89 protein-coding genes, 1 tRNA gene and 1 pseudogene are annotated in these 90,470 nt (G+C 60.6%); 14 read left to right on the top strand and 77 right to left on the bottom strand.

The genetic code is table 11. The features are described 5' to 3' along the window. Positions 1–124: 124 nt before the first annotated feature. The 4 genes from guaB to ACX80E_RS09060 all read right to left on the bottom strand — a co-directional run bounded on the left by guaB (position 125) and on the right by ACX80E_RS09060 (position 5,047). On the bottom strand, positions 125–1,639 hold the full coding sequence (guaB, locus tag ACX80E_RS09075) for an IMP dehydrogenase (RefSeq protein WP_459301587.1): 1,515 nt from the start codon (positions 1,637–1,639) through the stop codon (positions 125–127). 338 nt (positions 1,640–1,977) lie between these two features. Further along, entirely contained in the window at positions 1,978–3,585 is a 1,608-nt protein-coding gene (gene groL, locus ACX80E_RS09070; RefSeq protein WP_459301586.1) for a chaperonin GroEL, read from the bottom strand. Between the two features lie 94 nt (positions 3,586–3,679). Beyond that, positions 3,680–3,976 (bottom strand): co-chaperone GroES, encoded by a 297-nt coding sequence (groES, locus tag ACX80E_RS09065; protein WP_038464523.1) that lies wholly within the window; start codon positions 3,974–3,976, stop codon positions 3,680–3,682. 267 nt (positions 3,977–4,243) lie between these two features. After that, the gene (locus ACX80E_RS09060) at positions 4,244–5,047 is read right to left on the bottom strand and encodes an ankyrin repeat domain-containing protein (RefSeq protein WP_459301585.1); all 804 of its coding nucleotides are present in this window, start codon (positions 5,045–5,047) and stop codon (positions 4,244–4,246) included. Positions 5,048–5,162: 115 nt separating this feature from the next. Between ACX80E_RS09060 and ACX80E_RS09055 the strand changes: the two genes are divergently transcribed. Next, positions 5,163–6,044 carry an ABC transporter ATP-binding protein gene (locus ACX80E_RS09055; protein ID WP_459301584.1) on the top strand — a complete coding sequence of 294 codons (882 nt, stop codon included), beginning with the start codon at positions 5,163–5,165 and terminating at the stop codon, positions 6,042–6,044. Next, positions 6,041–6,853: an ABC transporter permease gene (locus ACX80E_RS09050; RefSeq protein ID WP_459301583.1), complete on the top strand. Its 813-nt coding sequence runs from the start codon at positions 6,041–6,043 to the stop codon at positions 6,851–6,853. The genes ACX80E_RS09055 and ACX80E_RS09050 overlap by 4 nt, the downstream gene beginning before the upstream one ends. Positions 6,854–6,873: 20 nt before the next feature. On the opposite strand, the gene ACX80E_RS09045 is transcribed toward ACX80E_RS09050, so the two are convergent. The 4 genes from ACX80E_RS09045 to ACX80E_RS09030 all read right to left on the bottom strand — a co-directional run bounded on the left by ACX80E_RS09045 (position 6,874) and on the right by ACX80E_RS09030 (position 10,724). Then, positions 6,874–7,629 carry an iron ABC transporter ATP-binding protein gene (locus ACX80E_RS09045; RefSeq protein WP_459301582.1) on the bottom strand — a complete coding sequence of 252 codons (756 nt, stop codon included), beginning with the start codon at positions 7,627–7,629 and terminating at the stop codon, positions 6,874–6,876. After that, a complete protein-coding gene (locus ACX80E_RS09040; RefSeq protein WP_459301581.1) occupies positions 7,626–8,684 on the bottom strand; it encodes an iron chelate uptake ABC transporter family permease subunit in 1,059 nt (352 codons plus the stop codon). Before ACX80E_RS09040 ends, ACX80E_RS09045 begins: the two co-directional genes overlap by 4 nt. Beyond that, positions 8,677–9,651: an ABC transporter permease gene (locus ACX80E_RS09035; RefSeq protein WP_459301580.1), complete on the bottom strand. Its 975-nt coding sequence runs from the start codon at positions 9,649–9,651 to the stop codon at positions 8,677–8,679. Before ACX80E_RS09035 ends, ACX80E_RS09040 begins: the two co-directional genes overlap by 8 nt. A 92-nt stretch (positions 9,652–9,743) precedes the next feature. Continuing rightward, positions 9,744–10,724 (bottom strand): siderophore ABC transporter substrate-binding protein, encoded by a 981-nt coding sequence (locus ACX80E_RS09030; RefSeq protein WP_459301579.1) that lies wholly within the window; start codon positions 10,722–10,724, stop codon positions 9,744–9,746. Between the two features lie 146 nt (positions 10,725–10,870). Here ACX80E_RS09030 and ACX80E_RS09025 point away from each other — a divergent pair, with 146 nt between their 5' ends. Further along, on the top strand, positions 10,871–12,097 hold the full coding sequence (locus ACX80E_RS09025; RefSeq protein WP_459301578.1) for a THUMP-like domain-containing protein: 1,227 nt from the start codon (positions 10,871–10,873) through the stop codon (positions 12,095–12,097). 136 nt (positions 12,098–12,233) lie between these two features. On the opposite strand, the gene ACX80E_RS09020 is transcribed toward ACX80E_RS09025, so the two are convergent. Beyond that, the gene (locus tag ACX80E_RS09020; protein ID WP_459301577.1) at positions 12,234–13,046 is read right to left on the bottom strand and encodes a shikimate 5-dehydrogenase; all 813 of its coding nucleotides are present in this window, start codon (positions 13,044–13,046) and stop codon (positions 12,234–12,236) included. Positions 13,047–13,145: 99 nt separating this feature from the next. Between ACX80E_RS09020 and ACX80E_RS09015 the strand changes: the two genes are divergently transcribed. Together ACX80E_RS09015 and ACX80E_RS09010 are read left to right on the top strand one after the other, a co-directional pair. Beyond that, on the top strand, positions 13,146–14,288 hold the full coding sequence (locus tag ACX80E_RS09015; RefSeq protein WP_459301576.1) for a glutamate--cysteine ligase: 1,143 nt from the start codon (positions 13,146–13,148) through the stop codon (positions 14,286–14,288). 235 nt (positions 14,289–14,523) lie between these two features. Next, entirely contained in the window at positions 14,524–14,895 is a 372-nt protein-coding gene (locus ACX80E_RS09010; RefSeq protein ID WP_459301575.1) for an ArsR/SmtB family transcription factor, read from the top strand. On the opposite strand, the gene ACX80E_RS09005 is transcribed toward ACX80E_RS09010, so the two are convergent. The 6 genes from ACX80E_RS09005 to alr form a co-directional block, all read right to left on the bottom strand. Then, complete coding sequence (locus ACX80E_RS09005; protein ID WP_459301574.1) at positions 14,892–16,151, bottom strand: MFS transporter; 1,260 nt, start codon at positions 16,149–16,151, stop codon at positions 14,892–14,894. The genes ACX80E_RS09010 and ACX80E_RS09005 overlap by 4 nt on opposite strands. 233 nt (positions 16,152–16,384) lie before the next feature. After that, positions 16,385–17,476: a tRNA (adenosine(37)-N6)-threonylcarbamoyltransferase complex transferase subunit TsaD gene (gene tsaD, locus ACX80E_RS09000; RefSeq protein ID WP_459301573.1), complete on the bottom strand. Its 1,092-nt coding sequence runs from the start codon at positions 17,474–17,476 to the stop codon at positions 16,385–16,387. Next, a complete protein-coding gene (gene rimI / locus ACX80E_RS08995) occupies positions 17,473–18,012 on the bottom strand; it encodes a ribosomal protein S18-alanine N-acetyltransferase (RefSeq protein ID WP_459301572.1) in 540 nt (179 codons plus the stop codon). The genes tsaD and rimI overlap by 4 nt, the downstream gene beginning before the upstream one ends. After that, complete coding sequence (gene tsaB, locus ACX80E_RS08990; RefSeq protein ID WP_459301571.1) at positions 18,009–18,743, bottom strand: tRNA (adenosine(37)-N6)-threonylcarbamoyltransferase complex dimerization subunit type 1 TsaB; 735 nt, start codon at positions 18,741–18,743, stop codon at positions 18,009–18,011. The genes rimI and tsaB overlap by 4 nt, the downstream gene beginning before the upstream one ends. A 14-nt stretch (positions 18,744–18,757) precedes the next feature. Beyond that, positions 18,758–19,333 (bottom strand): tRNA (adenosine(37)-N6)-threonylcarbamoyltransferase complex ATPase subunit type 1 TsaE, encoded by a 576-nt coding sequence (gene tsaE / locus ACX80E_RS08985; RefSeq protein ID WP_459301570.1) that lies wholly within the window; start codon positions 19,331–19,333, stop codon positions 18,758–18,760. Next, the gene (gene alr, locus ACX80E_RS08980) at positions 19,333–20,538 is read right to left on the bottom strand and encodes an alanine racemase (RefSeq protein WP_459301569.1); all 1,206 of its coding nucleotides are present in this window, start codon (positions 20,536–20,538) and stop codon (positions 19,333–19,335) included. Before alr ends, tsaE begins: the two co-directional genes overlap by 1 nt. A 218-nt stretch (positions 20,539–20,756) precedes the next feature. Between alr and mshA the strand changes: the two genes are divergently transcribed. Next, positions 20,757–22,007 (top strand): D-inositol-3-phosphate glycosyltransferase, encoded by a 1,251-nt coding sequence (gene mshA / locus ACX80E_RS08975; RefSeq protein ID WP_459301568.1) that lies wholly within the window; start codon positions 20,757–20,759, stop codon positions 22,005–22,007. 271 nt (positions 22,008–22,278) lie between these two features. Beyond that, positions 22,279–25,467, top strand: coding sequence for a S8 family serine peptidase (locus tag ACX80E_RS08970; RefSeq protein ID WP_459301567.1), 3,189 nt, complete (start codon positions 22,279–22,281; stop codon positions 25,465–25,467). A gap of 121 nt (positions 25,468–25,588) precedes the next feature. Here ACX80E_RS08970 and ACX80E_RS08965 read toward each other — a convergent pair whose 3' ends face one another. Both ACX80E_RS08965 and ACX80E_RS08960 read right to left on the bottom strand, forming a co-directional pair. Next, positions 25,589–26,104, bottom strand: coding sequence for a hypothetical protein (locus ACX80E_RS08965; protein WP_459301566.1), 516 nt, complete (start codon positions 26,102–26,104; stop codon positions 25,589–25,591). A 216-nt stretch (positions 26,105–26,320) separates the two neighbouring features. Further along, entirely contained in the window at positions 26,321–26,590 is a 270-nt protein-coding gene (locus ACX80E_RS08960) for a hypothetical protein (RefSeq protein WP_459301565.1), read from the bottom strand. On the opposite strand from ACX80E_RS08960, the gene ACX80E_RS08955 reads away from it, so the two are divergent. Beyond that, on the top strand, positions 26,589–27,539 hold the full coding sequence (locus ACX80E_RS08955) for a DUF559 domain-containing protein (protein WP_459301564.1): 951 nt from the start codon (positions 26,589–26,591) through the stop codon (positions 27,537–27,539). The two genes, ACX80E_RS08960 and ACX80E_RS08955, sit on opposite strands and share 2 nt — an antisense overlap. Positions 27,540–27,697: 158 nt before the next feature. Here ACX80E_RS08955 and ACX80E_RS08950 read toward each other — a convergent pair whose 3' ends face one another. The 5 genes from ACX80E_RS08950 to glmS form a co-directional block, all read right to left on the bottom strand. Then, positions 27,698–28,777, bottom strand: coding sequence for an inositol-3-phosphate synthase (locus tag ACX80E_RS08950; RefSeq protein ID WP_459301563.1), 1,080 nt, complete (start codon positions 28,775–28,777; stop codon positions 27,698–27,700). A gap of 223 nt (positions 28,778–29,000) precedes the next feature. Next, positions 29,001–30,038: an L-glyceraldehyde 3-phosphate reductase gene (mgrA, locus tag ACX80E_RS08945; protein WP_459301562.1), complete on the bottom strand. Its 1,038-nt coding sequence runs from the start codon at positions 30,036–30,038 to the stop codon at positions 29,001–29,003. Between the two features lie 85 nt (positions 30,039–30,123). Beyond that, complete coding sequence (locus ACX80E_RS08940; RefSeq protein ID WP_459301561.1) at positions 30,124–31,641, bottom strand: NAD(P)H-hydrate dehydratase; 1,518 nt, start codon at positions 31,639–31,641, stop codon at positions 30,124–30,126. A gap of 1 nt (position 31,642) precedes the next feature. After that, entirely contained in the window at positions 31,643–31,990 is a 348-nt protein-coding gene (locus tag ACX80E_RS08935; RefSeq protein ID WP_459301560.1) for a holo-ACP synthase, read from the bottom strand. Between the two features lie 126 nt (positions 31,991–32,116). Further along, positions 32,117–34,027: a glutamine--fructose-6-phosphate transaminase (isomerizing) gene (glmS, locus tag ACX80E_RS08930; RefSeq protein ID WP_459301559.1), complete on the bottom strand. Its 1,911-nt coding sequence runs from the start codon at positions 34,025–34,027 to the stop codon at positions 32,117–32,119. Between the two features lie 113 nt (positions 34,028–34,140). On the opposite strand from glmS, the gene coaA reads away from it, so the two are divergent. The 3 genes from coaA to mscL all read left to right on the top strand — a co-directional run bounded on the left by coaA (position 34,141) and on the right by mscL (position 36,609). Further along, positions 34,141–35,118: a type I pantothenate kinase gene (coaA, locus tag ACX80E_RS08925; RefSeq protein WP_459301590.1), complete on the top strand. Its 978-nt coding sequence runs from the start codon at positions 34,141–34,143 to the stop codon at positions 35,116–35,118. Then, positions 35,118–36,137, top strand: coding sequence for a M15 family metallopeptidase (locus ACX80E_RS08920; protein WP_459301558.1), 1,020 nt, complete (start codon positions 35,118–35,120; stop codon positions 36,135–36,137). The genes coaA and ACX80E_RS08920 overlap by 1 nt, the downstream gene beginning before the upstream one ends. A 64-nt stretch (positions 36,138–36,201) precedes the next feature. Continuing rightward, positions 36,202–36,609, top strand: coding sequence for a large conductance mechanosensitive channel protein MscL (mscL, locus tag ACX80E_RS08915; RefSeq protein ID WP_459301557.1), 408 nt, complete (start codon positions 36,202–36,204; stop codon positions 36,607–36,609). A gap of 89 nt (positions 36,610–36,698) precedes the next feature. Here mscL and glmM read toward each other — a convergent pair whose 3' ends face one another. From glmM to rpoB, 46 genes are all read right to left on the bottom strand, one after another. Then, positions 36,699–38,045: a phosphoglucosamine mutase gene (gene glmM / locus ACX80E_RS08910; protein WP_459301556.1), complete on the bottom strand. Its 1,347-nt coding sequence runs from the start codon at positions 38,043–38,045 to the stop codon at positions 36,699–36,701. Positions 38,046–38,449: 404 nt separating this feature from the next. Then, positions 38,450–38,965, bottom strand: a complete 516-nt coding sequence (gene rpsI / locus ACX80E_RS08905; RefSeq protein WP_459301555.1) for a 30S ribosomal protein S9 — start codon at positions 38,963–38,965, stop codon at positions 38,450–38,452. Positions 38,966–39,001: 36 nt separating this feature from the next. Next, entirely contained in the window at positions 39,002–39,445 is a 444-nt protein-coding gene (rplM, locus tag ACX80E_RS08900; protein ID WP_459301554.1) for a 50S ribosomal protein L13, read from the bottom strand. A gap of 248 nt (positions 39,446–39,693) precedes the next feature. Next, the gene (locus ACX80E_RS08895; RefSeq protein ID WP_459301553.1) at positions 39,694–40,614 is read right to left on the bottom strand and encodes a tRNA pseudouridine synthase A; all 921 of its coding nucleotides are present in this window, start codon (positions 40,612–40,614) and stop codon (positions 39,694–39,696) included. A 106-nt stretch (positions 40,615–40,720) separates the two neighbouring features. Then, positions 40,721–41,200, bottom strand: a complete 480-nt coding sequence (gene rplQ, locus ACX80E_RS08890) for a 50S ribosomal protein L17 (protein ID WP_459301552.1) — start codon at positions 41,198–41,200, stop codon at positions 40,721–40,723. A gap of 88 nt (positions 41,201–41,288) precedes the next feature. After that, entirely contained in the window at positions 41,289–42,299 is a 1,011-nt protein-coding gene (locus ACX80E_RS08885) for a DNA-directed RNA polymerase subunit alpha (RefSeq protein WP_103464845.1), read from the bottom strand. Positions 42,300–42,429: 130 nt separating this feature from the next. Next, a complete protein-coding gene (rpsK, locus tag ACX80E_RS08880; RefSeq protein ID WP_459301551.1) occupies positions 42,430–42,831 on the bottom strand; it encodes a 30S ribosomal protein S11 in 402 nt (133 codons plus the stop codon). 103 nt (positions 42,832–42,934) lie between these two features. Then, the gene (gene rpsM, locus ACX80E_RS08875; RefSeq protein ID WP_103464846.1) at positions 42,935–43,312 is read right to left on the bottom strand and encodes a 30S ribosomal protein S13; all 378 of its coding nucleotides are present in this window, start codon (positions 43,310–43,312) and stop codon (positions 42,935–42,937) included. Positions 43,313–43,501: 189 nt separating this feature from the next. Continuing rightward, a complete protein-coding gene (gene rpmJ / locus ACX80E_RS08870) occupies positions 43,502–43,615 on the bottom strand; it encodes a 50S ribosomal protein L36 (protein WP_011775570.1) in 114 nt (37 codons plus the stop codon). A gap of 29 nt (positions 43,616–43,644) precedes the next feature. Further along, positions 43,645–43,866 carry a translation initiation factor IF-1 gene (infA, locus tag ACX80E_RS08865; RefSeq protein ID WP_009358723.1) on the bottom strand — a complete coding sequence of 74 codons (222 nt, stop codon included), beginning with the start codon at positions 43,864–43,866 and terminating at the stop codon, positions 43,645–43,647. Between the two features lie 160 nt (positions 43,867–44,026). Next, a complete protein-coding gene (locus ACX80E_RS08860) occupies positions 44,027–45,007 on the bottom strand; it encodes a P1 family peptidase (RefSeq protein WP_459301550.1) in 981 nt (326 codons plus the stop codon). 238 nt (positions 45,008–45,245) lie between these two features. Then, positions 45,246–46,595: an ABC transporter substrate-binding protein gene (locus tag ACX80E_RS08855; protein WP_459301549.1), complete on the bottom strand. Its 1,350-nt coding sequence runs from the start codon at positions 46,593–46,595 to the stop codon at positions 45,246–45,248. A gap of 73 nt (positions 46,596–46,668) precedes the next feature. Further along, positions 46,669–47,592 carry a carbohydrate ABC transporter permease gene (locus tag ACX80E_RS08850; protein WP_459301548.1) on the bottom strand — a complete coding sequence of 308 codons (924 nt, stop codon included), beginning with the start codon at positions 47,590–47,592 and terminating at the stop codon, positions 46,669–46,671. Beyond that, entirely contained in the window at positions 47,592–48,575 is a 984-nt protein-coding gene (locus ACX80E_RS08845; RefSeq protein ID WP_459301547.1) for a carbohydrate ABC transporter permease, read from the bottom strand. The genes ACX80E_RS08850 and ACX80E_RS08845 overlap by 1 nt, the downstream gene beginning before the upstream one ends. A gap of 4 nt (positions 48,576–48,579) precedes the next feature. After that, complete coding sequence (locus ACX80E_RS08840; protein WP_459301546.1) at positions 48,580–49,431, bottom strand: glycerophosphodiester phosphodiesterase; 852 nt, start codon at positions 49,429–49,431, stop codon at positions 48,580–48,582. Between the two features lie 172 nt (positions 49,432–49,603). Further along, complete coding sequence (map, locus tag ACX80E_RS08835; protein ID WP_459301545.1) at positions 49,604–50,440, bottom strand: type I methionyl aminopeptidase; 837 nt, start codon at positions 50,438–50,440, stop codon at positions 49,604–49,606. A 100-nt stretch (positions 50,441–50,540) separates the two neighbouring features. Next, a complete protein-coding gene (locus ACX80E_RS08830; protein ID WP_459301589.1) occupies positions 50,541–51,107 on the bottom strand; it encodes an adenylate kinase in 567 nt (188 codons plus the stop codon). Positions 51,108–51,112: 5 nt separating this feature from the next. Further along, positions 51,113–52,438, bottom strand: coding sequence for a preprotein translocase subunit SecY (secY, locus tag ACX80E_RS08825; RefSeq protein WP_459301544.1), 1,326 nt, complete (start codon positions 52,436–52,438; stop codon positions 51,113–51,115). Between the two features lie 222 nt (positions 52,439–52,660). After that, the gene (rplO, locus tag ACX80E_RS08820) at positions 52,661–53,140 is read right to left on the bottom strand and encodes a 50S ribosomal protein L15 (RefSeq protein ID WP_459301543.1); all 480 of its coding nucleotides are present in this window, start codon (positions 53,138–53,140) and stop codon (positions 52,661–52,663) included. A 1-nt stretch (position 53,141) separates the two neighbouring features. After that, entirely contained in the window at positions 53,142–53,354 is a 213-nt protein-coding gene (gene rpmD, locus ACX80E_RS08815) for a 50S ribosomal protein L30 (protein ID WP_459301542.1), read from the bottom strand. After that, positions 53,354–54,067, bottom strand: a complete 714-nt coding sequence (gene rpsE, locus ACX80E_RS08810; protein ID WP_459301541.1) for a 30S ribosomal protein S5 — start codon at positions 54,065–54,067, stop codon at positions 53,354–53,356. The genes rpmD and rpsE overlap by 1 nt, the downstream gene beginning before the upstream one ends. Continuing rightward, the gene (gene rplR, locus ACX80E_RS08805) at positions 54,064–54,435 is read right to left on the bottom strand and encodes a 50S ribosomal protein L18 (RefSeq protein ID WP_459301540.1); all 372 of its coding nucleotides are present in this window, start codon (positions 54,433–54,435) and stop codon (positions 54,064–54,066) included. Before rplR ends, rpsE begins: the two co-directional genes overlap by 4 nt. Positions 54,436–54,437: 2 nt before the next feature. Beyond that, positions 54,438–54,974, bottom strand: coding sequence for a 50S ribosomal protein L6 (gene rplF, locus ACX80E_RS08800; RefSeq protein WP_459301539.1), 537 nt, complete (start codon positions 54,972–54,974; stop codon positions 54,438–54,440). Positions 54,975–54,997: 23 nt separating this feature from the next. After that, positions 54,998–55,396, bottom strand: coding sequence for a 30S ribosomal protein S8 (rpsH, locus tag ACX80E_RS08795; protein ID WP_103464858.1), 399 nt, complete (start codon positions 55,394–55,396; stop codon positions 54,998–55,000). Between the two features lie 103 nt (positions 55,397–55,499). Then, positions 55,500–56,084 carry a 50S ribosomal protein L5 gene (rplE, locus tag ACX80E_RS08790; RefSeq protein ID WP_459301538.1) on the bottom strand — a complete coding sequence of 195 codons (585 nt, stop codon included), beginning with the start codon at positions 56,082–56,084 and terminating at the stop codon, positions 55,500–55,502. Continuing rightward, positions 56,081–56,443 carry a 50S ribosomal protein L24 gene (gene rplX / locus ACX80E_RS08785; RefSeq protein ID WP_459301537.1) on the bottom strand — a complete coding sequence of 121 codons (363 nt, stop codon included), beginning with the start codon at positions 56,441–56,443 and terminating at the stop codon, positions 56,081–56,083. The genes rplE and rplX overlap by 4 nt, the downstream gene beginning before the upstream one ends. 3 nt (positions 56,444–56,446) lie before the next feature. Continuing rightward, positions 56,447–56,815 carry a 50S ribosomal protein L14 gene (rplN, locus tag ACX80E_RS08780; protein ID WP_062286641.1) on the bottom strand — a complete coding sequence of 123 codons (369 nt, stop codon included), beginning with the start codon at positions 56,813–56,815 and terminating at the stop codon, positions 56,447–56,449. Between the two features lie 433 nt (positions 56,816–57,248). Then, positions 57,249–57,545, bottom strand: a complete 297-nt coding sequence (rpsQ, locus tag ACX80E_RS08775; protein ID WP_459301536.1) for a 30S ribosomal protein S17 — start codon at positions 57,543–57,545, stop codon at positions 57,249–57,251. Next, positions 57,542–57,865: a 50S ribosomal protein L29 gene (rpmC, locus tag ACX80E_RS08770; RefSeq protein WP_459301535.1), complete on the bottom strand. Its 324-nt coding sequence runs from the start codon at positions 57,863–57,865 to the stop codon at positions 57,542–57,544. Before rpmC ends, rpsQ begins: the two co-directional genes overlap by 4 nt. Before the next feature lie 2 nt (positions 57,866–57,867). Beyond that, a complete protein-coding gene (gene rplP / locus ACX80E_RS08765) occupies positions 57,868–58,284 on the bottom strand; it encodes a 50S ribosomal protein L16 (RefSeq protein ID WP_062286639.1) in 417 nt (138 codons plus the stop codon). After that, positions 58,285–59,133 carry a 30S ribosomal protein S3 gene (gene rpsC / locus ACX80E_RS08760; protein ID WP_459301534.1) on the bottom strand — a complete coding sequence of 283 codons (849 nt, stop codon included), beginning with the start codon at positions 59,131–59,133 and terminating at the stop codon, positions 58,285–58,287. It abuts the gene before it with no gap. Beyond that, complete coding sequence (gene rplV, locus ACX80E_RS08755; RefSeq protein WP_459301533.1) at positions 59,134–59,499, bottom strand: 50S ribosomal protein L22; 366 nt, start codon at positions 59,497–59,499, stop codon at positions 59,134–59,136. A 39-nt stretch (positions 59,500–59,538) separates the two neighbouring features. Next, positions 59,539–59,820 (bottom strand): 30S ribosomal protein S19, encoded by a 282-nt coding sequence (rpsS, locus tag ACX80E_RS08750; protein WP_062007556.1) that lies wholly within the window; start codon positions 59,818–59,820, stop codon positions 59,539–59,541. Positions 59,821–59,832: 12 nt separating this feature from the next. Beyond that, complete coding sequence (gene rplB, locus ACX80E_RS08745; protein WP_459301532.1) at positions 59,833–60,672, bottom strand: 50S ribosomal protein L2; 840 nt, start codon at positions 60,670–60,672, stop codon at positions 59,833–59,835. 30 nt (positions 60,673–60,702) lie between these two features. Beyond that, positions 60,703–61,008, bottom strand: a complete 306-nt coding sequence (rplW, locus tag ACX80E_RS08740; RefSeq protein WP_459301531.1) for a 50S ribosomal protein L23 — start codon at positions 61,006–61,008, stop codon at positions 60,703–60,705. After that, positions 61,005–61,841: a 50S ribosomal protein L4, sunset domain variant gene (rplD, locus tag ACX80E_RS08735; protein WP_459301530.1), complete on the bottom strand. Its 837-nt coding sequence runs from the start codon at positions 61,839–61,841 to the stop codon at positions 61,005–61,007. The genes rplW and rplD overlap by 4 nt, the downstream gene beginning before the upstream one ends. Before the next feature lie 4 nt (positions 61,842–61,845). After that, entirely contained in the window at positions 61,846–62,496 is a 651-nt protein-coding gene (gene rplC, locus ACX80E_RS08730) for a 50S ribosomal protein L3 (protein WP_459301529.1), read from the bottom strand. Between the two features lie 17 nt (positions 62,497–62,513). Next, complete coding sequence (gene rpsJ, locus ACX80E_RS08725; RefSeq protein WP_038464699.1) at positions 62,514–62,822, bottom strand: 30S ribosomal protein S10; 309 nt, start codon at positions 62,820–62,822, stop codon at positions 62,514–62,516. Between the two features lie 492 nt (positions 62,823–63,314). Next, positions 63,315–67,457: a hypothetical protein gene (locus ACX80E_RS08720; RefSeq protein WP_459301528.1), complete on the bottom strand. Its 4,143-nt coding sequence runs from the start codon at positions 67,455–67,457 to the stop codon at positions 63,315–63,317. 153 nt (positions 67,458–67,610) lie between these two features. After that, positions 67,611–68,087, bottom strand: a complete 477-nt coding sequence (locus tag ACX80E_RS08715) for an SRPBCC family protein (RefSeq protein ID WP_459301527.1) — start codon at positions 68,085–68,087, stop codon at positions 67,611–67,613. Between the two features lie 94 nt (positions 68,088–68,181). After that, positions 68,182–69,372 carry an elongation factor Tu gene (gene tuf / locus ACX80E_RS08710; protein ID WP_459301526.1) on the bottom strand — a complete coding sequence of 397 codons (1,191 nt, stop codon included), beginning with the start codon at positions 69,370–69,372 and terminating at the stop codon, positions 68,182–68,184. Between the two features lie 160 nt (positions 69,373–69,532). Beyond that, positions 69,533–71,647, bottom strand: coding sequence for an elongation factor G (gene fusA / locus ACX80E_RS08705; protein ID WP_459301525.1), 2,115 nt, complete (start codon positions 71,645–71,647; stop codon positions 69,533–69,535). Positions 71,648–71,720: 73 nt separating this feature from the next. Then, complete coding sequence (gene rpsG / locus ACX80E_RS08700; RefSeq protein ID WP_038464713.1) at positions 71,721–72,191, bottom strand: 30S ribosomal protein S7; 471 nt, start codon at positions 72,189–72,191, stop codon at positions 71,721–71,723. Between the two features lies 1 nt (position 72,192). Then, positions 72,193–72,567, bottom strand: coding sequence for a 30S ribosomal protein S12 (rpsL, locus tag ACX80E_RS08695; RefSeq protein ID WP_038464715.1), 375 nt, complete (start codon positions 72,565–72,567; stop codon positions 72,193–72,195). A 400-nt stretch (positions 72,568–72,967) separates the two neighbouring features. Then, complete coding sequence (locus tag ACX80E_RS08690) at positions 72,968–76,870, bottom strand: DNA-directed RNA polymerase subunit beta' (protein ID WP_459301524.1); 3,903 nt, start codon at positions 76,868–76,870, stop codon at positions 72,968–72,970. 103 nt (positions 76,871–76,973) lie between these two features. Continuing rightward, positions 76,974–80,492 (bottom strand): DNA-directed RNA polymerase subunit beta, encoded by a 3,519-nt coding sequence (gene rpoB / locus ACX80E_RS08685; RefSeq protein ID WP_459301523.1) that lies wholly within the window; start codon positions 80,490–80,492, stop codon positions 76,974–76,976. A gap of 488 nt (positions 80,493–80,980) precedes the next feature. On the opposite strand from rpoB, the gene ACX80E_RS08680 reads away from it, so the two are divergent. Further along, a complete protein-coding gene (locus tag ACX80E_RS08680; RefSeq protein WP_459301522.1) occupies positions 80,981–82,180 on the top strand; it encodes an acetyl-CoA C-acetyltransferase in 1,200 nt (399 codons plus the stop codon). 194 nt (positions 82,181–82,374) lie between these two features. Beyond that, positions 82,375–82,659: pseudogene (locus ACX80E_RS08675) on the top strand (aminoacyl-tRNA deacylase); the annotation flags it as partial. 75 nt (positions 82,660–82,734) lie between these two features. Here ACX80E_RS08675 and rplL read toward each other — a convergent pair. The 9 genes from rplL to ACX80E_RS08630 form a co-directional block, all read right to left on the bottom strand. Then, positions 82,735–83,109 carry a 50S ribosomal protein L7/L12 gene (rplL, locus tag ACX80E_RS08670; RefSeq protein ID WP_459301521.1) on the bottom strand — a complete coding sequence of 125 codons (375 nt, stop codon included), beginning with the start codon at positions 83,107–83,109 and terminating at the stop codon, positions 82,735–82,737. Between the two features lie 102 nt (positions 83,110–83,211). Beyond that, a complete protein-coding gene (rplJ, locus tag ACX80E_RS08665) occupies positions 83,212–83,781 on the bottom strand; it encodes a 50S ribosomal protein L10 (protein ID WP_459301520.1) in 570 nt (189 codons plus the stop codon). A 360-nt stretch (positions 83,782–84,141) separates the two neighbouring features. Then, positions 84,142–85,221, bottom strand: a complete 1,080-nt coding sequence (locus ACX80E_RS08660) for a GNAT family N-acetyltransferase (protein ID WP_459301519.1) — start codon at positions 85,219–85,221, stop codon at positions 84,142–84,144. 7 nt (positions 85,222–85,228) lie between these two features. Further along, complete coding sequence (locus tag ACX80E_RS08655; protein WP_459301518.1) at positions 85,229–85,792, bottom strand: GNAT family N-acetyltransferase; 564 nt, start codon at positions 85,790–85,792, stop codon at positions 85,229–85,231. A gap of 111 nt (positions 85,793–85,903) precedes the next feature. Continuing rightward, positions 85,904–86,611, bottom strand: a complete 708-nt coding sequence (gene rplA / locus ACX80E_RS08650; RefSeq protein WP_459301517.1) for a 50S ribosomal protein L1 — start codon at positions 86,609–86,611, stop codon at positions 85,904–85,906. Between the two features lie 150 nt (positions 86,612–86,761). Beyond that, entirely contained in the window at positions 86,762–87,193 is a 432-nt protein-coding gene (gene rplK, locus ACX80E_RS08645; protein WP_062286616.1) for a 50S ribosomal protein L11, read from the bottom strand. Between the two features lie 129 nt (positions 87,194–87,322). After that, a complete protein-coding gene (gene nusG / locus ACX80E_RS08640) occupies positions 87,323–88,090 on the bottom strand; it encodes a transcription termination/antitermination protein NusG (RefSeq protein WP_459301516.1) in 768 nt (255 codons plus the stop codon). A gap of 88 nt (positions 88,091–88,178) precedes the next feature. Then, positions 88,179–88,469: a preprotein translocase subunit SecE gene (gene secE, locus ACX80E_RS08635; protein ID WP_459301515.1), complete on the bottom strand. Its 291-nt coding sequence runs from the start codon at positions 88,467–88,469 to the stop codon at positions 88,179–88,181. A gap of 115 nt (positions 88,470–88,584) precedes the next feature. Next, positions 88,585–88,657: transfer RNA gene (locus ACX80E_RS08630), tRNA-Trp, on the bottom strand. Positions 88,658–88,910: 253 nt separating this feature from the next. Here ACX80E_RS08630 and ACX80E_RS08625 point away from each other — a divergent pair. Beyond that, positions 88,911–90,143, top strand: a complete 1,233-nt coding sequence (locus ACX80E_RS08625) for a pyridoxal phosphate-dependent aminotransferase (RefSeq protein ID WP_459301588.1) — start codon at positions 88,911–88,913, stop codon at positions 90,141–90,143. Positions 90,144–90,470 lie beyond the last annotated feature (327 nt).

Raw genomic sequence — 90,470 nt, 5'->3', positions numbered from 1 at the left:
CCCCTCCCGCATCCCCCCCCTCCCTCCCCCCCCCCCCCCCCCCCCCCCCCCCCCCCCCCCCCCCCCCTCCCCCCCCCCCCCCTCCCCCCCCCCCCCCCCCCCCCCGCCGTCGTACTGTGAATTGTTACTTGTTCAGGTAGTTCGGGGCTTCCACGGTCATGGTGATGTCATGAGGGTGGGATTCCTTTAGGCCCGCGGAGGTGATGCGCACAAACTTGCCGCGCGCCTTCAACTCCGGAATGGTCGGGGAGCCAACGTAGAACATGGTCTGGCGCAGGCCACCAACCAGCTGGTACGCCACCGAGGAGAGCGGGCCGCGGTACGCCACCCGGCCCTCGATGCCTTCGGGGATGAGCTTCTCATCCCCTGTGACATCTGCCTGGAAGTAACGGTCCTTGGAGTAGGAGGTGTTCTGGCCGCGGGACTGCATGGCACCGAGGGAGCCCATGCCGCGGTACGCCTTGAACTGCTTGCCGTTAACAAAGACCGTCTCGCCCGGGGACTCTTCGGTGCCAGCCAGCAAGGAACCGAGCATGACTGTGTCAGCGCCGGCCACCAACGCTTTGCCAATGTCACCTGAGTACTGCAGGCCGCCGTCGGCGATCAACGGCACGCCGGCCGGAATGGCAGCCTTGGCGGATTCGTAAATGGCTGTGATCTGCGGAACGCCAACACCTGCCACCACGCGGGTGGTGCAGATGGAGCCCGGACCAACGCCAACCTTGATGCCGTCGGCACCGGCGTCGATCAAGGCCTGGGCGCCCTCGCGGGTAGCGGCCTGGCCACCGATCACGTCAACGTGGGCGGCAGCCTTCTCGCTCTTCAGGCGTGCGATCATTTCCAGCACACCCTGACTGTGGCCGTTGGCAGTGTCAACGAACAAGGCGTCAACGCCCGCCTCAACGAGCGTCATGGCGCGCTCAAATCCATCGCCAAAGAAGCCGATGGCTGCACCAACGCGCAGCCGGCCCTTGTCATCCTTGGTGGCCAGAGGGTACTGCTCGGCCTTGGCGAAGTCCTTGACGGTGATCAGGCCGCGGAGCACGCCTGAGGCATCCACCAAGGGAAGCTTTTCAATCTTGTTCTTGGCTAGCAGACCGGAGGCGTCCTCACGGCTGATGCCAACACGGCCGGTGATCAACGGCATGTGGGTCATGACGTCGCGGACCAGACGCTGCGAGTATTCGTTGTCCGGGATGAACACTGTGTCGCGGTTGGTCACGATGCCAACCAGGCGGCCATCGGCGTCAACAACCGGCAGGCCCGACACCCGAAAACGTGAGCAGAGCTCGTCCAGCTCCAACAGTGTTGCGTCAGGGCCAACGGTGACAGGGTTGGTGATCATTCCTGATTCGCTGCGCTTGACCAGGTCAACTTCTTCGGCCTGACGCGCAATGGACAAGTTGCGGTGCACAACACCCAAACCACCCTGACGGGCCATGGCGATCGCCATGCGGGATTCGGTCACAGTATCCATGGCCGCCGAAAGCAACGGTGTCTGCACGGTGATGCGCTTGGAAACACGCGAGCTGGTGTCAGCTTCGGAGGGGATGACGTTGGTGTGGCCGGGAAGGAGCAGGACATCGTCATACGTCAGGCCGACGAAGGCGAAGGGGTCATGAATTTCAGGCTGGGACACGAAGGCTCCTTGGCGGGGGTAGAACCATTTAAGGGTGTGCACCCGATGACTGGTCCCGTGATTACGGAGACTGTCTGTGCGTTGGTTACAGTCTAAAACGAAAGCGGCCCTGACCCTATTCCCGAGGCCTGGCTCACACCCCGGGCCGCCCTGGTACGCGTTGCAGAACGCGTTGCAGAACGCGTGAGTGAACCCCACAAGTTCCACGGTGCCGCGCGGCGGGGAGGTCGCCGCCCCCTCGCGCAGCCCAGCAAAAAGACGGCGCTTGCGGTTAAAGCGACCGGTATACCGGTGGCTTTAACCGCAAGCGCCGTCTCTTCTCGCAAGGAGAGCGGAGATTAGTGCTGGTGGCCAGCTTCGTCGTCCTCGGCAGGCTTGTCCGTCACAAGAACTTCGGTGGTGAGCACCAAAGCTGCGATGGAGGCTGCGTTGCGCAGGGCCGAACGGGTGACCTTGACCGGGTCGATGACGCCGTCGGAGATCAGGTTGCCGTAGACGCCGGTGGCTGCGTTGAAGCCGAAGCCGTCTTCGAGTTCGCCAACCTTGTGCACAACAACGTAGCCGTCGTGGCCGGCGTTCTGGGCAATCCAGCGCAGCGGCTGGGCAACAGCCTTGCGCACCAGTTCAACAGCAGTTGCTGCATCGCCGGTCAGGGCTGCAACGGTGGCATCCTCGTCGAGAGCCTTGGCGGCCTGAACCAGTGCGGAACCGCCACCGGCCACAATGCCTTCTTCCAAAGCGGCACGCGTTGCGGACACGGCGTCCTCAATGCGGTGCTTCTTTTCCTTCAGCTCAACCTCGGTGGCTGCGCCAACCTTGATCACGCCGATGCCGCCGGCCAGCTTGGCCAGGCGTTCCTGCAGCTTTTCCTTGTCCCAGTCGGAGTCGGTGCGCTTGAGCTCAGCGTGCAGCTGGGCTACGCGGTCGGCAACTTCCTCAGCCGTGCCGGCACCGTCAACGATGGTGGTGTTGTCCTTGGTGACTGTGATGCGGCGAGCCGTACCCAGTACTTCAAGGCCAACCTGGTCCAGGGTCAGGCCGATCTCCGGGGAGACAACCTGTGCACCTGTCAGGATCGCGATGTCCTGCAGCATGGCCTTGCGGCGGTCACCGAAGCCCGGAGCCTTGACAGCAACAACGTTCAAGGTGCCGCGCAAGCGGTTGACGATCAGCGTGGACAGAGCCTCGCCGTCGACGTCTTCAGCAATGATGAACAGCGGCTTGTTGGCAGCGAGTGCCTTTTCCAGCAGCGGCAGGAATTCCTGCAGGCTGGAGATCTTGCCCTGGTTGATCAAAACCAGTGCATCTTCCATGACTGCTTCCTGGCGTTCTGCGTCGGTGACGAAGTACGGGGACAGGTAGCCCTTGTCGAACTGCATGCCCTCGGTGAGGACCAGTTCGGTGGAGGTGGTGGAGGATTCCTCGATGGTGATCACACCATCCTTGCCAACCTTGTCGAATGCCTCGGCGAGCAGGTCGCCAATTTCCTGGCTCTGAGCGGAGATGGCGGCAACTTCTGCAACCTGTCCACCCTCGACCGGGCGGGCGTTCTCCAGCAGCCGCGTGGCAATGGCTTCAACGGAAACCTGAATGCCGCGCTTGAGCTCACCGGGAGCCGCACCGGCGGCAACGTTGCGCAGGCCTTCCTTTACCAGTGCCTGTGCCAAGACGGTGGCCGTGGTAGTGCCGTCGCCGGCAACATCGTTGGTCTTCGTGGCAACTTCCTTGGCCAGCTGTGCGCCGAGGTTCTCGTACGGGTCTTCCAGCTCCACCTCGCGGGCGATTGTGACGCCGTCGTTGGTGATGGTGGGAGCGCCCCACTTCTTATCCAGTACTACGTTGCGACCGCGCGGGCCAAGTGTCACCTTGACGGTGTCGGCGAGCTTGTCGATACCGGCCTCAAGGGCCTTGCGTGCGCTGTCGTTGAATGCAAGCTGCTTAGCCATGCGTTGTGTCCTTTCACGCAAAGACCCCGCGCTCGTAACCTAGAACGGTCCCGGTCGCGGGGGCTTTACAAAGTGGTTACTTGAGCAAAAGTCGTTACTTAACGACGATGGCCAGTACGTCGCGGGCCGAGAGAACCAACAGCTCTTCGCCACCGGTCTTCACTTCAGTTCCACCGTACTTGGAGTAAATGACGACGTCGCCCACGGCAACATCGATCGGGACACGGTTGCCGTTGTCATCAACACGGCCGGGTCCTACTGCCACAACTTCGCCCTCCTGGGGCTTTTCCTTGGCAGTATCCGGGATAACCAATCCGGATGCGGTGGTCAGCTCTGCTTCGAGCTGGCGAACAACAATACGATCCTCAAGAGGCTTAATAGAGACCGACACTCGGACCTCTCCTTCACATGCGTAAATTCTTTGGATGGCTGGCAGTCTTCTTCACCATGTTGTGCGGAGCCCCAACCGTCGTCGCGGTGCCGGCGATGCTCCCATGGCCAAAAAGATAAGCAAGTTAGCACCCTCGGGGTGAGAGTGCTAACTCTGACTCTAGGGAATTGATTAGCACTCGGTCAAGGCGAGTGCCAGCTCGTGGCTTAAAAGTGCGACGTCGGCGGGCGTGGTTTCGCTCACGGCGCACCTTTGGTGCCCACTCGGCTAGCGCCCGCCGGCGTCCAGCAGCAGCTGCGCAATGGCACCCTGGCTCCTGGCCTGGGCGTGCGCCAGAGGGGTGACACCGTTGGCGTCGGCCAAATTGGCGTTCGCTCCGGCATCAAGGAGCAGACGCACCACCTCCTGATGGTCCTCCCCTCCCGTCCCCAAGATCACCGCCTCCAACAGGCCAGTCCACCCAAGGTTGTTGACGTGGTCAACCGGGACCCCTGCCGCCAACAGAATCCGCACAGTGCTGACGTGTGCGTGTTCGCACGCGGGGATCAGAGCGGTGCCGCCATAGCGGTTGGTGCTTTTGACATCGGCACCGTGGGCCAGCGTCAGGGCCAGAATCTCATCGAGTCCCTCCGCGCCGGCATAGAGGAACGCCGAATCCTGCACATCGTCTTGGGCGTTGACGTCGGCACCTGCCACCATCAACGTTTTGGCGGCAGCTACGGCGTTGGACTTGGTTGCCGCCACCAGGGGTGTGCGCCCCTCTGCTCCCTTGAATTCGAGCTCGGCGCCGTCAGCCAGCAACCGGGCCACCGACGTGGAATCGTTGGTGTGGGCTGCGCTGATGAGTTGCGTATTCAAGGTAGCTTGCTCCTGCGGTGTCATTGGCGTCTTGGTGGTGGCCGGGGACGTGTGTGGGGATGCTGTTGGCGGCGCCGAACTGCTCGCCGTGGCTGGTGCCGTGGGCGCAGGGACGGGAGCCTCGCAACTGGCGAGGGTGAGAGCCCCCAGCAGGGCCAGGCCGACGGCGGCAAAGCGGCGCCGCTGCGGAGGCAATGTGAGGTGGTGCGTCATGCCCGCCAGCCTAGCGGTTCGGGCGTGGGCCGGGCACCCCCGGGGCGGAGCCGCTTCAAATTCTCTGGGCGGTGCAGGTCTGTTGGCAACGCTGCAATGGTGCAACGATGTTCCCATGACGAATTCAACAGCGCTGGTGCAGGTGCGGGAGTTGCGAAAGTCCTACGGCGGCATCCACGCGGTGGACGGCATCAGTTTTGACATTCACGAAGGCGAGACGTTTGCCTTGTTGGGGCCCAACGGTGCCGGGAAAAGCACCACCATTGAAATTCTTGAGGGCTACCGGGACCGGAGCGCTGGGGAGGTGAGCGTCCTGGGCGTCGATCCGCAACAAGGCGGGCTGGCATGGAAAGCCCAGCTGGGAATCGTGCTGCAGTCCACTGGTGAGAGCGGTAATGTCACGGTTTTGGAGCAGCTGACCCATTTCGCCAACTACTACCCCAACCCGCGCACGGTGGCGGAGGTCATCGAGGCTGTGGGGCTGGCTGAAAAGGCGACCACGCGCATCAGCAAGCTCTCGGGCGGCCAGCGGCGGCGCGTGGATGTGGCACTGGGCATCATCGGCCGGCCCCGGCTGCTTTTCCTCGATGAGCCCACCACGGGTTTTGATCCCGAGGCACGTCGCCGGTTCTGGGGGCTGATCAACCAGCTCAAGGCCGAGGGGACCACCATCTTGCTGACCACGCACTATCTTGATGAGGCGGCCACCTTGGCGGACAGGGCAGGAGTCATTGTGGGTGGCAAGCTGGTGGATATTGGTTCCATTGATGAGATTGGCGGGGCCGATGCCAAGGTGCCGCTGGTCCGGTGGCGGCAGGACGGTGCGGTCCGGGTGGAGCGCACAACCGAACCGGCCGCGTTGGCCGCCCGGCTCTATGCTGAGGCTGGCGGGGAGGTCCCGGGACTTGAAATTACTCGGCCCAGCCTTGAGGACATTTACCTGTCCATGGTGGGCACCACGACCCAGAGCAACGCAGAAAGTGAGGAGGCAGCATGAGGACTTTGGCGTTGGGCACCTCCCGCATTGGCTATGAGCTCAAACTGTATTTCCGTCAAGGCGATTCTGTCTTCTTCACGTTCCTTTTCCCCATTGTGATGCTGTCCATTTTTGCCGTGGCTTTTAGCACCAGCGGAAACATCGGAACCAAGCCGGATGGCAGCGGCGGCATCTCATTTGCCGCGTTCTATGTGCCGGGCATGGTTGCCGCCGGCATGCTGCTCAGTGGGGTGCAAAACCTCGCCGTGGATATTGCCACAGAAAAAGGTGATGGCACGCTTAAACGCTTGGGCGGTACTCCCCTGCCGGTTTTCTCCTATTTCATGGGGAAGATCGGGATGGTGTTGATCAGTGCTGTGTTCCAGGTGATTCTGCTATTGCTGGTGGCGCGTTTTGCCTTCAACGTGGAAATGCCCACCGACGCGGCTAAGTGGCTGACGTTTGCTTGGGTGTTCCTTTTTGGCGTGGTAACCAGCTGCGTCCTTGGCATAGCTCTCTCTGCACTGCCGCGGACAGGCAAGAGCGCCACCGCGGTGGTCATTCCCATTGTGCTGTTGTTGCAGTTCATCTCCGGCGTCTACCTGAACTTCTCGCAATTGCCGGGCTGGTTGCAAAACATTGCCAGCATCTTCCCCTTGAAGTGGATGGCGCAGGGGATGCGCAGCGTCTTCCTGCCGGCTTCCTTTGAGGTTGCCGAGCCCGGTGGCGCCTGGAACCTAGGCCTCGTGGCGCTCGTCATGGGCTTGTGGCTGGTGGTGGGGCTCATCCTGTGCAGGCTGACGTTCCGCTGGATCCGCAAGGATACCTAGGCGGTTCCCGTCAGCCGGCTCTAGTAGTAAACCGCCAGTGGGCCGCGCGGGCCGTCAATGACCTGCACAGGAGTATCAAAGACCTGGCTCAGCACCTTGTCTGTCATGATTTCCTGCGGCGTACCAAATTCGACAACTTGGCCGTCCTTCACGGCACAAATGTGGTCGGCATAGTGGCCGGCAAAGTTGATGTCATGGAGCACGATCACAATGGTGCGCCCCAATTCCCGCGCTGCCCTGTGCAGCAGCTGCATCATCTGCGCTGAATGCTTCATGTCCAGATTGTTCAAGGGTTCATCAAGGAGGACGTGATCGGTTTCCTGAGCCAGCACCATGGCCACATAGGCACGCTGGCGCTGGCCCCCGGAGAGTTGGTCTAAGTAGCGGTTTTCCAGCTCGTTGAGGTTGAGGAAGTCGATGGAACGGCTGATGACTTCCTCGTCGGCTTTATTCAGGCGGCCCTTGGAGTGCGGGAAGCGGCCAAAGCCCACCAGTTGGCGCACGGTGAGCCGCGCAACAAAGTGGTTTTCTTGGCGCAATATGGCCACGATCTTGGCCAAGTCCTTCGATGAAGTGCTGGAGACGTCGTATCCGGCAATCTCGATGACTCCCGCGTCAAGGCCCAGGAGGCGCCCGATCATGGTCAATAGTGTCGATTTTCCGGCCCCGTTAGGGCCAACCAGCGCGGTGACACCGCCGGAGGGTATCTGCAAGGTCACCGGGCCGATGGCAACCTCGCTGCTGTAACTTTTTGAAACCTCTGTCAGCGTGATCACAGGCGTCCCTTTCGGAGAATGAAGAACAGGAAGACCGTTCCACCCACGGCCTCGATGAGGATGGAAACCACACCCTGGGCGTAGAAAACGTTTTTCATGACGAAGTACGCGCCGGCGAGAACTACAAAACCAATCAGCACGGCAACAGGAAAAACGTACTTGTGGTCATAGGTATCTGCCAGCTGGTAGGCCAACGTGGCCACCAAGAAGCCCAGGAACGTCATGGGCCCCACGAGCGCTGTGGATGTGGCCATGAGGATCGAGACAAGAAACAACACCCGCATCACTTCGAAGCGGTGGTTCAGCCCCAGGTTGGTGGTGGTGTCGCTGCCCAACGCGATGATGTTCAGCCGTTTGGCGTTGAGCATGAGCAAAGTGCCGGCGCCCAGACAAAGCGGGATGGCGATGGGCAGGTAGCTGACATCGGCGTTGGAGACGGTCCCAAACAGCCGGGCGGCCAGGATGTCAAAGTCGCCGGGGCTCAGCAAGCGCTGCATGAAGACCGAGATCGATCCCAGCCCGCCGCCGATGACGATGCCCACCAGCAGCATGACTTGGAGGTTGCCGTACTTGCCCGAGAGCAGCCAGCCGTACAACGCCATGGATAGTCCCACCATGATGACAATCTGCAAAATGAACTGCGGGACATCTGCCATCATCACCACGCCGGCCGCCCCAAGGAAGAACACGGCGCCGGTTTGCACGGCGACAAACAAGGATTCAAAACCCATGATCGACGGCGTGATGATGCGATTATTCGTGGCTGTCTGGAAACTGACGGTCGCCATTGCCTGACAAATGGCCACCACCGCCATGACGACTATGCTGGTGCCGCGAAGTTCCGCGATCCGCCAAAAACCCGGCGTGCCCACAGGCATGGGGTTGTCCCAGGCGAGCAGGCCGAAACCAAATCCGACAGCCAGAACAATGAGGACGCCAAGAACCATCCAGTACCGTTTCCGCACGCCGGTTGTGGGCAACGGCCCGGACTGACGGCCAGGGTGGTGCTGACTGGCAGGTGGGGTGGTGCGCGGAAGAATGGTTCGCTCAGCCATGTCGACGCTGCTTCAGCAAGATTGCAATGAAGACCACTGAACCAACAACACCAAGGATCAGCGAGACAGGGACTTCAAAGGGCATGATGACTGTACGCCCCACGAGATCGCAGACTGTCACAATGGCTATGCCCAACAGGCAAACCCATGGCAGGTTGCCACGCAGGTCATCGCCGCGGAACATCGAGACGATATTCGGCACTATCAACCCCAGAAATGGCAGATTCCCCACAACCACTGTGACAACGCCGGTGGCGATGGCGATGAGCCCGGTCCCCAACAGCATGACCTGGTTGTAGTTCAGGCCGACGCTGGTGGCCACTTCCTCGCCCAGGCCGGCCACCGTGAATCTGTCGGCAACCAAAAACACCGCGACGCCTACCAGCGCCACGATCCACAGGACCTCGTACTGTCCACGGAGCACCGACGTGAAGCTACCGGCGAACCAGATGCCCAGACTCTGGAGCATGTTGGTTTGCAGTGCAATAAACGTGGAAATGGCGCCCACCACTGCGCCGAGCATGATGCCCACAATCGGCACTGTTAGTGATGCTTTCAGGGAAACCCGCCGCAGGAAAAGGAAAAAGATCATGGTGCCAATGAAGGCAGCGATGACGGCTCCGGACATCTTCACAAGGATGCTTGCGCCGGGGCTAATGATCATGACAGTCAGCAAACCCAGCCCAGCCCACTCGGTGGTGCCGGTGGTAGTTGGCTCAACAAAGCGGTTCTGCGTCAACAACTGCATGACCAAGCCAGACACCGCCATGGCCGCTCCCGCCAAGACCAGCGCAATGGTGCGTGGAATGCGGGTGACAGCGAACATCTCCCCGCCGTCCTTGCCGCCAAAAATGTCGTAGACACCTGTGAACAGGGACAGTGCCAGCAGGGCAACCACAATGGCCACACCTATCAGCAGGCTGGGTTCAAAGAGCTTGCCCTTGGCGGCAACGACCGTGGTGGTCATGGTGGCGCAGTCCTTTCAGAACGTGCTTGGACGCAGCTCAGTGGCAGACCCGGCGGGGTGCCGGAACTGCCACTGGGCGGGGCGCAGAATTCCTACTTGCCTTCGAGGGCGTCCGCGAAGCTATTCAGGAACTCGGTGTATGTCTGGATACCTTCGTTGGTGTACGTGTCAGCGGGCATGTACACAATGTTGCCGGACTTGGTGGCCGTAACATTCTTCAAGGCAGCGGACTTCTCGAGCACCTCGTTGGCTGGCTTGTAGTCGGCGTCGTCGGCGGAAACAGCTGCGTCGCGGTCCATGACGAGCATCCAGTCCGGGTTGGACTTGGCAATGGCTTCGACGGAAATGTCATCGCCCTTGTGGTCGGTGCTGGACTTGTCCACCTCGAGGGCCGGAGTCAGATCCAGAAAATCGAACAGCGGGCCAAGTGTGCGGCCGGTGACAGGGGCAGAGTAGTTAATCTTGCCACCGGAGGCGATCAGGCCCATGACCTTCTGGTCCTTCTTGTACGTTGCCTTGACACGTGCAATGGCCGCGTCAAAGTCCGTGTTGAGCTTCTTGGCTTCAGACTGCTTGCCGAACACCTCACCCAAGACAGTGGTTTGGCGCTTCAGCTCGGCATCGAACGGCTGCCCCTCACGCGGATCCAGAGCCAGCACCGTGGCTTTCGGGGCCAGCTTGCTGAAGTCGTCCTGGTATTGAGTGAAACGCTGTCCATTGACAATCACGTCCGGGTCCACGGCAACGACGGCCTCGAGATCCGGTTCGTTGTGGGTGCCCAGATCCACGATCGAGTCATCAGTCTTGTAGGAGCTGGTGGAGGGCATGAGGGCCACGGCACCGGCGCTGAGCTTGACACCCCAGCTTGAAAGCGTCTCAAAGGTGCGGTTGTCGGTTGCGACGACCGACTTCAGCGGCGTAGTGATGGTGTGTGAACCGTTGTTGTCTTCTACCGTGACGGATCCTGCAGCTGCGCTGGTCGACGCCGAACCAGACTTCGCGGGAGCGCCACAGGCGGTCAGCGCCAAAACGGCGGCAGTGGCCGCGAAAGTGAGCAGGTGCTTCTTCAACATCGATTTTCTCCAAAAGTCAGATTAGCTTAGGCAATCCTTATAAGTATTCCTAAAAACTTATTACGCCAGAGAATAATTGCGCAAATTTATAGTGTGCTATTTACCGTGACGCTCGTCACTGGACGGCTGGCGGTTACGATTTAGCTATGTCCACTGATGCGATTTCCCCCCTTCTCACCGTTGCCGGCTGGGAACTTTTGTCCACTCTGGGCCCCTATTCGGAATCGGATTCCCTCAAGCTCAACGAAACCTTGCGCAAAGCCGGGCACTCCCCCGAACTGGTGGCAGCTGCCCTGACGCAATCACGCCTTCGGGCCAAGGCAGAGACAAAGTTTGGCGAATTCGCGCACCAAATGTTGTTCACCCAGGCAGGGCTGGAACAAGCCACCAGGTTGAGCATTGCCGCGTTGCACGCGCAGAGATTTACCGCGGCCGGCATCACCCGCGTGGCCGATCTGGGTTGCGGTCTGGGCGCTGACTCCCTCGCCATGGCCAGCCTGGATATTGCCGTCACGGCCGTGGAGATGGATGAAATCACAGCAGCCTGCACCACTGTGAACCTGATGCCGTTCCCTGAGGCGACGGTCATTTGCGGCCGCGCCGAAGAAACAGACCTGAGCGGCATTGATGGCGTGTGGCTGGATCCGGCCCGCCGCACCACAAGCACCTCCGGCACCACCCGGCTCTTTGACCCCGAGGCCTTCTCCCCGCCACTGTCGTTCGCGGAAAAACTGGCCGATTCGGGCAAGGCAGTGGGCGTCAAAATGGGGCCGGGCATCCCGCACGAAGCAGTGCCGGAAACCGCTGAAGCCCAATGGATTTCCGTCAATGGCGATGTGGTGGAGGCTGGCTTGTATTTCAATGCGCTGGCCCGCCCCGGCATCCGCCGCGCAGCCCTGGTGGTGGGCGCACACGGAATGCATGAGCTCACCAGCACCGTGCCCTATGACCCCGGAGCACAAGACATTGAGGTCGGCCCCATTGCCGGGTACCTCTACGAGCCCGACGGCGCAGTGATCCGGGCCGGGCTGGTGGCCGACTTGGCCCGTACCCTGGGTGCGCATCTGGTGGACGAGCACATCGCGTACATCTGCACGGAGAATCCTGTCGACACGCCTTTCGCCCGCGGCTACAAGGTTCTGGAGGTCAAGCCCTTCAACGTCAAGGCACTCAAGAGCTGGGTCAAAGCCAACAGGATTGGTGTGCTGGACATCAAGAAGCGCGGCATCTCCACCACCCCTGAAGAGTTGCGCCGGCAACTGCTCACGGGATCCGGCAAGGGCCCCAACAAGGCAACGCTGATTCTGACCCGTATCGGCGAGGATAGGGTCGCCGTCGTGGTTGAACCGCATGGCTCCACGGACGCGCCCTAAACCCCCTCCCGAAACCCTCTCGCAGCAATGGCGTGATTTTCCCCAACCCTCTCGCAGCAATGGCGTGTTTTCCCGAACGCTCTCCCAGCACTGCGAGAGCGTTCAGGAAAAAGTAACCATTGCTGCGATAGCGTCTCTAGGCGCGGGAGAAGTCGGAGGCTTCGCGGACCAGCTCCGGGCTGGGGCGCACCCCCGTGTACAGCACAAACTGTTCGGCCGCCTGAATGGCAATGACCTCCGCGCCGGTGATGACCGGTTTGCCTGCGGCCCGGGCAGCCTGGATGAGCGGCGTCTCGGCGGGAAGGGCAACGACGTCGAAGACCAACTGCGCCGCCGCCACCGTGGCGTCGGCAAAGGACTGGGTTGATTCCTCGGAACCAGCCATGCCCAGGGGCGTGACGTTGATGAGCAGGTCTGCTGTCGCCTCGCCAACCTCGGGCAGCCAGCCGAACCCGTAGAGACCGGCCAGCGCCTTCCCCGCGTCCTCGTTGCGAGCCACAATCGAAACGTGGGTTAGTCCGGCGTCGCGCAATGCGGCAGCAACAGCCTTGGCCATGCCACCGGAACCGCGCAGCAGAACCGTGAAATCGGCGGGGACCCCATGCTTGGCCAGCAGCTCGGCGATGGCCAAGTAGTCGGTGTTGTAGGCGGTGAGCACGCCATCGTTGTTAACAATTGTGTTCACCGATTCGATGGCCGCAGCTGAGGCATCCATGACGTCGATCAAGGCAATGACTTCTTCCTTGTACGGCATGGAAACGGCCGCCCCACGAATGCCCAGGCCGCGAATGCCGGCGACTGCCTGCGCCAGGTCTTTGGGCGCAAACGCCTTATAGACGTAGTTCAAGTTCAGCGCGTCGTAGAGGTAGTTGTGGAAGCGCGTACCAATATTGCTGGGCCGCGCGGCGAGAGAAATACACAAGGTCATGTCTTTGTTCAAAATAGGCACCACCCCATTGTGCCCGAAAACCTGAACTACAATCAGAATGCACCCGGCGCCTTTGCCGCTTCGCACCCGAGATTCCGCTACTGCCAAGGGGGCGCCCCAGTGAAGATTGACTTCGCTAAATCTGAACAGTCCACGCTGGGGCTGGAATGGGAAATCGCACTGGTTGACCACGAAACGGGTGAACTGGACGCCCGCGCCAATGACGTTTTCAACAATATCTTCGCCGCCCATCCCGAGGTGATGGACAACGGCGAGCACCCCCACATCAAGGGTGAAATGTTGCAAAACACAGTGGAGTTGGTCACAGGAATCTGCCACACGGTGTCAGAGGGCAAGGAAGACTTGCGCCGTAATCTGAACATTCTCCGGGAAGCCGCCACTCCGTTGGGCCTTGATCTGCTCAGCGCCGGTACCCACCCCTTCAGCAATCCGAGCACCCAGGCGGTCACGGACAAGGAACGGTACGCCAAACTGGTTGACAGGACTCAGTGGTGGGGCAGCCAGATGCTCATCTATGGAGTTCATGTCCACGTCGGCCTGGACCATGTTGCCAAGGCCATGCCTGTCTTGGACGGGCTGGTCAACTACTTCCCGCATTTCCAGGCGCTGTCGGCCTCATCGCCGTATTGGAAGGGCGAGGACACCGGCTATGCCTCACAGCGGGCTCTGATGTTCCAACAACTCCCCACCGCCGGTCTGCCCTTCCAATTCCCGGACTGGGCGGCGTACGAATCCTACGTGCAGGACATGTTCACCACCGGCGTCATCGATGCAACCAATGAAATCCGTTGGGACATCCGCCCCGTGGCCGGTCTTGGCACCATTGAAATGCGCATCTGTGACGGCATGTCCACACTGGAAGAAATCGGCGCTATCGCTGCCCTCACCCAGTGCTTGGTGGAGGACTTTTCAAATACCTTGGACGACGGCGGCACCATCCCCACCATGCCCCCGTGGCACATCCAGGAGAACAAGTGGCGGGCGGCGCGCTACGGCATGGACGCCATCATTATTTTGGATGCCGCAGGCAAGGAACAGCTCGTCACCGAACACACCATGGAATTGTTGAACAAGCTCGAATCTGTCGCAGCGCGGCTCGGCTGCTCCGAGGAGCTGGCCAGCGTGGAAAAGATCATCACCAACGGCGCCAGCTACCAACGCCAACGCGCAGTGGCAGCTGGCACTGATGGTGACCTGCGCGCCGTCGTTCGTTCGCTCGTGGCAGAGATGGACACCAACTAGCCCCCACCTCTTCCACCGGATGGGTGGTTGACGACGGGTGCGACGAGGCCAGCTGCGGTCACCCGCGCAGGGCCGCACCCAGGGCCTCGTCGATGGAATAGGTAGCCGGGTTGGGGTGGGCAATGATCACGGCGGTGTTCATGTGATGGCGCCGTCTGGGCTGGCTGTGTGGTGAGCGGAACCGTCACAGCGATACGCTGTCCGAGTTTTCTCGAACTTCTGGTATTCTGCAGTCATGGTATCGATATCCAGTTTCCGGTCGGATGCATTTGACGCACCGGAGTTCCTGCCCGAGCCGCTTCCGGAACCGTCACTTGATGACATTCGTCTTGAAGCAATTTTCGGTGCGCTGTCCCAGCCGCTGCGCCTGACCATTCTTCAGAAGCTCCTCTTGGAGTCTGAGAGTTACGACCACTCGTGTGGCTGGTTCGGGTTCAATCGCCCGAAATCCTCGCTGACTCACCACTTTAAGGCGCTGCGTGAGGCCGGTCTGATCCGTCAGCGTCAGTATGGGTTGGAGCGGCGAAGCAGGGTACGCACCGAAGATCTCAATGCCCGCTTCCCCGGGCTGCTCGATTTAGTCGTGGCCTGGACGCCTCAACCCTAAGCTCCCGGTAGTTTCCGGGCGACTACTGCGAATGCCGCCGCGGCGCTTGCTGTGAGGACGATCGCGAACCCGGTCGTCCCGGCACCCAGACCGATGCCGTCGATAAGGAATCCTGTCGCCACGGGGATGAGTCCGGCCGGAATGTAGCCACCAATATTCAGCAATGAGTTTGCCTGGGCGCGGTGGGCGCTGGGTATTTGGGTGCCGATGAGTGTCAATCCGCCCAGTTGCCCGAGCCCCTGACCGCATCCGGCCAGGACAGCTGAGAGAACAAGGATTGCCGGCAGCGAGGCCGTGACCGCCAGGACCAGGGCAGCCATTGCCACCATAGTGGCCGCGGCGCCGGTCAGGAAGATGGTGCGAATGGAGCACCGTGCAACCGCAAACTGTACGCCGGTCGCGGCGAGGAACATGGCGCAGGCCATACCGCCGGCGATAAGGGGGCTCGTGATGCCGAGCAGAGTCGAGAGCACCGAAGGTCCTAAGGAAAGCACGAATGAGGTTGCGGTGATGCCTGGTGCGAATACGGCGATGCCGAACAAGAGGCGGCTCCGATACTCCCCGGGCACTTCGGGTAGTCGCCAGCGCCGGTCCACGGCGCCTGGTTGTGTGGTGTGATGCTGCTTCAACGGCAAGGCGATGGCGATGGCCAGGGCGGCCGTGAGCACAAAGAGCTCGGTGATGAAGAGGGGCACCACCGGATGGGGCTGCAGCTGCGCGTAGACGCCGGCCAACAATGGGCCGAGGCCGGCACCAAGAACCATGGCCACGGAGGCCGCCAGCGACGCTTGCCTCTTCCGCCCCGAGTCGCCCAGATCGACCACTGCGGCCATCCCTGCGGACACGATCACCCCAACGGAGATCCCGGTAAGGAAGCGGGCGATGCCGAGCACCAGAACTGACTCGGCCGTGGCGAAAAGAACGCATGCCACCATCGCCAACACCAGGCCCGGGATGAGTACTGGCTTGCGGCCAATCCTGTCGGCGAGTTGTCCGGCCATCAGGAGGGTCAGCAGGAGCCCGGCGATGTAGGCCGCGAAGACAAGTGTCAGCGTGCCATCGGAGAACCCGAGTTGAGCCTGCCAGCGCACATAAAGCGGTGTTGGCGAGTTTGAGAGTGCGAAGACCGCTGTCACGAGCGACGCGGCGAGGAGCATCGAGAGGTTTCGGCGCTTGGGCGCCGGAGTGTTGGGAACTGTAGCTTTGGCTGCCTGAGCAGCTGTGGGCTGAGGCGTTTGGCGCGTAGTGCTGTTCACGGATCCTCCGATCTTGTACGAGTATTGTCGAATCTATCATGCTTCGAATTCAATCGAACCAGTATGACTCAATACGTACTAGTGAGCAGTTTGTTCGCCAGTTTCGAGGGCCGAACTCATCACAGCCCAGCACCAAGCCCCCTCCCGCCTCACCACAACTGACCCGCAGAAAACGCCGAAAATCGCGCTAAAAGCGCGTATTTTCGGCGTTTTCTGCGGGTCAGTTGTGGGGGTTAGAGGCTGATGCTTGTCACGGGCATGGACGAATCCGGGGCAAACGCCAGATCACTCGGGGCCACGCCGTTCATGACCAGCTGCGCACCCAAGGCCGCCACCATGGCTCCGTTGTCAGTGCACAGCGATAGTTTGGGCACCAGCAGCGTGATTCCGGCAGCCATGCACCGCTGCTGTGCCAGCTCCCGCAACCGGGAGTTCGCAGCCACGCCGCCGCCCAGCAGCAAAGTGGTGATGCCCTGCTCCTTGCACGCCAGCACGGCCTTGGCGGTGATGACATCCAACACCGCCTCCTGAAACGACGCCGCAACGTCGGCTACCGGGACAGTCTCCCCGCGTGCCTCGTACCCCTCGACGCAGCGGGCCACGGCCGTCTTCAGGCCGGAGAAGGAGAAGTCATAGCGGTGCGGACCGGGTGCTTCCGCGGTGCCCATGTATTTGGGCATTGTCAGCCCGCGCGGGAACCGGATGGCCTTGGCATTGCCTTCGCGGGCCAGCCTGTCAATGGCGGGGCCACCGGGATAGCTAAGCCCCAGCAGCCGGGCCACCTTGTCGAAAGCCTCCCCGGCGGCGTCGTCAATGGTGGCACCGAGTAACTCCACATCGGAGGCGATGCTGCGCACGCGCAAAATCTCTGTGTGCCCACCCGAAACGAGCAACGCGCCAAGGTTCTGCGGCAACTCTCCACCCTGGTAGCGCGCAGCGATGGACTCATCCAGCAGGCCAACGCCCACGTGTGCCACCAGGTGGTTGATGGCATACAGCGGTTTGCCCGTGGCCAGCGCCAAGGCTTTAGCGGCACTGACACCCACCATGAGGGCACCGGCCAGACCCGGACCGCTGGTGACGGCGATGGCGTCCACATCCGCCAGCGTGACCCCGGCAGCGGAGAGCGCCTGTTGCAAGGTGGGGACAAAGGCGTCCAGGTGGGCACGGGAGGCAATCTCTGGAATCACCCCACCAAAACGAACGTGTTCTTCCATCGATGAGGAAACGGTGTTGGTCAGCAGCGTTGTGCCGCGCACCAGGCCCACACCTGTTTCATCGCACGAGGATTCAATACCCAAAATCAGCGGGTTGCTCTGGTTCACGAGTTGTCCTTCACATCGGTGGGGGTGGGTAGTGTCAGGCGCATGATCATCCCGTCCGAGCCGTCCTTGTAGTACCTGCGCCGCGTGTGAATGTGCGCAAAACCGTAGCGCCTGTAGAGATCCTGGGCCCGGGGGTTTGTTGAGCTGACTTCGAGCATGATCTCCAGGGCACCGCGTCGGGTCGCCTCGGCAATGAGGTCTGCCAACATGGCGCGGGCAATGCCGCGGCCCTCAAATTCCGGCAATACCCCGATGGTTTGGATGTCCCCCACGGGCTCCACGCACATCAGCCCGGCATAGCCTGCTAAGTGCCTGCCGCCGGCACTGTCCGGAACCTCGGCGATGATGTACCGGCGGGTTTCGGGTTGCGCCAGCTCGGCCTCAAACATGTACCGGGGCCAGCAGTCCACCCCGAAAAGCTGGGCGTCCAAGGCGGTGATGACGTCAATGTCGGCTGGAACCATGGCGCGCAACAGCGCAGGACCCTGCCATGGCTGGGGCGCCAGCGGCTGTTCCGGTTCGGCGGCTGTCGTCACAGTGCACGCTTCCGGGGGCCGGGAACTTTGGCGTCCGATTCACGGAGGTACAACGGGGTGGAATCCAATAAGCCAGCGTTCGCCAGGGATCCTGCGGCAGCTATTTTGCGAGCTGCCGCCCGCCCCAGCTCCAAGGCGGTGGGCTGTTCGTTGGAAAAGCTGGCCTCCACCACGCATCCGTTGCCGGTCAGTTCCGGGGCATAGATTCCGGCGCCGGCGCCGAAGACCTGCACGGGCGAAATTTGTGCCGCCGGACCAACATGTGGGCCCTCGATGAGCACGGCCGCAGCGCTGTACTTGGCCCAGTACACCTCGCGGCGGCGGGCGTCTGTGGCGACGACAAAGTCAGCCAGGGCCAGCGGCGCAACTGCCCGCCCGTCCACGTAGCGCGGAGTGTCAAAAACCTGTTGGGCCAAGGCGTCAAGGCTCATCATGCCGTACAGTTTCACGCCCCAGGTGAAGGCCAGCGTGCGTGCCACGGTGATCCCCGAGCGCAGTCCGGTGAACGGGCCAGGACCCGTGCCCACAATGATGGCATCCAATGCGGGGCCTTCGGTGACGGGGTCGTTGAACAGCGATTTCACCCCCGGCGCCAGTACCTCGGCGTGACTGCGCGTGTCCTGGGTGGCAAAGTTCGCCACCACCCGCACCGTCCTGGCCAAGTCTTGGGGGTCAAAGTCCAGCACTGCCGCGCTAGCCACAGCCGAGGTGTCAATGATCAAGATTCTCACGATAGTTTTTTCATCTATTCTGTTGATGTCTGTGGCTGGCCAAGCACCGAAAAATCGATGCCCTCCCAGCGCGGCCCGATGGCTTGGACGCGCAAAAGGCGGGGTTCGTCGTCGTCCTCGTCAGCAAAATCAAAGGTGCCGGCATCGTCGGCTGCTTGATTCGGCAGCGGCGCGGGAGTCCCGCCCACAGCCCGCAGCAAGTCAATTTCCAGGCGGCTGGCTGAGAGGTGCTCCACCCGATCCGCACCCCACTCCACCACTGTCACGGCCGAATCAAGGGTGTTTTCTAGATCAATGTCATCAATTTCGCCGGGTGAGGACAGCCTGTACGCATCCACATGGACCAGGTCCGGCCCGCCCGGGTTGGGTCCATCGGGCAAGTTCGGGTGAATGCGCACCAGCACAAAGGTGGGGGAAATAATGCCCGGCCGCACACCCAAACTGCTGCCCAATCCCTGCGTGAAGGTGGTCTTGCCGGCGCCCAGCTCACCGCTGAGGACGATCAAGTCCCCGGCCCTGAGCAGTCCGGCAAGCTGGTGCGCCACGTGTTGGGTTTGCGCGGCGGTGCTGGTGGAAAACTCCCACACCATCAGGCGCCGCCCACAGCTGCTGCGCCAAGGTAGCTGCGCGGGACTCGCTGGCTGATGCGTGTCACCACTTCATAGTTGATGGTCCCGGCGGCCGTCGCCCACTCCTCCACGAGCGGTCCGCCGTCGGCCCCGTTGCCAAACAACACGGCGGTGGCGCCCACCGCCGAACCCGGTACGGCCGCTTGGGCGAAGCCCTCGTGTGCCGCAGGGCCTAGGTCGATCACCATCTGGTCCATGGCGATCCGGCCCACCACGGGGTAGGTGACGCCGTTGACGCGCACCGGCCCGCCGGTGGCGATGCGCGGGATGCCGTCGGCATAGCCCAAGGGGACGAGCCCCAAGGTGGTGTCGGCGGCGGTGGCGTAGTTCAACCCGTAGGAGACACCCTGGCCGGACGGCACGTCCTTGCAGTGCGCAATTTGTGTTTGCAGCGTCATGGCCGGGACCAGCCCCAACTGTGCGGCGGTGATGCCCCCCAAGGGGGACAGCCCGTAGATGCCAAGGCCCACCCGCACCATGTCGAAGTGCGAATCCGGGCGTGTCAGGGTGGCTGGCGTGTTAGCAATGTGGCGCACCTCCAGCTCCGCCCCGGCATTCTCGGCAACTGCCACCGCCTCCCGGAAGCAAGCCAGCTGCTCATCAGTCTCGGGCCTGTCCGGTTCGTCGGCCACGGCCAAGTGGCTAAAGACACCCACGACCCGGATCAGGCCTTGGGCCTGGTACGCCAGGGCGGCGGCAACCAGGGCGGGCCACTGGGCAGGCGTGCAGCCATTGCGGCCCAGGCCGGTGTCGATTTTCAGGTGGACGCGTGCCTGGCGCTGCAGCGACGTGGCACCGGCAACAATATGTTCCAGCTCCCATCCGGAGCAGCCCAGGTCAATGCCGTTGGCAACGGCTGCCGTGAAATCACTGGCGGGGGTGTGCAGCCATGCCAGTATGGGCACCTCCAGTCCAGCCGCCCGCAGCGCCAGGGCTTCGCTGATGTGGGCGGCGCCCAACCAATTCGCACCGGCGGCGACGGCTGCGCGGGCTACCGGAACCATGCCGTGCCCGTAGGCGTCGGCTTTGACCACTGCCATGAATTTGGCGGGCCCCACCATGGCACGCAGGTGGCGGATGTTGTTGGCGATGGCGGACAGGTCAATGATGGCTTGCCGTTCAAGGCCCGGTGTGGGCTCGTGAACTGACGCAACGAAGGAAGTCACCACCCCATTTTAGGCCTTTTTGGGCGCACCTGCCCGCCCGGTGGTGCCCTCACCCGTGGTGGTGTTGTGATTTGCGGTTCGAATCCGGCCGTTCCGCGGGCTAGGTAGTGTTCACAGGCAGTGACAAGATATGTAGTGACACGTTTTGTGCAGTTCCCCATGCCCCGGCCGCGCCACACTGCCGGAGCCTGGCCCACGTACCCGTTAGGAGGGACGCCATGCATCAGATCCGACGCGTCGCCATGCTCTCCTTGCACACCTCCCCTTTGGAGCAGCCAGGCGGCGGCGACGCTGGCGGTATGAATGTTTACGTCCGCCATTTGGCCCTTGAACTGGCTGCGACGGGCGTGGCCGTTGATATTTACACCCGCCGCACGGCAGCCACCCAGCCGGACACGGTGCAGCTGGCCCCGACAGTCACTGTTCATCACATCACCGCCGGCCCGTTCTCCAAAGTCTCCAAGGAGGCGCTGCCGGAGCTCATCCATGAAATGGCCGACGCCGTCGCCGCCCACGTGGAATCCCTCACAGGAGTTCCCGTGAAGGTCATCCATTCCCACTATTGGGTTTCCGGGATGGCCGGGATATTGGTGGCCAAGCGCCTGGACTTGCCGCTGGTGCACACCATGCACACCATGGCCCGGGTCAAAAATCACCACCTGCCCCCGGGTCAAACGGCCGAGCCAAGTATCAGGGTCGACGGTGAGCAGCACATTGTGGCCGCAGCCACGCGCCTGATTGCCAACACGAGCGCGGAGGCGGCCGAACTTGAGGGCCACTACGACGGCTGCGAACAGCGCATCGACATAGTCTCCCCCGGCGTTGACTTGAAAGTCTTCAAACCAGCGTTCCGGGACAGATCACGGCAAAACCTTGACATCCCGGCCCACTGTTTCCATGTTGTTTTTGCCGGCCGACTGCAACGGCTCAAGGGCCCGCACGTCCTGGTCAAGGCCGCCGCCCTGCTGCGCCGTGAACGGCCCGACATTGACCTGCGGCTGACGTTCCTGGGCTCACGCAGCGGCCACGACAAGTACGACCTGGCCCGCATGATTTTCGACGCCGGCCTGTCAGGTGTCGCCTCCATCCACCCGCCCGTCGGCCCGGAAGAGCTGGCCCATTGGTACAGGAGCGCCGACGTGGTGGCCGTGCCGTCCTCCAGCGAGTCCTTCGGCCTGGTGGCGTTGGAGGCACAAGCCTGTGGCACGCCCGTGATTGCCACCAACGTTGGCGGTTTGCCACGGGCCGTCAGTGACGGCCGCACGGGCCTCTTGGTGGAGGGCCGGTCTTCTGTGGTGTGGGCCAACGCAATTGCCTCATTACATGATTTTGGCGAAACACGGGCCGACATGGGCCGGGCCGCCTCGGTTTTTGCCGAGTCATTTGGCTGGGAAAAAACAGCTGCCCAAACAGTGCTCAGCTACGACCTGGCCTTGAAATACCAGTATCAGGCCCCGCCCGGCTGCTAAGCATCTGCCCGCTGCTGCGCCTCGACGCACCGGCGAGCTCCCGCCGTCGTACTTTGCGGTCATATCCGCACCCACCATCCTGCCCCTTTGGTTAGTCCACAACCTTTCTGCTGTGTCCCGGCTCACATGCGCCCTACTGGTCGGTAGCCTGTTTTCGTTGGCTCCGACGGCTCACGGCACCCTGTCATCATCAGGGACGCTGCCCGGCCTGCCATGTTTCACCCGTCAGGCAAGACGCCTGGCGGAGATCCTGTTGAAAGGTCACAGCACCATGAAACGAACGGGAAGAACTCTCTTTCGAAGCCCAGGACTGCGAAAGGCCGTGGCTCTTTGCGCCGGCCTGCCGTTGCTTCTGACCACAGTGGGGGCACTGCCAGCATCGGCCAACCCGAGCCAGCACGCCCTGCCCGGCATCTCCCAAATGGACATCGATCCGCTGAGCTACCAGGCTGGGCGCTACATTGTGATCCTCACCGAGCAGCCCATCGCCATGTACGACGGCGGCACGGCTGGCCTGGCTGCCACCAAGCCGGAGGCCGGGAAGAAGCTTGACGCCACGCGTCCGGAGGTCAAGAAGTACAAGGCGCACCTGGAAAACAAGCAGGCTGCCGTGGCCAAGACCGAAAGCGTCAAACCCAAGCGCACGTTCACGGCCGCCCTCAACGGCTTCTCCGCGGACCTTTCAGCAGATCAGGCGTTGGCCCTGGCCAAGGACCCGAGCGTTCTCACCGTCGCCCCGGACACGGAGAATGCGCCGGACTATTCCAGCACCGATTTCCTTGGTCTCAGCGGCCGCAACGGTAGCTGGAAGTCGAGCTTCGGCGGGCAGGACAAGGCCGGCGAAGGCGTCGTTGTTGGCATCATCGACACCGGCTATACGCCGTCGAGCCCGTTCTTTGCCGGGGAAGAGGTACTGCCCCTGACCGGTGACCCGAAGGTTGGTGTCCCATACCGCACCGATGATGGCAACATCGCCATGCTCAAGGCCAACGGCGAAACCTTCTCCGGCGAATGTCAGAAGGGTGTAGGCACGGGAGCCGATTTTGACGGCACCGCCTGCAACTCCAAGGTCCTCAGCGCACACTACTTTGCCGACGACTTCGTGAAGTACGTGGCACCCGAGGATCGGGCTCCGGAAGAAGTCCTCTCGCCCGTGGACGTTGGCAGCCATGGCACGCACACCGGCAGCACGGCGGCCGGAAACGCCAACGTGGCGGCAAAAATTGGTGACCGGCACATGGGCATCACCAGCGGTGTGGCACCGGCAGCCAAACTCTCCGTGTACAAGACGTGCTGGGAAGACACCGATCCGGCCACTGGCGGCTGCTATTCCTCCTCCGCTGTGGCGGCCATCAACCAGGCCATCCTTGACGGCGTGGACGTGCTGAACTATTCCATCTCCGGCAGCACCTCATCCACCACCGACCCTGTTTCCCTCGCGTTCCTCTCGGCCACCTCGGCCGGAATTTTCGTGGCCGCATCGGCCGGCAACTCCGGCCCCACGGCAAGCACCGTCAACCACGGAGCCCCATGGCTGACCACCGTGGCCGCCACATCCTTCTCCTCCGAGCTTCAAGGCACGGTCGAGTTCGCTGATGGCACCAAGTTCCGCGGCGCCAGCATGATGGAACAGACACCCCCGGCAAGCCGCGCTGTCCTGGCGACCACGGCTGCAGCAGCCGGTGCAACCAACCCCGAACTTTGTGGCCCCAACACCTTGGATGCTGCGAAGGTCGCTGGCAAGATTGTGGTTTGTGATCGCGGCGTCATCGACCGTACCGCCAAGAGCGCCGAGGTCAAGCGGGCAGGCGGCGTGGGCATGATCCTCACCAACGTCACAGCATCCTCCGAGGACGTGGACCTGCATGCAGTACCCACAGTCCATGTGAACCCGCCGGCAACGACGCTCATCAAGGACAAGGTTGCTGCCAACCCGACCATGCTGGTCTCCCTCACTGACACTGACACCACCGGATTGCCGGTTGCCCCGCAGCCGCAGGTGGCCGGATTCTCCTCCCGCGGCCCGCTGAGCGCCGTGAATTCAGATCTACTGAAGCCCGACGTCGCCGCACCCGGTGTTGCCGTGCTGGCCGGCGTATCACCCATCGCCACCGGTGGTGAGCAGTTCGGCATGATGTCAGGAACGTCCATGGCTTCACCACATGTGGCCGGCTTCGGCGCACTCCTGATGGCCAAGAACCCCACCTGGTCACCGGCCGCGGTGAAATCGGCCATGATGACAACGGCTACCAAGGTGGTGAAGGCGGACGGCAGCAAGAACACCGACCTCTTTGCCACCGGTGCCGGTCAGACGGCAGTGGTCAAGGCCCTCAAACCAGGGCTGGTGTACGACGCTGGCGACACCGAGTACCTGAAGTTCATTCAGGGCACAGGCGTTGATCTGGGCATACCAGAGCTTGGCAGCACAGCGCCCCGGGACATGAACCTGGCATCCTTCGCCGTGGGCAGCTTGGCCGGAAAAGTTACCGTCACCCGTACGGTCACCGCACTGACCGCCGGAACGTACCGGGCCACGGCCAACGTCCCCGGCGTCAACGTCAAGGTCACTCCCTCGGTGCTGAGCTTCGCACAGGCTGGCCAACAGCGCACCTTCAAGGTCACCTTTGAAAACGCCGGTGCCGCCCTGGGCGCGTTTGCCATGGGAAGTTTGAGCTGGCAGGGGGCAGGCGCCACGGTGACCTCACCGGTGGCCGTCCGTCCGCTGGCAGCTCTGGTGCAGCCGGAGATCGCCTTCAGCTCCACCAAGGGCACCAGCAGCGGCATGATTCCGGTAGTTTCCGGTAGCAGTGCCCCCGTGGCACTGACCCTCAATGGCCTGTCCAAGGCCGATTCCAGCGCCGTCAGTTTGGTGCCCGGTCCGCTCTCCGTCGCCACCAACGCCTCCAACTTCCTCAAGGAGGTCACGGTTCCGAAGGGAACTAAACTGGCCAAGTTCCAGGTCATCTCCTCCGAGGAGGGCGCCGACTTCGACATGATCGTCTTCAACCCGCAGGGCAAATTCACCGACCTCCGGACGGCTTCTTCCAGTGAAACGCTTTCGCTGACGAACCCCGTGCCCGGTACCTACACGGTGCTCGCCAACCTGTATTCGAGCACGAGTGGGGGCGCCGCGAAGGCCACTGTTGACGCCGCGATCCTCGGTGCCGACGCCGGCAATGCCACGGTGGCGCCGAACCCGTTGAAGCTGGCCAATGGCAAGTCCGGCAACGTGACGCTGAGTTGGACCGGGCTGGCCCCGGGCAACTACCTGGGTCGGGTTGCCTTCGGCGATGCCGGCACGGAAACGTTCGTCTCCGTGATTGTTTCACCCGACGGAACCGCAGTGGTTCCCGCCGAGGACGGCGAGGACAGCAAGGACAGCAATGGCAAGCCGAGGAAGGGCGAGCAGCAGGAGTCGGCATTCCCCACCGACCTAGCGCCCACGGACCTGTTGTCATAGGGTCCAGGGCAGCCTAGCCCTGCACTCGGTTCCCAAGGGCGACGGCGGCCATCCAGTACGTCTGGATGGCCGCCGTCGTCCTTTGCGTTACCTGAGTTATTCCGCGGCTTTCACCGGGCCGCTAGACGGCGCCGGTTCCGCCCGCCAGCGCGCCGAACAACGGGGCCAGAGCCTGCCAGCGCGATATTTCACAGCCGTCGGTCCGGCTGAAGGCGGCGTTGACTTCCCTGCCATGGAACCAGCCGGTGACCACGGCAACTTGCGGGCCGCCATATTGCTGGGTGCACACCCGGGTTGGATCCTGCAGGGCGAAGAAGATCTTTTCGCCGTGCTGCTCCACGGCTGCGAGTGCCGCTGCGGAGTCGGGCAAGGTTGACGCCGGCGCCGGGGTGGACCCGTCGGCGACGAGACGGAACGTCCTGGGTGTGGCCCCGGGCGATTCAGTTAGCGTGATGGTCAGCTCCATGCCCGTGGCTGGCGGCGTTGCCGTCACCGGCGGTGTGCCGGTGGCGCCTGCGCCGGGCTGCTGCTGGGCGCACCCGGCAACCACCGCCACAACGGCGAGCAGAAGGGCCGTCACGGCCAGCCGCGAGCTCACGGCGTGCCCCGATCGTCTCAGGCTAAACATTGTTGGCATGGTGGCCTCCTCCTGGCGTTTCTGCCATGCTAACCCATGGCCCGTTCCGCCGCTGGAAAAGGACTCCGCAGGCTAGATGCAGCGTGCTAGATGGAGCAGCCTAGACAATAAACGCCTGGGCCTGGATGGCCACGGCGGCCGCGCCCCGGGCCCATTCGGTAAAGTCGGCCGAGGCCATGCGCAGGTTGACAGTAGCTGCTTCCGGGGGCGTTTCAGTCAGGGGCCGCGCACCAGCACCAGCCGTGCCAGCTCAAGGACCGAGTCGGCGAGCGCAGCGGGATTTTTGCGCTGCTCCGGGTGGCGGGCTAGGTCAGACGCTATCGCAGCAATGGTGCCCTTTTCCCTGACGCTCTCGCAGCAATGGTTGGATTTCTCACGACACTCTCGCACCGCTGGCTGCGGCCTGGGCAGTTGCAACCAGCGGCGCGGGCAAGCCTGTGGATAACTTTGCACGCTGGCGGCCCAATTGCGCCAGAATATGTTCATGGCATCCCACGACCCCTCCGGCATCCCCGCAGCCCCATTCACACGGGCCGAGGCTGAGTCGCGGGGGCTCCCACGCCATCGACTGAGGGGCAAGGGCCTGGTGGGCGTCAGCTACGGGCTGTACCGTCCTGTCGGTTGGGACTTCGAGCTGCGGCAGGCTGCGCGGGCTCTTTGCGCAGTGTCTCCCGGTGCCTGGATTTCGCATTCCACGGCAGCACGTCTGCATCAATTGGTGCTTCCTCCATGGCTGGCCGGTTCCAATGAGCTGCACCTAAGCAAGCCCCGGACAACACCGGAGGTGCGGCGGCGGGGAATCACCGCGCACAAGATGCTTTTCTTCCCGGACGAGATAGAAGTTGACGGCGAGCTGCGCATCAGCTCCCGGGCCCGCACCTGGCTTGAGCTGGCCCGCACACTGCCGCTCAACGATCTGGTGTGCATGGGCGACCAGCTCATACGAATCCCGCGGCCCGAATTCGAAGGGCGCCAGTCGCCGTACGCAACGCGCCAGTCTCTGCGGCTGATGGTTGGGCGCCACACAAACATGCAGGGAATTATCCGGGCCCGCGAAGCCCTGGACCGCATGCGCGTGGGCGCCGATTCCAGCCCGGAAACGCTCCTGCGCCTGGCCATGCTCGACGCCGGTCTGCCGGAGCCCGATTTGCAGCTCACCCTGTGGAACCGTCCCGGCAGTCCATCGGCAGATGCCGGCTACCGTTCCCGGCGCATCGCCTTGCAGTACGACGGCGCCCACCACCTTGATGAACTTCAGCGGCGCAGCGACTTGCGCAGGGACAAAGCGTTCAGGGCTGCCGGGTGGACTGTGATGGTCTTTACCCACGACGATGTGACGGACGGTTTTCAAGATGCTGTGCGCCGCATCAAAGGTGCCCTCCGCGTTGCGTGGGTGGATCCCACCATCGACTCCGGTTTTTCTTCCGGCCACTGACCCAGGCAAATCCCTTCACAGACCCAGCGACTCCCAATACTCCTGAACGCAAAACGCTCCCCCACAACAGTGAGAGAGCGTTCTGCAATATTCAGCCAATGCTGCGATAGCGTCTAGAAAAAACACACCATTGCTGCGATAGCGTTGTAAGAGGGGGGTTAGATCTCGCCGCGGATGAAGGCTTCAACCTTCTCGTGGGCTATGTCGTCGGCGTACTGCTCCGGCGGGGACTTCATGAAGTAGCTGGATGCTGACAGGATGGGGCCGCCGATGCCGCGGTCCAGGGCGATCTTCGCCGCACGGATGGCGTCGATGATGACACCTGCCGAGTTGGGTGAATCCCATACTTCAAGCTTGTACTCCAAGGACACGGGGGCGTCACCGAAGTTGCGTCCCTCCAAGCGGACGAAAGCCCACTTCCTGTCATCAAGCCAGGCCACGTAGTCCGACGGGCCAATATGAACGTCGTCCTCGCCCAACACTGCTGAGGTGTTGGAGGTGACGGCCTGTGTCTTTGAGATCTTCTTCGATTCCAGACGCTCGCGCTCGAGCATGTTCTTGAAGTCCATGTTGCCGCCAACGTTGAGCTGGTAGGTGCGGTCCAACACGACGCCGCGGTCTTCGAAGAGTTTCGCCATGACCCGGTGTGTGATGGTGGCACCGATCTGGCTCTTGATGTCATCGCCCACGATCGGCACGCCTGCGGCGGTGAACTTGTCGGCCCATTCCTTGGTGCCGGCAATGAACACGGGCAGGGCGTTGACAAAGCCAACGCCGGCGTCGATGGCGCACTGGGCGTAGAACTTCGCCGCGGCTTCCGAGCCGACGGGCAGGTAGCAGACCATGACGTCGACGTCGGCCGCCTTCAGTGTTGCTACAACGTCCACAGCTTCTGCGTCGGATTCCACGATGGTCTCGCGGTAGTACTTGCCTAGGCCATCCAGCGTGGTTCCCCGCAGAACTGGCACGTTCAAGTTGGGTACGTCAGCAATTTTGATGGTGTTATTCTCGCTGGCGCCGATGGCCTCGGAGAGATCCAAGCCCACCTTTTTGCTGTCAACGTCAAATGCTGCCACGAACTGCACGTCATTGACGTGGTACTTGCCGAACTCAACATGCATCAAGCCCGGAACCTTCGCGCTGGGATCAGCGTTCTGGTAGTACTGGACACCCTGTACCAACGATGCGGCACAGTTTCCTACGCCTACGATGGCAACCCGAATAGGATGATTGGACACGGAACTCCTTCATAAAACTCACAGGGTCCGGCTCTCACACGTGTGGTGATGGGTCGACGCACGCCTTCACGGTTGACATAAAGACACAACGCACGGCTATTTCGACCGGACCTGGCGCCCCAACGGCGCCCTTAACCATTCTAGTCAACTACTGCCGCCCCGAATTTGTTCCCTCGGGGCGGCAGTAGAGTCTCGGTTAATTTTCACCTAGGTGCCGCCGGCGCTACTTCTGCGCCCACCGGTTGATGTCGGACTCCACGGCGAACTCGTCAATTGACTGTAGCTCAGCTGCGCTAAATGCCAGGTTGTTGATGGCTGCAATGTTGTTTTCCAACTGCACCACACTCGATGCGCCCACCAGGGCCGAGGTCACGGGGGTACCCTTGGGCTGGTCCCGCAGAATCCACGCGATTGCCATCTGAGCCAACGACTGTCCGCGGCCGGCAGCAACGTCGTTGAGACCGCGCACCCGGTCCATCTTTTCTGCCGTGAGGTCATGTTCGCTGAGGAAGTGTTCCTTGGCTGCACGGGAATCGGCGGGGACACCCTTCAAATACCTGTCGGTGAGCACACCCTGGGCCAACGGTGAGAAGGCAATGGAGCCTGCACCCACGGCCTCGAGCGCCTCAAACAGATTGGGTTCGCCATCTTCGGTCCAGCGGTTCAGCATGGAGTAGGACGGCTGGTGGATGAGCAGCGGCGTGCCCATTTCCTTCAAGATGCGGGCAGCTTCCAGCGTTTGGGCCGGCGTGTAGGAGGAAATGCCCGCGTAGAGGGCTTTTCCGGAGCGCACCGCGTGATCCAACGCGCCCATGGTTTCTTCCATCGGAGTTTCCGGGTCGGGCCGGTGGCTGTAGAAGATGTCAACGTAGTCCAAACCCATCCGGGTCAGGGATTCATCAAGGCTGGAGAGCAGGCTCTTGCGGGAGCCCCACTCACCGTACGGGCCAGGCCACATCAGGTAGCCGGCCTTGGTGGAGATGACCAGCTCGTTGCGATGCGCGGCGAAGTCATCCTTGAAGTGGCGGCCAAAGTTTGTTTCCGCACTGCCGGCGGGCGGGCCATAGTTGTTGGCCAGGTCAAAATGGGTCACGCCCAGGTCAAAGGCGCGGCGCAGGATGTCCCGCTGCACACCGAACGACTTATCGTCACCAAAGTTGTGCCACAGGCCCAGCGAGATGGCCGGCAATTTCAGCCCGCTGCGGCCGACTCGGCGGTAGGGCATGGTCTCGTAACGGTTTTCCGCTGCATGAAAAGTCATACTTGATATCTTGCCATCACAGGCCCCCGCAAACCGCCATGTGGGTGGCCCTGCCAGACACCCCTTACGGCCCGGCCGTCCGCGCTCAGAGGGTGGCCTGGCTTAGTTCCGCCCACACACGCGGGATGCGTGCCGCCAGCATCCCGGCATTCAACGGCTGTTCGACGTCGGTCTGGGCCAACTGGCCGTGGAGTGCAGCCGCGAGCGCAGCCGTCGTCGCCAAGTCAGCCGACTCGGAACTCATGGCCACAAGGGCAACCAGTATCCCGGCCAAGGTGTCCCCGCTCCCGGCAGCAGCCAAGCGGGGCGTGCCGTTGGCTTGGGTGAAGACGCGCCCGTCGGGTGCCGCCACGATAGTTGTGGGCCCCTTCAGCAGCACCACCGCGCCCAGCAGCGCCGCGGCCTGACGGGCTGCGGCCAGGGGGGACGCCTCAACGTGTGCCCGGCTCAAGGAAACGCCGCAGCGGGACAGCAGTTCCGAAAGCTCCCCTGCATGCGGGGTCAGGATCAGAGAACCCTGCCCGACGGTTGACTCGCTGTTGGCTGGATGCACAAGCGACAAGGCGGCCGCGTCCACCACTGTTGGCACACCCGAGGCCATCGCGGCGGCGGCACGATCCATTTGTGCCCGGTCCCCGTCGATGCCGGGCCCTGCCAGCCACGCTTGCACCCGCACTTCGGCGGGAGAGTTTCGCGAACACACCACCTCAGGGTTGCGCACATGGATGGCGGCTGCCACCTGATCCGGGCCAAGATAGCGCACCATCCCGGGCCCACAGGCCGACACCGCCGCCACGGCCAACAATCCGGCCCCAGGGTACTGGGCCGACCCGGCGATGACCCCTGCCACGCCGCGGGTGTATTTGTGGTCAGCGGCCGATGGCTGCGGTAGGAGTGCAGCCATGTCCCCGGCGTCGAGGCGAAACGTTTCGGGCGCACCCAGATGGTGGCCAAGGCCAAGGTCCACCAGGGACACGCTGCCGCACAGCTGCTCCCCCGGCGCACTGAGCAACCCCACTTTGTGGGCGCCAAAGGTGACAGTGAGATCCGCTCGCAGCACCGGCCCCTGCACCTCACCGGTGGTGGCGTTCACGCCGCTGGGCAGGTCGCAAGCCACCACGGCGGGCCGGCCGGGGCCCGAGAGCTTCGCCAGGTGCGTCACAACCCCTGCCACCGGCTCCCGCAGGCCGCCACGACCACCGGTGCCCAAGAGCCCGTCAATCACCACATCGCAGCGCCGAGCCTCGCGCAGCAGTCCGGCCGGGGCGCCGCCCTCGCCCAGCGCGACGCAACGCCCGTGGGCTTTTTCAAAGGCGAGCAACGCCTCGGGGTGGGTCAAGGTGCTGGTGAGTAACGCCGTCGTCCGGGCTCCGTGGGCGGCCAGGTAGGCGCCTGCATAGAGGGCGTCCCCGCCGTTGTTGCCGGATCCGATCAGCAGCACCACTGTGGCGCCGTACACTCCCCGGCCGCGCGAGCGCAGCACCGAGACGACGCCCATGGCAAGTCCGTGTGCTGCCGTGCGCATGAGTTCCGGGCCGCGGCCGGCCGCCAAGAGCGGCTGTTCGGCGGCCCGGACGGCGGCGGCTGAGTAGGCGTGGAGCATGTCAGCTTTCGGCTATCACCATGGCTGTGGAAATGCCACCGTCGTGACTCATGGACAAGTGCCAGTGCTTGATGCCCTTGGACTTGGCCACGGCCGCCACGGTGCCCAGGACGTTGATGGTGGGCCCATTCTCATCCAACCCAATCCAGCAGTCCTGCCAGTTCATCCCGGCCGGGGCGCCCAGGGCCTTGGCCACGGATTCCTTGGCGGCGAACCGGGCGGCAAGCGACTGCGTGTTCAAGCCCCGTTCAGCCGGCACAAACAGCCTCTCTATCAGCCCCGGAGTCCTTTCCAGCTGACGGCCAAAGCGTTCAATATCAACAACGTCTACACCAATCCCAATGATCATGACCCCAGCCTATTCCCCCGCCGCTCCGAACCCGCAAAAAAGGACGGCGCTTGCGGTTAAGGCCGGTGGTCTATGACCGGCTTTAACCGCAAGCGCCGTCCCAGGGGGCGTCGCCTACCGTTTCTGCTATTCGACGGTGACGGACTTGGCCAGGTTGCGCGGCTGGTCCACGTCGTAGCCCTTGGCAGAGGCCAGTTCGCAGGCGAAGATCTGCAGCGGAACTGTTGTCAGCAACGGTGCCAGCAGGGTGGAGGTCTCGGGAATGTAGAACACGTGCTCGGCATGCTCGCGCACGGATTCGTCGCCCTCCTCGGCAATGACAATGGTCATTGCCCCGCGGGCCCGCACCTCTTGAATGTTTGACACCACTTTGGCGTGCAGGGAGTCGCGGCCCCGCGGTGACGGCACCACAACGATGACCGGCTGGCCCTCTTCGATCAGGGCGATGGGTCCGTGCTTGAGCTCACCGGCGGCGAAGCCTTCGGCATGGATGTACGCGAGCTCCTTGAGTTTCAGGGCCCCTTCCATGGCCACGGGGTAGCCCACGTGGCGGCCAAGGAAGAGCACTGTCCGGGTGTCGGCCATGCTGCGGGCCAGTTCCTTGATCTGCTCCGCGTTGGACAGCACGGTGGCGATCTTGGCGGGCGTCTTGGCCAGTTCAGCCAGGATGTCCTTGATCTGCCCCTGGAAAAGGTTCCCACGCAGCTGCGCCAAATAAAGTCCCAGCAAGTATGCTGCCGTAATTTGGGCCAGGAAGGCTTTGGTGGAGGCTACGGCGATCTCGGGGCCGGCGTGGGTGTAAAGGACTGCGTCGGACTCGCGCGGAATGGTTGAGCCGTTGGTGTTGCAGATGGCCACTGTTTTGGCGCCCTGCTCGCGGGCATAGCGCACTGCCATCAGGGTGTCCATGGTTTCCCCGGACTGTGAGATGGACACGATGAGGGTGTTCTCATCAACAATGGGGTCCCGGTACCTGAACTCGTGCGAGAGTTCCACTTCCGTGGGAATGCGGCACCAGTGCTCAATGGCGTAGCGCGCCACCTGCCCGGCGTACGCCGAGGTGCCGCAGGCCAGCACGATGATGCGGTTGATAGACTTCAGGACTGTCGGGTCAACGCGGATCTCATCCAGAGTCAGGTTGCCGTCAACGTCCGAGCGTCCCAGCAAGGTTTGCGCCACAGCATCGGGCTGGTCGTTGATCTCTTTTTCCATGAAGGACGGGTAACCACCCTTCTCCGCGGCTGCGGCATCCCAATCCACCAGGTATTCGCGACCCTCGGCCGGCACGCCATGGAAATCGGTGATGGTGACGTGATCCGCAGTGATGGTGACAACCTGGTTCTGGCCCAGTTCCACGGCGCGGCGCGTGTAGTCGATGAAGCCGGAAACGTCTGACCCCAAGAAGTTCTCGCCGTCGCCCAACCCCACCACGAGGGGTGAGTTGCGCCTCGCGGCCACCACCGCTCCGGGTTCGTTGGCGTGCGTGGCCACCAGGGTGAAAGCCCCTTCGAGGCGCTGCGCCACCAATTGCATGGCCGTCGAGAGCAGGCTGCCTTCACGGCTTGTTGCGGTGTCTTCTTCCAGTTCCTGGTAGATCTCCCCCAACAAGGTGGCGGCCACTTCGGTGTCTGTTTGGGAGAGGAAAGTGTGTCCGCTGGCCACCAGGGCGGCTTTTAGCGGGGCATAGTTCTCAATGATTCCGTTGTGGATCACAGCGAGCTTGCCACCAGCAACCACGTGGGGGTGCGCGTTGGCATCTGTTGGACCGCCGTGAGTGGCCCAGCGCGTGTGGCCAATTCCGGTCACGGATTCCGGGAGCGGATTTACTTCAAGTTCGTGCAGGAGTTGAGCAAGCTTTCCGCTTTTCTTGCGCATTTCAATGCCGTTTGCTGTGACCAAAGCAACGCCTGCTGAGTCGTAACCCCTGTATTCCAGACGGCGCAGCCCCTCAACCAGGACTTCCAGAGCACCGTGAGTAGCTGACGACGTTGATCCTTGAGCCGGGGCGGTACCGGCGTATCCCACAATTCCACACATGAAAATCAATCATAAACCCCACCCCAAAGGCAGGACGTTCTACCTCCGGCCCAGGTGGTGATGTTTCGCCCGCCGGATCGCCCCGTTTCCCACCCCACCCCAAACAAGGCAGAATTGAAAGTGTGACAGCGCAAAGAACTGAGTCCGCCAACAGCGTCAGTGCCTCTCCTTTTGTGGAGCTGGACCGACAAACGTGGTCTCGCCTTGCCAACAAGATTGAGCAGCCGCTGGATGAGGAAGACGTGCAACGGCTCCGCGGCTTGGGCGAGCAGTTGGATATGCGCGAAATCCATGACGTCTATTTGCCGCTCTCGCGCCTCCTGAACCTCTATGTGGGCGCCGCCGGCCATCTACACAGCGCAACCACCACCTTCTTGGGTGAGCGTGGCTCACGCACACCTTTTGTGATTGGTGTTGCCGGCTCAGTTGCCGTGGGCAAGTCCACCACTGCCCGCGTCTTGCGTGAAATGCTGCGCCGCTGGCCCGACACCCCCAACGTGGAACTTGTCACCACCGACGGCTTCCTGTACCCCAATGCCGAGCTGGAACGCCGGGGGCTGATGGGCCGCAAGGGTTTCCCCGAATCCTATGACCGCCGCGCCCTGTTGCGTTTTGTCAGTACCGTCAAGAGCGGCGCCGAAGAAGTTCGCGCCCCCATGTACTCCCACCTCAGCTACGACATCTTGCCCGACAAGGAGGTCATCGTCCGGCGCCCTGACGTCCTCATTGTCGAGGGACTGAATGTGCTGGCCGCCGCCCGCCCCCGCGCCGACGGCCGCTCGGGCCTTGCCGTCAGCGACTTCTTTGACTTCTCCATCTATGTCGATGCGAAGACCAGCTACATTGAGCAGTGGTATGTGGAGCGTTTCCGTTCCCTGCGCACCAGCACCTTTTCCGACCCGGATTCGTACTTCCGCCGCTATGCTGACCTCTCCGACACCGAGGCCACCGCCACGGCGTCGCGCATTTGGAAAAGCATCAACGAGCCCAACCTGCTCCAGAATGTGCTCCCGACCCGGGGCCGCGCCCAGCTGGTGCTCACCAAGGAATCCGACCATTCCATTCGACGCATGTTGTTAAGGAAGGTCTAGTGCCGGTAGTGGGCTTCCACCAGGCACGGCGCGCCCCGCTCAGCATGGCGGCGCGCCTGCGACGTGGCCTGAGTTGGCCGCACCCGGGCGGCATGGCCGTCACCGTCGTCGGCGCAGCCCTGGTCTTCGGCGGCGCTTTAGCGCTGGATCCGGGCACAGCCCCGGCGCAGTCCCCTGCCGCCGCCAGCACCTCCATACCCAGCACGACGCCGAACTCCACCCAACTGCCCCTCACACCGGCCGCTGGGCAACCGTCCGCCCCGGTAAGCCCCGGCGTCCCGGCGTCGAGCATCCCTGCTACCCCGTCCAGCGCAACGAAGCCCGCAAACGCTCCCCTGATCACGGGCGCAAGCACCGGCGCGCCCATTCAGAAGCTCTTCGCCACGGGCACGGCAGCGCCGATGGAGACGTCCCTGCGCAACATAGCCAATCCGAGCAGCCCGCTGGTGTTGGTCAACAAGTCCCACCCCCTCGAACCGGTGGACTACGTGCCAACCGAATTGGTGACACCAGCTGTGCGTACTGGCTCGACGGAACCGGTCCAGCTCCGGGCAGAAGCAGCAGCTGCCGTGGAACGCATGTTCGCGGCGGCTGCTGCCGAGGGAGTCAATATCAGCATTAGGAGCAGCTACCGCTCCTTTGACACTCAGGTCAGCCTGTACAACGGCTACGTGGCCACCAAGGGGAGGGCGGCAGCAGATTCCTCCTCCGCCAGGCCAGGATTTTCGGAGCACCAAACCGGGTTTGCCCTGGATATCGGTGACGCCAATTCCGGCGCCGACTGTGATTTCACGATTTGCGTGGCTGATACGGCGGCCGGACTGTGGGTGGCAGCGCACGGTGCCGACTACGGCTTTGTGGTGCGGTATCTGGTGGGCAAGGAGACCACCACCGGATATCTGGCTGAACCTTGGCACCTGCGCTATCTGGGGATTGCCGTTGCCCAGGACATGACGGTGCGAGGAGTTCAAAGTTACGAGGAGTACCTAGGCACACCCGGCGCGCCCGGATACCACTAGCTCTCACCAAGAGTGTATGAACACCAAGCAATCCCGCCGGCGATAAATGCGGTACTTTAGTGTCATGTTAAAGGGATTCAGAGAATTTGTTATGAAAGGCAACGTCGTAGACCTTGCCGTCGCCGTTGTCATCGGTGCAGCCTTCGGGGCAGTTGTTAAATCGATGGTGGAGAATATCCTGATGCCGCTTATTGCAGCATTGTTTGGTTCGGCCAACTTCGATAACTTTGCCTTGCTCACCCTCAATGGTGTTGACATCAAGTTTGGTGTGTTCCTCACCGTGCTCGTGAACTTCCTCATTGTTTCCGCAGCCATCTACTTTATGGTCGTCGTTCCCATGAACCACATGATTGCCCGGCGCGATGCAAAGCTGGGCATCAAGGAAGTGGAACCTCCGGTTGACGCGCAGATTGAACTGCTCACCGAAATCCGTGACGCTCTCACGGCCCGCCCCACCGGCGGAGCACACTAACAGTACTGTGCAGGCAAGAAGGAAGGCGGTAACCCCTGTGGGTTACCGCCTTCCTTCTTGCCTGCACAGTGTTCTAGAGCGACATTCCTCTACAGCGCTAGTTCGGCCTTGACCACGCTAACCAGATCATTACAGATGCGTTCGGCGGTTTGCGTGTCAGCAGCCTCCACCATGACCCGGACCAGGGCCTCGGTCCCCGAGGGGCGCAGGAGTACCCGGCCGGTGTCGCCCAGTTCGGCCTCGGCCTCGGCAATTGCCGCGTTGATGGCCGGGGCCGACGATGCGCGGGACTTGTCCACGTTGTTGACGTTGATCATCACCTGTGGCAGCTTGGACATGGCCCCTGCAAGGTCCTTCAGGGACTTCCCAGTCAAGGCCACCTGGGCGGCCAACTGCAGGCCAGTCAGCAGACCGTCACCGGTTGTTGCGTACTTGGAGAAAATGACGTGCCCCGACTGTTCCCCACCGAGGGTGTAGTCGCCGCGGCGCATTTCCTCCAGCACGTACCTGTCACCAACGCCCGTCTCCTTGACGGTGATCCCGGCATTGCGGAGGGCGATCTTCAAGCCGAGGTTGCTCATCACGGTGGCCACAAGAACATCATCCTTGAGCTCGCCGGAGGCTTTCAACGCCAGCGCCAGGACGGCCATGATCTGGTCACCGTCAATGACGTTGCCCTCATGGTCCACTGCCAAGCAGCGGTCAGCATCGCCGTCGTGCGCTATACCCAAATGAGCACCCGTTGCGAGCACCGTTTCCTGGAGCAGCTCCAAGTGGGTGGACCCCACACCGTCGTTGATGTTCAGCCCGTTCGGCTCCGCCCCGATGACAGTGATCTCGGCGCCGGCGTCGGTGAAGACCTGGGGCGAACAGCCACTGGCTGCCCCGTGGGCACAGTCAAGGACGACCTTCAGGCCATCCAGGCGGTGCGGCAAGGTGCCCAAGAGGTGCAGCACGTACCGATCCTCGGCGTCGGAGAAGCGCTGGATCCGTCCCACATCAATACCGACCGGGCGGTATGCGTCATGCTGGAGCTGCGCCTCGATGGCTTGTTCAACGTCGTCAGGTAGTTTGGTGCCTCCGCGGGCGAAGAACTTAATGCCGTTGTCCGCGGCTGGATTGTGCGAGGCGGAGATCATCACGCCAAAGTCAGCCCCCAGATCGGCGATCAGGAAGGCTGCTGCGGGGGTGGGCAGCACCCCGGCGTCGTACACGTCAACACCGGCACTGGCCAGACCCGCCTCCACGGCAGCACCGATGAACTCACCGCTTGCCCGAGGGTCGCGGGCAATGACGGCCCGTGGCCGTTTCCCCTCGCTCATCTGCTCGTGGCCCAAGACCACGGCAGCGGCTTGAGCAAGTGATAAAGCTAGTTCAGCCGTCAGTAGGCCATTCGCCAAACCGCGGACACCGTCTGTTCCAAATAATCTTGACATCACGTTCAGTCTAAATCATGGAGCCGAAAATCCGGCCTTCTGGTATCCATGCAATGAGCCACACGGGGCATTGACCCCACGGATGCGCCGTTTCCAGCGCGCCGGCAGGTGCGAAACCCCTGCACCCACCCCACCAACGCCTCCCCACTGCCGGTACCGGTACACGGGGGCCGTAGTGGACATCCGCCGCCGCTCCGGACGCCTCCCGGCGCCGTGGGGGCCGTAGTGGACATCCGATGGTGGTGGACCATGCTCGAATGTCCGCAACGGCCCCCAGACACAAAAAATCCCCGGCCGCAGAAGCGAACCGGGGATTTTTGAAAGCGATATTAGCGCTTGTGGAGCCAAGCGCTAAGACAAGCCGCGGGCCCCGTGCCGAGGCACGGGGCTCGCGAAGGCTTGGATTAACGCTTGGAGTACTGCGAAGCCTTACGTGCCTTCTTGAGACCGGCCTTCTTACGCTCGATGACGCGAGAGTCACGAGTCAGGAAGCCTGCCTTTTTCAGGATCGCACGGTTGTTCTCGGCGTCAATCTCGTTCAAGGAGCGAGCAACGCCCAGACGCAACGCGCCGGCCTGACCGGAGGCGCCACCACCGTGGATGCGGGCCCAAACGTCGTACGCGCCATCCAGATCGAGGAGGCGGAACGGATCGTTAACTTCCTGCTGGTGCAGCTTGTTCGGGAAGTAGTTGGACAGCTCGCGGCCGTTGACGATCCACTTGCCGGTGCCGGGAACAACGCGAACGCGGGCAATTGCCTGCTTGCGACGTCCAACAGCAGCGCCTGAGACGGTCAAAGCCGGGCGTTCCTTCTTGGGTGCTGCATCTGCTGCAGCTGAGCTTTCGCTCGTGTAGCTAGTCAAAACTTCTTCCTCGACCACAACGGTCTCGGCGTTCAGCTCTTCAGTATTCTGAGCCACGATTCTCCTTGATAAATATTGGGTTGGTGGCCAGGACTACTGGGCGACCTGGGTGATTTCAAACGTCTTCGGCTGCTGAGCGGCGTGCGGGTGCTCAGCACCGCGGTAAACCTTCAACTTGCCGATCTGGGCTGCGCCCAGCTTGGTCTTCGGGAGCATGCCAGCGATGGCCTTCTCCACGGCACGAACCGGGTTCTTCTCCAGCAGTTCTGCATAGTTCATGCTGGAAAGACCACCCGGGTGACCGGAGTGGCGGTATGCGCGCTTCTGTTCGAGCTTGGCGCCTGTCAAGGCAACCTTCTCGGCGTTGATGATGATGACGAAATCGCCCATATCCATATGGGGAGCAAAGGTCGGCTTGTGCTTTCCACGCAGCAGAGTTGCGGTCTGGCTGGCAAGACGGCCCAAGACAACGTCGTTGGCATCAATGATGTGCCACTGACGGTTGATATCGCCGGGCTTCGGGGTATACGTACGCACGGTTTTTGCCTTCGTTTCTTGTTCTTAGGTGGTGTCACAGATGGTTGACACCTGCTATCTATGCGCTTACCGGAACAGAGGTGAGGGCTCTAACACCAGTCATCCTTACACTTCCCGATGACACCCGTTCAGTGGTAGTCCTGCAACCGGACCTGCAACGGGCGCGTGATATCGAGATAGGACACGCACAACGACTACCAACGATAGCGTTAATAGTGGCCTCCGGTCAAAGCGAGGGAACTGCTGGCTCAGATTCGGGCCCGGAGCGGTGCGCTAATGGTGTCGGTGGGCACGCGCCGGGTCCTGGTGAGGACTGCCCGTTCATGCATTGCCGTCTCGTGAGGGTAGTGAACTTCCTCAAGAATTAGCGGGTGCGGGGCTGCCAGAACCGACTTGGCATCCCTGATTCCCGCCACCAAACGCTGGTGCATCCAGGCGGGGCTTTCGCGCCCCTCCCCCACCATGAGGGCTGCCCCGGTCAGCGCCCGGACCATGTTGTGGCAAAAAGCGTCCGCCTGGACGTTGAGATTAATAACACCATCACCATCTTGGCCAAAGTCAAGGCGCTGCAGGGTCCGCACAGTGGTTGAGCCCTCGCGTGGCTTGGCAAACGCCGCAAAGTCATGCAACCCCAGGAGCGGAGCTACGGCCCGGTTCATGAGTGCCACATCCAACTCGCGAGGGTGCCACAGGGTGAGTGCGCGCTGCAGCGGGTCCCTGCGTGTGGAGCCGTCAGCGATCCGGTAGCTGTAGCGCCGCCAGAGGGCGGAGAAGCGGGCGTCAAAGCCCAGCGGCGCCACCGAGGCGCGCACAATCTCCACCGAGCCGTGCAGTTCACCCAGCACTCGTCCCAGCGCACCGTTGAGGCGGCGTTGCAGCGAAAGCTCAGGCACCTCGTCATGTCCTCGTCGCAGCCCGTCCCATTCCTCCGGGGTGAAGTCCAGATGGGCCACCTGACCGCGGGCGTGGACGCCCGCGTCGGTTCGGCCGGCCACCGTGAGCCGCACGGGCCTGCGCACGATCATGGCCAGCGCCTCTTCAATGGCGCCCTGGACTGTGCGTACGCCCGGCTGAATGCCCCACCCGTTGAAGGGGCTGCCGTCGTAGGCAATGTCCAAACGAGCCCTCAAGAGGCCGCGTGCTTCTGGGGAAAGTTTGGGGTTGTGCATGGCCCCAATTCTACCGTCGACGCCGCTTGGCCCGGAACGCAAAGAACCCGCCACCCTTGTCAGGTGGCGGGTTCTAAGCGGTAAAACTAAAGCTCTCGCTTAGGCCTTACTTGGTCTCTTCGGTGGTAGCTTCGTCAGCTACAACTTCGGTTTCCACAACTTCTTCAACCGGAGCAGCCTTGACTGCAGCAGCTGTAGCTTCCTTCACAACGGCCTGCTTGGCGCTGACCGGATCCAGAACGAGCTCGATGACCGCCATAGGAGCGTTGTCGCCCTTACGGTTGCCGATCTTGGTGATGCGGGTGTAGCCGCCGTCGCGGTTCTCCACAGCAGTGGCGATGTCGGTGAACAGCTCATGGACGATGCCCTTGTTGCTGATCAAGCCGAGAACGCGACGGCGTGAAGCCAAGTCGCCACGCTTTGCGAAAGTTACCAGTCGCTCTGCGTAGGGGCTCAGTCGCTTTGCCTTGGTCAAGGTGGTGGTGATCCGCTTGTGCTCGAACAGAGCGGCGGACAGGTTCGCGAGCATCAAGCGCTCGTGAGCCGCTCCGCCTCCGAGGCGGGGACCCTTAGCGGGTGTGGGCATGGTGTTTCTCCTCAAGTATCAGCCGGACCGCAAGCGTGTGCACTAATGGCACCCGCCCGTCCGACTAAAAAAATATTGTTGTTCGTCTTTAGAGTTCGTCGTCGCTGTAAGCGTCGTCGTTCTCGTCAAGGGCTGCGGCACGGGCGGCCAGATCAAATCCTGGAGGGGAATCCTTCAGGGAGAGACCGAGCTCGACCAGCTTTGCTTTTACCTCGTCGATGGACTTCGCACCAAAGTTGCGAATGTCCATCAGGTCAGCCTCGGAGCGAGCAACGAGTTCACCCACAGAGTGGATGCCCTCACGCTTGAGGCAGTTGTAGGACCGAACCGTCAGGTCCAAGTCCTCGATCGGCAGGGCCATGTCTGCGGCAAGAGCGGCATCCGTCGGGGACGGACCAATCTCAATACCCTCAGCCGCGGTGTTCAGCTCGCGGGCCAATCCGAACAGTTCAACCAGCGTCGTGCCGGCAGAGGCAATGGCATCCCGCGGGGAGATGGCCTGCTTGGTCTCTACATCAACAATCAGCTTGTCAAAGTCAGTGCGCTGTTCAACACGGGTGGCCTCCACGCGGAAGGTCACCTTCAGAACGGGTGAGTAGATGGAGTCAACCGGGATACGGCCAATCTCTGCATCGACGTTCTTGTTCTGGGCTGCTGAAACGTAGCCGCGACCGCGCTCGATGGTCAGCTCGAGTTCGAACTTGCCCTTCGAGTTCAGCGTGGCAATATGCATGTCGGGGTTGTGGAATTCCACACCGGCCGGCGGGGCAATGTCTGCAGCCGTCACAACGCCAGGACCCTGCTTGCGCAGGTAGGCGACGACGGGCTCGTCATGCTCCGAAGACACGGACAATCCCTTGATATTCAGGATGATCTCGGTGACATCTTCCTTAACACCGGGAACCGTGGTGAACTCATGCAGAACACCATCGAGGCGGATGCTGGTGACAGCAGCGCCAGGAATGGAGGACAGCAAGGTCCGACGCAGGGAATTTCCCAGGGTGTAACCGAAGCCCGGTTCCAACGGTTCAATGACGAACCGTGAACGGTTTTCGGAAACTACTTCTTCAGATAGGGTGGGGCGCTGTGCAATGAGCACTGGGTTTTCCTTTCAGCGAGCATCCGCTATATGACGCAACACAGGTAGTGGAAATGACGGCTGACGAAAGTTAACGGCGGCGGAGTTGGCCCCCACCAAGGTGAAGGCCAACTCTGCTGCTTAAATCTCGTTAGACGCGACGGCGCTTGGGCGGACGGCAGCCGTTGTGGGCGCTGGGGGTGACATCCGAGATGGAGCCAACCTCAAGTCCAGCAGCCTGCAGCGAACGGATAGCCGTTTCGCGGCCCGAGCCCGGACCCTTTACGAAAACGTCAACCTTGCGAAGTCCATGCTCCTGTGCGCGCTTGGCAGCTGCTTCAGCAGCCATCTGTGCAGCGTACGGAGTTGACTTACGCGAGCCCTTGAAGCCAACTTCACCGGCAGAAGCCCATGAGATGACCGCACCGTTCGGATCCGTGATGGAAACGATGGTGTTATTAAAGGTGCTCTTGATGTGCGCCTGGCCTAGCGCAATATTCTTTTTATCCTTGCGACGCGGCTTACGAACCGCTCCACGAGCCTTTGGGGGCATTATATTCTCCTACGAAAGTTTTAAAAAGGGCGGTGGACGCTTGGGCCCACGCTAGCCGGGTTCCTTGAAAATTGCGGAGCAATTTTTAGGGAGGTAGTGGGGACTACCTGCCGGCCTTCTTCTTGCCTGCGACGGTGCGCTTCGGACCCTTGCGGGTACGTGCGTTGGTCTTCGTGCGCTGGCCATGCACAGGCATGCCGCGACGGTGACGGATACCCTGGTAGCTACCGATTTCAACCTTGCGGCGGATATCAGCTGCAACCTCGCGGCGAAGGTCACCCTCAACCTTGTAGTTACCCTCGATGTTGTCGCGCAACTGAACGAGCTCAGCATCGGACAAGTCCTTGACGCGGACATCCGGGGAGATCCCCGTCTCTGCCAAGACTTTTTTTGCACGGGTCTTACCGACGCCGTAAATGTATGTAAGCGCTACTTCCAGCCGCTTTTCGCGGGGAAGGTCTACGCCAGCGAGACGTGCCATATTTGGCTGCTCCTTGTGTAAACCGGAGGTCGTAGACAGTACACCCGCATATTATCTAAATGCGGCCCTGGCCTCCGACCAGGGGTCCATTGAACGGTTGCGGATTGCTCCGCCTTCGTCCAACCTTGTGCTGCCTTATATATGTACTTGCATGAGCAACTGCTCAGGGTTTCCTCGAAATTGAGGAAATTAGCCCTGGCGCTGCTTGTGGCGCGGGTTCTCGCAGATCACCATGACTCGACCGTTACGGCGAATCACCTTGCACTTATCGCAGATCTGCTTGACGCTCGGCTTAACCTTCATGGCATTCCTTTGCGTGATTACAGTTGTGGTTATTTGTAGCGGTAGACGATACGACCACGTGTCAGATCGTAAGGGCTCAGCTCCACCACAACTCGGTCCTCAGGAAGGATACGAATGTAGTGCTGGCGCATTTTTCCTGAGATATGGGCAAGAACGATGTGCTTGTTCGTCAACTCAACGCGAAACATCGCATTGGGAAGCGCTTCAGTCACAACGCCCTCGATCTCAATGACCCCATCTTTCTTGGCCATATCCTCCGCTAACTTTGTTGCGCCGACACAGACCTCTCCTGTTGGGGAAGAATGTCATCGGCATTCGATTTGCTACTGATTACTGCTCGTCAGAATGCCAGCCGCAATTGGGCAGGCACAGACAACCAACAACCCACTCTAGTGCATTGCGCCAATTAAGTTAAATTGAGCCATCGAGCGCCCTGTCCAGCGGAAACGGATCGAGCCTTCCGGCCGGGGTTTCCACCGTTCTGGCGCTGCGAACGCCGTCGTCAATAGCCAAGCGGACGGCCTCAGCGGCGGCACTTTGCAGCTCAATGAGGGCAGCCACCGGGAGGTCCGGGTTGGGCACAAGCGTTGCCGCGCAGGTGGCCAGGGCGAAAATGGTGTCGCCGTCGATCAAGGTGTGGACGGGATTCAGCGCCCGAGCCATGCCTGCGTGGGCGGCTGTGGCCGTACGCTTGGCCTCGGCCACACTCAAGGTGGCGTTGGTGGCAACAACCACCACAGTGGTATTGAGCCCCTCCCCCACCGGCGGCGGCACCGCCCCCGGGCGCCAGGGAATACCTGCGGCGTTGACCACGGCCAGCGCGCCAACCACAATGTGCGCGTTCTCCCCCGACAGTGTCACAGCGGCAGTTCCCAGACCTCCCTTGTAGGCGCCTGCACCGATGGCCGCACCCGTGCCGGCACCCACGTTTCCGCGGACGACGTCGTCCCCTCCCGCCGGGCTGGCAGCGTCCAGGGCAGCCTCATACCCCATGTCCGCGTCGGGCCGGGCGGAGAAGTCGCCGCCACGGCCAAGATCAAAGATCGCCGCGGCGGGAACAATGGGGACCACACCGCCGGGTACCGGGAAGCCCCTGCCGTTTTCTTCGCACCAACGCTGCACGCCGCCCGCGCTGGCCAGGCCATAGGCGCTGCCGCCCGTCAGAACAACAGCATCCACTGTGGGAACCATGGTGGTGGGATCCAGCGCATCCGTTTCATGCGTCCCCGGGCCGCCGCCGCGAACATCGACCGAGCCGATGGTCCCCGGCGGTGGGACAACCACGCTGACACCGCTCAGCCAGCCCCCACCCGTGCGCTGGGCATGGCCCACACGAATGCCTGGCACGTCCGTGATGGAACCGGCCGGCTTAGCTGCTGCAGTCTCGCTCATGTGCCACTCCTCCCCTAGTGGGTCCGGACCATGCGTGGCGCCGGCTCCCCTCTAACGATTATGTCTGCCAGCCTGAGCCACGGACGACAACTAATACGCAAATAGAATTTGCAGGTTTCACTGGCGCGACGGAGTCGCCCGAAAGCTGACCCGCAGAAAACGCCGAAAATGCACGATTTTCGTGCATTTTTCGTCGTTTTCTGCGGGTCAGTTGTCAGGACGGGGCGGGCAGCGTGTCCTAGAGGTAGGACTTGACGTTCTCTTCGTACGACTTAGCGATCGAGGTCGAGGCCGTGGCGAAGGCCTCTGCCGGATCACCCTTTTGCAACATGATCTTCTCCAGTGCCGTGGTCAGGTCCTTGTCGCCGTTGGGCACAAACACGCGGCCCCAGTCCTGGACGCGAGTGTCAGCCAGCTGATCCACTGCCGTACGGAACTGCGGTGTCTTCGCGTAGACGGCCTTCATGGTTTCCCCTTCCACCGCCGAGGTTCGCACCGGCATGTACCCGGTGTTGGAGGAGAAGTATGCTGTGTTTTCAGCATTGGTCAGGAACTTCAAGAACATGCCGGCCGCCAACTGCTGCTCGGGTGTTTTGCTCGCGGGGATGGCCAGGCCGGTGCCGCCGGTGGGGCAGGCCGGGCCCTTGGTGCCCTCGGGCAGGAATCCGGTGCCGACGCCGAACTTGGACGCGGCGAGGATGCCGCTCAGCGAGCCGGTGGAGGCGATGGTGCAGCCGGTGAGCCCTGCACCGAAGTCGGCCACCTGGTCCTTAGCGGTAACTGCCGCAGACTTCTTGTCGTAGATGATGGTCTGCAGGTACTTGGCGGCTTCAAGCGCCTCAGGTGAATCCAGGGTCATGGTCCAGCCCTTGGAGTAGGCGCCGCCGGCTCCCCACAGCATGTTGCAGAACCACCAAGCTGTCCATGAGGTGCCCTTGCCCAGACCCAAGGGGGTTATCTCGGTGGTGGCCTGGATCTTGGGCGCCCACTCATCGAATTCGGCCCACGTCTTGGGCGCCCTGTCGGGCAGGCCGGCTTTTTCCCAAACTGACTTGTTGTAGTAAAACAGCGGTGTGGAGCGGGCGTAGGGGACGGCCCAGTGCGATTGTGAGAATTTGTAGTCGCCGTACAGCGTGCTGTTGAAGTCTTCGCTGCCAAACTCCAGGTGTTTGATCAGTTGGTCAAGGGGCAGGATCTGGCCGTTGATCATGTAGCGGAACCACCAGACATCGCTGGCAATGACCAGATCCGGCACGTTGCCGGAGCCCGATGCGGCCTGGAACTTCTGCGCCACCTCGTCGTAGTTGGCGCCGGCGGTGACAAGGTTGACCTTGATGTCGGTCTCGGCAGTGAACGCCTTGATGATCTTAGATTCGGTGTCCTTGGACGTGCCCGGATGGTTGGACCACCAGGTGATCTCCTTGGCCGGGGTGATTGACGTCCAGTCAGTGGCGTTGTCGGTGGCTGCGCCACCGGCCCCGCCGACTGCGGGCCCGCCACAGGCCGCCAATGCTGCCGATCCACCAACAAGGGCGGCAAGCTGGAGCAGCTGGCGGCGGTTCAAGTGTGCAAACGTTGAAGCTGTCATTCGGGTCTCCTTGAAAGGTTTCCTGCCCGGTTATGGGACAGGTCGGTGCGTTGCGGCAATCGTGGGCGGGTGTTTAGCCGGTCACTGCCCCGGCGGTGAGTCCGGTGACGATCCGGCGCTGGAGCAGGAAGAAGACGATCAGCACCGGAACGGTGATGAGCACGGTTCCGGCCATGAGGACGCCCCAGTTGGTGACGCCGTCGTTGTTCTGCAAAAGGGTCAGCCCCACAGGGAGGGTCATCATCTCCGCCTTGTCCACCACGAGCAGCGGCCACAAGTACTCGTTCCATTCGGAGACAATCGACACCAGCGCCACTGCGGCGATGGTCGGCGCCGAGAGCGGCACCACGAACCGCCACAGGCGGGACCAGTGGCTGGCGCCGTCAAGGGCGGCAGCCTCAAGGATGGAGACCGGAAGCGTCAGGAAGTGTTGGCGGAACAAGAAGGTGCCAAAGGCGCTGGCCAGCCCGGGCAGGATCAGGCCCTGGTACGTGTTGATCCAGCCAAGGTCTGAGATCAAGGTGTAGTTGGGAATAATGACGATCTGTTGCGGCACCAAGAGCGCAAACACCACCAGGCCGAACACAAACTTCTTGCCCGGGAACTCCAGAAACACCACGGCGTAGGCGGTGGTCAGACCCAAGGCGATCTTCAGGGTGGCGCCGACGGCAGTGGTGATCAGCGAGTTGATGAAGAAGTTGCCAAAGGGGACGGCGGCAAGCGCGTCGAAGTAGTTGGACAGCTCAAGGGACTCCGGCAGCCACTGGATCGGCACCGTGTAGATTTCATCGCGTTGCTTGAAACTCGCCAGCATCATCCAGACCAACGGCAGAATCATCGCCGCAACAGCCAGCAGCATCATCAGGTAGCCGCCGATCCGGGGCTTGACCCGGGCCCTTTTCGGCTGCGGCGCTCCCGCTTCCCCACCACCCGCGCTGCCCGTGGGCGGAACGTCCCGGAGCTTCACAGCGGTTCTATTGTTCACATCGAGGCTCATCAGTAGTGGACCTTCTTCTGGATAAACAACATTTGCACGGCCGTGATGGCCAACAACACGACGAACAGGACTGTGGCGATCGCCGAGGAATATCCGGCCCGGCCGGTCCCAAATCCCTCCTGATAGATCTGGTACATCATCGTGGTGGTGCCTTCCAGCGGCCCGCCCTTGGTCATGGCCTGGATGATGTCAAAGGACTGCAAGGAGCTCAACAAGGTGGTGATCGACAGGAAGAACGTGGTTGGCGCCAGCAGCGGCAACACCACATGGCGGAAACTGGCGAAGGCACTGGCCCCGTCCAGCGTGGCGGCTTCGGTCAGGTCCTTGGGCACGGCCTGCAGTGCGGCTAGATAGATCAGCGCCACATAGCCGACGTTTTTCCACAGGTAGACGATGATGATCATGGGCAAGGCCCATTGGGGATCGTTGTACCAGTCGGGCGAGCCCAATCCCACGGCTTTAAGGACGCCGCCAAGAACCCCAAAGTTCGGGTCAAAGACAAACAGCCACAGCAGTCCGACGGCGACGCCGGACAAGACATACGGTGCGACAACTACCGTCCGGGCCAGGCCCGTGCCGCGAAGTTTCCGGTTCAGCAGGAGCGCCAGGGAAATGCCCAGCACCATGCCGCCCGCCACAGTGGTCACGGTGAAAATCACCGTCACCCTCACCAGATTGGCGGTGGCGGGATCCGTAAACCAGCTGACATAGTTGTCCGCCCCGATGAAACGCGCCGTGGCCGAGCCGATATTCCACTGCAACAGCGAGTACTGCAGCGACTGCACTAGGGGCTTGTACGTGAAGATGATCAGCAGGACCACGTTGGGCCCGGCGAAGAGCAGGAATAGCAGCCACGACTTCCACGGCGTCCGGCGTTTGCGCAGTGCCACCACGCCGTCGCCGTGTATGCCGTTCCGGATTTGTTCTTGCGAGGCCTTGACACCGGGTTCCGGTACCACGGCAGTGGTAGCGAGTTGGGTCATGGTTCTAGCTACCCACCGTTGCCGGCTGCTCTAGGGCACTGCTTGTGGCAACTGCCGCGTCCTGGATCAGGGCCGGATCGTCGGTGCAGATGCCGTCGGCGCCCATGTCCTGCAACTCGCGTGCACGCGCACCGTCGTTGACGGTCCAGACCCACGCTTGGAGTCCGGCGTCGTGGATTGCTGCGATGTCTTCCCGGTCCAGCCCACCCTCCCAAACGGAGACGCCCTCGCCGCCGTTGTTCACGGCGAAGTCGATGGCTTCGGCCAGGCCGCGTCCAGCGAACTCTTCCCCGGCGGAACCTTCGGGCAGCAGTGCACGGAGCTTTTCAAGCGTGCCGACGCACAGCGGATACACCTTCGCGCCGGGAATCCTGCGGCCCAGTGCGGCCAGTGCGCTCCAGTCGGCCGACGATGCAAACCAGTCGAGGCCGGCAATCCCTGCCACGACCTCGGCGACCGGGCCCGTGGATTCGGCGTCCTTAAGCTCAATGTTGACGCGCACCTTGCCGGCGGCCAGATTCAACACCTGCGACAGCGTGGGGACAAACTGGCCGCTGCCGGCATCAAGGAGGCCCAGCTGACGGGCAGTGAACTCGGTGATGCTGCCAGCACCGTTGGTGGTGCGGTCCGCGGTGTCGTCGTGAATGACCACCGGGACCCCGTCGGCGGACAGGTGGACGTCCAGTTCAATACCGTCGGCACCGAGGTCGATGGCGCGGGAGAAGGCTGCCAGCGTGTTCTCCGGAAGGTGCGCTGAAACCCCGCGGTGGGCATAGATGCGCATTCGTGTGCACTCCTCGTCATGGTGGTCGGAGGGGCTGGCAACGCGTTTCGGCGTGTGCCCCTGCAGATTCATTGACCAAGTTACGGAGTGCGAGGTCAGTTCCGGTGGCGTCAAGGTGGACGGCCGGCAAACACAGCCCAAATAGTTCCGCCCAACCACAACTGACCCGCAGAAAACGCCGAAAAATCACGGATTTTACGTGATTTTCGGCGTTTTCTGCGGGTCAGTTGTGGAGGGGCGGGGATTAGTCCAGCGGCACTGGTGTGACGCCCCACGGCGCCAGGCGCTCCGCTCCGCCGTCGGCGGCTGTCAAAACCCAAATGCCCTTGTTGTGCACGGCAACCGAATGTTCCCAGTGCGCCGCACGGGCCTTGTCTGTGGTGATCACAGTCCAATCGTCCTCGAGGGTGAGCGTGTCCAGTCCGCCACGCACCAACATGGGTTCAAGGGCCAGGCACATGCCCGGCTTCAACTTCGGCCCGCGATGCTTGGAGGCGAAGTTCAACACATCAGGTGCCATATGCATGGCCGAGCCAATGCCGTGCCCCACATAGTCTTCAAGGATGCCCAGCTCCTTGCCGGGCTGGGAGGACACGTATTCGTCAATAGCGTCGCCAATGTCGCCCACGTACTTGGCGCTGGCCATGGCTGCGATGCCGCGCCACATGCTTTCCTCGGTAATGTCGCTCAGACGGCGGTCCGCGGGGTCCTCGGCGTCGGGCCCGCCAACAATGGTTGTCCGGGCAGAGTCCGAGTGCCAGCCCTCCACAATGGCGCCACCGTCAATGGAGATGATGTCGCCTGCTTCCAGAACCCTGGGGCCAGGAATGCCGTGAACCACTTCTTCGTTCACCGAGGTGCAGATGGAGGCGGGGAAGCCGTGGTAACCAAGGAAGTTCGAGGTGGCCCCAGCCTTCTTCAGTTCGGCGGTGAAGACGGCGTTCAGTTCCGCTGTGGTGATGCCCGGTGCAACAGCTGCAATGGTGGTGTTCAGTGCACCATCGAGGATGAGCCCACTACGGCGCATGATGCGCATTTGGTCGATGGTCTTGTATTCAATTCTTTGCTGGCCAAAAACCATGAAAGAACCCTTTCGCTAAAACGATTGAGGGCTCCTCCCCGTAAAGCGGGAAGGAGCCCTCCTTCACAACCCGGCACCAGAGAGGCACCGTTGATAATTCTTAGTGCTTGGACGTCTTGATGGCGTCCATGATGCGTTCGGTGACTTCGTCCATCGGACCCAGCCCGTCAACCTTGGCCAAAATGCCGCGCTCCGCATAGCGGGACACTACAACCTCAGTCTGTTCACGGTAGAGATCCAGGCGGTGACGAATAACGTCTTCGTTGTCATCGCTACGTCCGGTTTCCAATGCACGCCCCAGCAACCGCTTGACGAGTTCTTCGTCATCAGCTGTCAGCTGGACCACAACATCAAGATTCGCCTCGGCAGCTGCCAAGATGTCATCAAGTTCGTCCACCTGAGGAGAGGTGCGGGGGTAGCCATCCAAAAGGAAGCCCTGTGCCACGTCACTCTGGGCGAGCCGATCGCGCACCATCCGGTTTGTCACGCTGTCCGGAACGAAGTCACCGTTGTCGATGTACTTCTTTGCTTCCAGACCCAAGGGTGTTTCGCCCTTGACGTTGGCACGGAAGATGTCGCCCGTGGAGATGGCAACAATTCCCAGCTCCAAACAGATCCGCTCTGCCTGTGTTCCTTTGCCTGAACCGGGAGGCCCAATGATCAGCATTCTTGTCATCGCAATAACCCTTCATAGTGGCGCTGCTGGAGCTGCGCATCAATCTGCTTGACAGTCTCCAAGCCAACACCCACCACGATCAGGATCGATGTGCCACCGAACGGGAAGCTCTGGTTTGCCCCAACCAGGACCAAGGCGATGAGTGGGATCAGAGCAACAATTGCCAAGTAGAGCGCACCCGGCAAGGTGATGCGCGAGATAACGTACTGCAAGTAGTCCTGGGTGGGACGCCCTGCACGAATTCCGGGGATGAATCCGCCGTACTTCTTCATGTTGTCGGAGACCTCTTCAGGGTTGAAGGTGATCGCGACGTAGAAGTACGTGAATCCGATGGTCAACAGGAAGTACATCAGCATGTAGATCGGGTGATCTCCACGGGTGAGGTAGTTGTTGATCCACTCAACCCAGGCCGGGATCTCGGTGCTGTTTGCCGGTGTGGCGAACTGAGCCAGCAACGCCGGCAGGTACAGCATCGAGGAGGCAAAGATAACCGGGATAACACCGGCCATGTTGACCTTGATGGGGATGTAGGTGCTGGTTCCACCCATGGTGCGCCGTCCCACCATACGCTTGGCGTACTGGACGGGAATGCGTCGCTGAGACTGCTCAACAAAGACAACCAAGGCCATAACGAGCAGACCAACGATCATGACGATCAGGAAGGTGCCCCAGCCCTGAGTCTTCAAGATCGCACCCAAGGAGGTGGGGAACTGTGCTGCGATAGCAACGAAGATCAGCAGGGACATGCCGTTGCCGACACCCTTTTCGGTGACGAGCTCGCCCATCCACATGATCAAACCGGAACCGGCCGTCAGGGTGATGATGAGCAACAAGACGGTGACAAGGTTGTCGTTGGGGATCAACGCACCAGGTGTGCCTGCGGCGCCACAACCAGCAAACAGCTGGCCTGAGCGTGCAAGGGTGATCAAGGTGGTGGCATTGAGCAGGCCCAGGGCGATAGTTAGGTATCGCGTGTATTGGGTGAGCTTCGCTTGGCCCTGAGCACCTTCAAGGTGCAGTTCCTGGAAACGAGGGATGACCACACGCAACAGCTGAACAATAATGCTCGCGGTGATGTAGGGCATGATTCCCAGCGCAAAAATGGAAACCTGAAGCAAGGCGCCGCCGCTGAACAAGTTAACCAGCTGGTAGATGCCCTGGCTTGTGTCAGCAGCGTTCACGCACTGTTGGACATTTCGGTAATCAATTCCAGGCGAGGGGATAAATGCGCCCAAGCGGAAGATGGCAAGAATTCCCAGCGTGAACAACAACTTGCGTCGCAGATCAGGCGTGCGAAAGGCGCGGCCAAATGCGGTAAGCAAGCGTCCTCCTGATGTGTAGTAATGAAGTTGACTTCTCGAATGAAGCCCAAGGAAAGATTCTAGTGGGTGATCTGGCTCGCATTGAAACTGTGACGGGAAGGCAGCCCCATAAGGCGCGGCCACACCCACACGGAATCCATAAAACGAAAGACCCCTGGTGAGCGGAACATGAGCTCCGCTCACCAAGAGTCTAATCGTTAGATGTGCGCATTTGTGAACCTTTTACAGTTCGGTGGTGGTTCCACCTGCAGCAGCGATCTTTGACACAGCGCTGGAGGAGAACGCGTGGGCGGAGATATCAACCTTGACGGTGATTTCGCCGGTGCCCAGCACCTTCACGGGCTGGTTCTTACGAACGGCACCCTTTTCAACCAGTGTTGCAACGGTGACAACGCCACCTTCGGGGAAGAGCTCGTTCAGCTTGTCCAGGTTGACAACCTGGAACTCAACGCGGAACGGGTTCTTGAAGCCACGCAGCTTCGGCAAACGCATGTGCAGCGGCAACTGGCCGCCGGCAAAGCCAGCCTTAACCTGGTAGCGAGCCTTGGTACCCTTGGTACCGCGGCCTGCGGTCTTACCCTTGGATCCTTCACCACGGCCAACACGGGTTTTAGCCGTCTTGGCGCCGGGTGCGGGACGCAGGTGGTGGACCTTGAGGGCATTCTGCTTCTCAGCAGTTTCTACAGTCTTGTCAGTAGCCACTTTACTTAGTCTCCTCAACCTTGATCAGGTGCGGAACCGTGTTGACCATGCCAGCAGTCACTGCGTCAGCCGAGCGGACAACGGTGTGACCGATGCGCTTCAGACCCAGCGAGCGAAGGGTGTCCTTCTGGTTCTGCTTGGCGCCAACGACGCCCCGGATCTGAGTGATTTCCAGCTTGTTCTCGGAAACCTTGATGTTCTTCGGTGTAGTCATTACAGACCTGCCTTTTGCATATTGCGCAACAGAATGGCCGGAGCAACTTCGTCCAAAGGCAAGCCGCGGCGAGCCGCAACAGCCTTGGGGTCTTCAAGACCCTTCAATGCAGCAACTGTTGCGTGAACAATGTTGATGGCATTTGAAGAACCCAGTGACTTGGACAGCACGTCATGGATGCCTACGCACTCCAAGATGGCGCGAACCGGGCCACCGGCAATAACACCAGTACCAGCAGCAGCCGGGCGCAGCATGACGACGCCAGCGGCGGCCTCACCCTGTACACGGTGCGGGATGGTCTTGCCGATCATGGGAACGCGGAAGAAGGACTTCTTAGCTTCTTCAACGCCCTTAGCAATAGCCGCGGGAACTTCCTTGGCCTTGCCGTAGCCGACGCCAACCATACCGTTGCCGTCACCGACGATTACCAGCGCGGTGAAGCTGAAGCGACGACCACCCTTGACAACCTTGGCAACACGGTTGATGTTGACAACGCGCTCAATGAACTGGCTCTTCTCAGCTTCACGACCGCCGTCGCGACCGCCACGGCCACGTCCACCGTCGCGACCGCCTTCGCGGCCTCCACGAGCGCCGTCGCGACCGCCACGGCCACGGGCGCCTTCGGCGCCAGCAGCTGTCTCAGTCTTCGCAGCAGCACCGTCAGTTGCAGTTGCTTCTGACACAGTGTTCTCCTTGTTAATGTTTTCGGTCACAGTGCCAGACCGCCTTCACGTGCGCCGTCAGCAACTGCTGCAACGCGACCGTGGTAACGGTTACCGCCACGGTCGAAGACAACAGCTTCGATACCGGCAGCCTTGGCACGCTCAGCAACGAGCTCACCAATGCGCTTGGCCTTGGCGGTCTTGTCACCGTCGAAGGCACGCAGGTCAGCTTCGAGAGTCGAGGCGGACACCAGGGTCAGACCCGCGGTGTCATCGATGACCTGAACGAACATGTGACGAGCAGAGCGGTTGACCACCAGACGCGGACGTACAGTGGTGCCACTGACGCGCTTGCGAACGCGCAGGTGACGACGGCCGCGTGCTGCGGCCTTGGACTTTCCTCTTATGGATAGTGCCATGGTTACTTACCAGCCTTTCCGACCTTGCGGCGGATGATTTCGCCGGCGTAGCGTACGCCCTTACCCTTGTACGGGTCGGGCTTGCGCAGCTTGCGGATGTTGGCAGCAACTTCGCCCACTTGCTGCTTGTCAATGCCTGACACGGAGAGCTTAGTGGGGCTCTCAACAGTCAGTGTGATGCCAGCCGGTGCCTCAATGACAACGGGGTGGCTGTAGCCCAGGGCGAACTCGAGGTTCGCACCCTTGGCTACTACGCGGTAACCGGTACCCACAATTTCCAGCTTCTTCTCGTAGCCTGCGGTGACACCGATGATCAGGTTGTCAATGAGGGTCCGAGTCAAACCGTGGAGTGAACGCGAAGCACGCTCATCGTTGGGGCGGCTAACGGTTACGGTGTTCTCTTCGAGTGCAACCGTGATGGGGCTGGCAACAGTGTGTGCCAGAGTTCCCTTCGGGCCTTTGACGGAAACCAGGTTATCTTCAACCTTGACCTCGACGCCGGCAGGCACGGAGATGGGGAGACGTCCAATACGTGACATAAGTTCTTTCCCTTCTCTCTCTACTACCAGACGTAGGCGAGGACTTCCCCACCCACGCCCTTCTTGGCAGCCTGACGGTCGGTCAAAAGACCGGAAGACGTCGACAGGATAGCGACACCCAACCCACCCAAAACGTTGGGGAGGTTCGTGGACTTTGCGTAAACGCGCAGGCCAGGCTTGGAGATACGGCGCAGGCCAGCGATTGAACGCTCACGTGCGGGGCCGTACTTCAAGTCGATGGTCATCTTCTTGCCAACTTCGGCGTCTTCAACCTTCCAGGCAGCAATGTAACCCTGTGCCTTGAGGATGTCGGCGATGTGGCCTTTGAGCTTGCTAAACGGCATGGACACGGTGTCGTGGTGTGCCGAGTTTGCGTTGCGCAGACGCGTAAGCATGTCTGCGACAGGATCTGTCATTGTCATTTGGGCGCTTGCCCTTCCTCGTAACGGTTTCCTTCGCGTGGATTCGAAGCGGTGACAGCGTGTGTCAACTCTTCATACCCGCAGAACGGACCTATTACGTAGATTATTTATCTTCGGTTTTGAACGGGAAGCCAAGCGCCTTAAGCAGCGCGCGGCCTTCGTCATCGGTCTTGGCTGTGGTCACGACAGTGATGTCCATACCGCGGGGGCGGTCGATGGAATCCTGGTCGATCTCGTGGAACATAACCTGCTCGGTCAGACCGAAGGTGTAGTTTCCGTTGCCGTCAAACTGCTTGCCACTGAGGCCGCGGAAGTCGCGGATACGGGGCAGTGCCAGTGTGACCAAACGGTCCAGGAATTCCCACATACGGTCTCCACGCAACGTGGCGTGGCAACCGATCGGCATGCCTTCGCGCAGCTTGAACTGTGCGATCGACTTGCGAGCCTTAGTTACCTGAGGCTTCTGGCCGGTGATGGCTGTGAGGTCGCGAACGGCGTGGTCGATGAGCTTGGAGTCCTTAGCGGCATCTCCAACACCCATGTTGACAACAACCTTGACCAGGCGCGGGACCTGGTTAACGTTCGCGTACTTGAATTCCTCGACCAACGATGCCTTGATCTCCGCTGCGTAGCGGGTCTTCAGGCGAGGGATGATCGTGGGAGTGTTCTCTGCAACTACGGAGCTCATGGCAGGTCCTTCCCCGAGGTCTTGGCAACGCGGACACGTACTTGACGTTCGCGGCCATCGCGCTCAACGGTTTCGATGCGGTAGCCAACGCGAGTCGGCTTCTTCGTGGACGGGTCCACTACGGCAACGTTGGAGATATGAATGGGTGCCTCGACAGTCTCGATGCCACCAGTGTTGGTGCCACGTTCGGTCTGACCGGCCTTGGTGTGCTTGGTGACGCGGTTAATACCCTCAACCAACACGCGGTTGGTCTCGGTGTATACCTTCAGGACCTTGCCCTGCTTGCCACGGTCGCCGCCACGCTCAGCCTTGGCGCCTGTGATGACCTGAACCAGGTCACCCTTTTTGATTTTAGCCATGAGTTACAGCACCTCCGGAGCCAACGAGATGATCTTCATGAACTTCTTGTCACGAAGTTCACGGCCAACCGGGCCGAAGATACGGGTACCGCGGGGGTCCCCGTCAGCTTTGAGAATGACAGCTGCATTCTCATCGAACTTGATGTAGGAACCATCCGCACGGCGGCGTTCCTTCTTGGTACGAACGATGACAGCCTTGACGACGTCACCCTTCTTTACGTTACCGCCGGGGATTGCATCCTTGACGGTTGCGACAATGGTGTCGCCAATGCCTGCGTAGCGGCGCCCAGATCCACCGAGAACGCGGATTGTCAAGATTTCCTTGGCACCCGTGTTGTCGGCGACCTTAAGCCGCGACTCCTGCTGAATCACTAGTGTCTCCTGTTCGTCGCGCCGGTTCTTGGCCATAAACCATCTATGGATAAGCCTTGCGGAACGTATTGTTCGGGATGTCTCTTGACGTGCCTGGATTTTGCCAAAACACGCCTAAATACCTCATGCCAACTGCACTTTCCGTACAGATGTGCGGATAAATCCACGGATCTGACGGCAGTTTGTAGGGGCACGAGCATTTACGAGGTAATTGCGCACCTGATGAGGCCACCGTAAACGGCGGCACAGAAAAGGCGCAGCAATAGATAATCCTAGCACGACGGCGGAACCTGACGGTACGTAGCTAGCCCACCGAAGAAGTTACCTCGCCCACACCGCGGTGGTCGGGTGTTAAACGGCGTTGGGCCCGCCGCCACAAGTGGCAACGGGCCCAACGTTTTAGTAATCAATCGCGCACAAGTGCGTGAAGTGCTTACTTAGCCTTTTCGACGATCTCGACGAGGCGGAACCGCTTGGTAGCGGACAGCGGGCGAGTTTCGCTGATGATGACCAGGTCGCCGATGCCGGCGCTGTTCTCTTCATCATGGGCTTTGATCTTCTTGTTGCGACGCAGAACCTTGCCGTACAAGGCGTGCTTCACACGGTCTTCGACCTCAACAACGATGGTCTTTTCCATCTTGTCGGAGACGACGTAGCCGCGAAGCTTCTTACGCTCGTTGCGGACAACAGCATCCGCGCCTTCTTCAGTGTTGCTTACAGAATCGCTCACTTGGCGTCCTCCTCAGATGTTTCAGCCTTCTTGGAGGCCTTTTTGGCTTCCTTGTCAGCCTTCTTGGAGGCCTTCTCCACGGGTGCAACGGCAACCACGTCCGGGCGAATGCCCAGCTCGCGTTCGCGCAACACTGTGTAGATACGGGCGATGTCGCGCTTTACAACGCGCAAACGACCGTGGCTTTCCAGCTGCCCTGTGGCGGACTGGAAACGCAGGTTGAACAGTTCTTCCTTAGCCTTACGGAGTTCTTCGACAAGACGTACGTTGTCGAACCCGTCAAGCTGTGCAGGGGCAAGTTCTTTAGAACCAATTGACATCTCTACTCACCACCTTCGCGACGCACAATGCGTGCTTTCAACGGCAGCTTGTGGATTGCCAGGCGCAAAGCCTCGCGTGCTACCTCTTCTGATACACCGGAGAGTTCAAAAAGAACGCGTCCGGGCTTGACATTCGCAATCCACCACTCGGGCGAACCCTTACCGGAACCCATACGGGTTTCGGCAGGCTTCTTCGTCAAGGGACGGTCGGGGTAGATGTTGATCCACACCTTACCGCCACGCTTGATGTGACGAGTCATGGCGATACGAGCGGACTCGATCTGACGGTTGGTTACATATGCCGGCGTGAGAGCCTGAATGCCCCACTCACCAAATGAAACCACGGTACCGCCAGTAGCCTGACCGGAACGACCCGGGTGGTGCTGCTTGCGGTGCTTTACTCGACGTGGGATAAGCATTTAAGCCTGTCCTCCTTCTGCTACCGGAGCTGCAACCTCTGCAGCTACAGGAGCCTCAACCGCGGCAGCAGCCTCGGTGCGCTCGGGACGGTCGTTACGACGACGGTCGCCACCGGCACGGGGGCCGCGGTTTCCGCGGTCATCGCCGTCACGACGCGGGCCACGGCCACGTGCAGGAGCAGCAGCTGCCTGAGCAGCCAGTTCCTTGCTCGTAACATCGCCCTTGTAGATCCAGACCTTGACACCAATACGGCCGAACACGGTCTTGGCTTCGAAGAAGCCGTAATCGATGTTGGCACGCAGGGTGTGCAGGGGCACACGACCTTCGCGGTAGAACTCGGTGCGGGACATTTCAGCGCCACCCAAGCGACCGGCACAAGCGACACGGATGCCCTTGACGCTGCCAGTGCGCTGTGCGGACTGCATAGCCTTCTTCATCGCGCGGCGGAAAGCCACACGGCTAGTCAGCTGCTCTGCGATGCCCTGGGCAACGAGCTGAGCGTCAGCTTCCGGGTTCTTGACTTCCAAGATGTTCAGCTGAACCTGCTTGCCGGTGAGCTTTTCAAGCTCGCCGCGGATGCGGTCTGCTTCTGCTCCACGACGACCGATAACGATACCCGGGCGTGCTGTGTGAATATCCACACGTACACGGTCACGGGTGCGCTCAATCTCAACCTTGGAAATACCGGCGCGGTCCATGCCCGTGGACATGAGTGCACGAATCTGGATGTCTTCTTTAACGAAGTCCTTGTAACGCTGACCGGGCTTGTTGCTGTCCGCGAACCAATGTGAACGGTGGTCCGTGGTGATCCCGAGACGGAACCCGTGCGGGTTTACTTTCTGTCCCACTTAGCGAGCCTCCTCTTTCTCGGGTGTCGCGACAACCACTGTGACGTGGCTGGTGCGCTTCTTGATCTCAAACGCACGACCCTGAGCACGCGGCTGGAACCGCTTCATGGTCGGGCCTTCGTCAACGAAGATTTCGCTGATGTAAAGATCATTTTCGTTGAACGCGATGCTGTCGCGGTCAGCCAGAACGCGGGCGTTAGCCACTGCGGACTGGACTACCTTGAATACCGGCTCCGAAGCTGCCTGGGGGGCAAACTTCAAAATCGCCAATGCCTCATTCGCCTGCTTGCCACGAATCAGGTTGACGACGCGCCGGGCCTTCATAGGCGTAACGCGCAGATGACGCGCACTTGCCTTGGCTTCCATTGCTATCTCTCTCTCGTCTTTGCCGTAAAAGCTAAGCGCCTAGCGGCGCTTGCCTTTACGGTCGTCCTTGACATGGCCGCGGAATGTCCGCGTGGCGGCGAATTCGCCGAGCTTGTGCCCGACCATCGACTCAGTGACAAACACGGGGATGTGCTTGCGACCATCGTGTACAGCGATCGTGTGACCGAGCATGTCCGGGATGATCATCGATCGGCGGGACCAGGTCTTAATAACGTTCTTGGTGCCCTTTTCGTTTTCCCTAGCTACCTTTACAAAGAGGTGCTGGTCAACGAAGGGACCCTTTTTCAGGCTACGTGGCATGTCTGCCGGCTCCTATCGCTTGTTCTTGCCAGTACGGCGGCGACGAACAATCAGCTTGTCGCTCTCTTTGTTCGGACGGCGAGTACGGCCTTCACGCTTACCGTTCGGGTTGACCGGGTGACGTCCACCGGAGGTCTTACCTTCACCACCACCATGAGGGTGATCAACAGGGTTCATAGCAACACCACGAACTGTCGGGCGTACGCCCTTCCAGCGCATACGGCCAGCCTTACCCCAGTTGATGTTGGACTGCTCAGCGTTGCCGACCTCGCCGATGGTCGCGCGGCAGCGCACATCAACGTTGCGGATTTCGCCGGAGGGCAGACGCAACTGAGCGAAGCGGCCTTCCTTGGCGACGAGCTGAACAGATGCACCAGCGGAGCGAGCCATCTTGGCACCGCCACCGGGACGCAGCTCCACAGCGTGGATAACAGTACCCACGGGGATGTTGCGCAACGGGAGGTTGTTGCCAGGCTTGATGTCAGCTTCGGGACCGGCTTCTACGAAGTCACCCTGACTGAGCTTGTTCGGCGCGATGATGTAACGCTTGGTGCCATCAACGTAGTGCAGGAGGGCAATGCGTGCGGTGCGGTTGGGATCGTATTCGATCTCAGCAACGCGAGCGTTAACGCCATCCTTGTCGTGACGACGGAAGTCGATCAAGCGGTACTGGCGCTTGTGGCCACCACCCTTGTGACGTGTCGTGATACGACCGGTGTTATTGCGGCCACCCTTTTTGGGCAGGGGACGGACCAGAGACTTCTCCGGCGTCGACCGCGTGATTTCACTGAAGTCGGCAACGCTCGAGCCACGACGGCCCGGGGTTGTCGGCTTGTATTTACGGATTCCCATAGTATATTTCCTCGTTAAAGTGGTCTCCGCTTATGAAAGCGGACCGCCGAAGATGTCGATCGTGCCTTCGCGAAGGGAGACAATGGCGCGCTTGGTGCCCTTGCGCTGTCCCCATCCGAACTTGGTGCGCTTGCGCTTACCAACACGATTGATGGTGTTGATCGAGTCGACCTTGACGGAGAAGATTTTCTCCACGGCCAGCTTGATCTCGGTCTTGTTCGAGCGGGGGTCAACCAGGAAGGTGTACTTACCTTCGTCGATCAAACCGTAGCTCTTTTCCGAAACGACGGGTGCAAGCACTACGTCGCGCGGATCCTTGATGGTGACGGCGCTCACTTGGCGTCCTCCTCAATCGTCTGGGCAGCTTCGCCACCGGCGGGAACAAAGCCTGCGGCCTTGGCTTCCTCAACGGTTGCGAACCAAACCTCGGCCACAGTGGCGTCATACCAGCGTGAACCAGGCACGTGGTACTTCATGGAGTCCTTGTTGCCCTTGATGGTGCCTGCGGCATCATCATCGGAGTCAACGGAAACCAGGTCTTCGACCAACAGCATGCTGGAAGCGAAAGCTTCTGCAGCGGCGCGTCCGGATACGAAGACGTCGTATGCAGCCTGTGTGAAGACGATGTCATCGGAAACAAGCACGTCGTAGGTGTTGAGCTGGTCAACATACAAAACGTGGAGGTTGGTGATGTTACGTACGCTCAAAGCGGCAACGTCGTTGGCGCGCTCGATAACAACCAAGAGGTTCTTACGCGAGGTAACGCCGGCAAGGGTAGCCATAGCAGCCTTGGTGGAGGGCTTGGAGCCTGCAACCAATTCAGCAATGACGTGGATACGGCCGTTGCGTGCCCTGTCGGAGAGAGCGCCGCGCAGTGCAGCAGCCTTCATCTTCTTGGGGGTGCGCTGGCTGTAATCGCGAGGGGTGGGACCGTGGACAACGCCACCACCGGTCATGTGAGGGGCACGGATGGAACCCTGACGGGCGCGGCCGGTACCCTTCTGTGCATGCGGCTTACGGCCTGCACCGGATACTTCGGCGCGGGTCTTGGTCTTGTGAGTACCCTGACGGGCGGCAGCAAGCTGAGCTACGACAACCTGGTGCAACAAGGGCACGTTGGTCTGTACGTCGAAGATCTCTGCGGGCAGATCTACTTTAACAGTAGTCATTTACTTATGCTCCCTTCACGGCGGTGCGTACGAATACGACCTGGCCGCGGGCGCCGGGAACGGCACCCTTGATCAGCAGCAGCGACTTCTCGGCGTCAACACCGTGAACCGTGAGGTTCATGGTGGTTACGCGCTCGGCACCCATACGGCCTGCCATGCGCATACCCTTGAAAACGCGGCCAGGGGTGGACGCGCCACCGATGGAACCGGGCTTACGGTGGTTCTTGTGAGCACCGTGAGAGGCGGGGGCACCCTTGAAGCCGTGACGCTTCATGACACCGGCGAAGCCCTTACCCTTTGAAGTGCCGACGACGTCGACCTTCTGGCCGGCTTCGAAGATCTCAACGGAGAGCTCCTGGCCGAGGGTGTAGGTGTCAGCGTCTGCGGTGCGCAGCTCGACGACGTGGCGGCGAGGCGTGACACCTGCCTTTTCGAAGTGACCAGCCAAAGGCTTGGTTACCTTACGAGGATCGATCTGGCCGTAGCCGATCTGAATCGCTACATAGCCATCTACCTCTGCGTTACGCAGCTGGGTGATGACGTTGGAGTCGGCCTGGACGACGGTTACGGGAACAAGCAAGTTGTTCTCGTCCCAGACCTGGGTCATGCCGAGCTTCGTGCCCAGGATGCCCTTAGTGTTTCGGGTCGCGGTCATAGTTTCTCAGCACCTCCCTACAGTTTGATTTCGATGTTCACGTCGGCCGGCAAGTCGAGACGCATGAGCGAATCTACTGCCTTGGGCGTGGGATCGATGATGTCGATTAGACGCTTGTGCGTGCGCATTTCAAAGTGCTCGCGGCTGTCTTTGTACTTGTGAGGAGAACGAATTACGCAGTAAATGTTCTTCTCGGTGGGCAGCGGCACCGGGCCGACTACCGTTGCGCCTGCGCGCGTGACCGTCTCAACGATCTTCCGGGCTGAAACATCAATAACCTCGTGGTCATATGACTTCAGCCGGATGCGGATTTTTTGTCCCGCCATGGCGTCGTGACTCTCTTTCCTGTAACGAAGCATCCTGTAGGAGCAATGCTGTTGACGTAAACGCTGTTTACTTTTCTTGGTTCATCTGTGGCACTCTCAGCCACGCTTCCAACGAACTGAATCCGGACATTTCCGGGTTCCTCAATCCGCCGAAGCTCCGACCCCCGCGGTCGGGCGTGTCGTGAATAATTCACGCACGTACCCGCACTAAAATGCGAAGGAATGGTCATGTTTGGGCTTCAGCTTGGACCCTGCATCGAGCATTATCTCGACCGGGACACGAAAAAGCACTTGAACAACTCAATAAGTATGCCGGATTCTGCACCCAAACGCCAATCGGGGCAGACGTGGCCGCAGGCAACCCGGCGCCGCCGCACAGTAGCCGCGCCACCCCTGCCGGGCCTGAGGGGCTTCAGCTGTGGGCAATGTCACTGAGGATGCGGGGGGCAACTCCTCCCAGCGGTGCTGACGGGGTCGCGGGCGCGCACCGAACTATTGCGGAGGTCCGGGTGAATATGCTGGCACGGGCACTTCGTCTAACGGCTTTTTGCGTGTCAGGCCCCAGATGGCGAAGGCTATGAGCGCCAGTGCCAGCACGGCCAACAAGATGAACGTGTATCCGCGTACGTACCAAACAACAGCGGTAGTTACACCGATGGCACCCCAGATGGTGAAGAGCCGCTCGTTCAGGCTCATGCCCACTGCCAGCAGGGCCACGAAGATCAGCAGCGAGATTAGTTGAGTCAAGGTGTCGCCACTAAAAACGGTCAAGAGGGCCCCAAAACTTGCCAGGCAGGCAGCCGCCAGAAGCAGGGCTTTGCCAGTTTTTTCCTGACTGGCCACGTATCGAATCAGCGCCAGGGCGCCCAAGGCCACGGCGCACCACTGGACAAACCAGAACAAGCCAAGGTCCACGTAACTGGAGCAGGCCACGAACCAGACAAGTGCGCACGCAACCACGGCGCCATCAACACAACGACGTCGAATGGTGGCCGGAGCCTCCAAACAGGCCAGCAGTGCGATAAGAGTAAAGGTGCCCGCTCCGAGAAGCACGCTCTTGCGATCCATCATGGTCATGAGCGAGAAGAAGGCGCCGCCCCCAAGAGCCACGGCCACCACGCTCCACCGTTGCACGTACGGCGCTTCCAACAGATCCAAAAGGACCAGGCGCACCAGATACAAAGTGCCCACCACAACCACAAATCCGGCAAAGGCCGAGACCCCCCTGAGGTGGGTGAGATCGAATACCTGAATGCTAAACATGGTGGCTGACAGGAAAATGAGAAGCGCACCGGGCAGCGTCAGCCAAGGCAGCTGCATCACATGCGCCGCCACAATGAACGCCAAACCAGCCACCAGCCACATGGCGGCGAAGATGCCCGTAGCAGCGCCACTATCCACAACACAGGCCGCCAGTAGGAATACCGACGTCGCCACCAACCAGTACCAGCGCATCTCTGGTTCTGTGGGCGTGTAAAGGCATCGCCAGGCAATGATGCCCACACAAATGGCCAAGAGAATCAGCGCTGTAGCACCTGGCCACAACACCGGCCCTATGACGGCGGCCCCGCCCACTGCTGCAACAAGTGCAAGGTATGAGGCCCCGCGCTGTGAAAGGAACAGCTGAGCGGCAATGGCTGTCAGGGCAAGAGCCACAAGTTCCACGACTGCCACCCACCGCAGGGCCGTGCCGGGAGCCGCGAACCCGCCGGTGAGAAGATGATAGGCAACGGGCACAAGAACCTGCCCGCCCTGCAACAACCACAGACTGATCCGCAGGAGTACCGGCTCCCCCACCACAACTACTGCCTTGGTGCGCGATGCGAAGTACTGCACCGAAACTTGGAGCAACAGGGCCGCCGTGAGCGCCAAGGACGTTACCGCCGGGTTGTCCACCAGCTGTCCCACAACAACACCCACTAGCGCCGTAAACGCCAAGCGAGCCACCATGAAGTGCACCCCACGAAGCACATATGTGCCAGTCTTGAGCGACAGGAGGCCGGAGGTCGCAACAACAATTGCCAAAACGAGAACCAGTGCATCATTGTTGCCCGCGCAGCTCAACGCCAGCAGCAGCATGGCAGCGGGCGCAGCCCACTGGACCACAGCTGGCCAAGCAGCTCGCAGCGCGCCGGCAATGCCCAACGTTGCAAGGGCCACCGCTGAGAGTCCTACCGTTGCGAATGTGGCCCAGTTGCCGTTGTGGTTACCGATGCCGCTCAACACCGCGACACTCACCAGCAGTAACAAGGTGATCCCCACATCCATCTGCAGACCGGTTATGGTCTTTCCGCGCCAATGCGTGGCCGCGAGGATGAGCAGCTGCGGCACCAAGGCCAGCAAGATGACAAGTCCCAGATTCACAGGCTGGCCGGCGATCAACGTCGCCGGATCGGCTTCGGCCCAGAGCTGGAACAACGCAACGGCCAGTAGGAGTGAGCTCAACCGCGCAGCCCACCAGTAGAGCCAGCGGTGCAGGGACTCGCTGTGGGAAGCCAGGAGCAAGCCGGCCGCCGTGAGGAATGCTGTGCTCACAGCCCAGCCAACACTTGCCCCGGCTGCATCGAAGACGGCCCCGGCGCAGAGGGCGGTAATGCTGAGGTACGACGGCGCCACGAGCTCCGCGCTTGAAAGGCCGCCTGTGCGGGGCAGCCGGAGCAGTGAATATGCAACAGCGGCGGCCGCCATCGCGATGGCGGCCACGAGGAACTCCCAGCGAGTAGCAGCCAGAACCTCCCGGGCTGGATTCCCGGTGAAGTCCTGCCAGGAGTGGCTTAACGACAAGCCAACGACCAGCACTGTCCCCACCAAGGCCCAGGCTGCCGCCGAGAAACTTATTACGGCACTCACCTTGCCGAGCTTCCCTATGAGGGCGTCGGCGAATAATTGGCCGGCAGCAATGATGGCGATGACAGCCACTATCAGCTCCACCTTGCCCGGCTGGGCCGGCACAAAGGTGGCCATGGAGGAGGCTACGAGGGCAGTCAGACACAGCCTGGCAGTAACCAACATGGCTGCTCGAAGGGCGGTTCCTTTCGTGGTGAGGTACCGCACCACAGTGTAGAGGACGGCCACGAGCAGCAGTACGCTCCAGCCTGCCGCCTCCAGCAAGGGCGAGAAGAGCAGAATGGCTCCGAGCGCGGGAAGTGGCAGCCATTCCCCGTGTGGCAGGAATGCGGGCACCGTCACCATGGCAACAACCAAGCCGAAAGCCACACCGAGGACCGCGAGTGAGGTGGATCCTGCTGCCTCCATGGGCTGCCAGTACAGGCCGATGCTCCAGAGCATTGCTGCTGCGGACATGACGGGAATGCTGATGAAGACGTCCCAGCGCACCCACCTGCCGCTGTCCAAGAAACGTGCCAGCGGGACTTGGGTGTAGGCCACGGTGATGAGCTGCACGGCCAAGACCACCGTGAAGGATCCAACTGCCCAGGCGAGATTGGGCGCAATCATCCAGCCAACAAATGGGGCCGCCATGGTCAAGGAAAGCCGGAGTCCTAGGTAGTTATAGCGTTTCAGGGCCGGCGCGCAGATAAGCGTCATCACGGAGTAGTACATGACTCCGGCGATCAGCACCAACGCGTGGTCGGCGGCATTGAGCGCAAGACTGAAGATCAAGGATCCAAGCAGACCGGCCGGCGCAAACCAGGGGCCAAGATCGTTCAAGGGTTTGGCGTAGATGCTCGGCTCGGTGCCTTCGCCGGCGGCGCCACGCTTCAGGAGGTACCCGGCCAAGGAAAGCAGTGCCGCAAAAACAATGAGCGCGGTAAAGTACCACGCCAATGCGGCCCCGAGGGCGGCCACGGAGGACCATGCCGTGGAGAGCAGGAAGGCCAGGGAAAGGTACGCCACCAGTCGGCTTTGCAGCCGCACAGCAGCAAAGATATACGCCACCGTGCCTATCAGGGACGTTGTAAGCCAAACTGTTGAGGCCGCGGGTAACCCCAAGTTGTAAGTCGCCAGACCGGCAAAGGGAATGATTGCCAGAGCTGTTCCGGTGAACGCCACAGCAGCCGGTTTGAGCCGGGTAACTTTGCTGTGCAGCACCAGTCCGGCAGTGTAGAAGAGTGCCGTTCCGAGCCACACACCCACCAGTCGTGCCACAACGGGAAGCGTGCTGCCCACAAAGAGGGCAGCGGCCGCAACCATGAGCAAACTGGCCACATACAAGGTGACGTTGATGTTCTGTAGCTCGCGCTTGTTCTTCTTGGCGGCCAGGGCGGCAGGGTCAACCGCCCCAGGTGCCTGCACGGGCACTCGGTAGTGTGCAGGCTCCATGGTGGGCATGGCTGGCGGCCGCCCGTAGTTCACAGGCGTAGGCATAGGCGTCGGCTGCGCACCAGACATGAGTGGCACTGGCACGGCCCAGGTGGGCGCCACCGGGACGGGGTGCTGAGGAGCCATGGGTGCTGGGGCTGGTCCAACGTCGGCAAAAGTCACAGGCGCAGCCATCACGGAAGCAGGGGCCCTCCCCTGCTGGGAGTGGGGTCCGGCGGGGGCTGTCTGTGCCCGCGCAGCAAGGGCGTCACCCCAACCGGCCCGATGACCTTGCAAATAGCCTTGCCGGTAAGCTTCAGCGATGGCGTTGCGCTCCGGTGACTGCGGAGGCGCGGCGGGATGCTGCTGACTCATACGTTTCCCTTACTACTGGCGAACTCTCAGCTTAGGGCAATTCGGGCGACCAGGGGGCAGTTACGCCATTAAATGGGCATAACTGCCCATGGCGTGCGCATCACAGGCATTCTTTCCTTCCGGCACAGAGCCTGAACAGCTGCGCCGACCACCTCAACCCAGTGCCTTGAAATCGGCGATAAGCGCAGCATCGTCGCACGCTCCGGCAAAAGCGGAAATCCGCCGTTCCATCTCCCGTCCGAGCAGCCACAGGCCGAGAGGGTTAGCTATGCCCTGCAGGCAGCGCGGTTTGCACGTGAACGTGTACTTCCACACAAGTCTTGTGCCGCCGTCGTACTCGGTGAACCGCCAACCGCCACCAAACTGGGCGAAGAACCAGGGGCCAGTCACCATCTTCATGCCAACATTCTTCCCCGGCACGAACGACACGTACTCGCTGACCATCACCAGACCCAGCCGGGTCCGCGTACGCGTGCGCACGCCCTTGGCCGCCACCGTGGCACCGTCTTGGAATTGCTGGGAATGAATAAAGGGATCCCAGCGCAATCGGAACTCGCCGGTGGTTTGTGATAGTTCGAACGCTGTGGCCGGGTCCAGGCGGACGGTTCGTTCGGCAATTACCTGCGGCATCGGTGCCCCTTCCTCTGACTCTCACCATAGCGCCAAAAAGGAGGGCCCCAGCCGAAGCTGGGACCCTCCTTTTAAGATCTTAAGTAGTTAGAGACTACTTGATGATCTTGGTGACACGACCTGAACCAACGGTGCGGCCGCCTTCGCGGATAGCGAAGCCGAGGCCCTCTTCCATGGCGATCGGCTGGATCAGCGCGACAGTCATTTCGGTGTTGTCGCCAGGCATAACCATTTCCGTGCCCTCAGGCAAGGTGATAACGCCGGTAACATCCGTTGTACGGAAGTAGAACTGCGGGCGGTAGTTGGAGTAGAACGGGTTGTGACGACCGCCCTCATCCTTGGCCAAGATGTAGACGTTGGCTTCGAAATCGGTGTGCGGGGTAATGGAACCCGGCTTCACGATAACCTGGCCACGCTCTACGTCTTCGCGCTTGATACCGCGGAGCAGCAGTCCACAGTTCTCGCCGGCCCAAGCCTCGTCGAGCTGCTTGTGGAACATCTCGATACCGGTAACCGTGGTCTTCTGGACCGGACGGATGCCGACAATCTCGACCTCGGAGTTGATCTTCAGGGTTCCACGCTCGGCGCGGCCCGTCACAACAGTTCCACGACCGGTGATGGTGAAAACATCTTCAACCGGCATCAGGAACGGCTTGTCCTTGTCGCGGATCGGGTCCGGAACATGGTTGTCAACAGCATCCATCAAGTCTTCAACGGACTTGACCCACTCGGGGTCGCCTTCCAGAGCCTTCAAGCCGGAAACGCGGACAACAGGTGCCTCGTCGCCGTCGAAGCCCTGTGAGGACAGCAGTTCGCGAACTTCCATTTCGACCAGGTCGAGGAGTTCTTCGTCGTCAACCATGTCGGACTTGTTCAGCGCTACCAGCAGGTAGGGAACACCAACCTGGCGTGCCAACAGAACGTGCTCGCGAGTCTGGGCCATCGGGCCGTCAGTCGCAGCAACCACCAGGATAGCGCCGTCCATCTGGGCAGCACCGGTGATCATGTTCTTGATGTAGTCAGCGTGACCGGGAGCGTCTACGTGTGCGTAGTGGCGCTTCTCAGTCTGGTACTCAACGTGGGAGATGTTGATCGTGATACCACGCTGCTTCTCCTCGGGAGCCGAGTCGATGGAGCCGAAATCACGCTGCTCGTTAAGTGTCGGGTACTTGTCGTACAGTACCTTGGAAATGGCAGCCGTCAACGTGGTCTTACCATGGTCAACGTGACCGATGGTGCCGATGTTAACGTGCGGCTTGGTCCGCTCGAACTTTGCCTTCGCCACGGGTTCCTCCTAGAACATTTTCAGATGACATACTCTCTAGCGACGCTTTTCGTCACTAAAACCGTAGTAAGTCTACTGGGGGCTTTTTATATTTAAGAAATTACTGCTGCTTGGGTCTTATTCAGCATAAAGCCAAAGATCAGACCCAAGCAAAGTGCGACTACTCGCCGCGAGCCTTCTGGATGATTTCGTCGGCTACTGCCTTCGGAACCTCAGAGTAGCTGTCAAACTTCATCGAGTACACGGCACGACCCTGGGTCTTGGACCGCAGATCACCGATGTAACCGAACATGCCGGACAAGGGAACAAGAGCCTTGATGACCTTGACACCGCTTGCGTCCTCCATGGACTGCATCTGGCCACGACGAGAGTTGATGTCACCGATAACTTCACCCATGTATTCCTCAGGGGTGCGGACTTCAACTTCCATCAACGGTTCAAGCAGAATCGGGTTGGCCATCCGAGCAGCTTCCTTGAACGCCATTCGACCGGCGATCTTGAAGGCCATTTCGGAGGAGTCAACATCGTGGGACGCGCCATCAAGCAGCGTGGCCCTGATGCCAACCATCGGGTAGCCGGCCAGCACGCCATCAGGCAATGCGGACTGGATGCCCTGGTCAACGCTGGGGATGTATTCGCGGGGAACACGGCCACCAGTGACCTTGTTCTCGAACTCGTACATCTCGCCTTCGGCAGTATCCATCGGCGCAATAGCGATCTGGATCTTAGCGAACTGACCCGAACCACCGGTCTGCTTCTTGTGCGTGTAGTCGTGCTTGACGACGGCGCGCTTGATGGTTTCGCGGTACGCAACCTGCGGCTTGCCAACATTGGCTTCAACGTTGAATTCGCGACGCATGCGGTCCACCAGGATGTCCAGGTGGAGCTCGCCCATGCCGCCAATTTCGGTCTGGCCGGTGTCTTCGTTGAGGTTGACGGTGAACGTCGGGTCCTCAGCGGAGAGCTTCTGGATAGCCGTGGAGAGCTTCTCCTGGTCACCCTTGGTCTTCGGCTCAATGGCAACGAAGATCACGGGTGCGGGGAAGGTCATCGACTCCAGAACGATCTGGTGTGCCGGATCGCACAAGGTGTCACCGGTGGTGGTGTCCTTGAGGCCGATCACTGCATAGATGTGACCGGCGTGGATCTGATCAACAGGCATTTCCTTATTGGCGTGCATCTGGAAGAGCTTGCCAATGCGTTCCTTCTTACCCTTGGTCGAGTTCATCAGCTGCGTACCGGAAGTTGCCTTGCCGGAGTAGACGCGGATGAAGTTCAACTGGCCGAAGAACGGGTGCGTGGCGATCTTGAAGGCCAGGGCCGAGAACGGCTCTGATTCACTGGGCTCGCGCTTGATCTCGATGGACTCGTCGCGAGGATCGTGACCGATCATGGCGCCAACATCCAACGGGTTCGGCAGGAAGTCAATAACAGCGTCGAGCATGGGCTGCACGCCGCGGTTCTTGAAGGCCGAACCACAGAAGACCGGGTAGATCTCGGAGTTGACCGTCAGCTTGCGAATGCCAGCCTTCAGCTCCTCGATGGACGGTTCTTCGCCCTCGAGGTACTTCTCCATGAGCTCTTCAGAGGACTCGGCAGCTGCCTCAACAAGGGCTGCGCGGTACTCTTCAGCCTGGTCCTGAAGATCAGCGGGGATCTCCTGGATTTCGTAGGCGGCACCCATGGTGACGTCACCCTTGGAGTCACCGGCCCAGACGAAGGCCTTCATGGTCAGCAAGTCAACGACGCCGATGAATTCGCTCTCGACACCGATGGGCAGCTGCATGACCAGCGGCTTTGCACCGAGGCGGTTGACGATGGTGTCTACCGTGAAGTAGAAGTCAGCACCGAGCTTGTCCATCTTGTTGACGAAGCAGATACGCGGAACGTTGTACTTGTCAGCCTGACGCCAAACGGTCTCGGACTGAGGCTCAACGCCTTCCTTGCCGTCAAAAACAGCAACGGCGCCGTCGAGAACACGCAAGGAGCGCTCAACTTCCACCGTGAAGTCAACGTGGCCGGGAGTGTCAATAATGTTGATCTGGTTGTTGTTCCAGAAGCAAGTCACGGCGGCGGAGGTGATGGTGATGCCGCGTTCCTTCTCCTGTTCCATCCAGTCAGTCGTCGAAGCACCGTCGTGGGTTTCGCCGATTTTGTGGTTCACACCCGTGTAGAACAGGATGCGCTCAGTCGTAGTGGTCTTGCCAGCATCAATATGGGCCATGATGCCAATGTTGCGGACCTTGTTAAGGTCTGTAAGCACGTCCTGTGCCACGTTGTCTCCCTTTTCTAGAGATGAGCTACTGCGTGTCCGGCGGGGTTGCCGCCGGACACGCGTACGGCTCTAGTTACCAGCGGTAATGGGCGAAGGCCTTGTTGGACTCGGCCATCTTGTGGGTGTCTTCGCGACGCTTTACAGCGGCACCAAGACCGTTGGAGGCATCCAAAACTTCGTTGCGCAAACGCTCGGTCATGGTCTTCTCGCGGCGAGCCTTCGAGTAACCAACCAACCAACGCAGCGCCAAAGCGGTCTGACGACCGGGCTTGACTTCAACCGGAACCTGGTAGGTAGCGCCACCAACACGGCGGGACTTGACCTCAAGGCTGGGCTTGATGTTCTCCATGGCCTTCTTCAAGGCAACCACGGGATCAGCACCGGTCTTTTCGCGAACACCTTCGAGTGCACCGTAAACGATGCGCTCGGCAGTGGACTTCTTACCGTCAACAAGAACCTTGTTGATCAACTGAGTGACCAACGGGGAGCCGTATACGGGATCTACAACTAGCGGCCGCTTGGGGGCCGGACCCTTGCGAGGCATATTACTTCTTCTCCATCTTTGCACCGTAGCGGCTACGAGCCTGCTTGCGGTTCTTAACGCCCTGGGTATCCAATGCGCCACGGACGATCTTGTAACGTACACCGGGAAGGTCCTTAACACGGCCTCCACGAACGAGCACGATGGAGTGCTCCTGGAGGTTGTGGCCTACACCGGGGATGTAAGCGGTAACTTCCACGCCGCCGTTAAGACGCACACGTGCGACCTTACGCAGAGCCGAGTTCGGCTTCTTCGGGGTGGTTGTGTAAACGCGCGTGCAAACGCCGCGACGCATGGGGCTGCCCTTCAATGCGGGAGCCTTGGTCTTCGTGACCTTGGGTGTCCGGCCCTTTCGGACCAGCTGGTTAATCGTAGGCACTTTCGTGTTCTCCGTTGTTTTCTCGAGTGTTACTCGTGTCGCTTTCCCTAGGGTAAACAACCGCCGCACCAAGGCGCCGCAGTTGTTCTGCCATCAAGGAAGAGCCATTTACTGGTAGTCGCAGGCTGGGCGACTTCACAGCGCCTAGGCATGCAAAAATGTGGCATTCGCTGTACAAGAACCGTACAACCCGGACCTGCATCCACTTTTCGGGGCTAACCCTGAAAAGTTGACGCTCTTATCCACTGCCACACTAACAATTACTCATTACATTACCACGGGTTAAGCCCGGCCAGGAAATCGGCCGGCTCCCCCACGCGCTAGAAGCCTGTACAACCTTGTTAAAGCACGACGGCGGTGAGTCGCCGTATGAGGCAACTCACCGCCGTCGGGATGGGGATTAGCCGGAGAAGTTGGTGCCCAAGTCGTAGTCATCCAAGGGGATGGCGCGGAACTCGTTGCCCAAGTCTCCAACTCCGCCCACATAGTCAAAGTCGCTGAACGCGCTCGGACCTGTGAACAGATTGGCCTTAGCTTCTTCTGTCGGCTCCACCGTGACATTGGTGTAGCGCGGCAGACCCGTACCGGCCGGGATCAACTTACCGATGATCACGTTCTCCTTCAGACCCAACAACGGATCCGACTTGCCTTCCATGGCCGCCTGCGTCAAGACGCGGGTGGTTTCCTGGAAGGAAGCAGCGGAGAGCCATGACTCGGTAGCCAAGGAAGCCTTGGTGATACCCATGAGCTCGTTACGGCCCGATGCCGGCTTCTTGCCCTCGGACACAACGCGACGGTTTTCCGTCTCGAAGCGACCGCGCTCGGCAAGCTCACCCGGCAGCAGCTTCGAGTCGCCGGACTCGATGACTGTGACGCGACGGAGCATCTGGCGGACAATAACTTCCACGTGCTTGTCGTGGATACCCACACCCTGGCTGCGGTAAACGCCCTGAACTTCCTCAACGAGGTGCTTCTGAGCGGCACGCGGGCCGAGGATACGCAGAACCTGCTTGGGGTCAACAGCACCCACAATGAGCTTCTGGCCAACTTCAACATGCTCGCCGTCAGCAACCTGCAGGCGTGCACGTCGCAGTACCGGGTAGGCGATCTCTTCGGTGCCGTCATCCGGGGTGAGGATCAACCGCATCGTCTTCTCGGACTCATCAATGTTGATGCGTCCGGCAGCCTCTGCGATCGGAGCCACACCCTTGGGGGTACGTGCTTCGAAGAGCTCCTGGATACGGGGCAGACCCTGGGTAATATCCTCGCCACGGCTGGCAGAAACAGCACCACCGGTGTGGAAGGTACGCATGGTCAGCTGAGTACCGGGCTCACCAATGGACTGTGCGGCGATGATACCGACGGCCTCACCAATGTCCACGGTCTTACCCGTAGCCAAGGAACGGCCGTAGCAAAGAGCGCAAGTTCCAACGGTTGACTCACAGGTGAGTACTGAACGGACCTTGATCTCTTCCACACCGGCGGCGAACAGTTCACCGATCAGTACGTCTCCGACGTCGGAACCGGCAACAGCGAGCACCTTGCCGGCGGCGTCCACTACCTCGGCAGCCAAGGTGCGTGCGTACACGCTGTTCTCGACTTCCTCGTGCAGCACAAACTCGCCAGCAGCGTCAACCACTGCGATCGGCAAGGTCAAGCCGCGCTCGGTGCCACAGTCGTCTTCACGAACAATGACATCCTGCGAGACATCCACCAGACGACGTGTCAGGTAACCGGAGTTAGCTGTACGCAGAGCGGTATCGGCCAGACCCTTACGGGCACCGTGAGTGGCAATGAAGTACTCCAAAACCGACAGGCCCTCACGGTAGGAGGACTTGATCGGGCGAGGAATAATTTCACCCTTGGGGTTGGCTACCAAGCCACGGATACCGGCAATCTGACGAACCTGCATCCAGTTACCACGAGCACCGGAGGAAACCATACGGTTGATCGTGTTGGATGCGGCGAAGGACGCACGCATCGCATCGGCGATCTCGTTGGTTGCCTGGTTCCAGATGTCGATGAGCTCCTGGCGGCGCTCGTCATCGGCAATCAGACCCTTGTCGAACTGGGCCTGAACCTTGGCGGCCTTGACCTCGTAGCCTTCAAGGATGGCTGGCTTAGACTCGGGCACCTTGATGTCCGAGATCGCAACTGTCACACCTGAGCGGGTTGCCCAGTAGAAACCGGCATCCTTCAAGTTATCCAGTGTTGCTGCCACAACAACCTTGGGGTACCGCTCGGCGAGGTCATTGACGATCTCGGAGAGCTGGCCCTTATCTGCAACCTTTTCTACCCAGGGGTAGTCAGCCGGCAAGGTTTCGTTGAAGATGACCTGGCCCAGGGAGGTGTCGATGATGGCGGGGGTGCCCGCTTCCCAACCTTCCGGAGCTTCGCGGTCAACGCTGGGAACGAATTCGCTCAAGCGGATCTTGACCTGTGAGTTCAAGTGCAACTCACCGGCGTCGAACGCCATGAGCGCCTCAGCCGAGGTGGAGAAGCTGCGGCCTTCGCCAGCTGAACCAACACGCTTGGTGGTCAAGTGGTACAGGCCGATGATCATATCCTGCGAAGGCAGGGTAACCGGGCGGCCATCGGAGGGCTTCAAAATGTTGTTCGAGGACAACATCAGGATGCGGGCTTCAGCCTGGGCTTCGGGGCTCAGCGGCAAGTGAACTGCCATCTGGTCACCGTCGAAGTCGGCGTTGAAAGCGCCACAAACCAGCGGGTGAAGCTGGATTGCCTTGCCTTCAACAAGCTGCGGCTCGAACGCCTGGATACCCAAACGGTGCAGGGTTGGTGCACGGTTCAGCAGTACCGGGTGCTCGGTGATGATCTCTTCGAGAACATCCCACACCTGGGGACGGAAACGCTCAACCATGCGCTTGGCGCTCTTGATGTTTTGTGCGTGGTTGAGATCAACCAGGCGCTTCATCACGAACGGCTTGAAGAGCTCCAACGCCATCTGCTTGGGCAGACCACACTGGTGCAGCTTCAGCTGCGGGCCAACAACAATAACCGAACGGCCAGAGTAGTCAACGCGCTTACCGAGGAGGTTCTGACGGAAACGACCCTGCTTGCCCTTGAGCATGTCAGAGAGCGACTTCAACGGACGGTTGCCCGGCCCGGTGACGGGACGGCCACGACGACCGTTGTCGAACAGGGAGTCAACGGCTTCCTGCAGCATGCGCTTCTCGTTGTTGACGATGATCTCCGGAGCACCCAAATCAAGCAGACGCTTGAGACGGTTGTTGCGGTTGATCACGCGACGGTAGAGGTCGTTCAAGTCCGAGGTGGCGAAACGGCCACCGTCGAGCTGAACCATGGGGCGCAGTTCCGGCGGGATCACCGGGACGGCATCCAAAACCATGCCCAGGGGGCTGTTGTTGGTGGTCAAGAATGCGTTGACAACCTTCAAGCGCTTGAGGGCACGCGTCTTGCGCTGGCCCTTGCCATTGGCGATGATGTCGCGAAGGATCTCCGCTTCACCGGCCATGTCAAAGGTCTCAAGACGGCTCTTGATGGCTTCGGCACCCATGGCACCTTCGAAGAACATGCCGTAACGGTCACGCAATTCGCGGTACAGGGCCTCGTCGCCTTCGAGGTCGGCAACCTTCAGGGCCTTGAAACGGTCCCAAACCTGCTCGAGCCGGTCGATGTCAGCGTCGGCGCGCTTACGCACGTTCGCCATCTGACGGTCCGCGGAGTCGCGGGCCTTCTTCTTGTCGGCAGCCTTGGCGCCTTCGCCCTCAAGGCGCAACAATTCACCCTCAAGGTCGCGGGCGATCGTGGCGATGTCGCTGTCACGGGTGTCCACCATGCGCTTCTTTTCCAGATCATGCTCGATCTGGAGGTTCGGCAGCTCGGCGTGACGTGCTTCGTCGTCAACACTGGTGATCATGTAGGCAGCGAAGTAAATGACCTTTTCAAGGTCCTTCGGTGCCAGGTCCAAAAGGTAGCCCAAGCGCGAGGGAACGCCCTTGAAGTACCAAATGTGGGTTACGGGAGCTGCAAGCTCAATGTGGCCCATGCGCTCACGGCGTACCTTTGCGCGGGTGACTTCTACGCCACAACGCTCGCAAATGATGCCCTTGAAGCGTACGCGCTTGTACTTGCCGCAGTAGCATTCCCAGTCACGCGAGGGGCCGAAGATCTTTTCACAGAAAAGACCGTCTTTTTCCGGCTTGAGCGTACGGTAGTTGATGGTTTCCGGCTTCTTGACTTCGCCGTGGGACCAATCGCGGATATCTTGCGCGGTGGCCAGGCCAATCTGCATGAAGCCGAAGGAGGATTCGCTGGACATATGGGTCCTGTTCTCTCTGATTCTCTAAAGTCTGAATGTCTAAGCGGGGTACGGGAAGAAGTGAAGGTTCGACGGCGGTGGGCTGGCCACCGCCGCCGACTCACTAAACTTCTTCGACAGAGTTAGGCTCGGCCCGTGACAGGTCGATGCCCAGCTCCTCCGCGGCCCGGAAGACTTCTTCATCCGAGTCACGCATCTCAATCGTGGTGCCATCGGTGGAAAGAACTTCCACGTTCAGGCACAGCGACTGCATTTCCTTGATGAGAACCTTGAAGGATTCCGGGATACCCGGCTCCGGGATGTTCTCGCCCTTGACGATGGCTTCGTAAACTTTCACGCGGCCATGGATGTCATCGGACTTGATCGTCAGCAATTCCTGCAGGGTGTATGCCGCGCCATAAGCTTCCAGTGCCCAAACTTCCATCTCACCAAAGCGCTGGCCACCGAACTGGGCCTTACCGCCCAAGGGCTGCTGAGTGATCATGGAGTAGGGGCCCGTGGAGCGGGCGTGAATCTTGTCGTCCACCAAGTGGTGAAGCTTCAAGATGTACATGTAACCAACAGAGACCGGATCCGGGAACGGCTCGCCGGAGCGGCCGTCGAACAGTTGGGTCTTGCCGCTTGAATCGATCAGGCGAACGCCGTCGCGAGTCACGTTGGTGGAATCGAGCAGGCCAGTGATTTCCTCATCACGGGCACCGTCGAACACCGGGGTGGCAACACGGGTCTGGCCGATTTCGCGGGGCAGGTTCGGCAGGTTCTTAACCCAATCCGGCTCGCCCTCAATCTTCCAACCGGTCTTGGCAACCCAACCGAGGTGGATTTCCAGGACCTGGCCAACGTTCATTCGGCCCGGAACACCCAGGGGGTTCAGGACGATGTCAACGGGGGTACCGTCGGCAAGGAACGGCATGTCTTCGATCGGGAGGATCTTGGAGATGACACCCTTGTTACCGTGACGGCCGGCAAGCTTGTCACCATCGGTGATCTTGCGCTTGTTGGCAACGTAGACGCGAACCAGCTGGTTCACACCGGGGGGCAGATCGTCTTCGGAGTCACGGTCAAAGACGCGAACGCCAATGACAGTACCGGACTCGCCGTGGGGCACCTTCAAGGAAGTGTCGCGAACTTCGCGGCTCTTCTCACCGAAGATGGCACGGAGCAGACGCTCCTCCGGGGTCAGCTCGGTTTCACCCTTGGGGGTGACCTTACCTACCAGGATGTCGCCGGCTTCAACTTCTGCACCGATGTGGATGATGCCGCGCTCGTCCAAACCAGCAAGGATTTCCTCGGAAACGTTCGGGATGTCCCGGGTGATTTCCTCGGCACCAAGCTTGGTGTCGCGAGCGTCGATCTCATGCTCTTCAATGTGGATGGAGGAGAGCACATCTTCAGCAACAATGCGCTGCGAGAGGATGATGGCATCCTCGTAGTTGTGACCTTCCCACGACATGAAGGCAACCAAGAGGTTCTTACCCAAGGCGAGCTCGCCCATGTCAGTTGCCGGACCGTCAGCAATGATGCCGCCAACTTCCAGACGCTGGCCCTCAGCGGCCAGAACGCGCTGGTTGTAGGCCGTGCCCTGGTTGGAACGCTGGTACTTGGCGATCGGGTAGTTGGTCTCGGTGCCGTCGTCGTTCAACATGACAACGATGTCTGCGGAAACCTCCGAGACAACACCGGCCTTCTTGGCGATGACCACGTCACCGGCGTCAACAGCTGTTGCGCGCTCCATACCGGTTCCCACAAACGGGGACTCGGACTGGACCAGCGGCACAGCCTGACGCTGCATGTTCGCACCCATCAAGGCGCGGTTAGCATCATCATGCTCAAGGAACGGGATCAAGGCCGTAGCCACAGACACCATCTGGCGCGGGGAAACGTCCATGTACTCGACGTCGTTGGCCGGGATCAAAACCGGCTCACCGCCACCACCGCGCTGGCGAACAAGTACGGAGTCCTCGGAGAAGTGGCTGTTGGCATCCAGAGGCGCGTTGGCCTGTGCAATAACAACATCCATCTCGTCATCAGCTGTCAGGTAGTCAACTTCGTCAGAAACAACGCCGTCCTTGACGCGACGGTACGGTGTCTCAATGAAACCGAACGGGTTGATGCGTCCGTAGGAAGCCAATGAACCAATCAGACCAATGTTGGGGCCTTCAGGAGTTTCAATGGGGCACATACGGCCGTAGTGGGACGGGTGAACGTCTCGAACTTCCATGCCTGCACGGTCACGGGACAAACCGCCCGGGCCCAGCGCGGACAGACGACGCTTGTGCGTCAGACCGGCCAGCGGGTTGTTCTGATCCATGAACTGTGACAACTGGGACGTTCCGAAGAACTCCTTGATGGCAGCCACAACGGGACGGATGTTGATCAGGGTCTGCGGCGTGATGGCTTCGACGTCCTGCGTGGTCATACGCTCGCGCACAACGCGCTCCATGCGAGAAAGACCCGTACGGACCTGGTTCTCGATGAGCTCGCCGACGGCGCGGATACGACGGTTGCCGAAGTGGTCGATGTCATCGACGTCAACGCGCAAGGTGACCTCGGCGCCGTCGCGCTTGCCCTTGGTGGTGGCCTCGCCAGCGTGCAAGGTGACCAGGTACTTGATCATGGCGACAATGTCATCCACGCTCAGAACTGATGCCTTCTCATCGCTCAACGGCAAGTCAATACCAAGTTTGCGGTTGATCTTGTAACGGCCAACCTTGGCCAGATCGTAGCGCTTGGGGTTGAAGTACAGGTTGTGCAGCAACGCGTCAGCAGCGTCAACTGTGGGCGGCTCGCCCGGACGAAGCTTGCGGTAGATGTCCAGCAGGGCATCTTCGCGGCCCGTGGTGGCATCCTTTTCCAAGGTGGCACGGATGGAGTCGAACTCGCCGAACTCCTCCAGGATCTGGCCTTCGGTCCAACCCAAAGCCTTCAGCAGTACAGTGACTGACTGCTTGCGCTTGCGGTCAAGACGGACACCAACCTGGTCGCGCTTGTCAATCTCCAGCTCGAACCATGCACCACGTGAGGGGATGATCTTGGCGGTGAAGATTTCCTTGTCACTGGTCTTATCCGCCGTGCGCTCAAAGTATGCGCCCGGGGAACGCACCAGCTGGGATACAACAACACGCTCGGTGCCGTTGATCACGAAGGTGCCCTTGTTGGTCATCAGCGGGAAGTCGCCCATGAAGACAGTCTGTTGCTTGATTTCACCGGTCAAGTTGTTCATGAACTCGGCCTTGACGTACAACGGCGCGGCGTATGTGGCGTCGCGGTCCTTGCACTCGTCAACAGTGAACTTCGGGTCAGAGAATTCCGGCTCAGTGAAGGACAGGGACATGGTGCCCTGGAAATCCTCAATGGGGGAGATCTCTTCGAAAATGTCGGATAGGCCCGAGGTGACGGCCACACTGTCATCGCCAGCACCCACGGCCGTTTGCATGCGGTCCTGCCAGCGCTCGTTACCTACGAGCCAGTCAAAGCTCTCGGTTTGGAGGGCAAGCAGATTCGGCACGTCAAGCGGCTCACGAATCTTTGCGAATGAGAGGCGACTCTTTGCACCATCGGTGCTGTTTGAATCGATAGCGGTTGCAGCGTTATTTACATTAGAGGTGCTCGAGGCGACCAAGAGGGATCCTTCCACAGACCTGCAGGCTTGTTCTTACGAACCCTCACCCGAGTCGCTAGTGGTCATCAAACCACTACGATCGCTGGTCAAGAGAGGTCAACTGCGCATCAGTTTCAGCTCAAGGCTGTCACTGATTCGCGTTGTCCAAGTTCTCTTGTCCGAAGCAAAGCCCACCGCTATATGAGGGCTGAAGGTTAAGAGGGATACGCAAAGATCTACATTACAGGCAAAGTAGCTCACGTGTCTACCCCACGCGGCAAGAATGCGCAAGTATTGATATTCCCGCCGCAAGAATTCCCGGATTCCTGCGGGTTCCTGGCCGTTATTCGCCACCCAATTGTGGCGTAACACTCACTGACTTTCCGTGCGGCACGTGTTGTTGTGCGGCTCAGGAAATTTGCGGCAAGGCTGTGCTGTTAGATTCTATAGAGGATACGTGTGGCTCAACGAGGAGCGGCACGGCACTAGGTACAAGGAGCACGGCAGCCATGACGGCACAAGCAAATGATGTAGTTATTCTTGCAGGAGCCCGCACCCCGCAGGGCCGACTCAACGGCCAGTTGGCGCCGTTTACCGCCGTCGAACTTGGCGCGAAGGCCATTGCCGGGGCCCTTGGCAACGCTGGCGTCAACGTCGGAGATGTTGACTTTGTGGTGATGGGCCAGGTGCTGCAGGCCGGGGCCGGGCAGAACCCGGCACGGCAAAGTGCAGTGGGTGCCGGGGTTGGCTGGGACGTGCCGGCCGTAACCATCAACAAGGTATGCCTGTCCGGGCTGACGGCAGTGATTGACGCGGCCCGGCTGATCCGCAGCGGTGAGGCGACAGTGGTGGTGGCTGGCGGCCAGGAGTCCATGACGCGCGCCCCGCATATTCTCCCGGGCTCACGGCAGGGTTGGACGTACGGCGCCATCCAGGCCCTGGACGTGGCTGCCCATGACGGCCTGACCGACGCCTTTGACGCCGACTCCATGGGGCTGTCCACCGAGCGGGGCAATATTCGCCTGAACATCAGTAGAACCGCTCAGGATAATGTGGCGGCAGCCTCGCACCAGCGTGCAGCAACCGCGGCGGCCGCGGGCGTTTTCGACGCCGAGATTGTCCCGGTCACCGTGCCCCAACGGAAAGGTGAGCCGCTGGTGCTGACGCACGACGAGGGCATCCGGTCGCAGACCACCGTGGAAACGCTTGCCGGTTTGCGCCCCGCCTTCACCGCCGACGGTGCCATCACGGCAGGTAACTCCTCTCCCCTGTCCGACGGCGCCAGCGCTCTGGTGCTTTCGTCCCGTTCCTACGCGGAAGAGCACGGGCTTGCTTGGCTGGCAGTTGTGGGCTCCCCCGGTCAGGTCGCTGGTCCGGACAATTCCTTACATTCCCAACCCTCCAACGCCATCTTCAAGGCGTTGGACACGGCTGGCTGGGATGTTGCGGAGCTTGATTTCATTGAGATCAACGAGGCTTTTGGCTCCGTTGCTGTCCAGTCGCTTGACGATCTGGGCATGCCACTGGAAAAATGCAATATTCACGGCGGCGCCATCGCCCTGGGCCACCCGATCGGGTCGTCCGGGGCCCGGCTTGCGCTGCATGCCGCCCTGGAGTTGAGCCGACGAGGTTCCGGCAAGGCAGCTGTTTCCCTCTGCGGCGGCGGCGGCCAGGGTGAGGCCCTGCTCCTGTTCCGGGACGCGCAGTGAGTGCGGCTGCGCAGCTCGGAATCGGGAAGTAGCCAAACCGGCCCGTGTGACCCGTGACTGGACAGATAGTGCCGCTTCGAATTTTTATAGCGGCATTATCTGTCCAGTCACGGCGGCGGAATTGCCCATAGATTCTTGGGGATGCGATTCTGGATACTCTCGGCGAATCCCGTCTTGACCTCCCCGCTCCGTTCCCTAGTGGCCGGGCCATTTCCTGGCCAAAGCTGCGCGCAGCGGTCGGGGTCAACAAGCTTCGGCTGCCACCGGCTGAGGTGGCGTTCGCGGCCACCGGCTACGAACGCGGCACCATCACGCCCTTGGGCAGCACCACGGCGTGGCCGGTGTTCGCTGACGAAGGCGTCGTTGGGCGCAAGGTGGCCATGGGTGCCGGAGAACACGGGTACAGCATGTTCGTGGAAGCCGACGCCCTCATCGCCGCTTTCAATGCCACAGTGGCCGACGTTTCCGTGCCTGAATAACTTCAGCAGCCCCGGCCCGGACGCAAAGAAGCCCCGCACCAATCGGTGCGGGGCTTCTTTTGAGGTGCGAGGTGATTACTTGACAGTAACCGTGGCGCCGGCAGCTTCGAGAGCTTCCTTGGCCTTCTCTGCAGCTTCCTTGGTGACGCCTTCCAGAACAGCCTTAGGAGCCGAGTCAACGACCTCCTTGGCTTCCTTCAGACCCAAGGAAGTGATCGAGCGAACTTCCTTGATAACAGCAATCTTCTTGTCGCCAGCGGCTTCGAGGACTACGTCGAATTCGGTCTGTGCTTCAGCTTCTTCAGCTGCGGCACCGGCCGGGCCAGCAACTGCAACAGCAGCAGCGGTAACTTCGAAGGTCTCTTCGAACTGCTTAACGAACTCGGAGAGCTCGATGATGGTCAGTTCCTTGAAAGCTTCAATGAGCTCGTCGTTGGTGAGCTTAGCCATGGGTGGCGCTCCTTCTGTGTTCATGCCCGGTGAGGGGCGAATCTAAGAACCTAAGTCCTCATGGATTTAGGGAAAAACTTGAGGGACGAATCCCATGAGGCGTTAGGCCTCGGTGGTCTCAGCTTCAGCTACCGGCGCTTCGTCAGCTACGGGAGCTTCCTCAGCGGCCGGAGCCTCTTCAGCGGGAGCGCCTTCGGCAAGCTTCAAGCGCAATGCTTCAAGCGTGCGTGCAGCGGCTGCCATCGGAGCCTTGAGGATGCCGGCAACCTTGGCCAGCTGCAGCTCGCGGGATTCCAGGGCTGCCAGTGCGGCAACCTCGGAAGCGTCAAGAGCCTTGCCTTCGAAGACACCGGTCTTGATGACCAGCTGCTTGTTGGCTTTTGCAAAATCCGTGAGGCTCTTTGCTGCTGCAATAGCGTCACCCTTGATGAAAGCAATGGCGGTGGGACCTGACAGCTGACCGGTGAAAGCGTCAACACCAGCTTCCTTGGCCGCAATGGCAGTCAGAGTGTTCTTTACGACCGCGAACTTAGTGTCCTGGCCGAGAGAAACGCGCAGCTCCTTGAGCTGAGCAACGGTGAGCCCACGGTATTCGGTTAGGACTGCTGCAGTGGAGTCATTGAAATCCTTGGTGATTTCTGCAACTGCAGCCACCTTTGTTGGCGTTGCCATAACCCTCCTTCCGGGAATTAGTGCCGGTCTGTACGGGTCCTTGCCGCTTGTCCGCTAGGGGACAAGCGGCAAAACAAAACGCCCCGCACAGATGTACGGGGCGTTAGTTGGCAGTGGATCCATGGGTTTTCACCCGTGTTCAACACCGCTAATAAGCTTTGTGCACCTGCGCTGGCCGTCCTACTGAAGGACTTTCGGATGCTCATCCACCCGCATCCAGCACAGTACGATGCATGCTGCATCACTTGGCTGGGGGTATATAACACCGACCGACGGTCTTTGGTTCTTAAAGATTACAGGAGGGGTGGTGCGCATTCCAAATCGTGGCTGTCGACGTCCGGTGTACCGCGGACCCAGGCACTAGTCGATGGCGTTAAAGTCTTTGCGCCACTGGCCGGTGACACCCGCGCTGACAAACCCTAACTGCGCGTTAACGGAGAGCATGTAGGCGTTGTCCGGAGAATTCCAGGTGTAAATCGTCTTGACGTGGGGAAACTCGCGCATGAGCAGTTCCATGTTCTCCACCTTGATGTGCAGGCCAACATCCTTGCCCCGGTGCGTCTCTTCCACCACCGTGTCGTCCTGGAAGGCCACATCATCACGGTGCTTCAACACCGAAATCGAAGTGAAGGCCACCAAGGTGCCAGATTCCAGACATTCTGCAGCACTCACCAAGGTGTGGCGTCCCGTCAAGACTGAGAGTTCCTCCGCCTCACGCAGTTTCACCACGTCCCAGGACTCCGAGTCGCCGTCGTCGTCACTGATGCTTTGCTCCAGGCGGACAATGTCCCCCGCCCATCTCTCCGGGCAGGTATCCAACCATTGGTGCCCGGCGTATGCCGACCTGTGCGCGGCCATCGCGCTGGTCTTCAGGCTGTCGGTCAGGGCTTGCGGCAGCGGAAGCGCGCAGGCACTAAATTGCTCCACCTGCTCCAAAACATAGCCGGCGTTGTACGCAAACTGGGCCTCGCGGCTGCTCAGCGGCATGAGGCTGCCGTCACGGGTGGCAGCCAAATTCTCTGGCGCCACCGTGCGCAGATCGGCCGCCGCGTGATTGGTTTCCACCACAACAATGCGCCGATTCTCGCCCTTGACAAAAAGCTCGGCAGCTTCCAGCAACTTCCGGCCCAGTCCGCGCCCCTCAGCGCTGGGCAGCACATCCAATGTCACGTGCGCCAGATCGGTGTTGTCATCCAGTGGCAGGGCGATGCCGGCCCGGCCCACAATTTCTCCGTCCAGACGCACCACCAAGACCACATACCATTCGTAGGGGTCGTGGCAGAGCTGGAACAGCTCCTCGGGTGTGTAGGCCAGCTCGTCATTGCCCCATGTATTGACGCGCACCTTGCGGGACACTTCCACAGCCTGCAAGAACTCAGCGGCAGCCTCGCCCTCGATAGTGTCGGGAACACGCAACTGCTCAATAATAATCTCTGCCACGCTGAACCTACCCCGTTGTTGTTCTGCTTGTTGGGCGCACCATGACGTAGTCATGCTCGACCCTATTCCCCAGCCGAAAACTTCTGGTCCCGGCAATGGTGAAGCCATGTTTTAGGTAAAAGCCCTGGGCCCGCAGGTTCTCACTGTTGACCCCCAACCAGACTTGACCCCTGCCCAGTTCCCGCACCCAGTCAAGGCTGGCCGCCATGATCGTGGCGCTGACACCGCTCCCGTGTGTGTCGGGGTGCGCGTAGCACTTGCTCAGTTCCGCGGAATCGTCCCCGCACACTACCGCGGCAACGTCGGCGTCCGACGGCGGGGCGTCCACCAGCATGGAGTAGGCCAGCAGGCTGTCCGCACCGCTGCTTGGGACACCGTGGGCGAGGAATATCTTCCGTGCGGGGTCAGCCACGTAGCGTTCAAATGCGTGGACACTGAGGTACTGGGCCACAAACGATTCGATCTCTTCCGGCGGGCTGCCGGCCGGGCAGGCCAAGGGAAAAGTCAGAGCCGCCAGCGCAGCCAGTTCCGGCGCATCGGCCGCCACGGCCGTGCGAATGCTCAGAACCATCCGATGACTCCTGTACTCGTTCCGGTAAAGCCCCATGAACCCCAGCCTACAAACAAGAAAGGGCCAGCGTAGCTCTACGCTACACCGGCCCTTTCCAAGACTATCTAAGGCTTAAGCCTCGATGACAACCTTGGTTGCCTGAGGATCTACCGGAATGCCGGGGCCGAACGTCGTGGAGACGGTGGCCTTCTGCAGGTAGCGTCCCTTGGAAGCGGACGGCTTCAAACGAAGCACCTCTTCCAGGGCAGCTGCGTAGTTCTCAGCCAGCTTGACGACGTCGAAGGAAACCTTGCCAATGATGAAGTGAAGGTTGGAGTGCTTGTCGACGCGGAAGTCGATCTTTCCACCCTTGATGTCGTTAACAGCCTTGGCAACATCGTTCGTTACCGTACCGGTCTTCGGGTTCGGCATGAGGTTACGAGGACCAAGAACCTTACCCAAACGGCCAACCTTACCCATGAGGTCAGGTGTAGCAACGGCTGCGTCGAAGTCGGTCCAGCCGCCCTGAATCTTTTCGATCAGGTCGTCGGTGCCAACGAATTCGGCGCCAGCTGCGATAGCAGCCTCGGCACGCTCACCGGTTGCGAAAACCAGGACGCGAGCAGTCTTACCGGTACCGTGGGGCAGGTTAACCGTGCCACGGATCATCTGGTCAGCCTTGCGAGGGTCTACACCCAAGCGGAAGGCAACCTCAACGGTAGCGTCGAACTTGGACGGGTTGGTGTCCTTGGCGAGCTTGATAGCGTCGAACGGTGCGTAGACATTGTCTGCATCGATCTTGGCTACGGCTGCCTCATATGCTTTACTGCGCTTTGCCATGCTGCGTTTCTCCTTGTGCAGTTGTGGTCGTTAGGACCGCGCGGGCCCTGCCACTACGTACGTCGCCAGCTCACCTAAGGTGAGCTGTACGGCGTCGTTCTGAATGTTTGTAGGTGCCCAAATGGGCGTAAAGCGAGAGTCGAAAAGGACTTAAGCTTCGACGGTGACACCCATGGAACGGGCGGTACCGGCGATGATCTTCTCTGCGCCTTCAATGCTGGTGGCGTTGAGGTCAACCATCTTCTGGGTTGCAATCTCGGTAACCTGAGCCTTGGTCAGCTGAGCAACCTTGACTGTGTGAGGCGTACCTGAACCCTTAGCAATGCCTGCAGCTTTTTTGATGAGCTCTGCGGCCGGCGGGGTCTTGGTGATGAAGGTGAATGAACGGTCTTCGTAAACCGTGATTTCAACCGGGATAACGTTTCCGCGCTGGGATTCCGTGGCAGCGTTGTACGCCTTGCAGAATTCCATGATGTTGACGCCGTGCTGACCAAGTGCCGGACCGATGGGCGGTGCCGGGTTAGCGGCGCCTGCCTGGATCTGCAGCTTGATAAGGCCGGTGACCTTTTTCTTGGGAGCCAATGTAGGGTCCTTCTCTCAATATCTTTCCTGGGACGACGGAGCGCGTCCAAGGTGGGTGGCCGAATGGCGTCCGGCCGAACGTTTCACGGGAACAAAGCTATGATCTCGCGAAACGAAATTTGTGGACAACTAGATCTTTGTGACCTGGTTGAAGGAAAGGGTGACGGGGGTTTCGCGCTCGAAGATCGACACCAAAACCACCAAGTGCTGTGATTCGGGCTTGATCTCGGAGATCGAAGCCGACAGGCCCTCGAACGGACCGTCCTTGACGATGACTGCTTCGCCAACTTCAAAGTCGATCTCGGCGTCAGTAGGATCGTGACGCAACGGAACACCTGATTCTTCAGCCTGCTGCTCCTCGAAGATCGGGGCAAGCATGGAGAATACCTCGTCCAGGCGCAACGGAACAGGGTTGTGGGCGTTGCCCACGAAGCCTGTGACGCCGGGTGTGTGCCGAACAACGCCCCAGGAGGCATCTGTCAGGTCCATGCGGACCAAAACGTAGCCGGGAATACGGACGCGGTTGACAACCTTGCGAGTCGCGTTCTTGATCTCCACGACTTCTTCCATGGGGACCTGGACTTCGAAGATGTAATCTTCCATGTTCAGCGACAGGCTGCGGGACTCAAGATTGACCTTGACGCGGTTTTCGTAACCAGCGTAGGAGTGGATGACGTACCAGTCACCCTCTTGGCGGCGCAGCTTGGCCTTGAATTCTTCGGCCGGGTCCACCTCGGGCTCGGCGTCTACTGCCGGCTCTTCGGTGACGTCAGCGTCCGTTGCGGCAGCTTCTGTTTCAGCGTCAACGGCATCAAGGTCGGCATTGATGGCAGCATCAGCAACCACAGTGTCCTGGTCCTGCTCACTGTATGTAGCCTCGGGCTCCAGCTCAGACACGAATTTCCTGCTTTCCTTGTGCGTTTCTTAAATGGCTCAAACCGACCCGGTGCCAAATTGTTCGGCGGGGTCGGCCAAGTTGAGCTTCTTACTGCTCGATGTTTACGTTTCCACCAAAGATCCACAGCACGGCTTGACCGAAGCCCAGATCCAAGACGGTAACAATACCCATCACGATGACAACGAATACCAGCACGACGGCGGTGTAGTTGATCAACTCTTTGCGAGTGGGGGTGACAACCTTCTTCAGCTCGCCAATGACCTGGCGGAGGAAGAGAGCAATCCGGCTAAAGATTCCGGGCTTGCCGGGCTTTGCAGCCTTCTTCACAGGGCCCTTGGAGCTGCTTGCCGCAGTTTCGGTCACCAGTGCCTCACTCATCATTAGTTGGAAAACACGCTGGCCCGGCTATCCGGACCGTGCGATGTGCAAACATTCGCTCAGTCAAGGATTCCTCACACTATCTAACCGTGCAAAAAACCGCTACGACTATGCGCAGGGCAGACAGGACTCGAACCTGCAACCTGCGGTTTTGGAGACCGCTGCGCTACCAATTGCGCCACTACCCTTTGAAATCTTGCCGCAGACCCAGGTGTGAGCCCGCAGAAAAACATCCATTCCGTGCTAATTGCCATGAATAACTTACAGCTTCGAAGCAGTCTTTCCAAACCGGCTTGAAGGCGTGAACCATCATGGTGGTTCAACACCGGTTACCCATTCTACGCATTCTTAAGCCCGTTCGTCGAACCGGGCGCCCGATGCCCCTAAAGTAGACAATGACGATGAAAGTATTTTGGGCCTCCCACCGAAGAAAGAATCATGATGTCTGCCGACTTGACAGCTGACCACGCCTCCGGGCGCCGTGTTTCCGCACGGATCGCCGCTATTGCCGAATCCGCCACGCTTGCCGTGGACGCCAAAGCCAAGGCGCTGAAAGCCGCCGGCCGCCCTGTCATTGGGTTTGGCGCCGGTGAGCCTGATTTCCCCACACCCGACTACATTGTTGAGGCAGCCATTGCTGCTGCCCGTCAGCCGAAATACCACAGGTACTCCCCGGCCGCAGGACTGCCTGAACTGCGCAGCGCCATTGCAGCGAAGACCCTGCGCGATTCCGGGTACGCCGTGGACCCGGCCCAGGTATTGGTGACCAACGGGGGTAAGCAGGCCGTCTACGAGTCCTTCGCAACACTCCTGGATCCGGGCGATGAAGTCATTCTCCCGGCCCCCTACTGGACCACCTACCCTGAGGCGATTCGCCTAGCTGGCGGTGTTCCTGTGGAAGTGTTTGCCGGCCCCGAGCAAGGCTACTTGGTGAGCGTCGAGCAATTGGAAGCCGCACTGACACCCCGTACCAAGGTGCTGCTCTTTGTGTCACCGTCCAACCCCACCGGCGCCGTCTACTCCCCCGAACAGACCCGCGAAATTGGTCTCTGGGCAGCATCAAAGGGCCTGTGGGTTGTTACGGATGAAATCTATGAGCACCTCACCTACGACGGCGTGCCCTTCACCTCGATCGCCACGGCAACCCCCGAGCTGGGCGACCGTGTGGTGATCCTCAATGGCGTGGCCAAGACCTACGCCATGACGGGTTGGCGGGTGGGCTGGATGATTGCCCCGCTGGATGTCACCAAGGCAGCGACCAACATGCAGTCCCATGCCACCTCCAACGTGGCCAACGTGTCCCAGATGGCCGCGCTGGCAGCTGTTGCCGGCCCGTTGACTGCTGTGGATGAGATGAAGGTGGCCTTTGACCGCCGTCGTAAGGCAATGGTTGCCGGGTTGAACGCCATTGACGGCGTGGAGTGCCCCACCCCGCACGGCGCGTTTTACGCTTACGCCGATGTTCGCGGCCTGCTGGGCCGTGACATTGGTGGCATCCGCCCGGCGACGTCCGCCGAATTGGCTGCCCTGATCCTGGACAAGGCCGAAGTTGCAGTGGTTCCCGGCGAGGCGTTTGGCCCCAGCGGCTACCTCCGCCTGTCCTACGCGCTGGGCGATGACGATCTGGCCGTGGGCGTGGCCCGACTGCAGGAATTCCTGGGCTCGGCCAAGTAGCCCCTCCCCCCACATCTGTGTCGCAGTTATTGCATTGGAAAGCGCTTGTCATGTCTCATACCTCTGTAGACAGTTCATGTCTCATACCTGTGTAGACAATTGATGTCTCATACCTGTGTAGACGCTTCCGGTCTGAGTAGTGGCCAGACCGGGAGTGTCTCACTTCTTTTTAGAGGGTTTGTTGTTCGGTCGTGGTGGTGGTTCTGACGGGGTTGGTTTTGCGTTTCCGTACGGCGCCGGCCGGGTCTGCGGCGATTCCTGAGGGCTTGCCGTTGCCTACGTAGCGAGTGCCTTTGGGTGGGATGGGGTGGCTGATAATTTCCGAGC

Source organism: Arthrobacter sp. TMN-49 (assembly GCF_054511095.1).
The sequence above is the reverse complement of the archived record's forward strand: the minus strand, read 5'-3'. Positions and strand labels throughout refer to the sequence as shown.

What these genes read in the sequence shown, in the direction of transcription:
- groL (WP_459301586.1), bottom strand. Translation starts at nt 3,585, where the DNA reads ATGGCTAAGCAGCTTGCATTCAACGACAGCGCACGCAAGGCCCTTGAG.
- ACX80E_RS09060 (WP_459301585.1), bottom strand. Translation starts at nt 5,047, where the DNA reads ATGACGCACCACCTCACATTGCCTCCGCAGCGGCGCCGCTTTGCCGCC.
- ACX80E_RS09055 (WP_459301584.1), top strand. Translation starts at nt 5,163, where the DNA reads ATGACGAATTCAACAGCGCTGGTGCAGGTGCGGGAGTTGCGAAAGTCC.
- ACX80E_RS09050 (WP_459301583.1), top strand. Translation starts at nt 6,041, where the DNA reads ATGAGGACTTTGGCGTTGGGCACCTCCCGCATTGGCTATGAGCTCAAA.
- ACX80E_RS09040 (WP_459301581.1), bottom strand. Translation starts at nt 8,684, where the DNA reads ATGGCTGAGCGAACCATTCTTCCGCGCACCACCCCACCTGCCAGTCAG.
- ACX80E_RS09035 (WP_459301580.1), bottom strand. Translation starts at nt 9,651, where the DNA reads ATGACCACCACGGTCGTTGCCGCCAAGGGCAAGCTCTTTGAACCCAGC.
- ACX80E_RS09030 (WP_459301579.1), bottom strand. Translation starts at nt 10,724, where the DNA reads ATGTTGAAGAAGCACCTGCTCACTTTCGCGGCCACTGCCGCCGTTTTG.
- ACX80E_RS09025 (WP_459301578.1), top strand. Translation starts at nt 10,871, where the DNA reads ATGTCCACTGATGCGATTTCCCCCCTTCTCACCGTTGCCGGCTGGGAA.
- ACX80E_RS09010 (WP_459301575.1), top strand. Translation starts at nt 14,524, where the DNA reads ATGGTATCGATATCCAGTTTCCGGTCGGATGCATTTGACGCACCGGAG.
- tsaE (WP_459301570.1), bottom strand. Translation starts at nt 19,333, where the DNA reads ATGGTGTGGGAGTTTTCCACCAGCACCGCCGCGCAAACCCAACACGTG.
- mshA (WP_459301568.1), top strand. Translation starts at nt 20,757, where the DNA reads ATGCATCAGATCCGACGCGTCGCCATGCTCTCCTTGCACACCTCCCCT.
- ACX80E_RS08970 (WP_459301567.1), top strand. Translation starts at nt 22,279, where the DNA reads ATGAAACGAACGGGAAGAACTCTCTTTCGAAGCCCAGGACTGCGAAAG.
- ACX80E_RS08965 (WP_459301566.1), bottom strand. Translation starts at nt 26,104, where the DNA reads ATGCCAACAATGTTTAGCCTGAGACGATCGGGGCACGCCGTGAGCTCG.
- ACX80E_RS08955 (WP_459301564.1), top strand. Translation starts at nt 26,589, where the DNA reads ATGGCATCCCACGACCCCTCCGGCATCCCCGCAGCCCCATTCACACGG.
- ACX80E_RS08960 (WP_459301565.1), bottom strand. Translation starts at nt 26,590, where the DNA reads ATGAACATATTCTGGCGCAATTGGGCCGCCAGCGTGCAAAGTTATCCA.
- mgrA (WP_459301562.1), bottom strand. Translation starts at nt 30,038, where the DNA reads ATGACTTTTCATGCAGCGGAAAACCGTTACGAGACCATGCCCTACCGC.
- ACX80E_RS08940 (WP_459301561.1), bottom strand. Translation starts at nt 31,641, where the DNA reads ATGCTCCACGCCTACTCAGCCGCCGCCGTCCGGGCCGCCGAACAGCCG.
- ACX80E_RS08935 (WP_459301560.1), bottom strand. Translation starts at nt 31,990, where the DNA reads ATGATCATTGGGATTGGTGTAGACGTTGTTGATATTGAACGCTTTGGC.
- glmS (WP_459301559.1), bottom strand. Translation starts at nt 34,027, where the DNA reads ATGTGTGGAATTGTGGGATACGCCGGTACCGCCCCGGCTCAAGGATCA.
- mscL (WP_459301557.1), top strand. Translation starts at nt 36,202, where the DNA reads ATGTTAAAGGGATTCAGAGAATTTGTTATGAAAGGCAACGTCGTAGAC.
- glmM (WP_459301556.1), bottom strand. Translation starts at nt 38,045, where the DNA reads ATGTCAAGATTATTTGGAACAGACGGTGTCCGCGGTTTGGCGAATGGC.
- ACX80E_RS08895 (WP_459301553.1), bottom strand. Translation starts at nt 40,614, where the DNA reads ATGCACAACCCCAAACTTTCCCCAGAAGCACGCGGCCTCTTGAGGGCT.
- rplQ (WP_459301552.1), bottom strand. Translation starts at nt 41,200, where the DNA reads ATGCCCACACCCGCTAAGGGTCCCCGCCTCGGAGGCGGAGCGGCTCAC.
- rpsK (WP_459301551.1), bottom strand. Translation starts at nt 42,831, where the DNA reads ATGCCCCCAAAGGCTCGTGGAGCGGTTCGTAAGCCGCGTCGCAAGGAT.
- rpsM (WP_103464846.1), bottom strand. Translation starts at nt 43,312, where the DNA reads ATGGCACGTCTCGCTGGCGTAGACCTTCCCCGCGAAAAGCGGCTGGAA.
- rpmJ (WP_011775570.1), bottom strand. Translation starts at nt 43,615, where the DNA reads ATGAAGGTTAAGCCGAGCGTCAAGCAGATCTGCGATAAGTGCAAGGTG.
- infA (WP_009358723.1), bottom strand. Translation starts at nt 43,866, where the DNA reads ATGGCCAAGAAAGATGGGGTCATTGAGATCGAGGGCGTTGTGACTGAA.
- ACX80E_RS08860 (WP_459301550.1), bottom strand. Translation starts at nt 45,007, where the DNA reads ATGAGCGAGACTGCAGCAGCTAAGCCGGCCGGTTCCATCACGGACGTG.
- ACX80E_RS08855 (WP_459301549.1), bottom strand. Translation starts at nt 46,595, where the DNA reads ATGACAGCTTCAACGTTTGCACACTTGAACCGCCGCCAGCTGCTCCAG.
- ACX80E_RS08850 (WP_459301548.1), bottom strand. Translation starts at nt 47,592, where the DNA reads ATGAGCCTCGATGTGAACAATAGAACCGCTGTGAAGCTCCGGGACGTT.
- ACX80E_RS08845 (WP_459301547.1), bottom strand. Translation starts at nt 48,575, where the DNA reads ATGACCCAACTCGCTACCACTGCCGTGGTACCGGAACCCGGTGTCAAG.
- ACX80E_RS08840 (WP_459301546.1), bottom strand. Translation starts at nt 49,431, where the DNA reads ATGAATCTGCAGGGGCACACGCCGAAACGCGTTGCCAGCCCCTCCGAC.
- map (WP_459301545.1), bottom strand. Translation starts at nt 50,440, where the DNA reads ATGGTTTTTGGCCAGCAAAGAATTGAATACAAGACCATCGACCAAATG.
- ACX80E_RS08830 (WP_459301589.1), bottom strand. Translation starts at nt 51,107, where the DNA reads ATGCTGATCATTGGGCCTCCCGGTTCAGGCAAAGGAACACAGGCAGAG.
- rpmD (WP_459301542.1), bottom strand. Translation starts at nt 53,354, where the DNA reads ATGACTACACCGAAGAACATCAAGGTTTCCGAGAACAAGCTGGAAATC.
- rplR (WP_459301540.1), bottom strand. Translation starts at nt 54,435, where the DNA reads ATGGCACTATCCATAAGAGGAAAGTCCAAGGCCGCAGCACGCGGCCGT.
- rplF (WP_459301539.1), bottom strand. Translation starts at nt 54,974, where the DNA reads ATGTCACGTATTGGACGTCTCCCCATCTCCGTGCCTGCCGGCGTCGAG.
- rpsH (WP_103464858.1), bottom strand. Translation starts at nt 55,396, where the DNA reads ATGACAATGACAGATCCTGTCGCAGACATGCTTACGCGTCTGCGCAAC.
- rplE (WP_459301538.1), bottom strand. Translation starts at nt 56,084, where the DNA reads ATGAGCTCCGTAGTTGCAGAGAACACTCCCACGATCATCCCTCGCCTG.
- rplX (WP_459301537.1), bottom strand. Translation starts at nt 56,443, where the DNA reads ATGGCTAAAATCAAAAAGGGTGACCTGGTTCAGGTCATCACAGGCGCC.
- rpmC (WP_459301535.1), bottom strand. Translation starts at nt 57,865, where the DNA reads ATGTCAATTGGTTCTAAAGAACTTGCCCCTGCACAGCTTGACGGGTTC.
- rplP (WP_062286639.1), bottom strand. Translation starts at nt 58,284, where the DNA reads ATGCTTATCCCACGTCGAGTAAAGCACCGCAAGCAGCACCACCCGGGT.
- rplV (WP_459301533.1), bottom strand. Translation starts at nt 59,499, where the DNA reads ATGGAAGCCAAGGCAAGTGCGCGTCATCTGCGCGTTACGCCTATGAAG.
- rpsS (WP_062007556.1), bottom strand. Translation starts at nt 59,820, where the DNA reads ATGCCACGTAGCCTGAAAAAGGGTCCCTTCGTTGACCAGCACCTCTTT.
- rplB (WP_459301532.1), bottom strand. Translation starts at nt 60,672, where the DNA reads ATGGGAATCCGTAAATACAAGCCGACAACCCCGGGCCGTCGTGGCTCG.
- rplD (WP_459301530.1), bottom strand. Translation starts at nt 61,841, where the DNA reads ATGACTACTGTTAAAGTAGATCTGCCCGCAGAGATCTTCGACGTACAG.
- rplC (WP_459301529.1), bottom strand. Translation starts at nt 62,496, where the DNA reads ATGACCGCGACCCGAAACACTAAGGGCATCCTGGGCACGAAGCTCGGC.
- rpsJ (WP_038464699.1), bottom strand. Translation starts at nt 62,822, where the DNA reads ATGGCGGGACAAAAAATCCGCATCCGGCTGAAGTCATATGACCACGAG.
- ACX80E_RS08720 (WP_459301528.1), bottom strand. Translation starts at nt 67,457, where the DNA reads ATGAGTCAGCAGCATCCCGCCGCGCCTCCGCAGTCACCGGAGCGCAAC.
- ACX80E_RS08715 (WP_459301527.1), bottom strand. Translation starts at nt 68,087, where the DNA reads ATGCCGCAGGTAATTGCCGAACGAACCGTCCGCCTGGACCCGGCCACA.
- rpsG (WP_038464713.1), bottom strand. Translation starts at nt 72,191, where the DNA reads ATGCCTCGCAAGGGTCCGGCCCCCAAGCGGCCGCTAGTTGTAGATCCC.
- ACX80E_RS08690 (WP_459301524.1), bottom strand. Translation starts at nt 76,870, where the DNA reads ATGTCCAGCGAATCCTCCTTCGGCTTCATGCAGATTGGCCTGGCCACC.
- ACX80E_RS08680 (WP_459301522.1), top strand. Translation starts at nt 80,981, where the DNA reads ATGACGGCACAAGCAAATGATGTAGTTATTCTTGCAGGAGCCCGCACC.
- rplL (WP_459301521.1), bottom strand. Translation starts at nt 83,109, where the DNA reads ATGGCTAAGCTCACCAACGACGAGCTCATTGAAGCTTTCAAGGAACTG.
- rplJ (WP_459301520.1), bottom strand. Translation starts at nt 83,781, where the DNA reads ATGGCAACGCCAACAAAGGTGGCTGCAGTTGCAGAAATCACCAAGGAT.
- ACX80E_RS08655 (WP_459301518.1), bottom strand. Translation starts at nt 85,792, where the DNA reads ATGGTTCTGAGCATTCGCACGGCCGTGGCGGCCGATGCGCCGGAACTG.
- rplA (WP_459301517.1), bottom strand. Translation starts at nt 86,611, where the DNA reads ATGGCAAAGCGCAGTAAAGCATATGAGGCAGCCGTAGCCAAGATCGAT.
- secE (WP_459301515.1), bottom strand. Translation starts at nt 88,469, where the DNA reads ATGAGTGAGGCACTGGTGACCGAAACTGCGGCAAGCAGCTCCAAGGGC.
- ACX80E_RS08625 (WP_459301588.1), top strand. Translation starts at nt 88,911, where the DNA reads ATGTCTGCCGACTTGACAGCTGACCACGCCTCCGGGCGCCGTGTTTCC.